The following is a 115,343-nucleotide window of genomic DNA, read 5'->3' as shown; positions in this document are numbered from 1 at the left end:
ACGGCTCGCGGATCGTCGCGCTCGCGCACGGCGAACCGGACAGCCACTATGAACTATCCCGCGTGACGACGCGCGCGGAGCGAAGCGGCTCCACGTGGCGACTGAACGGAGCCAAGGCCGTGGTTCAGCACGGCGAGCACGCTTCGCTTTTTCTGGTCTCGGCACGCACCAGCGGTGATGACGATAGCGAAGCAGGCGTGACGCTCTTTCTCGTGCCGCGCGATACGCCCGGTGTCGGCGTGCGCGGCTATCGCAAGATCGACGGCGGCCGCGCTGCTGAAGTGACCTTCGACACCGTCACGCTGAACGACGGCGCATTGCTCGGCACGACGGACGCGGGCTTCGCGACACTCGAATACGCGATTAGCTGCGGCGTGCTCGCGCTGTGTTCCGAAGCCGTCGGCGCGATGGATGTCGCCAAAGACTACACGCTCGAGTATCTGCGCACGCGCAAACAGTTCGGCGTGCCGATCGGCAGCTTTCAGGCGTTGCAGCATCGCATGGCCGATCTGCTGCTGGAGATCGAGCAGAGCCGCTCGGCTGTAATCAACGCCGCCGCGGCGCTCGGGGCGGAGCGCAAGGTGCGGGAGCGCGCGGTGTCGGCGGCCAAGTACAGCATTGGGCGAATCGGCGCGCTAGTCGCGGAAGAATGCATTCAGTTGCATGGCGGTATCGGCATGACGTGGGAACTGCCGCTCGCCCACTACGCGAAGCGCCTCGTGATGATCGATCATCAACTCGGCGACGAGGACCATCATCTCGAACGATTCGTGGCGCTAGGCCGCGAATGAGACGCCAACCGAGCGGCCACCTCCCGCCGGTCACCTCACGATGACGCGCTTGACGTTCAGCCCGGTCCGCCGGCGTTCCGTTCGTTGTCAGTCGGACATTCGCCAAAGCGAACTCACTCCGGCGAGTCCATGCCCGATTGCAGATAGTTCTGAATGCCGACCTTGTCGATCAACTCAAGATTCGTCTCGAGCCAGTCGATATGTTCCTCGGTGTCGTCGAGAATATGGGTCAGGATCTCCCGCGAGATGAAGTCGCGAACCGATTCGCAATAGACGATGGCCTCCTTGCAAGTGGCCTGCGAAATCTGTTCCAGCTTCAGATCGCACTCCATGATCTCTTTGGTTTCTTCGCCGATTAGCAGCTTGTGGAGGTCTTGCAGATTCGGCAGGCCGTTCAACAGGAAGATACGTTCGATCAGCAGATCGGCATGCTTCATCTCGCCGATGGATTCGTCATATTCATGCTTGCCGAGCTTGACGAGCCCCCAATGCTTGTACATGCGCGCATGCAGGAAATACTGATTGATCGCGGAGAGTTCGTTCTTCAGTTGCGAGTTCAGATATTCCAGGACCTTTGGGTCGCCTTGCATATTACCTCCGTGTTTCGTGTGCGAAGCCCCCGGCGCCGGCGAAGGATGATGGATCGGGCAGGATCTTCAGTGGCATTGCACCAACACCGAACCTGCCTCGCGTCTTGTATTTTTGGCCGTTACCCCAGCATAGCGCATCGAACCGGCGGGGCAAAAAATGAGAATCGTTACCAACGCCTGACGGCAAGCTGGCGTCGGTGCAGACGACGCATGGCAAGCGCCGTGCCACCGGCAGCGCAGGTTTTGCCGCCAGGGCGACCGCCGATGCGATCCGCGCAATGCGCGGCAGAGTTCGTAGTACGCAGGAAGATTCCCAACCCTGGCAACCGCTCGCAATCCGGCAATCGACAGCCGGGTCACCGAGGCGCCGAAAAGGCGGCACGACACTAGATAGCGTGCTTGGCTACCTTCGATAAACGACTAGTATGGTTGGGTGAGCGCCCTCCTCGGACCTCGGGGAGTACAGCATGGATCGCGACTTGTCTGTGGCACAGACCCGGCACAGAATTCCGCCCCGGTGCCCGCTCACGACGCCAATTAAATGCGGTGCGCAGTGACATGAATGCGCCCGCTTCCTCACGCCGCGTAAGAACCTGGTTGCACGTTGCAACGCAAAGCGTTCGCCGTCGACAAGACGCCGGAGCCTCTCTTGTGTTCACACGATCGATGAAAAACGATGCCTGCCCGGCGCGAAGGAGCGACAAAATGAACGCGAGTCTTCAGGCAGTGCGTTCGGGTTCCCCGGACACGGTAGTGATAGCGCGCACGAAAGAACTCGAAGACGAAGGCATCAAGGCGGCGAACGTCGACGGAATCGATCTGATCGTTCTTCGCCACAGTCACGCCATTTCGATTTTTCAGGGACGCTGCCCGCATCAAGGCACTCTCCTGTCCGAAGGCACAGTCAAAGACGGTGTGCTCACCTGCCGGGCACACAGTTGGCAATTCGACTGCTCGTCAGGCTGCAACCAGGGAGCGATTAGTTCGAATCTGAAGCGCTTCGACGCGATCGTCGAGGACGGCGAAGTTAAAGTCGATCGCAACGAGGTGCGCGCGTGGAATGCGCAGCGCGCTGACCCGGCTGGGACAATACCGTGCCGCGAATCTCCCGTGAGATCGCTTGACCAGCTTCCTGGCCCAAAGCGCGTTCCGTTTCTCGGCAATACGTTGCAACTACGTCCCGAGAAGCTGCACCTCGTCCTCGAACAGTGGTCCAGAGAATTCGGCCCTGTGTACACGTTCAGATTGATCGGCCGCCCGTTCGTTGCGATCGCCGATCCGATTCTCATCAGTCAGGTCTTGCGCGATCGCCCGGGCGCCTATCGCCGCTGGAACGTGATCGAAACCGTTGCGCGCGAACTGGGCATCAACGGCGTTTTCTCCATGGAAGGCGAGGCCTGGCGACGGCAACGGCAACTCGTCGCCAAGGCACTGGATCCTCTGCATCTGCGTGCCTTCTTTCCGCTGCTCTGCGAGATGACACGTCGGTTGCTGCAACGCTGGGAGAAAGCGAATCGCGATCAGCAATCCATTGATATCCAGAAGGATCTGATGCGATACACGGTGGACGTCACCACCAATCTCGCGTTCGGATATGACATGGACACCATCGAGAGCGAGGGCGACGTGATCCAGCGGCACCTCGAAGTCGTGTTCCCGATGATCAACCGGCGCATCAATGCGCCCTTCCCCTATTGGCACTACGTCAAGCTACCCGCCGACAAGACGCTCGATCGCGCGTTGATTGCGGTTCAGGCGCTCACGAAGGACCTGATCGCCGCCAATCGCGCACGGCTCGCACAGCGCTCGGAGACGGAGGCGATGCCCACGAATCTGCTCCAGGCGTTGCTCATGGCGCAACAGGAAGGAGAAGCGCCGCTGACAGACGACGAAGTGCTGGCCAATGTGTTCACCATCCTGCTGGCCGGACAGGACACGACGGCGAACACCATCGCCTGGGTGGCGTACTTCATGGCGTCCCTACCAGACGTCCAGCGAAAAATGCAGGAAGAAGTCGATGCCGTTATCGGACCCGCGGCCATGCTCGAAGATTTTGACGCGGGCGATGCGCTCCTCTATCTGAACGCGGTCATCAGCGAGTCCATGCGGCTCAAATCCGTTACGCCCGTTCTCGCAGTCGAGCCGAATTACGACGTGCAAGTGGGCGACATTGCGATCCCGAAGGGCGCGGTGCTGTCGCTTTTGACGCGCGAGGCAGGTTTGCAGCAAGGCGGCCATTCGGAGGCCGACGTATTCGATCCGGACCGCTGGCTCACCGGCGAGAGTGCCGCCAGCCATCATCGGGCGGGGTTCATGCCGTTCGGCTCGGGACCGCGTCTGTGTCCGGGACGCAGCCTCGCCTTGATGGAAGTGAGATCGGCCGTCGCCATGCTGTGCCGCAACTTCGATCTGTTGCTGGTGCACGACGCGGCCGAGGTGGAGGAAGTGTTCGCGTTTTCGATGGTGCCGCGAAACCTGCGCATCGAATTGCGTCGGCGTGGCTAGTCGATCTCTTCAAACGAATACGAAAGCGAGGACACCATGAGCTTTCCTGGCATTCTGCATCATGCGCGCACGCCGTTCGGGAATGGTGTCGGCTCGGGCTATCTCGGCGACGTTTCCCGAGCCGATATCGAGCGCGCATCGGAGACGATCCGGGGAACCGTCGTCCGCACACCGCTGTTGCCCTACGCCGCTGCCACGGATCGAAGCGTGTTTCTCAAACCGGAGAACCTTCAGCCACGAGGATCGTTCAAAATACGCTGCGCGCTGAATGCGGTATCGAGCCTTACGGCCGCTCAACTGGCGAACGGTGTCTATACGGCGAGCACCGGCAACTTCGCGCTTGGCGTGACCGAAGCGACGAGGGTTCGCGGCGCGGACGTCAGGGTGTATGTCACCGATACAGCAGCAAGGAGCAAAATCGAGGCGCTTCGCTCGCTGGGCGCCGAGGTGATCGAAGTGCCCTACGAAAGATGGTGGGCAATACTGTGCGGTGAAATACCGCCCGGCGAAACCGGCAAATTTCTGCATCCTTGTGCGTGTCGCGATGTGGTCGTCGGCGACGCGTCGATCGGACAGGAGATACTGGAAGACCTGCCGGATGTCGACGTGATCCTCGTGCCCTTCGGCGGCGGCGGGTTGATCATGGGTACTGCGCTGGCGTGCGAGCATTGGGACTCGCGTGCGAAATTGTATGCGTGCGAAAGCGAAGCGGCGGCACCGTTCTATTCTTCTCTTGCGGCCGGCGCTATCGTTGACGTATCTGTCGACTCGACGCCCATGATCGCGGGCATCGGCGTCTCGACCGTGCTCGACGCGAATTGGCCATACCTCAATGCGTTGGTGGACGGCGTCATTGTGTCAACGCTCGAGGACACGGCCGAAGCTATCCGCTGTCTGGCGAAGCACAATCATCTTGTCGTCGAAGGCGCGGGCGCGGTTGCGCTTGCCGCGGCTCTCCACCCTTATTTTGCCGGTAAGCGCATAGCCGCTGTGCTAACTGGAGGCGGCATCGATATGCATGTTCTGGCTTCAGTGCTGAATGGCGACCGGTCGGCGTATCTCATGCCGTCGCAGCTTCGTAACTATGAATAGAACATCACTTCGCCGCAGGCGCATACGGAAGTGCAAGCGCGGCTGGCGCTCCTAATGATCGATTGGGCGCGTGGTATCAGTAGTTCGTTCAGGATGCCGTTTGATGCGGGCGCGCCTGGACCCGCACGACAGAGTGCTTACCGCCACGCGACGGCGCTCGCATCCTGTTAACCTGGAATGGACGAAGCCGACGGAAACACCATCCCTCCTTCGGCCTCGCTCCAACGCGCGATCCATTCGGGCAACGCCGGCGATGACTGCGTCACACCGGACAGTTGCATTAACTCGGCAGTAGTCACGACACCGCCGCTTCGCTTCAGAAAGCGTGCCCGCACGATGGCCAGCGCCACTTGCGCATTGTCACGTACGAATCCTTGTTCGATGAAGATATGCTTGTCGTCCCAGCCGATCACGCGGGTCCGGACGTCATAGCGATTGCCGAGTTCGAGCGAGCGGTGAAAACGCATCGTTTCCAGCGTGACGACCGGATACCAGCGTTGAGCCTTCAATTGACGCCACAAGCCGCTGCGCATCATCAGATCGACGCGTGCCAGATCGAGGATCGTGAAATAACGGCCGTTGTTCATGTGAAGCAAGACGTCGAGGTCATTCAACCAGACGCGAAACGGCGTGACGCACATATCGAGCACATGCAGTCGGCTGCGGCGCCGGCTGGTGACTATCAGAAGCAACAAACGAAGTAGCAGACTCATGCGGAAACCCGTTGATCAAGACGCGCCGCACGCGGCGGGCAAATGTGCATGGTAGACGGGCGGATCAGGAACGGCATGCAGGTGATGGGCAAATCTGTAGAGCGCTTATTCGAAAACGAGCGGCTGCGATCGAGCCGCTGTTTGTAGACTCGCGCACCGGCTTGCTCGAGATCGAACGAGCCGAGCCCAAATGTCTCAGCGCCCTTCCGCCGAATGGCTCATTGGCCGAGTTGCAGCAGAACGCAAAGCCACTGTAACGCACCGCGTCGGAAAAATTTCCGTTAGAAAGCGCGGCAGCGTACCTTCGTTCATCGCTAACAATGCGCCGAAAGCAATCTGGATCATCACGAGGCGGAGTGGTACGCGGATCAATTGATCTGATCGTGATAGGCGCGACGAACGATCGCAGCCTTGCCGGTGGCGACCAAAAACGAAAAAGCCGCGACGCCTTACGGCGTGCGGCTTTTTTAATCTTGGTCGGGGCGAGAGGATTTGAACCTCCGACCACCTGCACCCCATGCAGGTACGCTACCAGGCTGCGCTACGCCCCGAACAGCTAAAAATTATAACAGACACTTCATTCGATTAGAACCGCCTTCTGCTCACAAACGCGACTAGTGTCCCAACAAATCGATTACATGCAGCAATTCCTTACGCAACTGCTCGACGTCTACCGTGGCGGCGGTTGTGGTTGCCGCCGGCACCGCAGCGCCCTCGCCCTCCTCGACCATATCGCCCGGCGCACCGTGCGCTCCACCGCCATGTGAATCGAGCCGGTTGCGCGCGCCGTTGATCGTGAAGCCCTGTTCATACAACAACTCGCGAATCCGCCGGATCAACAGCACCTCGTGATGCTGGTAGTAGCGACGGTTGCCACGCCGCTTGACCGGCCTCAACTGCGTGAACTCCTGCTCCCAGTAGCGCAAGACATGCGGTTTCACGCCGCATAGTTCGCTGACCTCACCAATCGTGAAGTAACGCTTCGCCGGAATCGGAGGCAAGACGACTTTTTCGATCGTCGCTGTCATCGTCAGTTAGCCGTCGTGGTGGGTTGCGCAGGAATGCGCCAGTCGATTAGCGCGTGAAGCTTGCGTCAGCGCCGTTCTCAACCAGTGCTTTCAGCTTTTGACTTGCATGGAACGTCACAACGCGACGCGCGGCGATCGGAATCGCCTCGCCGGTCTTCGGGTTTCTGCCGGGACGCTGGGGTTTGTCGCGCAACTGGAAGTTGCCGAACCCCGACAGCTTCACGCTGTCGCCACTCTCCAGCGCGTCGCGGATTACCTCGAAAAACGCTTCGACCATGTCTTTCGCTTCCCGCTTGTTGAGCCCGACATTGTCGAACAGCAACTCAGCAAGTTCCGCCTTGGTGAGCGTCGGCGTTTCAGTGGAAACGACGGCGGGTGATGTCGGAATTTCGCGAATCATGGCGCTACGCTGCGCCGTAAGAAGGGCTTCGAAATCACTCGAGTTCATTTCATTCATATCTATCAAATGGCGCGCCAAGCGGAAAACAATGGATGCGGATACAGCCGTGCAATTGTTAAATGCGGGTTATCCGCGCAACCGTGCGCCATATACTCGAGCCAGACGTTCCACCAGAGTATGAATAGCCAGATCGACCGTTTCATCCTGAAGGGTTCCGCCAGTATCTTGCAAGGTCACACGGAACGCAAGGCTTTTCTCGTGAGCGCCCAGACCACCGGAAGTGTTTGATTTTGGACGGAATTCGTCGAAAAGCACAACCTTCTGAACGGTCTTGCAGGCGGGTTCGGACTGGGCCTTCTGGAGCTCGTCCAACAGTGCCTGGACCTCGATTTTCTGATCGACGACGACCGCAATATCACGACGCACCGGCTGAAACTTAGACACTTCAGACGGAATGGGCAATACGCGCTGCATTAATGCTTCCGCTTCGATTTCAAACAGAATCGGTGCATGCGGTAAATCATATTTTTGCATCCAGCGCGGATGCAATTCGCCAATCCAGCCGACTGCGCGGCCATTCAGTTCGATACGCGCGCTACGTCCCGGATGCAACGCCGGATGTTCCGCTTTGACGAAGCGGGCGACGGCCGGCGCCAGCACGGCTTCCAGGTCGCCCTTCACGTCGAAGTAGTCGACCGTGCGCGTGGCGGCGGCCCACTGCTCTTCGAGCGCGGGACCGTACGCGAGGCCGCCGATCATCTTCGGCTGCGCGAAGCCTTCGACCGTGAGCTCACCGGCCTTGATCGACGGATCGTGCAGGAACACGCGGCCGGCTTCGAACACGCGTACGCGATCCGCCGTGCGACGGTTCAGATTCGTACGCAGCACGTGAATCAGGCTGCCGAACAGAGTCGTGCGCATCACCGACAAGTGGCTCGCAATCGGATTCAGCAGACGTACCGGCTTGTCGTTGCCGGCGAAGTCCTGTTCCCACTCGGCGTCGACGAAACTGAAGTTCACCGTCTCCGCGTAGTCGCGCGCCGCGAGCGCGTGACGGATCTCGTGGATCGAACGCTGCGTCTCATTGGTCGCGCGCATCTCGCTGGTCGCGACCGGCGGACGTGCCGGAATTCTTTCGAAGCCGTAGATGCGCGCGACTTCTTCGATCAGGTCTTCTTCGATTTCGATATCGAAGCGATACGACGGCGGCGTCACCGAGAACGTGTCTTCACTGCGCTCGAACGACAGGCCGAGGCGCGTGAAAATCTGCGCGATTTCGTCTGCATCGATCTTGATGCCGATGATGTGGTTCGCACGCGAAACACGCATCTTCACGGGCTCACGCTTCGGTACGTTGACGATCTGATCGTCGACCGGGCCGGCTGCGCCGCCGCAAATGTCGAGGATCAGTTGCGTGATGCGCTCGATATGCTCGACGGTGGTCGCATAGTCGACGCCGCGTTCGAAGCGATGGCCTGCATCGGTCGAGAAGTTGTACTTGCGCGAACGGCCACGAATGCTGTCGGGCCACCAGAAAGCGGCTTCGAGATAGATGTTGGTGGTGTCGAGCGTGACGGCCGTGCTGTCGCCGCCCATGATGCCCGCGAGACTTTCGATGTGTTGCTCGTCGGCGATCACGCCGACCGTTTCATCGAGTTCGACGGTGTTGCCGTTCAGCAGCTTGAGCGTCTCGCCCTTGCGGCCCCAGCGCACGTCCATGCCGCCGTGGATCTTGTCCAGATCGAACACGTGCGACGGACGGCCCAGTTCGAGCATCACATAGTTCGAGATATCGACCAGCGCGGAGATGCTGCGCTGGCCCGAACGCTCCAGACGCTCGACCATCCACTGCGGCGACTTGGCACGCGCGTTCACGCCGCGAATCACGCGGCCCGAGAAGCGGCCGCACAGATCCGGCGCCGAAATTTTGACGGGCAGCGTCTCGTTGAGCTTCACTTCAACCGGCTTGATCTCGAGCGGGCGCAGCGGCGCGCCAGTGATCGCCGAGGTCTCGCGCGCCACGCCGAACACCGACAGGCAATCCGCCTTGTTCGGCGTCAGCTTGATCTCGAACACGGTGTCGTCGAGATTGAGCGTTTCGCGGATGTCCTGGCCGATCGGCGTATCTTCCGGCAGGACCAGCAGGCCGCTATGATCTTCAGAGAGCTTCAGTTCGCGTGCCGAGCACAGCATGCCCTGGCTTTCCACGCCGCGCAGCTTCGAGAGCTTGATCGCGAATGGCGCGCCGCCTTCTTCAGCGGGCGGCAGTTGCGCGCCCACCAACGCGACCGGCACCTTGATGCCGGGCGCCACGTTCGGCGCACCGCACACGATGTTCAGCATCGCGCCCGTGCCGGCGTCGACCTGACACACGTTGAGCTTGTCCGCGTCCGGGTGCTTGACGACTTCCAGCACCTGGCCGACGACGATCTTCGAGGTCGGCGGCGCAGCCGGCCGCAGGTCTTCGACTTCGAGACCCGCCATCGTCAACGCGTGCGACAGTTCGTCGGTTGTCAGTTGCGGATCGACAAAGGTTCTCAGCCAGGATTCCGGGAATTGCATGGTTCTGTGTACGTTCTGATCAGGTTAGGTCCACGTCCGGCAATGTTTTGACTCGGCGCGATGTTCATGCAATGCGATTCATCGGACACTGCCGGGGACGCTGCACGCGGCAGGCACTGTGTGCCTTGCCGCGCTCTATGCTTGTCGCGTTCGTACGCGCCGGTTCAGGCGAATTGACGCAGGAAACGCAGGTCGTTTTCGAAGAACAGACGCAGGTCTTGCACGCCATAACGCAACATGGTGAGCCGCTCGAGGCCGCTGCCGAAAGCAAAGCCGATGTAACGCTCCGGGTCGAGGCCCATATTGCGGATCACCGTGGGGTGAACCTGGCCCGAGCCGGAAATTTCGAGCCATTTGCCGGCGTTCTTGCCCGTTTCGAACAACATGTCGATCTCGGCCGACGGCTCGGTGAACGGAAAATACGACGGACGGAAGCGCACGAGAATGTCGTCGCGCTCGAAGAATTTCTTGAGAAAGTCGGTGTAGACGCCCTTCAGATCAGCGAAGCTGATGTTCTCGTCGATCCACAGGCCTTCGACCTGGTTGAACATGGGCGAATGCGTCGCGTCGCTGTCCACACGGTACGTGCGGCCCGGAACGATCACCTTGATAGGCGGCGTGTTGGTGCGCGCATAGCGCACCTGCATCGGGCTGGTGTGCGTGCGCAGCAGCAGTTGGCGGCCGTCGGCATCTTTGCCGTCGACGTAGAAGGTGTCCTGCATGGAACGCGCCGGATGATTTTCCGGGCTGTTCAGCGAGGTGAAGTTGTACCAGTCGGTTTCGATTTCGGGGCCGTCGGCCACGTCGAATCCGATCGTACGGAAAATCTGTTCGACGCGCTCCCATGTGCGCATCACCGGGTGCAGACTGCCTGCGCCGGTGCCGCGGCCCGGCAGCGTGACGTCGATGGCTTCAGCGGCGAGGCGCTGGTTCAGCAGCACGTCGGCCAGCGCCTGACGGCGGGCCGTCAACGCGGCTTCCACTTGTTGCTTGACGAGGTTGATCCGTGCGCCTTCGGTCTTGCGCGTTTCGGGGTCGAGTTTGCCAAGGCCCTTCAACAGCTCGGTCAGCGCACCCGATTTGCCGAGGAAGCGCGCTTTCTCGTTCTCGAGGGTAGTGACGTCGGAGGCTTCTGCGAAGGCTTTTTGCGCGTCGGCGACAATCTGGTCCAGATCCATTGATCCCATCATTTCAACGTCAGTGTTCAATCGAAGCAAAACTGGTTCTACCAACAAAAACGGGGCTCGGTGAGGAGCCCCGTTTTTGCTGCAGCGTCACCGAGACTACCGGATCTTCGCTGCAACGAACCACGCAGTATTAATTGCCAGAAGCGCAATCAGGCTGCAACGGCGGCTTTCACCTGCTGAACGATCGCAGCAAAAGCAGCCTTGTCGAACACAGCCATGTCGGCCAGCACCTTGCGGTCGAGTTCGATCGAAGCCTTCTTCAGGCCGTTGATGAACACGCTGTACGTCATGTCGTGCTGACGCACCGCCGCGTTGATACGCGTGATCCACAATGCACGGAACACACGCTTCTTGTTGCGGCGATCGCGGTAGGCGTATTGGCCTGCGCGCATGACCGCCTGCTTGGCGATGCGATAGACGTTATTGCGACGGCCGCGGTAACCCTTGGCCAGCTTGATGATCTTCTTGTGACGGGCCCGTGCGGTAACCCCACGTTTTACTCGAGGCATGTCTTGCTCCTATGAGTTTCGGTTAAGGGTTAAGCGAACGGCAGCATTGCGCGCACGGAGTTCATATCTGCATCATGAACTGCCGTCGAACCGCGCAAATGGCGTTTGTTCTTGGTGGTCTTCTTGGTAAGAATGTGGCGCTTGAAGGCTTGACCGCGCTTGACGGTACCGCCCGGACGCACCACGAAGCGCTTTGCAGCACTCTTCTTGGTCTTCATCTTCGGCATGACAACTCCATTATTAGATGGATATGGGTGTGCGGTCGGCCATTGGCCATTACCCGCCCTTCGAAACCCACTCCACTTGGTATGCAGACCGCCTGAATTGCCGGCAGCCGCTTTTCGGGAAGCGACGCGCATTGTACACGCGTCGTTCCGAAACCTGCTGAGGCGGCACCGGACACCCGGCGCCGCCTCGTTTCAAACTTCACTCACAACCAGAGCGCGCACCACATGGTGCGCCGCAGCGCTGGTCGCTTACTTCTTTTTCTTCGGAGCGAGCACCATGATCATCTGGCGCCCTTCCATTTTCGGCATCTGCTCGACCTGACCGACTTCGTCGAGGTCCGTGCGCAGGCGCTCGAGCATGCGCATACCGATTTCCTGGTGAGCCATTTCGCGGCCACGGAAACGCAACGTGATTTTCGTCTTGTCGCCGTCGTCGAGGAAGCGGATGAGGTTGCGCAGTTTGACGTTGTAGTCGCCGTCATCAGTACCCGGGCGGAACTTGACTTCCTTGACCTGGACGATCTTCTGCTTCAGCTTGGCCTCGTGTTGCTTCTTCGCTTCCGAGTACTTGAACTTGCCGTAGTCCATCAAGCGGCAAACCGGCGGAACCGCTTGCGGAGCGATTTCGACCAGATCCACGTCTTGCTGTTCCGACATGCGGAACGCATCAGCGAGCTTCACGATGCCGAGCGGTTCGTTCTCGACGCCGACCAGACGCACCTCGGGTGCCGTAATTTCACCGTTGATGCGGTGCGCAGACTTATCAGTAGCGATGTTACGTTTCCTCTAAAATTTAAAAAAACGAGCCGGGCTGCCAAGTGGCTCAATTGAACGACTGCACGTCCTGACGCAGACGCTCAATGAAGGTGTCGGGGGGCATCACACCCAGATCGACACCGCCACGGGCACGCACGGCTACCGTTTGGGCTTCACGCTCTTTGTCGCCGACCACAAGCAGGTACGGCACCTTTTCCAGCGTGTGCTCGCGTATTTTATAGCTAATCTTCTCGTTGCGCAAATCGGCCTCTACTCTAACCCCTTGTTTTTGCAACGATTGGGCTAAAGAACGCGCATAGTCCGCCTGACTTTCCGCGATATTCATGACTACGACCTGCATCGGCGCCAGCCATGCGGGCATTGCACCAGCATGGTGCTCGATCAAAATCCCGAGGAACCGCTCCATTGATCCGACGATTGCCCGGTGCAGCATGATCGGGCGGCGGCGGCTGTTGTCTTCGGCAACGTACTCCGCGCCCAGACGCTCCGGCAGCACCATATCGAGCTGCAGCGTGCCGCACTGCCACGAGCGGCCAAGCGCGTCCTTGATGTGGTATTCGACCTTCGGGCCGTAGAACGCGCCCTCGCCCGGCAACTCTTCCCACGTCACGCCGCAGGCCGTCAGCGCCTCGCGCAGACCCTGCTCCGCGCGATCCCACGTCTCATCCGTGCCGGCACGCGCGTCCGGGCGCAGCGACAGCTTGATCTCGACATTGTCGAAGCCAAAATCCTTGTAGACGCTCATGGCCAGCGTATTGAACGCGATCGATTCGCTGATGAACTGGTCTTCGGTACAGAAAATGTGCGCGTCGTCCTGCACGAAGCCGCGCACGCGCATCAGACCGTGCAGCGCGCCGGACGACTCATTGCGGTGGCACGAGCCGAATTCCGCATAGCGCAGCGGCAGATCGCGGTACGAACGCAGACCGTGATTGAACACCTGCACGTGACCAGGGCAGTTCATCGGCTTGATCGCGTAGTCGCGCTTTTCCGATTCCGTCGTGAACATGTTTTCACGATAGTTCTGCCAATGGCCCGACGCTTCCCAAAGCGAACGGTCCATGATCATCGGCGTCTTGATTTCGAGGTAACCCGCGTCGTTCACGCGACGGCGCATGTACTGCTCGACCTGCTGCCACAGCGTCCAGCCGCGCGGATGCCAGAACACCATGCCCGGCGACTCGTCCTGCATGTGGAACAGATCGAGTTGCTTGCCGAGCTTGCGGTGATCGCGCTTCTCCGCCTCTTCGAGCATGTGCAGATACGCTTCCTGGTCTTCCTTCTTCGTCCAGGCCGTACCGTAGATGCGCTGCAATTGTTCGTTCTTCGAATCGCCGCGCCAGTAGGCACCCGCGACCTTCATCAGCTTGAATACTTTCAGCTTGCCGGTGGACGGCACGTGCGGGCCGCGGCACAGATCGGTGAAGCCGCCATGCGAGTACAGTTTGATGTCGTCGGTAGCGGGAATCGATTCGATGATCTCCGCCTTGTACTTTTCGCCGATGCTCTTGAAGTAGTCCACCGCTTCGTCGCGCGACACTACGCGGCGCGAAACGGGTTCGTCTTTCTTCGCGAGTTCCTGCATGCGCTTTTCGATCTTCTCGAGATCTTCCGGCGTGAAGGGACGGTTGTATGCGAAGTCGTAGTAGAAACCGTTGTCGATGACCGGGCCGATCGTGACCTGCGCTTCCGGGTACAGATCCTTCACCGCGTATGCGAGCAAGTGCGCGGTGGAGTGACGGATGATATCGAGACCGTCCGCGTCTTTCTCGGTGACGATGGCCAACGCCACGTCGTGATCGATCAGCGCAGACGTATCGACCAGTTCACCGTCGATCTTGCCGCCAAGCGCGGCTTTCGCGAGGCCGGGGCCGATCGAGGCGGCCACTTCGGCGACGGTCACCGGATGCTCGTACTGTCGAACAGAACCGTCAGGCAGACGTATCGAAACCATTGCGTTCTCCGAGGTGCCGACCGGCGGTGGCACATACAACCAGGTCAAAAAAACAAAAAAAATGCGGCCCCGCTTTCGAGGGGCCGCATTCACATTTCCTACTAACTACAGTGGCGAAAGTGGTCCTCGACTAGCGTCGCTCCGAAGTAGTCTCGGTCAACGTTCGCGGTGTCATAACCGTATTCGCCTTTTGCGCCAAAGGCGCTTACTGCAGCTTGCGAAACCCCGGCAAAGCCGGAATTTCTCTTTCGTTGGTAGGCTCGATTGGACTCGAACCAACGACCCCCACCATGTCAAGGTGGTGCTCTAACCAGCTGAGCTACGAGCCTGAAGAAACGAGATTATATGGAGCGCCACACTGCTTGGCAAGTACTTTTATGCACCGACTTTAAATTTCTATTCACGCGCTCACGCATGCCCAGCAGATACCTCGACTGGCCATGCGTGCGTCGCACACTCGTCAACTCTTGCGCGAAGCGCGCACCACGCCCGTGACTTCGCCGAGCAACGTGCACGCGCGCTGAATCTGCGCCGCGCTCGAGACCTCGACGGTAAATTGCATGAACGCAGCGTTACGGCGCGTTTGCGTTTTCACGCCGATCACGTTCATTTTCTCGCGCGCGAACACTTCGGAAATATCGCGCAGCAAGCCCTGCCGATCCGTTGCATCGATCGAGAGATCGACCGGATAAACCGACTGTCCGCGGCCGCTCATCACCTCCGCCGACCACGCCGTTTGCAACACACGCTCGGGCGCACGGTCGGCCATGCGCAGGAACGTCGGGCAATCGCTGCGATGAATCGACATGCCTTTGCCGCGCGTAACGAAGCCGCAGATATCGTCAGGCGGCGCGGGCCGGCAGCAGCGCGCGAGTTGCGTGAGCAACGCATCGACACCGACCACCAACACACCCGTGGACGCGCCGCGCGCCACGCTCGCGCCACTACTGCGCTTCTCGAATTGCTCCGGCGCTTCGACCACCGGCTCAGGCGGCGGCGCATCGTGCAGCGCCTGCTCGACGAGCCGCAAGCTGAATTCTTCCTTGCCCACCACGGAGAACAAGTCGTCGGTAGTCTTGAAGCCAAGCTTGGCCGCGAGCTGATCCAGATTGACCGACGTCTTGCCCTCGCGCTGCAAGGTCTTCTCGACCATCGCGCGGCCACTGGCGATATGTTCCTGCACTTCGACCGCATTGAACCACGCGCGCACCTTCTGCCGCGCGCGCGGACTTTGCAGATAGCCGAGTTGCGGGTTGAGCCAGTCGCGCGACGGCCCGCCCTCCTTCACCGCGACGATCTCCACCGTCTGACCGTTTTGCAAGGGCGTGTTCAACGGCACCATCGCGCCGTCGACGCGCGCGCCGCGGCAACGGTGCCCCAACTCGCTATGCAAGTGGTACGCGAAATCGACAGGCGTGGCGCCGTGCGGCAACGGAATCACCCGCGCCTGCGGCGTCAGCACATAGATGTGGTCGTCGTCGAGCGTGGCCTGGCGCAGTTGTTCCCACGGCTGCGACGCGCGCTTCTCACCGTGCTCGCCTTCGGAGACCTCATCTTTCCATGCGAGCAACTGACGCAGCCACGCGATCTTCTCGTCGTACTTCTCGTTGGCGGCGAACTGGCCGCCGTAACCGCGCGTGCCGGCTTCCTTGTAACGCCAATGCGCGGCCACGCCGTATTCGGCGAACTGATGCATTTCGTGCGTACGGATCTGCACTTCGAACGCGCGACCGTCGTCGCCGATCACCACCGTGTGCAGGGACTTGTAGCCGTTCGGCTTGGGCCGCGAGATATAGTCGTCGAACTCTTTCGGCACCGGTTGCCACAGGTTGTGCACGATGCCGAGCACCGTGTAGCAATCCTTGATGTCCGGCACGATCACACGAAATGCGCGCACGTCGTACAGTTCGGCGAAGTCCAGCTCCTTGCCGCGCATCTTGCGCCAGATGCTGTAGATGTGTTTCGGCCGGCCGCTCACTTCCGCGCGAATATGCGCCGCGGCCAATTCCTTTTGCAGGCGTTCGATAGCCTGCGCGACATAGCTCTCGCGCTCAACGCGTTTTTCGTCGAGCAACTTGGCGATACGCTTGTAAGTCACCGGCTCTTCGAAGCGCAGCGCGAGATCCTCGAGCTCCCACTTCAGTTGCCAGATCCCGAGACGATTGGCGAGCGGCGCATAGATATCGAGCGTCTCGCGCGCCACGTCCGGTGAAGGCGTGATTTTCGCCGCCGCGTAGTAACGCAGCGATTGCAGGCGCGATGCGAGCCGGATCAGCACCACCCGAATATCCTGCGCGAACGCGAGCAGCATCTTGCGCAGCGCCTCGACCTGCGCGCGGCGCGCAGCCTGCGCATCGCGCCCGGCTTCAGGCATGGCGTTCTGCGCGGCGCGCATGCTCACCGTGCCAAGGCGCAGCAACTTGCGCACGTCGCCGACCAGTTGCGCGACTTCTTCGCCGAAGTTGTCGGCGATCAGGCGCTCCGGGTCCTGCAGATGCGGCGTCAATGCAAACAGCGCCGCCGCCAGCACCGCCGGCGGATCGACATTGAGCTTGCGCATGATCGACGCCGTGCCCGCCGCGTGATCCGCCAGCATTTCGCCCGACGACAGCCGCACCTCGCCCGCATGCTCGCGCACGAACGCCATCGCTTCATCGAAAGAAGGAAGAGGGTTCGGCGCGTTCGTAACGGTTTCGGTATTCATGGTGCGACGGCCCACCGGGCCAGACGATTCAACGGAATTTCAACTGCACGTGCCCAGCTTACGCGCGCTGCGCAGCGACTACGCAGATTTCGACCAGGCACTTCGGATTGGCGAGCTTTGCCTCGACGGTTGCGCGCGGCGGCGTGGCGCCTTGTGCAACCCACTCGTCCCAAACCGCGTTCATGCCCGCGAAGTGCACCATGTCAGAGATGTAGATCTGCACCGACAGCAAGTGCGACTTGTCGCTGTTCACTTCGCCCAGCAGACGGTCGATGTGGCCGAGCACTTCGCGCGTCTGACCCGTGATGTCCTGATCCGCGTCTTCGGCGATCTGGCCCGCGAGGTACACGGTGCCGTTATGCACGGCGATTTCCGAGAGGCGCTTGCCGACGTGGTGACGAATGACTGCCATGGCGAATCCTGAGTTGGTTTGAAAATTGATCGGAGATGCGCTGCGCTTCGCGCCCCGTCGAGGACGCCGCGCGCAACTGCATATTATGACGCGTCGGTGGCCGGTCCGATAAAGAACTGCCTCGCGATGTCGATCTGATCGGCCGACAAAAACGCCGGCGCGTGTCCGACACCGGCGATTTCCGCGCTCGACACCGCACGCCCGGTCTCGATCATCTTCGCGACGGTTTCACGCGAGAGCAGATCGGACAGCTCGCCGCGCACCACCAGCACCGGCCCTTGAAACGAGGCCAGCGAATGCCACAGCGCGGCCTCGCCGAGCTTGGCCGCCTCCTCGGTCGTCGCGGTAAAGGGCTGCGCGATCCGCGGGTCGTAACGGAACAGCCATTTGCCGTCCTGTTCGTGCAGAAGCGGGGTGTTGATTTCGCGCCACTCGTCAGGTGTGAGCGGGCCAAAAGTCTGCGCGAGCAAGGCTGCGTAGTCGATACCTTGCTGCAGCGTTTCAAACTGCACGGGCTTGCCGAGATACTCGCCGATGCGTTGTACCGCAGCCGGCTCCAGATGCGGACCGACATCGTTCAACAACATCTTGCGGATCGGCGTCTCGGGCAACCCGGCAAGTCCAAGCCCAATCAGGCCGCCCATCGACGTGCCGAACCAGTCGACCGTCTCCACATTCAGGCGCGCGATGAGTGTGACCATGTCGGCGACGTATTGCGGCACCGTATAGAAGTTGGGGTTCGCAAGCCACGATGACAAGCCCCGCCCCGCGACATCCGGACACACCACGCGGTAAGTGCCCGCGAACTCCTGCGCGAGGCGGTCGAAATCGCGCCCTGAACGGGTCAAGCCGTGCACGCACAACAGCACGCGCGGATTGGCCGGGTCGCCCCATTCGGTATAAGCAATGCGGTGCAAGCCACCGGCGCTCGCGCACTGCACATAACGTTGGCGCGGCGCAAGCCGTCCGGTGGTGGAAGCGAACGTGGTTGCGGTCATCTGGGTTCCTTGCAAAAGCGCTGCGGGTTCGGCCTGGGCACAGCAGGGACAGATATGCGTTCAATCTTCAAACGATTGTAAACCGCTTTGCCGAGCGGCAAGAGTCGGCCGGATGGCATAGGACGGCTCGAAACGAATGTCCGTCGCAGAAAACAAAACGGGCGAGACTCACGCCTCGCCCGCCTGGGAACCGCCTCGCGGCCGCTTGCCCCTCACACCAGCCACATCCGGCCGCAGCGGCCTCAACAAGCCTCAACCCGCCTCAAACCGCTTCAGACGGCCTCGCCGCACGCCATTAGCTAACCGCGCTCACATCGAGCGGCGCGCCCGTCTTGGCCTTGATTTCCTCGACGCTCACGCCCGGCGCCAGTTCGGTCACCTTCAGCCCGTTGTCCGTGACTTCGATCACGCCAAGGTCGGTGATGATCTGGTCGACCACGCCCACGCCCGTGAGCGGCAGCGTGCATTCGTCGAGAATCTTGTGCTGATCGCCCTTCGCGACGTGCTCCATCAGCACGACCACGCGCTTGACGCCCGCGACCAGATCCATCGCGCCGCCCATGCCTTTGATCATCTTGCCCGGGATCATCCAGTTGGCCAGATCGCCCTTCTTGCTGATCTGCATCGCGCCGAGAATCGCCAGATTGATGTGGCCGCCGCGAATCATCGCGAACGAATCCGCCGACGAAAAAATCGACGAACCCGGCAGCGTGGTCACCGTCTGCTTGCCGGCGTTGATCAGGTCGGCGTCCACTTCTTCTTCGGTCGGCGACGGGCCGATGCCGAGCAGGCCGTTTTCCGACTGCAGCCACACTTCGACGCCCGCCGGCACGTGATTGGCGACCAGCGTCGGCAGGCCGATGCCGAGGTTCACGTAGAAACCGTCCTGCAATTCCTTCGCCGCGCGTGCGGCCATTTCGTCACGAGTCCATGCCATGATCAGTCTCCTTTCGCGCGGACAATGCGTTGTTCAATGCGTTTTTCCGGATTCGCATTGAGCACAATGCGCTGCACGAAAATGCCAGGCGTATGGATCGCGTCCGGATCGAGTTCGCCCACTTCGACGATCTCCTCGACTTCCGCGACGGTGATCTTGCCGGCCATCGCGCACATCGGGTTGAAATTGCGCGCGGTGCGGCGGTAGATCAGGTTGCCCGACTTGTCGGCCTTCCACGCCTTCACCAAAGCGACGTCGGCCGTCAGCGAGTGTTCCAGCACGTAGTGGTTTTCGCCGAACTGGCGGGTTTCCTTGCCTTCGGCGATCAGCGTGCCGTAGCCGGTATTGGTGAAGAACGCCGGAATGCCCGAACCGCCCGCGCGCAGCTTCTCGGCGAGCGTGCCTTGCGGCGTGAATTCGAGCTCGAGTTCGCCGGCCAGATACTGGCGTTCGAACTCCTTGTTCTCGCCGACATACGACGAGATCATCTTCTTGACCTGGCGCGTTTCGAGCAGCAGACCGAGGCCGAAACCGTCGACGCCCGCATTGTTGCTGATGCAGGTGATGCCCTGCACCTTCGAATCGCGCAGTGCGCCGATCAGCGCCTCCGGAATGCCGCACAGCCCGAAGCCTCCGACGGCAAACGTCTGCCCGTCCTTGACGATGTCTTTCAGCGCCTCGGCGGCGCCTGGATAGACCTTGTTCATCAGTATGTCCCTTCCTTTATGGAAACCCGAATTCGGATCGTTGCGGCTGATATCACGTTGGGCGGGCCCGAGCCCGACACGTCATTCTAGTCATCCCCGGCGGGCCGCGCCCCGGTTTCGCTGCGCGTAGTACAAAGCCCGCCGCGGACGGCTTCGCCGCGTTGTCATGTGCTCGAAAGAGTACGCTGGGCGCGCCATGCGGCACAATACGCAAAAATACATAAGTACTTGCCGCCAATTCATGCCCGCACTGGATTATCAAACCGCGTTCCAGCTCGCTCCAATCGGACTCGTCCTGTCGCGCGAACGAACTATCGAAGACTGCAATGACGAGCTCGCGTCGATATTCGGCTGCACGCGAGAGTCGCTGCTCGGCCAGTCGTTCCAGGTGCTGTATCCGTCCACAGACGAATTCGAGCGGATCGGCGCGCGGATTCCGCCCATCATGACGGCGCACGGCAGCTACGCGGACGACCGCATCATGAAGCGGGCCAACGGGGAATTGTTCTGGTGCCACGTGACGGGCCGCGCGCAGGAACGCGCTGACCCGCACGCGGCGGGCGTCTGGACCTTCGAGGACTTGAGCGCGACACGGCGCGTGGCGGTCGAACTGACACCGCGCGAACGCGAAATCGCCGCGCAACTGGTGACGGGAAAGACCAGCAAGCAGATCGGCCGGGTGCTGGATATCAGCCCGCGCACCGTCGATGTCTACCGGGCGCGGCTAATGCGCAAATACGATACGGGTAACGCGACGGAACTGTTGCAGCGCCTGCTCGGGCATTGAAGCAGCGGCGCGTGTGTCGGGACGCTGGTTCGCGCGACGCTGAGTCGCGCCTTTAGCAGGCCACTCAGAGGCAAGCGGCAATGCACGGCGACGTTAGCGAACGCCGCCAGTTCGCCACGAAAGTCGCTCAAGGCCCGGCTATTACGCCACCTTGACCAGCGCCGCCCGCTCGATGGTTTCGCGCAGCAGGTCCGGCACCGGCACCGACTTGCCCGCCGCGTAATCGATCCAGACGCAGCGCGCGGCGCCACGTGCATAGACGGTATTCGGATCGTCCGCGCGCACGAGTTCGAAACCCGTGTCGAAGCTGCTGCGGCCGGGCGTGGCCACCGTCATCCGGCCGATCACGTCGCCGGGATAATGCAGTTGCTTGAGAAACTCCATCGACGCATTGACGATCACCGGACCCTGGCCGTCGGCATTATTACCGGCCAGGCCCAGCTGTTCGAACCAGGAAATCCGCACCTGCTCCATGTAGCGGAAATAGACCGTGTTGTTCACATGGCCGAAGGCGTCCATGTCGCCCCAGCGGATCGGCATCGACATCTCGAAAACTGCGTGAAAATCGCTCATCGTACTTCTTTAACGGGTTGAAATCAGGTTGAAGCCGGCACGCGGACCGGCGTAGAGACAGACAGCAACATAGCGCGCGCCCTCAAAGAGACAAAGGCCCGAGGGTGTAAAACAGTTTCTTCGAACGGACGCAAATCCGGGCCCTCGCGACCGGCAAGCACGAGCGCCGGCCGCGCCGTGCTGCGTTCAGGAGAGCCCGAAGCCGTCGTCGGCGGCGATCACCGAGCCGTTGATGAACTGCGATTCGTCCGCCGCCAGCAGCAGCAGGAGCCCGTCCAGATCTTCCGGTTTGCCGACGCGGTGACGCGGCAGCATCGACACGAGCTTCTGCCCTTGCTCCGTCGACCAGTGATGGTGATTGATCTCCGTGTCGATATAGCCCGGGCAGATCGCGTTCACGTTGATGCCGTGCTTGCCCCACTCCAGCGCCATGGCTTTCGTCATATGCACGACAGCCGCCTTGCTGATCGAATACAGGCCGATCTGCGGCAGCACCCGCAAACCCGCCATCGACGCGATATTGATGATGCGGTACGACGGTTTCTGCGCGCCGTTGCCGCGCATGATCATGCGCTTGGCGACTTCCTGAGCGACGAAGAACGCGCCGCGCGTGTTGGTATCGAACACATATTCGAAGTCGGCTGGAGTGACTTCCGAGAGCTTCTGCGTGGTCGACACGCCCGAATTGTTCACCAGAATGTCGATCGGGCCGGCCTCGGTCTCCGCATGGGCGACCGCCGACTTGATGCTCTGGTAGTCGGTCACGTCGAGCGAAACGACGTGCGCCGCGCCGCCGGAGGCCTCGATCTCGGCGCGCAACTCCTTCAGACGCTCGGTCCGCCGGCTCGCCAGCACGACCTTGGCGCCCGCCTGCGACAACACTTGAGCAAAGCGCTTTCCCAACCCGCTTGAGGCGCCGGTGATCAGCGCGACCTTGCCTTCCAGATTGATCGAACGGCCCATTGTCGTTCCTTGTTCGGTTGTTGTTACGGCTGCGGTTGACGGGTGCGGTAAGACCGTCACTACGGGTCATACCGTATCATAGAAATAGAACGATCGTGCTAATCTCTGTTCATCTGGTTGCAGTGCGGGTGTGCATCGCCCACAATACGAACCCGAAAAAAGCATTCTAACGGTAAGAGGAGCATCAATGACCCCCGCAAGTCTCATTGAGCAATACGGTCCACGCGAGTCGATGGAATACGACGTCGTGATCGTCGGTGGAGGCCCCGCTGGCCTGTCCGCGGCGATCCGCCTGAAGCAGCTGGCAGCGGAAAAAGGCGTCGAGCTTGGCGTGTGCGTACTGGAAAAAGGCTCGGAGATCGGGGCGCATATCCTGTCGGGCGCGGTGATGGATCCGCGCGCGATCACCGAATTGATTCCCGACTGGAAAGAAAAAGGCGCACCGCTGACGGTGGGCGTGACCGAAGACAAATTCCTGTTCCTGACCGAAACCGGCTCAAAGAGCGTGCCGACCTGGGCGTTGCCGGACAATTTCAAGAATCACGGCAATTACGTGATCAGCCTTGCGAATGTCACGCGTTGGCTCGGTCAGCAGGCCGAAGCGCTGGGCGTGGAGATCTTCCCGGGCTTTCCTGCGGCTGAGATCCTGTATAACGACGATGGTTCGGTCAAAGGCGTCGCGACCGGCAACCTCGGCATCGGCAAGGACGGCGAGCCGACCGAGAACTTTCAGCTCGGCATGGAACTGCACGCGAAGTACACGCTCTTCTGCGAAGGCGCGCGTGGGCATCTGGGCCGTCAGCTGAACGATAAATTCAAGCTGCGCGAAGGCGCCGATCCGCAGGTCTACGGGATCGGCATCAAGGAACTGTGGGAAATCGATCCTTCGAAGCACAAGCCGGGTCTGGTGATGCACACCGCCGGCTGGCCGCTGGAGAACGATACTTACGGCGGCTCGTTCCTGTATCACATGGACAACAACCAGGTGGTGGTGGGCTTCGTGGTCGGCCTCGGCTACACGAACCCGTATCTGTCGCCGTTCGAGGAATTCCAGCGCTACAAGACGCATCCGGCGATTCGCGCGGTGCTCGAAGGTGGCAAACGTGTGTCGTACGGCGCACGCGCGATCACGGCCGGCGGCCTGATGTCGCTGCCAAAGCTGGTGTTCCCGGGCGGCGCGCTGGTCGGCGACGATGCGGGTTTCCTGAACGCATCGCGGATCAAGGGCTCGCATGCGGCGATCAAGACCGGCATGCTGGCTGCCGAAGCTGCTTTTGAAGCCGTGCAGGCAGGTCGCACCAGCGATGAACTCACCGCGTATCCAGAGAGTTTCAAGACTTCGTGGCTGCACACCGAACTGCACCGCGCACGCAACTTCAAGCAGTGGATGAGTAAGGGCCTGTACCTCGGCACGCTGATGGTCGGCATCGAGCAGAAGCTGCTGGGCGGCAATGTGCCCTGGACGCTGCATCACCAGCATTGGGATCACGAGATGCTCAAGCCGGCTTCCCAATGCAAGCCGATCGTGTATCCGAAGCCCGATGGCAAGCTCACGTTCGACCGGTTGTCTTCCGTGTTCATCTCGAACACCAACCACGAAGAGAATCAGCCGGCTCACCTGACGCTGAAAGATCCGTCCGTGCCGGTGAACGTGAACTGGCAGACCTATGCCGGGCCGGAATCACGCTACTGCCCGGCGGCCGTGTACGAGTTCGTGAAGAACGACGACGGCAGCGAACGCCTCGTGATCAACGCGCAGAACTGCGTGCACTGCAAGACCTGCGATATCAAGGACCCGACGCAGAACATCGTGTGGGTCACGCCTGAAGGTGGCGGCGGTCCAAACTATCCGAACATGTAATCGATGCTTCACTTGCCTTCGCAGCGCCCGCTTCTGAACGCGGGCGCTCTGTGAAGGCAAGCAAACTCAAACCCGCCCCGCCGCTTCAATCCGCTCTCGCACCTTCGCCACCACCGGCGCCCAGTCGCCGACATGCGGCTGTCGAACTAACTCGATCGAATCGTACCAGGCCGTCTCCGGCGATCCATCGCCCCAGAACCAAGCGGAGACGTGGTCGATCATCAAACAGGTCGGCACGCCGAGCGCTCCCGCCAAATGCGCGGGCCCGCTATCGATCGTGACGACCAGATCCAGATTCGCGAGCAACGCTGCGACATCGTCGAAGCCTGATTGAAAATGATGCGTCAGATCGACGACGTCGAGACCCTTGGCCCGCCACTGCGCGACCGTCTCTCCGCGCCCCGGCGACACAGCGAAATAGGTCACACCGGCTACATTCAACAGCGGTTCGATTTGCTCGACTGGCACCGAACGCCGCGTATCGCGGATATGGTCCGGATTGCCGTTCCACACCAGACCGACCTTGCGATTGCCGCGCTTACCCGCCGTGTGCGCTTCGACTCGCTCACGCCATGTCTGCTCAAGAGCAGGATCAGCGCTCAAGTAGGGCGCGCCCCACCCCGTTGCGTCGACAATACCGAGCCGCAGCGGCAGGCTCATCAGCCCGCAATGAAAATCCGGCTGCGTCTCCAGACTCGTTTCGAGCGGCAAATCGGCGGGCAGCATTCTTTCGAATAGATGCCGCAACGGTCCGTCGTGGCCGAAAATCACCCGGCCGCCCTCGCGCCGCGCCCGTTCGGCCAGCACCGGCAAAAAACGCACTGCCCACAGGCAATCGCCATTGCCTTGCTCGCCGTACACCACCAGCGTTTTGCCGGCAAGCGATTCGCCCTGCCAATGCGCACTGATCGCCGCGAGGGCTTGCTGCGCGTTATTCAGCTCGCCCGCCGCGAACGCGATGCGCGACTCGTAATGCGCCCAGCCCTCGGCAAAACGTCCACTGCGAATCTCGAGTTCCGACAGATCGAACAGCGCATGGGCGTTGTGCGGCGAAAGCGCCAGCACTTGCCGCAGCAACGCCTCGGCCTCGGCGAACCGCGCCTGCTCCTTGATACACAGCGCCAGCTTGTGAAGCGCGACCGGATGACCCGGCACGACGCGCACGGCTTCGCGTAAATGCGCTTCGGCTGCGGCGAAGTCATCACGCTGCTGGACGGCCGCCGCGCGCCAGATCAACGCGTTGGCGTCTTCGGCATGGCGCGCGAGCAGCAGGCGGGTGGCCGAGTCGACCAATCCCCAGTCGCGCAACACGAACGCCGTTTGCGCAATCGTATGCAGCAGTGTCGGTTCGCAGGAAGGATCGAGTTGATAGCCGCGCACCAGCGCAGCAAGCGCCTCGCGCTGGCTCGCCTTGTCGCGGCCGGCGTGTTGCAGCAGCGCCAGACCGAACGCCAGGCAGTCGCCGGCGGCGGCGTCGGGCGTGGCGGCTTGCGCACGCAGACCCGCGAGGTGGCTCGCGGACGGTGCGGAGTTGAGATCGGTCATGGAGAAGGCACTGCCCTCGGAGAACGGGTACAGATCTGCCCGAAGCAGGCCCGTTAAGGCGCGCTCGCCGCGATCTTCGGCGTGCTGACGGCTACGTCGCCGCATTGCGCGCGACGGCGCAGCGCATGGTCGATCAGCACCAGCGCGAGCATGGATTCAGCGATCGGCGTGGCGCGGATGCCGACGCACGGGTCATGCCGTCCGAACGTTTCGACGACGACCGGCTGCCCCGCCTTGTCGATCGAGCGGCGCGGAGTGCGAATGCTCGACGTCGGCTTGATCGCGATCGACACTGTCACGTCCTGGCCGGTCGAGATACCGCCGAGCACACCGCCCGCGTGATTGCCGACGAAACCCTCCGGCGTCAATTCGTCGCCATGCACCGAGCCGCGCTGCGCGACGCTGGCAAAGCCCGCGCCGATCTCGACACCCTTCACTGCGTTGATGCCCATCATGGCGCGCGCGATGTCCGCGTCGAGACGGTCGAACAACGGCTCGCCGAGGCCGACCGGCACGCCCGACGCCACGACGTTGATGCGCGCGCCGATCGAGTCGCCGTCTTTGCGCAGCGCGTCCATGTAGGCTTCGAGCTGCGGCACGATCTGCGCGTTAGGCGCAAAGAACGGGTTCTCGCGCACCTGCGCCCAATCGACGAACGGCACGTCGATCTCGCCGAGCGCAGCCATATACCCGCGAATCTCGGTGCCGAATTTCTCGCGCAGCCATTTCTTGGCGACCGCGCCCGCGGCCACCGTCGGCGCCGTGAGGCGAGCCGACGACCGGCCGCCGCCGCGATAGTCGCGGATGCCGTATTTCTGCCAATAGGTGTAGTCGGCGTGGCCCGGGCGGAACGTGTCGGCAATGTTGCCGTAGTCCTTGCTGCGCTGGTCCGTATTGCGGATCAGGAGCGCGATCGGCGCGCCGGTAGTCTGGCCTTCGAACACGCCCGACAGAATCTCGACCTTGTCTTCTTCCTGACGCTGCGTGACGTGCCGCGACGTGCCGGGCTTGCGGCGGTCGAGTTCGAACTGGATGTCGGCTTCGTTGAGCGCCATGCCCGGCGGGCAGCCGTCGATCACACAGCCGATAGCGGGGCCGTGCGATTCGCCGAAGGTCGTGACAGTGAAAAGCGTACCGAGCGTGTTGCCGGACATGGGCGTCGTCCAAAGAAATGCGGGGAAAGCGTTATTATGCCAGCCCCGTGGCGTCTGGACCGCGTCGCGCGGCCGCTTTGGCCGATCGGCCAAGGGTGCATGCGCAAGCGCTTCCCGCTCGATCACCTGGTTTGTCAGGACACATGCCGCGCGATGTAGGAACGTTCGCATCGCGGCCGGCCCAAGTCACTCAGGCTGCGGGAACGCAAAACATCGCAAATCGGAAATTTCTGCGCCGATATTGCGCACAGCCTGGCCGGGCAATCTGCACCTGGCCGGCGCCCGCATTCCACCACCTTTCACCCGAGCCCCGCCCGGCGCCGGCATCTTTCGTTTTCCGTGATGCCGTTCGCGGGCTTTAGCGCGGCGGTCACGCTACTTCCGTGCTCCGCGCAACTCGATGACGATCTGCTGCAACTTCTCCGGCGTTGCCAACGCCGGCTCGATCGGCTCGCCCACCGCCAGCGTCAGGCGAGTCATGACGCCCTTCTGGATCGGCCGCGGCCAGCGCGCGTCGCCCGCGCGCGAAAACACGCTGCCCCACAGGCCGCGCAGCGCCATGGGAATGACCGGCGCCGGCGTGCGGCGGATGATCTCGGTGACGCCATGACGGAACGGATTCATGTCGCCGGTTCTGGTCAGCTTGCCCTCCGGGAAGATGCAGACCAGATCGCCCTCCGCGAGCGCCTGCGCGCAGCGCTCGTAGGCGCGCGTCAGCAGCTGGGGGTCCTGATGCGCGGGCGCGATAGGAATTGCCTTGGCGTGACGGAACACCCAGCCGGCGAACGGCGATTTGAAGATCTGGTGGTCCATCACGAAACGGATCGGCCGCGGGCTCTCGGCCATGATGACGATCGCGTCGACGAAACTCACGTGATTGCAGACCAGCACGGCCGCGCCTTCTTCCGGAATGCGCTCGGCATGGACGAGGCGAATCCGGTAGAACGTGTGCACCAGCACCCACGCGATGAAGCGCAGCAAAAACTCCGGCACCAGCGAGTAGATATACGTCGCCACCACGATATTGAGGAGCGCGGTGACGAGGAAAATCGCGGGAATGCTGAAGCCAGCAGAAGTCAGAGCGACGGCCATCAGCGACGAGACGATCATGAACAGCGAGTTCAGGATATTGTTCGCCGCGATGATGCGCGCACGGTGGCTCGGCTGGCTGCGGCTCTGGATCAGCGCATACAGCGGCACGCTGTAGAAGCCGCCGAACATGGCGAGCAGGAACAGATCGGCCAGCACTCGCCAGTGCGCGGGCTGCAGAATGAACTCGCCGACGCTCAGCAAATGTCCCGGCAGTGGCAACGCGTGGCTAGCGAAAAACAGGTCGATCGCGAACACGCTCATGCCGATCGAACCGAGCGGCACGAGCCCGATTTCGATGCGCCGCTTCGAGAGCTTTTCGCACATCAGCGAGCCGAGGCCGATGCCGATCGAGAAGGTGCCGAGCAGCACAGTCACGACGTCCGGATCGGCGGACAGCACATTCTTCGCGAAACTGAAAAACGACGACAGAAAAATCGCGCCGACGAACCACAACCAGGAAATCCCGAGCAGACTCAGAAACACGGTGCGATTCTCGTGCGCCAGTTTGAGGTTGCGCCACGTCTCGCTGACCGGATTCCAGTTGATGCGCAAATCGGCCTGCGGCGCCGGCGTGGCCGGCACGAAGCTCGACACGACGCGCCCCACCAGCGCGATCGCGACGCACGCGCTGGCCAGCACCACCACGCCGTGTTCGACAAAACCCGCGCCCACCCCGCCGACGATCGTACCGATCAGGATCGCCACGAAGGTGCCCATTTCTACCATGCCATTGCCGCCGACCAGTTCAGCCTTCGTCAGATGCTGCGGCAAATAGGAGTATTTGACCGGCCCGAACACGGTGGAGTGCACGCCCATCAGAAACGTGCACAGGTACAGGAGCGGCGCGCTATGCAGCCAGAAACCCGCGCCGCCGATCAGCATCACGACGATTTCGAAGCTCTTGACGAAGCGCGTGAGCATTGCCTTGTCGTACTTGTCGGCGATCTGGCCGGAGGTGGCCGACAGCAGCACGAACGGCAGAATGAAAATGGCCGAGATCAGGAACGCCGCCGTTTTCGGATCGACTCCGGAAAAGCGCGCCGCCTGATACGTGACAAGCGACGTGAAGCCGATCTTGAACACGTTGTCGTTCATCGCGCCGAGGAACTGGGTCCAGAAAAACGGCGCGAAACGGCGCTGACTGAGCAGCCGGAACTGGGATTCGTGCGCCTCGTGTTGACGGGCAGCGCGGCGGGCAGCAGGTAACGGACGATCGCTCATGGAATTCCAAACACAGGCTGGAAGAACGACATGGAAGAAAGTGCCATGCACGGGGTTGCGTGTGGGCGGGTCGCCGGGCGGCGCGCGGTGCCGGATTGCAAACCCCGGACTGCAAACCCATTACGCGCGCTCACGCGCGCCTCGGCGTCGAGCCAGGCACCGAACTGGACACCAAACTCCACATGAGGCGGAACCCAGCGCCGGACACAAAAAAAGCGCACGCTTTCGCGCGCGCCTCGACTGCCTTTTCGCGCTCACAGCAACGACCAGCGCGTCGCAGTGAATCGCCGCGCATTAACGCGCGGGCTGCTGTTCCTGCTGTTCTTCCGGCCAGTCGCGGATATAGGCCTTGAGCATGCGGTTTTCGAAACCCTGCTCTTCGACCACTGCCTTGGCGACGTCGTAGAACGAAATCACGCCCATTAGCGTGCGGCTTTCCAGCACCGGCAGATAACGCACGTGATGCTCGAGCATCATGCGGCGGACTTCGTTGACGTCCGTTTCCGGCGTGCAGGTGAGCGGATGGTCGTCCATCACCTTGCGGATCGTGGAAGTGCCGACGCTGCCGCCATTCTTGCTCAGCGTCAGCATGATTTCGCGGAATGTGAGCATGCCGACGAGGTCGCCGTACTCCATCACCACCAGCGAGCCGATGTCGTGCTCGGCCATGGCATTGACTGCGTCGTGCAGCGTGGTATCCGGCGTGACCGTAAATAGGGTATTGCCTTTGACTTTGAGGATGTCGCTGACTCGCATGATCTGTCTCCCGTAGTGCCCGCTGAGCTGGTAAAGCATCGATGTTTTTCGATCCTAGCGGAAAGACCCATAAAAGGAAAGCGGCCCGCCCACCAAGGCGCAGCGGGCGTTCGCCGGTTCGAAGCGGTGCTTGCGCGCGCACCCACATCGGGAAAACCGCGCTTGAAGCGCCGCATGCCGGTGATAGGATGGCCGCCACTTTCACCATTCGCGAGGCCGTCCGTGGCCTCGCCGTCCAGCATGTCCGCCAACCGTTTCGACACGCTTGCGCTGCACGCCGGCGCTGCTCCCGACCCGACAACCGGCGCGCGCGCCACGCCGATTTACCAGACTACCTCGTTTTCGTTCCGCGACTCGGACCACGCCGCGGCGCTCTTCAATATGGAGCGCGCCGGTCACGTGTACTCACGCATCTCGAACCCGACCGTGGCCGTGTTCGAGGAACGCGTCGCCGCGCTGGAAAACGGCGCGGGCGCGATCGGCACGGCGAGCGGCCAGGCGGCCTTGCATCTGGCCATCGCCACGCTGATGGGCGCGGGCTCGCACATCGTCGCCTCCAGCGCGCTGTACGGCGGCTCGCACAATCTGCTGCACTACACGTTGCGGCGCTTCGGTATCGAGACGACCTTCGTCAAGCCCGGCGACCTCGACGCGTGGCGCGCCGCGCTGCGTCCGAATACGCGGTTGCTGTTCGGCGAAACACTCGGCAATCCGGGCCTCGACGTGCTCGATATCGCCGCCGTGGCGCAGATCGCGCATGAGCACCGCGTGCCGCTGCTGGTCGACTCGACGTTCACCACGCCTTATCTGCTTAGACCGTTCGAACACGGCGCGGACTTCGTTTATCACTCGGCCACCAAATTTCTCGGCGGCCATGGCACGACGATCGGCGGCGTGCTGGTGGACGGCGGCACGTTCGACTTCGAAGCCTCCGGGCGTTTTCCCGAATTCACCGAGCCTTACGACGGCTTTCACGGCATGGTGTTCAGCGAGGAAAGCACCGTCGCGCCGTTCCTTCTGCGAGCACGCCGCGAAGGCCTGCGCGACTTCGGCGCCTGCCTGCATCCACAGGCCGCGTGGCAACTGCTGCAAGGCATCGAAACGCTGCCATTGCGGATGGAGCGGCACGTTGCCAATACACGCCGCGTGGTCGAATTCCTGGCCGGTCACGCGGCAGTCGAATCGGTCGCCTATCCGGAGTTGCCGACGCACCCGGATCACGCCCTTGCGAAGCGCCTGCTGCCGCGCGGCGCCGGCGCGGTGTTCAGCTTCAATCTGCGCGGCGACCGCGCCGCCGGGCGCAGTTTCATCGAGGCGCTCTCGCTGTTCTCGCATCTCGCGAACGTGGGCGACGCGCGCTCGCTCGTGATCCATCCCGCATCGACCACGCACTTTCGCATGGACGCCGCCGCGCTCGCCGCGGCCGGCATCGCCGAAGGCACGATCCGCCTCTCGATCGGCCTCGAAGACCCGGACGATCTGATCGACGACCTCAAGCGCGCGTTGAAAGCCGCACAGAAAGCGAGCGCGCCGCACGGCGGCACAGCCGCCCAACTCCGCCCGGAGTCAGCATGATCCTGACCGTCCAAGGCAAACCCGCCTACGCATACACAGGCGGCAAAGCGTTCGATGCGAACCTGCCGACCGCCGTCTTCATCCACGGCGCCGAGCACGATCACAGCGTGTGGGCGCTGCAAACGCGCTACTTCGCGCATCACGGCTTCAACGTGCTGGCCGTGGATCTGCCCGGTCACTGCCGCAGTGGCGGCCCGGCGCTGACCACCGTGCCGGCCATGGCCGACTGGCTGGCCGCGCTGCTCAACGCCGCCGGTGTGCAACGCGCCTTCGTGGCCGGCCACAGCATGGGCTCGCTGATCGCGCTCGACTTCGCCGGCCGCTATCCGGAACGGGCAACGCATCTCGCCCTGCTTGCCACGGCGATTCCGATGGCCGTCTCCGACGCGCTGCTCGACGCCGCCTGGCACCGTGAGCCCGAAGCGATCGCCATGGTCAATCAATGGTCGCATTCGACCTTCGCAGCCAAACCCTCTTGCCCCGGCCCCGGCTTCTGGCTGCACGGCATGAACCAGCGTTTGATGGAGCGTGTCTCCGCGAGCGGCGAGCCGAACCTGTTCCACACCGACTTCGCCGCCTGCAACAGCTACGCGGACGGCCTCGCCCGCGCCGCGCAGGTGCGCTGTGCCGTACGCCTGATCGTCGGCCGGCGCGATGCGATGACGCCGCCGCGCGCCGCCAAAGCACTTGCGGGCGCCCTGGCTCAGGCGGGCGTACCGGTCGACACGGTCACGCTCGAAGCCGGTCACGCGCTCATGTCCGAGCAACCCGACGCCACGCTCGACGCCCTCTTCGGCTTCGCTTCCAGAGCGCCTCGCGAGGTCCGATAGACGTCACGAGCCATCACGATAACCGCGCGGGGAGCGGCGCGCCATCGGCCGAATGGCCAGGTTGCGCGCGACGGGCGATAGCCGCACAATGGGCCAAGCCTGTCCTGTTTCGAGCGCGTGCATCTGCATATTCGTACGCGCTGAAGCATCGAGAAGCGTCGCAATCCGGAGGCCGTGATGGCTCAAACCGCGCACACCGATCACTTCGCGAGTTTCGCGGAGTTCTATCCGTACTATCTGAGCGAGCATCGCAACACGGTCTCGCGGCGGCTGCATTTCGTGGGATCGCTCGGCGTGATCGGCTGTCTCGCCATGGCGCTCGCCACTGGCGACTGGCTATGGCTGCCCGCCGCCGTGATCTGCGGGTACGGCTTCGCCTGGGTCGGGCATTTCTTCTTCGAGAAGAACCGGCCGGCTACCTTCCGGCATCCGCTTTACAGCCTGATGGGCGACTGGGTGATGTTCAAGGACATCTGCGTCGGCAAGATTTCGCTGTAGCGATGCCCTGGTTTTCAGCGCCGGCAGTACGCATTCCGTGCGACTCAAGCCGCCTGATGCGGCATGGAAGGTGTGCCGGGTTCGCTCTGCTCGGCAGGCGCCGCACGAGCGGCCGCGCGCGCGGTCATCAACGCGGCGAGTGTGACTTTCAGCTTGTCGTTTTCCAGCGCCGCCAGCAGCATCTGGCCATCCACGCGCGTGGACGCCAGTTGCAGTTGATACTCGAGTTCGGCGCGGTCGATCACGAACAGCTCGAACAGGCGCTCAACCGTGATCTGCGCCGGATTCGCCAGCAACAGGAAGTGCGGACGCATGCCGTCCTCCTGCAAACGCGCGATCCATTCGATCTCCTCGAGTTTCTGCAGCAGGTTGATGGTGGTGTCCATATCGCGTCGAAGCATTCGCGAAAGTTCGGGTACGGTGTAGCCGCGCTTGCCTGCCTCACGCGCTTCCGAGAGCCGCGCGAGCAGTTCGAGCGAGTCGAACAGATTGCTGCCCTCGAAGGTGGGCCGATGAAACTGGCCGATGCGAATGGCCGGCAACGCGGACGCGATCATCGCGCCGGCAAGCGTGATGAACCAGCACAGATACATCCACACCAGGAATAGCGGCACGGCCGCGAATGCGCCGTACACCGCGGTGTAGGTCGGAATGCGCCGCACGTAATAGCCGAAGCCGCGCTTCGCCAGTTCGAAGGCGATCGCCGCGGTCACGCCGCCAATCACCGCGTCGCGCCATTCCACGCGGCAATTCGGCAGGTAGACATAGAGAATCGTGAAGGCGAGCGCGGTGAGCGGTAGCGCCGCGCCCGCGAGCGCCCACTCGATGACGGGCGTCATGCGTTGCGCCGCCGTGAAGGTCATGGACTGCGTGAACAGATACGACGATATCGACAAACTCACGCCGATCAGAATCGGCCCGAGCGTGATGATCGCCCAGTACACCAGAATGCGCTGCGCGATAGGCCGCGCTTTGCGCACGCGCCAGATCACGTTGAAAGCGGATTCGACCGTCATCATCGTCATCACGGCGGTGACGAACAGAAAGATCATGCCGATGGTCGTGAGGCCCTTCGCCTTCGACGCAAACTGATTCAGATAGTTAAAAATCTGACTGTTGAGCTGCGCGGGCATCAGATGGTCGGCAAGAAAAATCTGCAGCGACATCTGGAACGAAGCAAAGATCGGAAACGCGGTGAACAGCGCGAACGCAACCGTCGCGAGCGGCACGAGCGAGAGCATGGTGGTGAACGTAAGGCTGCCGGCCACCTGCGGAATGCGGTCTTCGCTACTGCGCTGCGCGGCAAATTGCGCGAGCCGTTTGAGCGTGTCGAGATCGAAACGCACCCTGGACAACAAACCCCACCTCCTTGCTGCATGCACCGGTATGACAGGACCGCGCGCGAGACCTGGCCGAATGGCTATGGGCGGCCTGTGGAGCGGACCCAGCCCCTATAATACCCGTTCACCGATGAGGCCTATGAAAGACATTCTCGTGCTCTATTACAGCCGTCACGGCGCCACGCGCGAGCTCGCGCTGGCGATCGCGCACGGCGTCGACAGCGTTCCCGGCATGCAGGCGCGCGTGCGTACCGTGCCGGCGGTGTCCACCGTCTGCGAAGCGACCCAGCCCGATATTCCCGCCGAGGGGCCGCCCTACGTCGAACTGCGCGACCTCGAAGATTGCGCCGGTCTCGCACTCGGTTCGCCTACCCGCTTCGGCAACATGGCCGCGTCGCTCAAATATTTCCTCGACGGCACCACGCCGCAGTGGCTGTCCGGCGCGCTTGCCGGCAAACCCGCTTGCGTGTTCACGTCCACCGGCAGTTTGCACGGCGGCCAGGAGTCCACCCTGCTCTCCATGATGCTGCCGCTTCTGCATCACGGCATGCTGATCGTCGGCATTCCGTACACGGAGAGCGCATTGAGCACCACGCAAACCGGCGGCACGCCGTACGGCGCGTCGCATTTCGCGCGCGCGGGCAGCGCCGAACACGGTATCTCCGCGGACGAGAAGACGCTCGCCATCGCGCTCGGCGCGCGTGTCGCGCGCACGGCGGCATCCATGAGTGAAAGGCCGTGAACGAGCCGCACGCGCAACCGGCCGGCGCGTCGAACGCCGACACCGCAACGCGGGCGCCCGCGCCTCCGAGCGCTCCGCCCGTGCCGCGAAATCGCGCCGCCGCGCTCGGCGCCACCACGACCCTGGTTGCGCTGATCGTCGTGTCCGTCGTGTGGGAATGGTGGCTCGCGCCGCTGCGTCCCGGCGGTTCGGCGCTGGTGCTCAAGGCGGTGCCGTTGCTGCTCGCGTTGCCTGGCGTCTGGCGGCATCGGCTTTATACGCTGCAATGGGCGTCGATGCTGATCCTGCTGTATTTTGCCGAAGGCGTTGTGCGTGGCTGGAGCGACCGCGGGCCGAGCGCAGGGCTCGGCTGGCTTGAGGCCGTGCTCTCCGTGGTCTTCTTCGTCTGCTCGCTGGCCTATGTCGCGCCGTTCAAACGCGCGGCGAAACGAGCAGCAAAGCAGGCTGCAATTCAGCCCGAAATTCAGCCAGCCAATCACGCCGGAAGCGAGCCGGCAAATCACGCCAATCCGTCCGGCTGACAAAAGACGCTCCGCCTCGCCCGACATTTCCGCCCGAATACGCTGACCGACCGACATGACCCAAACCGCTTTTCTCGCCGCCTGCCGCGACGCCATCGGCGCCGCGCAGGTGCTGACCGTTCCGCATGACACCGCTCCGTATCTGACCGACTGGCGCCGCCGCTACACCGGCGCGGCGTGCGCGGTGCTGTGCCCGGCCACGCCTGACGAAGTCGCGACACTCGTGAAGCTCGCCGTCGAACATCGCATCGCGCTGGTTCCGCAAGGCGGCAACACGGGCCTTGCCGGCGGCGCCACGCCGGACGCAAGCGGCGCGCAGGCGGTCATCAGCTTGCGGCGTCTGAACCGGGTGCGCGATATCGATCCGCAAAACAATACGATCACGGTCGAAGCCGGCGTGATTCTCGCCGAAGTGCAGAAGCACGCCGACGAGGCCGGCCGCCTCTTCCCCTTGAGCCTCGCCGCCGAAGGCAGCTGCACGATCGGCGGCAATCTCGCCACCAATGCGGGCGGCACCGGCGTGCTCCGCTACGGCAACGCCCGCGAGTTGTGCATCGGGCTCGAAGTGGTCACGCCGCAAGGCGAACTGTGGGACGGCCTGCGCGGACTGCGCAAGGACAACACCGGCTACGATCTGCGTGACCTGTTCATCGGCGCGGAAGGTACGCTCGGCATCATCACCGCCGCCGTGCTCAAGTTGCATCCGCAACCGGCCGCGCGCGTCACGGCGCTCGCCGCGCTCGCGTCGCCGCATGCCGCGCTCGACTTTCTGTCGCTCACACAGCGTGCCGCCGGGCCGCTGTTGACCGGTTTCGAATTGATGTCCGATTTCTGCCTGCGGCTGGTCGGCCGGCATTTCGAGCAGATGCGCTATCCGTTCGCCGAGCCGCACGCGCAAGTCGTGCTGCTCGAACTGTCGGACAGCGAAAGCGAGGAACACGCGCGCCAACTGTTCGAGCGTCTGATGGAGACGGCGCTCGAAAACGGCCTGGTGCAAGACGCGGTGGTCGCGGAAAATCTCAGCCAGTCGCGGGCGTTCTGGAATCTGCGTGAGCACATACCGCTCGCCCAGGCCGAGGAAGGCCTGAACATCAAGCACGATATCGCGGTGCCGATCTCGAGTATCGGCCACTTCATCGAGGAAACCGACGCGGCGATCGCGCAGGCCGTGCCCGGCGCGCGCATGGTGACGTTCGGCCATCTCGGCGACGGCAATCTGCACTACAACGTGCAGGCGCCCGAGGGCGGTGACGCGAAAGCGTTCCTCAGGCAATACCAGAGCCCGATCAACCGGATTGTCTACGACAGCGTGCACCGGCATCGCGGCAGCATCAGCGCGGAACACGGGCTCGGCCAGTTGAAGATCGACGAGGCGATGCACTACAAGCAGGACGTCGAGGTGCAGTTGATGCGAACCGTCAAACACGCGCTCGATCCGCTGAATCTGATGAATCCAGGCAAGGTGCTACGCTAGCGTCTGAAGCTCCGCGTCCCTTGCGGAGGCCATTGCAGGAGTCGTGGTCGTGAAGATTCGAGTGCTGTCCGATCTGCATCTGGAGAACGACGAGCCTGAGCTGATCCCGCATGCACAGGCGGATCTGATCGTGCTCGCCGGCGACATCCACAATCACGCGGCCGGACCGCGCTGGGCCGCGCAAACTTTCGACGGCGCCGTGCCGGTGGTCTACGTGCCCGGCAATCACGAGTACTACGACGGCGAGTTCGGCGCGCTAGACGCCGCGCTTTATGACGCGGCAGCGCAGGTCGATAACGTGCACGTCTTGAACAACGCTGCGCTGGTCGACCCGCAAGGCCGGTGGCGCGTGCTCGGCACGACCTTGTGGACCGACTTCGCGTTGTACGGAAGCGATCCGGACATGCTCGCCGAATCGATCGAGGCGTCGCGAAAGGTGATGCTCGACTTCCGCGGACTGATCCAGATGAACTGGCCGCACGACACCCACGACGCCACGCGCGACTTCACGCCCGGCGACTCGCTTGCGTTGCACCGGCAAGCGCGCGCCTGGCTCGAAAGCGAACTGGCCCAACCGTTCGGCGGCAAGACGATCGTCGTTACGCATCACGCGCCGCATCGGCTGAGTCTGGCCGAGCGCTATGCACAAGACCTCGTGTCGGCGGGCTTCGTCAATCACTTGCCGGACCTCGTGGGGCCGCCTGTCGCGCTGTGGATTCATGGGCATACTCATACGCCGTTCGACTACAGCGTGAACGGCACGCGCGTGGTCTGCAATCCGCGCGGCTATCGCGACCGGCGTACTGGCCAGTTGGAGAATCCGCTTTTTGCGTGGGATAAGGTCGTCGAGATTTAGCAGTCGCTTCAGGTGACTTGGGGCGCGCACGACTTGGCGCCGCTGATCGCTCGGGACGGCTGGGCTGGGTTCGGCTTGGCCGGGGCGGCGTTGCCCGGGTCGGCTTCGCTTAAATCCGCTTGGCTTGAATCGGCATGGATTGGATCCGCTTAGAGCCACTCGGGCCGACTCGAGTCCCTCGGCATATTTGCCGCGTTGGGGCCGATCTGAATAGCGCGCCCGCACAGCACGCACTACGCTGTCGTAGGTTGTCGAATCGCGGTTATCCGGCCGCGGTTATCGGAACCCAGGCCGGTCGTCCCCGGAGGTCGCTCATGTGTGGTCGAATCAGCCAGTATCGCGAGCCGCGTTTCTACGCCGAGCACCTCGGCCTCGCCGACCCGCTCATGCTCTTCGATGCCGCCGACCGCCGTCCCGGCTACAACCTCGCGCCCGGCACCCACCCGCTCGCCATCTACCCGGATCAAACAGTGCACGCAATCCACTGGGGTTATTGCCCTGACTGGGCGCGCGAACAGCATCTGCCGCAGACGATCAATGCACGCGCCGACGCCGCGCCGAACGGGCGCTACTTCAAGGAGTTGTGGAAAACCGGACGGGTATTGGTGCCGGCAGACGGCTGGTTCGAGTGGCGCATGGAAACCGCGGCCGTGTCCACCATCGAGGATCGTAAAGACAGACTAGACGAGCCGCCAGGCCGCCAGCCCTACTTCGTGCATTTGAAGAGCGACGCGCCCATGTATCTCGCCGCGCTCTCGAGCGTGCGCGGCACTGAACCGCAAACGGAAGGCATGGGGATGGTGATCGTGACGGCGGTCGCCGACGCGGGTCTCGTCGACGTGCACGACCGCCGTCCGCTGGCATTCGCGCCGGACGCGGCGCGCCGCTGGCTGGACCCTGAATTGCCGCTCGATGAACTTGAGCAGCTGACGCGCACCGCCGGCATCGCCGCCGCGCGCTTTTGTTGGCATAGAGTGAGCCACGAAGTGGACCGCACGCTGAACGACGAGCCGGGTCTGATCGCAGCAGTAAGCTGAATTTGAGCGCCTGATAGGGGCGCGGAAGGCGGGTGAACCACGGCGGCCCAAAGCTTAAGCGCCCAATCGCCGCGCGCAAAGCTCAACGTAAGCGAGGGACGTGAGCCCGGATCAACTCCGTCACCCCAAGGACAGAAAACAGGCTGCCCGCTAGCGAGGCGCCACGTCGAATCTCAACGATCGCGCCGCTGCCCCTGCAAATCCGGGCGTTCGACCTTGACCGGCACCAGTTGCGGCTGCTGTTCGCGCAGCCGGCGCAGCAAATCGCGCGACGCGGCAATCCCGATCAAGCCAAACATGACGGCCACGCCGATCATCAGATGCGTATCCATGAATCCCTCGTCCTTCTGTCGTTGCGATTTGTAGCGATTTGCCGAACCACGGCGAACTCAGCGCGTCCGGTGCGCGCGGTGTAAGACGGCAGCGCATGAACGACACGTTAGCAAATCGACCGCACGGCAGAAGTAAGGAAATGTTGCGGCGCGGCAGTTATGTAACAGGCGCTCGCGCCAACTCCCAGCGGACGTCGACAATCCTCGGAACCCGCGCACGGCGAGGCTTCAGGTCCGCGCGAACTCGCGCAACTCCTCCTGGTCCGCGGCCAGCGTGGCGGGCAATTCGTCGCGCAGGAATTCGACCCACGTGCGAATCTTGGCGTCCAGATACTGCCGCGACGGGTACAACGCGTACAGGTTCATTTCCTGCGACGTGTATTCCGGCAGCAGCCAAACGAGTTCGCCCTTTCGCAAACCACTGATCGCCGAGTAGATCGGAATCAGCCCGACGCCCATGCCGCTCGACACGGCCACCGCCATCGCTTCGGCCACGTTCACCTGAAACGTGGTCGCGCCAAGAGCGATGGTTTCCTCACCGTTCGGGCCGTCGAAAGTCCACTTGTCGGTCGGGAACACCGGCGTGACCATTTGCAGACATGCGTGGCGCGAGAGGTCCGCCGGCGTTTGCGGCACGCCGTGCCGCTCCAGATAGGCAGGCGACGCGCAAGCAATGCTGAACGCGCTGCCGAGCCGCTGCGACACCAGCCCCGAATCCGGCAGACCGGTGGCGAGCGTGAGCGATACGTCGAAGCCTTCGTCGAGCAGATCGGGCATGCGCTGCGCCAGCGTCAATTCGATTTGCACGTCCGGGTAACGGTCCTGATAGCGGCCGACGGCCGGCACCACATAGTGCTGGCCGAAGCTCGTCATGGCGTGGACCTTCAGCTTGCCGGACGGGCGGGCGTGGGCGTCGCTCGCCTCGGCTTCCGCCTGGTCCACGTACGCGAGGATCTGCTCGCAGCGTTGCAGGTAGCGCTCGCCGGCCTCGGTCAGCGCGATGCGGCGCGTGGTGCGGTTCAACAGGCGCGTGCGCAGATGCGCTTCCAGATCGGACACCGCGCGCGACGCGTAGGCCGTGGTCGTATTCAGATGCTGCGCGGCGCCCGTGAAGCTGCCCGCTTCGACGACACGGACAAATACGCGCATGTTTTGAAGCGTATCCATAACTTTCCCTAGTAATCTGAGGCGATTGTTACACGATTCGCAAAGGCGATTGTCTCATATCTCGTAAAAATGCCTTGCATCTTTACCGGTTATTCCCCAATCAATCAAAAAATATAATGGCGCACATGCTTCTATAGTCAATTTTGGAGGAAATCGTGCAGTCTCCGGTACAGAAAGGGATCGCCGCAGCCGCGGTTCTTACGATCCTATTAACAATCGCCGGCTGTGCAAGTACCGGAGGCGTCGCGCCGCAGGCCAGCGGAATCGAACCCGCTTCGCTCGACGCGGGCAACGCGATCCGCGCGGCCAATGCGGACGCCCAATGGCCCGCGGTCGACTGGTGGCGCGCCTATAACGATCCACAGCTGAACCAATGGATCGAAGACGCGCAAACGGGCAACCCCAGCCTCGCCGCCGCCCAGGCGCGCGTGCGCGAAGCCATGTCGATGGCCGGCGTGGCCCGCGCGGCGCTGTCGCCGCAAGTAAACGGCAGCCTGTCGATCCAGCGCCAGAAGTGGGCCGACAATCTTTACTACGGCCCGGGCCCGCTGGCCGGCGAGCAATCGTGGAACAACACCGGCACGCTCGGCCTGTCGTATCACCTCGACATCTGGGGCAAGGACAAGAACGCCGCCGAGCGCGCTTTGGACGCCGCGCACGCGAGTTCGGCGGATGCCCGCGCTGCCCAGCTCGAACTGGAAGGCAACGTGGTGCGCACGTACATCGAGATGTCGCTGAACTACGCGCTGCTCGACATCGCCAAGGCTACCTTGCAGCAACAGCAGCAAATCGCGGATCTGGCCAACCGGCGTCTGAAAGGCGGCATCGGCACGCAGCTCGAAGTGAGCCAGGCCGAAACGCCGCTGCCGGAATACGAACGCCAGATCGACGAAATCGAAGAAAAGATCGCGCTCGGCCGCAACCAGCTGGCCGCGCTGGCCGGCAAGGGTCCGGGCGCGGGCGATTCGATCCAGCGCCCGAGCCTGTCGCTCGAGATGGGGCCTGCCGGTCTGCCGAGCGCGTTGCCCGCGGACCTGATCGGCCATCGGCCGGACGTGGTCGCGGCGCGCTGGACGGTCGCGGCGCAAGCGCGCGGCATCGATGTCGCCAAGGCGGACTTCTACCCGGACATCAACCTGCTGGCGTCGATCGGCGGTTATGCGGCGATGGGGCCGCTGTTCCAGTTCCTGAAGAGTCCGTCGCATAGCTGGAGCGCGGGGCCGGCGCTGTCGCTGCCGATCCTCGATGGCGGACGGCTGCGTTCGCAACTCGGCGCGGCGTCGGCGGGCTATGACGAGGCCGTCGAGAGCTATAACCAGTCGATTGTCGGCGCGCTCAAGGACATTTCCGATCAGGTGATCCGCATCCGTTCGCTTGCCACGCAGGCCGAGGATGCCGACCGTTCGGTCGCGGCGGCCCGCAAGAATTACGATTTGTCGCGCGAAGGATATCGGCGCGGCCTGACCGATTATCTGAACGTGCTCATCGCGCAGAACCAGTTGCTGCGCGCGCAGGAAGGCGTGGCGAAGATTCAGGCCGAGCGGCTGGGTGCGCATGCGTCGCTGGTCACGGCGTTGGGCGGGGGACTCGACGACCCGGCTAACGGTCCGCAGGCGAATGAGACGCTGCCGGCGCATGGGAAGGGGAAAGTGGCGAGTTCGGCTGTTGGCGTTTTGCCGGCGAACGCGTCGGCGAGCACTAATGCCGCTGCCCGGCCGTCTAAGTCAGGAAGCTGATCATGTCCGCCTCCCCTGCTTCCGCGTCGCGGTCGGCGTTTACAGCGAAGTTCGCCGCGTTCTACGCGGCCGCCGCCGACTGGGCCCGCAACGACGGCCTTACGTGGATCTACCTCTTCAAAGCGCTCGCCGCCTGCTTCCTCGCGCTCGGCGTCGCAATGAAACTTGACCTGCCGCAGCCGCGCACCGCGATGACCACCGTATTCATCGTGATGCAGCCGCAAAGCGGCATGGTGTTCGCCAAAAGCTTCTACCGGATCTGCGGGACCCTCGTCGGTCTCGTCGTGATGCTCGCCTTGATCGGCCTGTTCGCGCAGCAGCCCGAACTGTTCATCGTCACGACCGCCATCTGGGTCGGCATTTGCACCGCCGGCGCCGCGCGCAACCGCAACTTCCGCTCGTACGGTTTCGTGCTGGCCGGCTATACCGCCGCGCTGATCGGCATTCCCGCCTCGCAACATCCGGACGGCGCGTTTCTGAGCGCCCTCACGCGGGTGGCGGAAGTGGTGGTCGGCATCGTCTGCGCGGGCGCGGTGAGCGGCCTCGTGTTTCCGCAGTACGCCGGCTTGCAGATCCGCGGCACCGTGCGTGCGCGGTTCTCGGCGTTCGTCGAGTATGTGTCGGCGTCACTTGCCGGCCGCAACGACCGCGCGCAGATCGAAGCGACCAATGCGCGCTTTGTCGCCGACATCGTCGGTTTCGAAGCGGCGCGCAGCGTGGCCGTGTTCGAAGGCCCCGCTTCGCGCATGCGTGGCGGCCGTCTTGCGCGCCTGAACAGCGAGTTCATGACCGCGTCGACGCGCTTTCACGCGCTGCATCAGTTGATGAACCGCTTGCGCAACACGAACACCAGCGGCGCGGCCACCGCGATCGGCGTGCTCGAACCGTACTTCAAGGAAATCGCCCCGCTGCTCGCGAAGTCCGGCGAACCCGTGCTGAGCGCCGCCGATGCCGCGCATGCCGCCGCGCAACTCGAAGCCTACAAAGCCGAGTTGCCCAAGCGCGTGCGCGCGACGCGCGCGGAACTGGAAGTGCATCCCGAGGCGCCGCTGCTCGACTTCGACACCGGCGCCGAACTGCTGTACCGCTTCATCGACGATCTGCATGCGTACGCGGCCACCTACGCGTCGCTTGCCGTCGATACGCATGAGCGCGAGCGCTGGATCGAACGTTACGAACCGAAGACGAATGCGATCGCGGCGGGCGTCGCGGGCGTGCGCGCCGCCATCGTGATGATGGCGCTCGGCGCGTTCTGGATCGCGACCGCGTGGCCGAGCGGTTCGACCTTGACGCTGAATGCCGCGGCGATTTGCGCGCTGGCGTCGTCATCGCCGAATCCGAAGCGCACCGCCTTCCAGATGGCCGGCGGCACACTGGTCGCCACGGTGATGGGCATGATCGCGGTGTACGGTGTGTTTCCGCACATCGACGGCTTTCCGCTGCTGTGCGCCGCGCTCACGCCGTTCCTGCTGCTCGGCGTGTTCATGACGACGCGTCCCGCGCTGGCCGGCTATGGCGTCGGCTACTGCATCTTCTTCTGCTTTCTTGCCGGCCCGGACAACGTGATTCACTACGACCCGAGCGCGTTCATGAACGATGCGATGGCGCTGGTGCTGTCGATGCTGGTGTCGTCGATCGCGTTCGCCGTGCTGCTGCCGCCCTCGACGCCGTGGCTGCGCAACCGCCTGCTGGTGGATCTGCGCCGCCAGGTCGTGCTGGCGAGCCGCGCGGGCCTGCGCCGCGTGAGGTCGCGCTTCGAGAGCGGCGCGCGCGATCTGATGTTTCAGATCAATGCGCTCGCTCAGAACGAGCCCGAGCTCAAACGCGACACCTTGCGCTGGCTCTTCTCGGTGCTCGAAGTGGGCAACGCGATGATCGACCTGCGCCGCGAAGTGGCGGCGCTACCCGCCGACGCGCGCTATGCCTGGTCGATGCCGTGGCGTGTGGCGTTGCGTTCGATGCGCGATGCGCTGGCCGCGCTCTTCGAGCGGCCGCGTGAAGACCGCTTCGACCGCGCGCTGGCCGCGACCTCCGATGCGATCGCTGCCGTCCAGCAGATGCTGGCCACTTTCACGCCGCCGCGTGAAGAGCGGCATCGGCTGCAACGCATTTTGAGTCAACTGCATTTCATTCGTACCGCGCTGCTCGATCCGCAATCGCCGCTTGAACCGCTGATGAGCGAACGTGCCGACGCGTCAGAAGGAGTTCTTCATGCCACGTGATATCGCCGTTTTCGACGCCTACGTGCCGGCCATCGTGCTGCTGTTTATCGCAGGCGCCGCGCTCACCTGGATGTTGGACCGCGTGATCGCCTATACGGGTTTGTATCGCGTGGTGTGGCATCCGTCCTTGTTCCGGGCCAGCTTGCTCGTGTGTGTATGCGGCGTGCTGGGTCTCGCCGTTTATCGTTGATCAGAGTCGAAACATGACCATCCGAAATCTTGTGGGCTTCGTCGCGACAGCCGTTATTTTTATCGTCGCGATTTTGATTGGACGCGTGCTGTGGGTTCATTACATGGACGAACCCTGGACACGCGATGGGCGCGTGCGCGCCGAGATCGTGAATGTCGCGCCGGATGTTTCCGGCGCGGTTGTGGATCTGCCTGTGAAGGACAATCAACTGGTGAAGAAGGGCGATCTGTTGATGCAGATCGATCCGTCGCACTATGAGATTGCGGTTGAGCAGGCGCAGGCTGCGGTGGCGGCGCGAAAGGCCGAATTGCAGATGAAGCGCGATGATGCGCAGCGGCGCGCGGATATGGATGCTTTGGTTGTGTCCAAGGAGAGCCGGGAGAATGCGACTCATACGGCTTCGGCTGCGGAGGCTTCTTATCAGCAGGCTTTGGCGGCTCTGGATGCGGCCAAGTTGAATCTTTCGCGGACGCGGGTGGTGTCGCCGGTGGATGGTTACGTCACCAACCTCAGCGTGTTTCGCGGCGATTATGCGACGGCGGGTTCGGCCAAGCTGGCGATTGTCGATAGTCACTCGTTCTGGGTGTATGGGTACTTTGAGGAGACCAAGCTTCCTCATGTGCGCATCGGCGATAAAGCCGAAGTTCGGTTGATGAGCGGTGGCACGCTGCAAGGGCACGTCGAAAGTATTTCTCGTGGCATCTATGATCGGGACAATCCGGAAAGCCGGGAATTGCTCGCCGATGTGAATCCGACTTTCAACTGGGTGCGCCTGGCGCAGCGCGTGCCTGTGCGAGTAAAAATTGATTCGGTTCCCGAAGATGTTGTGTTGGCTGCCGGGATTACTTGCACTGTTGTTGTTACACCCGGAATTCGGAAGGCTGGGTGAGTTGTTCGGATTTCTAAGTGGTTGGCCTTTCCTTGTTTTGCTGGCGGTCTATTAGCGTTGCCCCTGTGCGGGGCGGCACCTACTTCTCTTTGCCGCCGCAAAGAGAAGTAGGCAAGAGAAAGCGGCTCACACCGCTAATTCTTAAGCGGGTCTCTCGCGCAGTCGCGGTAGTGGCGCATCTGGAATCCGTGTTCTCGCACACTCCGCGTCAGTGACAAGGCGCTCATTCTTCCGGCGGCGCTGCGCGCGCCGTCGTGGTCGTTCGGCACGCAATCGCACTGGCTATTTTCGGATTTTCAATAGTTTGCAATTCAAAATTTAAGATGCTGAACGGCTGGCTAAATCCATGCAGTAAATTTGGCAGCCCGTCTTCTTTCACCCGCCCAAACCAGGGCGAAGCTGATAGCCCCACCGCGCGCATGCGCACCCACTGTTTTCAGGCAAACCGCTCCGACTAGCGCGCAGCGCGAGGCGGGAAGAATGAGTCCCTTGTCACTTACGCGGAATGTGCGAGAACACGGATTCCAGATGCGCCACTACCGCGACTGCGCGAGAGACCCGCTTAAGAACTGGCGGTGTGAGCCGCTTTCTCTTGCCTACTTCTCTTTGCGGCGGCAAAGAGAAGTAGGTGCCGCCCCGCACAGGGGCAACGCTAATAGACCACCAGCAAAACAAGGAAAGGCCAACACCCTAAGCATCCCAAAACAACCCCACCCGCCAGAGCAAAAAACCCCCAAACTCACAACCTGAACTTCCCGACCATCGCCTTCAGACCTCGCGCCTGATCGTCCAGCGACCTGGCCGCCGCCGTCGCCTGCTCCACCAACGCCGCATTCTGCTGCGTCCCGGAATCCATCTGCGTCACGGCAAGGTTGATCTCTTCGATCCCCGCGCTTTGCTCGGAAGAAGCCGCCGAAATCTCGCCCATGATGTCGGTCACGCGCTTCACCGCCTTGACCACTTCATCCATGGTTTGTCCGGCGTCCTGAGCCAGGGTCGAGCCATTGCTCACGCGCTCCACAGAAGTACTGATCAAGCCTTTGATCTCCTTGGCAGCCGCAGCACTCCGCTGAGCGAGATTCCGCACCTCGGCAGCGACGACAGAAAATCCCCGCCCTTCCTCACCCGCCCGCGCAGCCTCGACCGCAGCGTTCAGCGCCAGAATATTGGTCTGGAACGCAATCCCTTCGATCACCCCAATGATGTCGCCGATACTGCGCGCGCTATCGTTGATATCGTTCATCGTCGCGACCACGCGGCTCACCACCGCGCCGCCCTTCTCCGCGATCTCCGACGCGTTGTTGGCCAGCGTGCTCGCCTGCTTCGCGTTATCGGCGTTCTGGCGCACCGTCGACGTCAACTGCTCCATGCTGCTAGCGGTGCGCTCGAGCGCCATCGCCTGCTGCTCGGTGCGCTGCGACAGGTCGAGATTACCCATCGAAATCTCACCCGACGCCGTCGCGATCGCATCCGCGCTTGACGCGATATCGGCGACTGTGGTCGCAAGCCCGCTTTGCATGTCCTGCAGCGCGAACAGCATGCTCGACTTGTCCTTGCGACCAAGCGCGATCTCGACCGACAGATCACCCGCCGCGATCCGGCTGGCAATTTCCTTCGCATACGCCGGCTCGCCGCCGAGTTGGCCGGCGAGGCGCCGGACCACCCACTCGCTGATGCCGAACGCGAGCACGATCAGCCCAAGCGTCGCCACCGCGATCATCACGAACGACGAGTGGTAAATAAAGCCCGACGCCTCGATGGTCGCCTTGGCCGCGGTGCCGCGCTGCGCGACGAGCTCGTCGACCATTTTTTCCAGCTTGCCGGTCTCGACCAGCATCGACACGTCCTGCGTGCCGACCTGCCAGTTCATCTGCGAGAGATCGAGCGGCTGCGCTTTCACGAGCGTCACGAAGTCGCGCAGATGCGCACTCCACACCGTCACGGCGGCGGCGAATTTCTTCTGCTGATCGACGGCCTTCGCGTCGGACGTGTCGACGTACTGTTGCAGCGTGCCGAGTTGCGCGGCGAGACCGCTCAGGCCCGCTTCGATGTCGGTGCCGAGTTCATCGCGCTCTTTCGCGGTGGTCGCGGTGAGCAGCATTTTTTGCGCGCGGCTCGCACGTAGCATGTAGCCGCGCGCTTCTTCCGCGGCGCGGCTGGCGACGTGCCCCTGATCGTAGATGGATTGAGCGGACGCATTCAGACGGCTGATCTGGGTCAGCGAGAACACGCCGATCAGCAGCGTGCCGACCAGCAGCACGGCAAACGCGAGGCGCAACATCGCCTTCACCGACAAACCCTTGAGCCTCACCGCCCGCGAGCGGCTGCTCTGGCCACGCGGCGGCTGGCCCGCCGCTTCTCCCTGCGCAACGAATCCCGCACCCGTCTGGCTGCCCAGCGAAACTGCTTTCATATTCCCCGTCCCCACGTTTAGAACTGCCGGAAAGGTCGGTTCCGGCATTGCTTCTTATCTCTCCGGGTCTACGGCAAGAACGCCCGCGATCTTTAACGTCGCTCGCGAAATGCCGGCCGGCTTTCGCCGCAAGTGTCGCCCGGTCCTCGACGCGCCGCTTTGTGAGCCGCGCGCCCGCGACCGTTTTATACATGGCCAAAAATCGCCGGTCGGCATATATCAGCCGACTTGCCAGCAGCGCGCGATCGTGGCAACACGTGCGTGCCCGGCACCGTCGAGGTGCGCGCGGTTCCCGGTTTCGGCGCACAGTCTCTGGCCCTTACAGCAGCGCGTGTCCGATTCGCGACAAAACTTGTCCTTACAATTCGGTCAGGCCACATTAAACTTCGACGAATCGTTGCCGATGCAAAACGCCGCGTCGAAATGCCGCAGCGTTGAAAAGCTTGCTCAAACAGCGCCTTGGCGGCTTCAGATCTCTCTTTGTTCTCACTTATCTAGCGTATGGAAACGAGCCTCGATAAAAGCGCCCTCGCCGGCGCGCCAGCCGTAGCTGGCCAAGCAACAGGAACCGGCGCGGGCAGCGCCGCGCAACCCGCCGCCAAAGTGCAGCGCACGGTCTACTCCGTGCTCGGCGCGATCAGCTTCTCGCACCTGCTCAACGACATGATCCAGTCGTTGATCCTGGCGATTTACCCGATGCTGAAAGACAACTTTTCGCTGTCGTTCGGCCAGATCGGCCTGATCACGCTGACCTATCAGATCACCGCGTCGCTGCTGCAACCGCTCGTCGGCAGTTACACGGACAAGCATCCGAAGCCGTATTCGCTGCCTGTCGGCATGGGCTTCACGCTCGCGGGTCTGCTGCTAATGTCGGTCGCGCCCAGCTTCGGCGTGCTGCTGGTGGCGGCCGCGCTGGTTGGCTGCGGTTCTTCGGTGTTCCATCCGGAGTCGTCGCGGGTCGCGCGCATGGCGTCGGGCGGCCGTCACGGGCTCGCACAGTCGCTGTTTCAGGTGGGCGGCAACGCGGGTTCGTCGCTCGGGCCGCTGCTCGCCGCATTGATCGTGATTCCGCACGGCCAACGCAGCATCGCGTGGTTTTCGGTGGCGGCGCTCGTTGCGATCGTCGTGCTGACGCAGATCGGCCGCTGGTACAAGGCGCATCCGTCGGTGAAGAAGGCGCGCAGCGTCGCCGGTCACGCCACGCTCTCGCGCAACAAGGTCATGTTCGCGATGGGCGTGCTGATCCTGCTGGTGTTCTCGAAGTACTTCTATCTCGCGAGCATCAACAGCTACTTCACGTTCTATCTGATCGACAAGTTCCATCTGCCGGTGCAGGCCGCGCAGGTCCATCTGTTCGTGTTCCTCGCGGCTGTCGCGGCGGGCACGGTGATCGGCGGTCCGATCGGCGACAAGATCGGTCGCAAGTACGTGATCTGGGTGTCGATCCTCGGCGTGGCGCCGTTCACGCTGCTGCTGCCGTATGCCAATCTGTTCTGGACCGGCGTGCTGACGGTGATCATCGGCGTGGTGCTGGCCTCGGCGTTCTCGGCCATCCTCGTGTATGCGCAGGAGTTGATCCCCGGCAAGGTGGGCATGGTCGCGGGCCTCTTCTTCGGCTTCGCGTTCGGCATGGGCGGGATCGGCGCGGCGGTGCTCGGGCAACTGGCCGATGCCACCAGCATCACGTACGTCTACAAGGTCTGCTCGTTCCTGCCGCTGATCGGCGTGCTGACGGTGTTCCTGCCGGATGTGGAAGGCAAGCGCGCGAAGGCGTGAGGGCCGACTGACCGCAGGTCTGGTGAAAAAAGGCGCTTCGGCGCCTTTTTCTTTGTCTGTGCGAGAGGCCGGCGACTATGGTGCGCTGCCGGAAGCGCGACTCCTCATCAATCCGACACCACGCCGCACCGCTCATGGTGAACCCGCGTTGTCCGCCGAGCCGCGCCTGCTCTATGCTTGTGCGGACACACGCCCTGCTCTCGCGCCGCGCCACACGGCCGCACGACCCGACATCCGTTCACCCACGCAGCAGAAGGATCGCCGCAGATGACAAGCTATCGCGACTTCCACCGCCGTTCGATCGAAGACCCCGAAGGATTCTGGCGCGACGAAGCGCGGCGCATCCACTGGCACACGCCGTTCGACACCGTGCTCGACCGTTCGAATCCGCCGTTCGCGCGCTGGTTTGTCGGCGGCCGCACGAACCTGTGCCATAACGCGGTGGACCGCCATCTGGCCGAGCGCGCGCAGCAGAACGCGCTGGTGTATGTGTCGACGGAAACCGGCATCGAGCGGCGCTACACCTACGCCGAACTGTACGGCGAGGTCAACCGGATGGCGGCGGTCATGCGCTCGCTCGGCGTGAAGCGCGGCGACGTGGTGCTGCTCTATCTGCCGATGATCCCCGAGGCCCTGTTCGCGATGCTCGCCTGCGCGCGGCTCGGCGCGATTCACTCGGTGGTGTTCGGCGGCTTCGCGGCGCCGAATCTGGCGGCCCGCATCGACGACGCGAAGCCGGTGCTGATCGTCACCGCCGACGCCGGCGCGCGCGGCGGCAGGGTGATCGACTACACGCCGCTGATGGACGAAGCGCTCGCCCGCGCGAAACACAAGACGCCGCATGTCCTGCTGATCGACCGGCAACTCGCGCCCGAGCGGCTCAATGCCAGTTATCTCGTCCCCTACGAACCGTTGCGCGAGCAGTTTTTCGACGCCCATGTGCCGTGCGAGTGGCTCGAATCGAACGAGCCGTCCTACGTGCTGTACACGTCGGGCACGACCGGCAAGCCGAAGGGCGTGCAACGCGATGTCGGCGGCTACGCGGTCGCGCTGGCGGCGTCGATGGAGCACATCTTTCAGGGCAAGCCGGGCGACGTGATGTTCACCGCGTCGGACGTGGGCTGGGTGGTCGGCCACAGCTATATCGTCTACGCGCCGTTGCTCGCGGGCCTCACCACCGTGATGTACGAAGGTACGCCGATCCGTCCGGACGGCGGCATCTGGTGGCGTCTCGTCGCCCATCACCGGATCAATCTGATGTTCACCGCGCCGACCGCCTTGCGCGTGCTGAAGAAGCAGGACCCGGCGCTGCTGAAGCAAGCCGACCTGACGAGCCTGCGCGCGCTGTTCCTCGCCGGCGAGCCGCTCGACGAACCGACCGCCGCCTGGATCGCCGGCGCGCTCGGCAAGCCGGTGATCGACAACTACTGGCAGACCGAAACCGGTTGGCCGATGCTGGCGATTCCGCGCGGCGTCGAAGCACTGCCGACCAGGCTTGGCTCGCCCGGCGTGCCGTCGGCGGGATTCAATCTGACCCTGCGCAACGAGTTGAGCGGCGAGCCCTGCCCGCCCGGCGAAAAGGGCGTGCTGACGCTCGACTATCCGCTGCCGCCGGGTTGCATGTCGACGGTATGGGGCGATGACAAACGCTTCGTCAGCACCTACTGGTCAAGCATTCCGAACCAGCAGGTCTATTCGACCTTCGACTGGGGCGTGCAGGACGAAGACGGCTACGTGACGATCCTCGGCCGTACCGACGACGTGATCAACGTCGCCGGCCACCGGCTCGGCACGCGCGAGATCGAGGAAGCGTTGTCGAGCCACGCGGCCGTGGCGGAAGTGGCGGTGGTCGGCGTAACGGATCCGGTGAAGGGTCAGGCGGCGATGGCCTTCGTGGTGCTGCGCGACGCGCAGGCTTACGCGGACACGAAAAAGCGCAGCAAACTGGAAAGCGAACTTACGGCGACGGTTGACCGCCAGCTTGGTGCGATTGCGCGGCCGTCACGAGTCGTGGTGGTGTCGATGCTGCCGAAGACACGCTCCGGCAAGCTGCTGCGCCGCGCGATCGCGGCGCTCGCAGAGGGACGCGAGCCGGGCGATCTGCCGACAATCGAAGATCCGGCGGCGTTGCAGCAGGTGCGCGAGGCATTGGACGACGCCGGTGGGAAATAGCTTGCAAGGCTGCGCCGTGGCTGAAGCGCGCGTTGTTATCAATGCGTCGACATGCGCGCCGCGACGCCGGCCGTCAGGTTGTCGAACTGCGCGCTTCTAAAAATCGCGTCAGAATCGCGTTCGAATACGTGCCCGCGATCGCCGTGAGAAACGACACGAAAGACTCGGGCGCGTGATCGTCCGCGGTATCGGAAACGGTACGCACGACCGCGCACGGCACGCCGTATTCGTAACAGACCTGGGCGATCGCCGCGCCTTCCATTTCCACGGCGAGCGCATCCGGCAATGCCTCGCGCAAGGCCTGAACGCCCGCGGCGCTGGCCACGAACTGATCGCCGCTGATGATCAACCCGCGATGCACGCGCGGCTCGCGCGTGCCGAAACGCGCCGCCGAGGCCGCGCCCTCCTCCGCGACGAACCGCTCGCAGGCTGCGGCGAGTTGATCGGCGAGCGCCACGTCGGCGTCGAAGCGCGAGATACCCAGCAACGGCACTTCGAAACGCGGAAACAGCGGCGATGCGTCGAGATCGTGCTGCAACAGCGCGTCGGCGACCACGATGTCGCCCACCCGCACCTCGCGCCCCACGCCGCCGGCCACGCCCGTGAAGACGATCGCCTCGACGTCGAATGCATGGATCAGCGCGCTGACCGTGGCCGCCGCCGCGACCTTGCCGACGCGTGCCAGCGTTACGACACACGGCGCGCCGTGGACACTGCCCAGGTGATAGTCGCGCTGACCGTGCGTGATCGTGCGCACGCCGGACTCGGCGCGCATTGCTTCGATCAGATCGCCAAGTTCTTGCGGCAACGCCGCCAGAATCCCGAGCGGCCGATGCGAAACCGGCGCGCCGCTGCGGTTCGGATCGATCCCGGACATGCTTGCGGCTGACGGGTCACCCACAACCGCGGGCATGCCGGCAGCTTCCACGCCGTGAGCCTCGACGCCCACCGTACCAACGCCATACGCCTCTTTGCCCACCGCGTCGACGCCAGATGCCCCGACGCCCACGCCCGGCCTGCCTGCGCCCGTGCCGCTCATTCCACCGCCTGCAATTTAGCGACCGCGAGCGCCAGCCATTTCTCGCCGTGCCGCTTGAACTTGACCTGTGCTTTCGCGTCGGTGCCGCCGCCTTCGAGCGCCGTGATCGTGCCTTCGCCGAACTTGGTGTGGAACACCTGCTGGCCGACGCGGAAACCCGTTTCAGCAGCACGCTGTTCGTTCGCGAACGCAGGCAACTGCGCGGGCGTGGACGACGCGGGCCCGGTATAACCCGGCCGCGCGAACCAGTCGCGCCCATAACCCGCGTTGTCCGAGCGGCCGCCCCAACGCGCGCCCGCCTCGACCTTCGGCGTGAGCCACTTGAGCGTTTCCTGCGGCAGTTCGTCGAAGAAACGCGAGCGGATGTTGTAGCGGGTCTGGCCGTGCAGCATGCGGCTCTGCGCGAACGACAGATACAGCCGCTCCTTGGCGCGCGTGATCGCCACGTACATCAGGCGGCGCTCTTCTTCCAGACCGTCCGACTCCATCGCGCTGTTTTCGTGCGGGAACAGCCCCTCTTCCAGACCGGTGATGAACACCGCCGTGAACTCGAGGCCCTTCGCCGCATGCACCGTCATCAGTTGCACGGCTTCCTGGCCGGCTTGCGCCTGGTTGTCGCCCGCCTCCAGCGATGCGTGCGACAGGAAGCCGGCGAGCGGCGTCATCGTGTCCGGGTTTTGTGCCGGGTCGGCGATGCCGGGCGCGTCGAGCACGACGGTATTCGGATCGTCGGTGGCGACGGCCAGTTCGGGCGCGGCGGTCGCGCCCGGACGCAGCGGGATGGAGCGCGCCGGCGTGTCCATGCCGTAGCCCTCTTCGCTGACGAACGCGGCGGCCGCGTTGACCAGTTCCTGCAAGTTCTCCAGCCGGTCCTGGCCTTCGCGTTCGTTCTGATAGAACTCCGAGAGGCCGCTCGTGCGCACCACGTATTCGACGGTTTCCGGCAGGCTCATCTGCTGCGTTTCCGCGCGCATCTTGCCGATCAGATTGGCGAAGCCCGCGAGGCTCGAACCCGCCTTGCCCGCCACGTACGGAATCGCCGCGGCCATCGAGCAGTTGTACTGACGCGCCGCGTCCGCGAGTTGCTCGATGGAGCGTGCACCGATGCCGCGCGTCGGAAAATTGACGACGCGTGCGAACGCGGTGTCGTCGTTCGGATTGTCGATCAGGCGCAGATAGGCGAGCGCGTGCTTGACTTCCTGGCGCTCGAAAAAGCGCAAGCCGCCGTACACGCGATAAGCAATGCCTGCGTTGACCAGCGTGTGTTCGATCGTGCGCGACTGCGCGTTGCTGCGGTAGAGAATCGCGACTTCGCTGCGCGACGTGCCGGTGCTGATCAGCGCCTTGATTTCCTCGACGATCCAGCCAGCTTCCTGCGAATCGGTCGCGGATTCGTACACGCGAACCGGTTCACCGTGCCCCGCGTCGGTGCGCAGATTCTTGCCAAGCCGGCGCGAGTTGTTGGCGATGAGCTGATTGGCCGCGTCGAGAATATGGCCATGCGAGCGGTAGTTCTGCTCCAGCTTGATCAGATGACGGACGTTGAACTCGTGTTCGAAGTCGCGCATGTTGCCGACGTTCGCGCCGCGGAAGGCGTAGATCGACTGGTCGTCGTCGCCGACGGCGAAAATCGAGTTGGTCTGGCCTGCCAGCATCTTGAGCCACGCGTACTGCAGCTTGTTGGTGTCCTGGAACTCGTCGACCAGAATGTGCCGGAAGCGCGCCTGGTAGTGGGCGCGCAGCGGCGGATTGTGCGCGAGCAGTTCGTAGCAGCGCAGCAGCAGTTCCGGAAAATCGACCACACCCTCGCGCTGGCATTGCTGGTCGTAGGCTTCGTAGAGTTCGACGAATTTGCGGTTGAAGTTGTCGGTGGCGTCGACGTCTTTCGGTCGCAGGCCCTGTTCCTTCGCGTTGTTGATGAAGTACTGGAGATTTTTCGCCGGGTACTTTTCGTCGTCGATGTTGAGGCCCTTCATCAGACGCTTGATGGCGGACAACTGGTCGGCGGTATCGAGAATCTGGAAGGTGGCCGGCAGGCCCGCGTCGCGGTGATGCGCGCGCAGCATGCGGTTGCACAGGCCGTGGAAGGTGCCGATCCACATGCCGCGTGTGTCGATCGGCAGGAGCGCCGAGAGACGCGACATCATTTCGCGGGCGGCTTTGTTGGTGAAGGTCACCGCCAGAATCGTGGCGGGCGACGCCAGGCCGTGCTGGATGAGCCACGCGATGCGGGTGATCAGAACGCGGGTCTTGCCGCTGCCCGCGCCGGCGAGAATGAGGGCGGGCTCGTTGGGGAGCGTGACGGCGGCGTGTTGTTCGGGGTTTAGATTGGCTAGCAGGTCGGGCATTTTTTCGGAAGGGCGGCGGGTCGTTCGACATTATATGCCCCTGACGGGGGGGCGATTTTTTGCCTGCTTGGCGGGGTGGGTTGGTTTGTGGTGCTTGGGTTCGTTGTTGGGCTTTTCTTGCGGTCAATGGGGGGTGGGTTTGCTTGTTGGGTGGGCCTTTCCTTGAAATCTTTGTGGTTTATTGGCGTTGCCCCTGTGCGGGGCAATGCTCTCAACTTAAGCCTCGAAGGGCTTGTATACAGGGCGTTAGCCCTGTAAACTTCATCGCATAACTCACTGATAAATCAACGATATGAACTCAAATACCAGCGTCCTCAAGGCTTCTGGCTGAGTTCTCCGAATTCCTGTTCGATCCGGCGCTCGCCGATCGCGTGCGTCGTTCTCCCACCGCCTTTACCCGCAATCGCACACTGACCTTGCCGCGCATGGCCGCGCTGATGATGTCGGGCATGTGCGCCAGTGTGCAGGCCGAACTTGACGCGCTATTCGGCGCACTGGGAAGCCGCGGCGGGCGCACCCGCGCTGTCAGCGCACAGGCCTTCAGCAAGGCGCGACGGGGCGTGTCTGCCGAACTGTTCGAGCTGGCCCGCGCCCGCCTGATCTCGCTGGCCCAACCCCATATCGATTCGATGCGCTGGCACGGCCTGAGGCTGGTCGCCGCTGATGGCAGCCGCCTGCGTGTGGGCACGCGTCGCGGCCATGAACTGCGCGCCGATCACTACGCGTTTGCGCTATTCCTGCCGGGTTCCGAACTGACCCTGCACGCTGCACTTCATCCCGCCGACGGCGGCGAGCGGCAGATGCTGTTCGAAGCCCTCGATGTGCTGCAACCGCATACCGACCTGCTGCTGCTCGATCGCGGCTATATCGGCAACGCGATGGTGGCCGCACTCGCACAGCGCGAAATCCCGTTCTGCATGCGCGTCGATGCGCGTAACTGGAAATGCGTCAGCGCCTTTGCCCGCAGCGGTAAAGCCGAGCGTGTGGTGACACTGGACGCGCCCGGCGAACTGGATGCCCGCGACTATGAACTGGCGCGTACGCCCACCACTGTTCGCCTGATCCGCGACGTCACGCCGGGCGGTCGCGTGCGGGTGCTGATGACCTCGCTGCTCGATGGCGGGCGTTATCCGGCGGCATCGTTCGGCGCGCTCTATCACCAGCGCTGGCGGGTCGAGGAAGCGTTCAAACGACTCAAGCACCGGCTGCGGCTGGAAGCCGTCACAGGCCTCGATTACCTGGCGTTACAGCAGGACTTCGGCGCAAAATCCTCGCCGACAACCTGTTCACCCTGCTCAGCGATCTCGATGCGCCGCACGACGACAGACATGCCAGCCGTCCTAACCGGGTGTATGCACTGGGCGCACTCAAGCCCATCCTCGGCGCGTGTCTTCTGCGCATCCAGCGCTGCCTGGACGGCCTCGCCGGTGTGCTGGAAATGATCCAACAGACCCGATGCCGGATACAGCCCTCACGCTCCTATACAAGACCACCCAGAAAAGCCAAGCCCCACTTCCACCTCGCGTACAAACTTGCTTGATGCAGCGGAGCTTAAGTTGAGAGCATTGCCCCGCACAGGGGCAACGCTAATAAACCACAAAGATTTCAAGGAAAGGCCCACCCAGCGACCAAACAGCCCAAAAAACCACCTCCCGGCAACCACAATAAGCCTGCTGTAGAATTTGACCCTCCGGCGTCAAAAAACACGCCCACTCCCCCGAAGGTCATCGTCGATGCAAATTCAGATTCACAAGGAAGTCGATGCACGCGGGCTCATGTGCCCGCTGCCCATTTTGCGCGCCAAGAAGGCGCTCGCCGACATGGAAAGTGGCCAGATTCTCAAGGTGCTCGCCACCGATCCGGGCTCGCAGCGCGATTTCGCCGCGTTTGCGAGACAAACCGGCAATGAAATCGTCGAAAGCTCCGCGCATGACAAGGTTTTCACCTTCCTGATGAAGCGCCGCTGACCTCGGCGTACCAGCGCGCGCCCGCCGGAGCGATTGCCAGAAAACAAAAGGCGCTGTGCCCACGAATGCGGGCACAACGCCTTTTAACTTCGGTTCAACGCTACCGGGTGGCTAACGGCTCACAGCCGCTCAACCTTCCAGCACCGGCGAACGGGTGCGCAGATATTCCTCGAAATCGGCGGCCACTTCCGGGTGACGCAAGGCAAACTCGACGGTTGCCTTCAGATAGCCCAGCTTGCTGCCGCAATCGAAACGCGTGCCGTGATACTTGTACGCCAGCACCTGTTCGTCGGCGAGCAGCGACTGAATCGCGTCCGTGAGCTGCAATTCACCGCCCGCGCCCGGCTTCAACGCACGCAGATGGTCGAAGATGCGCGGCTTCAGCACATAACGGCCGACCACGCCGAGATTCGACGGCGCCACGCTCGGCTCCGGCTTTTCGACGATGCCCGACATCTTGATGATCGAGTCTTCCCACTCCTTGCCGTCGACGATACCGTACGACTTCGTCTCCTGGGCCGGGATCTCTTCGACGCCGATCACCGAGCTGTGATAGTGGTCGAACACCTCGATCATCTGCGTCATGACAGGCGGCGTGCCGTACAGCAAGTCGTCCGCGAGAATCACGGCGAACGGGTTGTCGCCCACCAGCTTTTCGGCGCACATCACCGCGTGGCCCAGGCCCAGCGCTTCCGGCTGACGTACGTAGAAACAGTCCACATGGCTCGGCTTGATGCTGCGCACGAGTTCCAGCAGCTTGTCCTTGCCGCGCGCCTCGAGTTCGGCCTCGATTTCATATGACTTATCGAAGTGGTCCTCGATCGCGCGCTTGCTGCGGCCCGTGACGAAGATCATTTCGGTGATGCCGGCCGCCATTGCCTCTTCGACCGCGTACTGGATCAGCGGCTTGTCGACAATCGGAAGCATCTCTTTCGGGCTCGCCTTCGTGGCAGGGAGGAACCGGGTGCCAAGACCTGCTACCGGAAAAACCGCCTTTGTAACTTTTAGCATGTGATTACCCTGAATCCTCTGAATTAGCGATCGGTCCTTGCCCGCCTCCTGGGACGGGCACGGAGCTTGATCAAACCGGCAAGCGCGCCAGTTGGGCTTTCAGCTTGCCCACTGTCGCTTCGAATTCTGCCAGTCTTTTCTGCTCCTGCTCAACGACTGCCGGCGGTGCCTTGGCAACGAAACTTTCGTTCTGCAATTTGCCGTTGCACTTGACGATTTCCGTACTCAACCGCGCAATCTCCTTCGACAACCGCTCGCGCTCGACTGCCACATCGATTTCCACTTTCAGCACGAGCTTGTCATTCCCAACGATAGCAATTGGCGCGCCATCTGCCTGCGCGTCCAAGCTTGCCTCGTCGGCAATGATCTGCACTTCGGACAAACGGGCCAATGCCTGTGCGTACGGAGCAAAGGTGCGCAGGCGCTCCGCGTTGCCGGTAGCGAGCAACGGCACCTTGACCGCCGGCGACAGATTCATTTCGCCGCGCAGATTCCGGCACGCATCGATCACTGCTTTCAGATCGGCCGCCCACTGTTCCGCGTCTTCATCGATCTTCGACGGTTCGGCGACGGGGTACGGCTGCACCATGATGGACGCTTCACCCTCGGCTTTGTCCTTGGGATAACGCCCGGCCAACGGCGCTACTTTTTGCCACAGCGCTTCGGTGATGAACGGAATCACCGGGTGCGCCAGTCGCAGCACCGTCTCGAGCACGCGCAACAGCGTGCGGCGAGTTGCGCGCTGCTGGTTCGGCTGACCCGTCTGGATCTGAACTTTCGCGAGCTCCAGATACCAATCACAGTATTCGTCCCATACGAACTTGTATAGGGCGTTGGCCACATTATCAAAACGATAATCGGCGAAACCCTTGGCGATTTCCGCTTCCACGCGCTGCAGCCGCGACACGATCCAGTAGTCGGCCTGGGAGAAATGCAGGTGCCCGTCCGGGCCGCATTCGCCGCATTGTTCCGGCTTGCCGAAGCCGCAATCGTGGCCTTCGCAGTTCATCAGCACGAAACGGGTGGCATTCCACAGCTTGTTGCAGAAGTTGCGATAGCCTTCGCAGCGCGCCAGATCGAAGTTGACATTGCGCCCGAGCGTGGCCATCGACGCCATCGTGAAGCGCAGCGCGTCCGTGCCGAATGCCGGGATGCCGTCGGGGAATTCCTTACGGGTTTTCTTTTCGATGGACGCGGCCTGCTTCGGATTCATCAGGCCGGTGGTGCGCTTGGCGACCAGCGCGTCGAGGCCGATGCCGTCGACGATATCGATCGGGTCGAGCGTATTGCCCTTGCTCTTCGACATCTTCTGGCCTTCGGCGTCGCGCACGAGGCCGTGCACATACACTGTGTCGAACGGCACCTTGCCGGTGAAGTGCGTGGTCATCATGACCATGCGCGCGACCCAGAAAAAGATGATGTCGAAGCCGGTGACCAGCACCGACGACGGCAGGAAGTGTTTCAGTTCCGGCGTTTCATTCGGCCAGCCGAGCGACGAAAACGGCACCAGCGCGGACGAGAACCACGTGTCGAGCACGTCCTCATCGCGCTTGAGCGCGCCTGTGTAGCCGGCGGCCGCAGCCTTGGCGCGCGCGCCTTCCTCGGTCTTCGCGACGAAGATTTCGCCGTTTTCGCCGTACCACGCCGGAATCTGATGGCCCCACCAGAGCTGGCGCGAGATGCACCAGTCCTGGATGTTTTCGAGCCACTGATAGTAAGTGGTGGTCCAGTTTTCCGGCACGAACTTGATTTCGCCGCTGCGCACCACGTCGAGGGCCGTTTCGGCGATCGATTTGCCTGGATTGAAGGTGCCTTCCGGCGCCGGCTTGCTCATGGCGACGAACCATTGGTCCGTCAGCATCGGCTCGATCACGACGCCCGTGCGGTCGCCGCGCGGCACCATCAGCTTGTGCGGCTTGACCGATTCGAGTACGCCGAGCGCTTCGAGGTCGGCCACAACTTGCTTGCGGGCTTCGAAGCGGTCGAGGCCGCGGTATTTTTCCGGTGCGTTGTCGTTGATCTTCGCGTCGAGCGTGAGGATTTCGATCATCGGCAGCTTGTGGCGCAGGCCGACCTGATAATCGTTGAAATCGTGCGCGGGCGTGACCTTGACGACGCCGGTGCCGAACTCGCGGTCGACATAATCATCCGCGATGATCGGCACTTCGCGGCCTGACAGCGGCAGCGTGACCGTCTTGCCGATCAGATGCGCGTAGCGCTCGTCTTCCGGGTGGACCATCACGGCGGTGTCGCCGAGCATGGTTTCCGGGCGCGTGGTGGCGACCGTCAAGTGACCAGAGCCGTCCGTGAGCGGATACTGGATGTGCCAGAGCGAGCCGTTTTCTTCTTCGCTGACCACTTCGAGGTCGGAGACGGCGGTGAGCAGCACCGGGTCCCAGTTCACGAGGCGCTTGCCGCGATAGATCAGGCCCTGTTCATACAGGCGTACGAAGACGTCGCGCACGGCGGCCGACATCTTGTCGTCCATCGTGAAGTATTCGCGCGACCAGTCGATCGAAGCGCCCAGGCGGCGCACCTGGTTCGTGATGGTCGAGCCGGATTCCTGCTTCCATTCCCAGACGCGTTCGACGAATTTTTCACGGCCGAGGTCGTGGCGCGAGATGCCCTGTGCGTCCAGTTGCCGTTCGACGACGATCTGCGTGGCGATGCCCGCGTGGTCCGTGCCCGGCACCCACAGGGTGTTTTCGCCGAGCATGCGGTGATAGCGGGTCAGGCCGTCCATGATCGTCTGGTTGAACGCATGGCCCATGTGGAGGGTGCCCGTGACGTTCGGCGGCGGCAACTGGATCGAGAAATCTTTCCGGTTTTCCTCGATGGTGGGCGTCGCGTAGGCGCGCTTTTCCCATTCGGGGCCCCAGTGGGCTTCAATGGTGTGGGGCTCAAAGCTTTTGGCAAGCGTAGAGGTGGTGTCGCTCGGGGTCTCGCTCATTTGTGTCGGTTCGGCTGGTGAATGCTGAGAATGGTTGATTATAAGCGGCGCCTGGCGGGCGGGCGGGTTTTGGGTGTTTTGGTGGGATGGTTCGGTTGCCTGGCGATGTGGGCCTTTCCTTGAAATCGTTGTGGTTTATTGGGGTTGCCCCTGTGCGGGGCAATGCTCTCAACTTAAGCCTCGAAGGGCTTGTATACAGGGCGTTAGCCCTGTAAACTTCATCGCATAACTCACTGATAAATCAACGATATGAACTCAAATACCAGCGTCCTCAAGGCTTCTGGCTGAGTTCTCCGAATTCCTGTTCGATCCGGCGCTCGCCGATCGCGTGCGTCGTTCTCCCACCGCCTTTACCCGCAATCGCACACTGACCTTGCCGCGCATGGCCGCGCTGATGATGTCGGGCATGTGCGCCAGTGTGCAGGCCGAACTTGACGCGCTATTCGGCGCACTGGGAAGCCGCGGCGGGCGCACCCGCGCTGTCAGCGCACAGGCCTTCAGCAAGGCGCGACGGGGCGTGTCTGCCGAACTGTTCGAGCTGGCCCGCGCCCGCCTGATCTCGCTGGCCCAACCCCATATCGATTCGATGCGCTGGCACGGCCTGAGGCTGGTCGCCGCTGATGGCAGCCGCCTGCGTGTGGGCACGCGTCGCGGCCATGAACTGCGCGCCGATCACTACGCGTTTGCGCTATTCCTGCCGGGTTCCGAACTGACCCTGCACGCTGCACTTCATCCCGCCGACGGCGGCGAGCGGCAGATGCTGTTCGAAGCCCTCGATGTGCTGCAACCGCATACCGACCTGCTGCTGCTCGATCGCGGCTATATCGGCAACGCGATGGTGGCCGCGCTCGCACAGCGCGAAATCCCGTTCTGCATGCGCGTCGATGCGCGTAACTGGAAATGCGTCAGCGCCTTTGCCCGCAGCGGTAAAGCCGAGCGTGTGGTGACACTGGACGCGCCCAGCGAACTGGATGCCCGCGACTATGAACTGGCGCGTACGCCCACCACTGTGCGCCTGATCCGCGACGTCACGCCGGGCGGTCGCGTGCGGGTGCTGATGACCTCGCTGCTCGATGGCGGGCGTTATCCGGCGGCATCGTTCGGCGCGCTCTATCATCAGCGCTGGCGGGTCGAGGAAGCGTTCAAACGACTCAAGCACCGGCTGCGGCTGGAAGCCGTCACAGGCCTCGATTACCTGGCGTTACAGCAGGACTTCGGCGCAAAAATCCTCGCCGACAACCTGTTCACCCTGCTCAGCGATCTCGATGCGCCGCACGACGACAGACATGCCAGCCGTCCCAACCGGGTGTATGCACTGGGCGCACTCAAGCCCATCCTCGGCGCGTGTCTTCTGCGCATCCAGCGCTGCCTGGACGGCCTCGCCGGTGTGCTGGAACTGATCCGCCAGACCCGATGCCGGATACAGCCCTCACGCTCCTATACAAGACCACCCAGAAAGGCCAAGCCCCACTTCCATCTCGCGTACAAACTCGCATGATCCAGCGGAGCTTAAGTTGAGAGCATTGCTGTGCGGGGCGGCACTTCCTTTCTTTGCCGGCCGCAAAGAAAGGAAGCAAAGAAAGCGGCTTCACACCGCCAACTTATAAGCGGGTCCTCCGGCTGGGAGGAGGTAGTGGCACATCTGGAATCTGTGCCCTCGCGCATTCGGAGCTTGTGACAAGGCAGTCATACCGCCCGCCTCGCGCTGCGCGCTCGCCGGAACGGTCCGTCCAAAAAACCGTCGCTGCGCGCGCGTGCGGTGGGGCCACCGGCTTCGCCGCGGCGATGCCGCGAAGCGGCCGGCGGTCTTGAAGGCGGCGGCCGCGATGGACGGAGCGGGCACCACGGGAAATGCCGTCGGACGTGGGAAATGACGGGACGAAAACAGTTGCGCGCAAAAAAGCCGAGCACCCCGGCAAGCCGCCCATGCCGGAAATCCGTCCACGACTCATTGAACGCTTGGCATCGAAACGACCGATGTTTTGCAGAACGACCGCGACGGCGCGCGCAGCGCTGCCGGAAGAATGAGCGCCTTGTCACGAACGCGGAAGGCGCGAGGGCACAGATTCCAGATGCGCCACTACCTCCTCCAAGCCAGGAGATCCGCTTACAGGCTGGCGGTGTGAAGCCGCTTTCTTTGCTTCCTTTCTTTGCGGCCGGCAAAGAAAGGAAGTGCCGCCCCGCACAGGGCAACGCCAATAAACCACAAAAATTTCAAGGAAAGGCCCACACAGCAAGCAAACCAGACCTTGGTAACAGCAAGAAAAGCCCAACACCCCCCAAAAAAACACAACCCACCGCGTAAAGGCAAAAAAAACAAAAAGACAAAAAAACCTACAACCTAACAGCCTCCCCGCTCAACAAAGACTCCCGCAACGCCACCCCAATCCGCGTAGCCTCCAACGCATCAGCGAGTGAAGCCCCAGCCTGCGCAGCAGAAGACCCCACCCCATCCCGCACAGCCATAACAAACGCCCGCGCCTCAAACAAAAACGCATCTTCGAACCGCTCGAAAAAATTCGGCGTGCACTCATTCCGAATCCCGGTGGCGTCGTAAATCTCAACGCGATTCGCCCGCGGATTACGCCCGATAGCCAGCGCGCCCGCAGTGCCAATCACCTCGCTATGCGTGTCATTACCATGCGCCTGCGTCCGCGACGCATAAAACATCGCCAGCTTCCCGCCCTCGAACTCGCAGATCGCGATGCCGTTATCCACATCGCCGAACTCACGCAAGCCTTCATGCATCACCGCCGCCCCTGCGGCAAACACGCGTTTCGCGCGCGGCTTGCCGAGCAGCCACCGCGCGACATCGATATCGTGCACCGTGCAATCCAGGAAGATCCCGCCAGAGGTCGCCGCAAAACGCACGAAAAAACCATCGCTGTCGTTCTGATCCGCGGTCTGCGAGCGCACCAAAAACGGCCGGCCGATCTTGCCCGCTTCGATCTTGTCGAACGCGTCCTTATAGCTCGGGTCGAAGCGCCGCATGAACCCGATAGTGGCCTGCAGATGCGGATAGCGCGCGGCTTCCGCCAGCACCCTTTCGCACTCGGCGACATCCAGCGACAACGGCTTCTCGCAGAACACATGCTTGCCGGCTCGCAACGCATCGACAATCTGTTGCGCGTGCAACGAAGACGGCGTGACGAGCCACACCGCGTCCACCTCGCGGTCAGCCAGCAGCTCCGCATAATCCTCGTACAGACGCGGCGCGGGCAACGCTTCACGCGCCCAGGCCCGCTCTTCTTCCACCGGACTGCAGGCGGCCACGAGCGACGCGCCCGGCACGCGATGCGCCAGATTCTCCGCGTGCCGCTTGCCAAGACGCCCGAGGCCGACTACGCCCACACGAACCCGCGCCGTCGCGACCGTCATCACGATCCCTCACCGAGCTTGACCGCGCGCCCCTCGCGCCACGAACGGGTCGCGGCGTCGGCGAGTTCGAGTGCCTTCAAACCGTCGGCGACGGTCGTGCGCACCGGCTTGCCATGTGTCACCGCATCGAAGAAATGCGCGATTTCGTGCGCGTAAGCCGCGCGGTAGCGTTCGAGGAAAAACGCTTCGGGCACATCGCTCGACACCTCGGTTTTCGAATAGGCCGTGACTTCCGTGGGACGCACATTGCCCGCTTGCAACATGCCGTGGCTGCCCAGTACTTCGAAACGCTGGTCGTAACCGTACGCGGCGCGACGCGCGGTGTTGATCTGGCACAGGCGGCCGCGCTTCGTGCGGATCGTGACCGCGGTCGAATCGATATCGCCCGCCTCCGCGATCGACGGGTCGCTCAAACAACTGCCGGTGGCGTGCAGCGTGTCGGCTTCGTCGTCGAGAATCCAACGGAAGATGTCAAAGTCGTGAATCAGCATGTCCTTGAAAATACCGCCGGAATGCTTGATGTACTCGACCGGCGGCGCGCCCGGATCGCGACTCGTCACGACCAGCATTTCCGGCGTGCCGATCTCGCCGGCATCGAGTCGCGCTTTCAACGCGAAGAAGGTCGGATCGAAACGGCGCTGAAAACCGATCATGCACACCACGCCCGCTCGCTCCACCGCGGCCGCACAGGCACGCGCACGCTCCAGCGTCAGATCGACCGGCTTCTCGCAGAACACATGCTTGTTTTGCGCGGCGGATTGCATGATCAGATCGGCATGGGTGTCTGTGCTCGAACAGATCACCGTCGCGCCGATCGACGCGTCGCCCATCGCGCCGTCGATATCGGCGACCTGCGCACCGTGCTCGGCGGCGAGTGCCGCGGCGGCTTCACGATTCACGTCGACCACATATTTGAGTCGCACGCCCGGCTGCCGCGCGAGATTCGCCGCATGAATCTTGCCGATGCGCCCCGCGCCGAACACCGCTACGTCGATCGTCTTTGCCCCATCAGTCATCGTATCCTCCAGTGTCTTTGGATTCTTCAACATTCAATTCGAGCTTGTACGCAAGCGCGATAAACAACGCCTGGCACAAACAGATCGTGCTGGTCAGCGAGCGGAACGCGAACGCACTGCCCTCTTTCACATACAGTTGCGTGCTGGCATAACGCGCGAGCGGTGATAGTTGGCTATCCGTAATAACCAGCGTTTTGGCCTGATGATGATGCGCGACCCGCAAGCAATACTGCGTCTCTTTGCCGTAGGGCGCGAAGCTGATCGCGATCACCACATCGCCCTTTTTCACACTGCGAATCTGTTCGCGGTACATGCCGCCGAAACCGGACACGAGATGCACACGCTTGGGCGTGTGCTGCAGCGCGTAGACGATATAGCTCGCCACCGGGAACGAGCGCCGCACGCCGATCACGTAGATGTTGTCGGCTTGCTGCAGCATCTTCACCGCGGCGTCGAACTCCTTGTCGTCGAGGCCCGCCTCCAGTTCTTCCAGACCGCCGCGCGAGGCCGCGATGAATTCGCGCGCCACCGAACCGCCGGACAGCGCGCCCGGCTTCTCGTCGATCAGCTTGCGAATGCGCTGCTGATAACTCGGCGACGAACTGCCCTGCCCCGTGTAAGCCTGCCGAAAAACCGCCTGCAGATCGGAGAAGCCGGAAAAGCCGAAACGCTGCGCGAAACGCACCACCGCGGACGGATGCACGCCGCAACTCGCCGCAATGTCGCTGGTGCGGTCCACCATTACGCTGGAGCGATGCTGCTCGATATACGTCGCGACGTTCTTCAACTGACGCGGCAATGCGTCGTAGTTTTCCGCGATGCGCTGCATCAATTCTTCGACGCTGGGCAATTCCTCGGTGCTCTCTTCCGCCATGGTTCTCTCTCGGGTGCTTTATTGCAGTGCCGCAGCGGCTTCAAACGCCCGCCACATGGCCTCCTGACGCTGCCGATTATAGGCAGCGGGCGGATCAAATGGAACGTATTTTCTATTTTTATTTTCAATGAAATTTTCATTGCAACGCGTTGGAAGATCGCCTAATCTTGGTCGTGAGCGATGGCGCTTTGGTGGCAACACCCGGGTTTGTACGCAGATGCAAAGCCGCCCGCCAGACGCTCCCTTCAAAAACGACATACCGAGAAAGGTGGAGACAATGAGACTTTGCAAGGGCAAGGCTACGCTCAGGATTCTGGTGACGGCATTGACGTTGGCGACGGGATTCGGCGCGGCCTCGGCCGCCCGCGCGGCTGACGCGCACTTCGTGCTGATCAGCCACGCGCCGGATTCGGATTCGTGGTGGAACACCATCAAGAACGCCATCAAACAGGCCGACGAGGACTTCAACGTCGAGACCGACTATCGCAATCCGCCGAATGGCGACATCGCCGATATGGCGCGTCTGGTCGAGCAGGCCGCCGCGCGCAACTACGACGGCGTGATCGTCACCATCGCCGACTTCGACGTGCTGAAAAGCTCGATCAACAAAGTGACCGCGAAAAAGATTCCGCTCGTCACGATCAATTCCGGCACCGAGGAACAGAGCGCGCAACTCGGCGCGATCATGCATGTGGGCCAGCCCGAATACGTGGCAGGCAAAGCCGCCGGTGAGAAAGCCAAGGCAGCAGGCGTGAAGTCGTTCCTGTGCGTGAATCACCTCGCCACCAACACCGTGTCGTTCGACCGTTGCCGCGGTTTTGCCGAGGCGATCGGCGTCGATTACAAGTCGTCCACCATCGACTCCGGCCAGGACCCGACCGAAATCCAGTCGAAGGTCAGCGCGTATCTGCGCAACCATCCGAACACCGGCGCGATCCTGACGCTCGGACCGACTCCGGCTTCGGCCACGCTGAAAGCGGTCACGCAAATGGGTCTGGCGGGCAAGATCTATTTCTGCACGTTCGACTTCTCCGACGACATCGCCAAGGCGATCCAGAACGGCACGATCCAGTTCGCGATCGACCAGCAGCCGTACCTGCAGGGCTATATCCCCGTGGCCGTGCTGGCAATCGTGAAGAAAGAGCACACCACCGATCCCGCGAAGATCCGCCAGATTCTCGAAGCCAATCCGAAGTTCAAGGAACGGCTGGCAACCTATGGTCTCGCACCGTCGTACGGACCGAAGAACATCCGGTCGGGCCCGGGTTTCATCACCAAGGAAAACCTCGACAAGGTCATCAAGTACGCAGGGCAGTATCGCTGATTCTTTTCTCTAGCTAGTCACGCGCACGGCGGGCACCGCTTCGATTCGGAGCGGGCCGCCCGCCCCCGCGCATTTCACCGGCTGTCGTTCTCGCCACGCATCCTCGCGTGCGAGCCGCACACGGCCGGGCTCCAAGGAGACATCATGGGTGTAGCCGGCAAACACTTCCCACCGCACGTCAAGACGAATACCGGCGAGGCCGCGCCCTCGCTGCCCGATTCGGATGAACGGCTGCGCAAGGAATCCCGATTCGGCCACGTGCTGAATCGCCCCGAATTCGCCGCGATTTCCGGCGCGGTACTGGTGTTTCTCGTTTTCGCGCTGACGGCCGGCGGTTCCGGCATGTTCAACCTCGACGGCGTGATGAACTGGTCGCAGGTCTCCGCGTATCTCGGCATTCTCGCCGTAGGCGCCTGTCTGTTGATGATCGCCGGCGAGTTCGATCTGTCCATCGGCTCGATGATCGGTTTTGCCGGCATGATGGTCGCGATTCCCTCGGTGTACTTTCACTGGCCGATTTCGCTGGCGATTCTCTTCGCGTTCGCCGGCTCCATGCTGCTCGGCGCGCTGAACGGCTATCTGGTGATGCGCACGCGCCTGCCGTCGTTCATCGTCACGCTCGCGTTTCTGTTCATCCTGCGCGGCCTCACGCTCGCGCTCTCGATCATGTTCGCGGACCGCACGATCGTCTCCGGTGTCGGCGACCTCGCGCAGAACGACTGGTTCGCGAATACGCTGTTTCATGGCGTCGCGCTGAACGGTCTGTTCACGATGCTTGCGCGCCACGGCATCGGCACCATGCTCGATAACGGCCATGCGCTCGTGCCTGGCATTCCGAAGGTAATTCTGTGGTGGCTCGGACTCGCGGCGGTGTGCGCGTTCGTGCTGGCAAAAACGCGCGCGGGCAACTGGATTCTCGCTGTAGGCGGCGACGCCAACGCGGCCAAGAACGTGGGGGTGCCAGTACGTCGCGTGAAGATTTCACTGTTCGTACTGACCGCGTTCTGCTCGTGCCTCTTTGCGGTACTGCAAGTGTGCGACATCGGCTCAGCCGCGGCCGACCGCGGTCTGCAGAAGGAATTCGAAGCGATCATCGCCGCGGTGATCGGCGGCACGTTGCTGACGGGTGGTTATGGTTCGGTGGTCGGCGCGTGTTTCGGTGCGTTGATCTTCGGCGTGGTGCAAATCGGCATTACCTACACCAACGTCAGTTCCGACTGGTTCCGCGTGTTCCTCGGCGTGATGCTTTTGATCGCCGTGCTGTTCAATCACTATGTGCGCCGCCGCGTTTCGCAGGCGTAAAGAGGAGACGAACATGTCCGATATGAATACCACGGCGAACGCCTTGCCTGAATCGAACGCAAACGCGACCGCAGCCGCGCCGCACGAAGACGTGATCCTCGCATTGGAGAACGTCAACAAATACTTCGGCAAGGTGATCGCATTGAGCGGCGTGACCTTGCGCCTGAAACGCGGCGAAGTGCACTGCCTGCTCGGCGACAACGGCGCGGGCAAGTCGACGCTGATTAAGACCCTCGCCGGCGTGCATCAGCCCTCTTCCGGCCAGTATCTGGTGGACGGCAAACCCGTGCTGTTCGAGTCCCCGAAAGATGCACTCGATCTCGGCATCGCCACCGTGTATCAGGATCTCGCGCTGGTGCCGCTGCTCTCCGTGGCACGCAACTTCTTCATGGGACGCGAGCCGCAAAAGAAGTTGTTTGGTTTCCTGAGCGTGATGGACCTCGAAACCAGCGCCACCACCGCGCGCGAGAAGCTCGCCGAAATGGGCATCAACGTGCGCGACGCGCATCAGCCGATCGGCACCATGTCCGGTGGCGAGAAACAGTGTCTCGCGATCGCGCGGGCGATTCACTTCGGCGCGCGCGTGCTGATTCTCGACGAACCAACCGCCGCGCTCGGCGTGAAGCAGAGCTTCAACGTGCTGAAGCTGATTCACAAGGCGCGCGCCAAAGGCATCTCGGTGATCTTCATCACGCACAACGTGCACCACGCGTATCCGATCGGCGATTCGTTCACGGTGCTCAATCGCGGCAAATCGCTCGGCACGTTCACCAAGGAAACCATCAGCAAGGACGAGGTGCTCGACATGATGGCCGGCGGCGCCGAGATGCAGAAGATGATCGGCGAACTCGAAGGCGCGACGATCTGATTCATTCGCGCGACGGTTCGGTGCAGTCGCGCCGGCCGTCGCGCCCAGCTATTCAGGAAACTTCATGGATCATTCCAGCACATCCAGCGGCATCACGTCCGCCTCGACGCCGGCGCCGGCCAACGGCAGCCGCTTTGCGCCGGGCCGCAGCCGCGATATTGTCTGCCTCGGTCGCCTCGCTGTCGATCTCTACGCGCAGCAAGTCGGCGCGCGGCTCGAAGACGTGTCGAGCTTCGCGAAGTATCTTGGCGGCTCGTCGGCGAATATCGCCTTCGGCTGCGCGCGGCTCGGCCTCGCGTCGTCGATGCTGGCGCGCGTCGGCAACGATCACATGGGCCGTTTTCTCACCGAGACGCTCACCAAAGAAGGTTGCGACGTCAGCCACGTGCGCATCGATCAGGAGCGTCTGACCGCTCTAGTGCTGCTCGGCCTCAAAGACCGCGATACTTTTCCGTTGATCTTCTATCGCGAGAACTGCGCGGACATGGCAGTCGATGAAGCGGATTTCGACGAAGCCTTCATCGCGTCGTCGAAAGCGCTGTTGATTACCGGGACGCACTTCTCCACCGAGCAGGTGAACCGTACGAGCCGCCGCGCGCTGGACTATGCGCGCCGCAACCAGGTGCGCACCGTGCTCGATATCGACTATCGCCCGGTGCTGTGGGGCCTCACCGGCAAAGCAGACGGCGAAACCCGCTTCGTCGCGAGCGAGGGCGTCACCGCGCATTTGCAGCGCATTCTGCCGCTGTTCGATCTGGTGATCGGCACCGAAGAGGAATTCCGCATTGCCGGCGGCAAGACCGAATTGGTCGACGCACTCGCGATGGTGCGCGCCGTCACGCCGGCCACGCTGGTGCTGAAACGCGGACCAATGGGCTGCCAGATCATCGACGGCGCGGTGCCCGCCTCGCTCGACGATCTGCCGATTCACGGCGGCGTGGAAGTCGAAGTGCTCAACGTACTCGGCGCGGGCGATGCGTTCGCCTCGGGTTTCCTCTCCGGATGGCTGCGCGATCAACCGCTGGAAGCGTGCGCGCGCATTGCAAACGCGAGCGGCGCGCTGGTCGTCTCGCGTCACGGCTGCGCGCCGGCCATGCCCACGCCCGCCGAACTCGACTATTTCCTGCGCGAAGCGAAAGCCGATCCGCAGCGCATGCGCCGCCCGGATCGCGACGCAACGCTCGCGCGGCTGCATCGCGTCTCGCCGGCCCGCAAACAATGGGACGAAGTGCTTGGTTTCGCCTTCGACCATCGCAACCAGTTCTTCGAACTCGCGCAGCAAACGGGCGCCGACGAAGCGCGCATCGCGCGTCTGAAGGGTCTGTTCGTCGAAGCCGTCGCGCAAACCGAAAGCGCGTTGGGGTTGCAGAACCGCATTGGCGTGCTGATCGACGACCGTTATGGTCAGGACGCGCTGAACGCCGCCACCGGCCGCGGCTGGTGGATCGGCCGGCCGGTGGAATTGCCGGGCTCGGTGCCGCTCGTGTTCGATCATGGCCGTTCGATCGGCACCACGCTGATTCCGTGGCCGCAGGAACATATCGTCAAGTGCCTCGTGCAGTTCCATCCGGACGAGCCCATCGAGCAGCGTCTCGAACAGGAAGCGCAACTGCGCGCGCTCTTTGACGCGACGCAAGCAAGCGGCCATGAATTGCTGCTCGAAGTGATTCCGCCGAAACACGCGCAACTGCCGCAAGCGCCCGACACCGTGTATCGCGCGTTAAAGCGCCTGTACAACATCGGCATCTATCCCGAGTGGTGGAAGCTCGAACCGATGGACGCCGCGCAGTGGCGCAACGTCGACGCGTTGATCGCCGAGCGCGATCCGTACTGTCGCGGCGTGGTGCTGCTCGGTTTGTCGGCGGCCGTCGAGCAGTTGGACGAAGGCTTTCGCGCGGCGGCGCAATCGGCGACGTGCCGTGGCTTCACGGTCGGACGCACGATCTTCCACGAGCCGAGTCATGCGTGGCTCGCCGGAGAAATCGGCGACGACGAATTGATCGCGCGCGTACGCCGCACCTTCGAAACACTGATTGCTTCGTGGCGTGCAACGCGTGGCGCATGCGCCGCGCAGCCCAGCGCGCCGAACCCTGTCCAACAGGAGCAAGCCGCATGAATCAGCGCGTATTGCATCACGACGCGGCGTCCGCCAACGACGCCAGCCACGCTGGCACGCGCCCGGGTGGCACGGTGCGCCTGACGACCGCGCAGGCCTTGGTCCGCTATCTCGCCGCGCAACGCGTCGCGACTGAAGACGGCGAAGGCACCGAGCCGCTGTTCGGCGGCGTGTTCGCGATCTTTGGCCATGGCAACGTGGCGGGGATCGGCGAGGCGCTGTATCAGCACCGCGACGAACTGCCGACCCTGCGCGCCCACAACGAACAGGCGATGGCGCACAGCGCGATCGCCTATGCGAAGGCGCATTTCCGCCGCCGCATGATGGCCGTCACGACGTCGATCGGACCGGGCGCCACCAACCTCGTGACCGCGGCGGCGCTCGCCCATGTGAACCGTTTGCCGGTGCTGCTGTTGCCCGGCGACATCTTCATCTCTCGCGCGCCCGATCCGGTGTTGCAGCAGGTCGAAGACTTCCACGACGGCGGCGTCTCCGCCAATGACGCGCTCAAGCCCGTGTCGCGCTACTTCGACCGCATCGTGCATCCCGCGCAATTGCTGAGTGCGTTGCCGCGCGCGCTGCGCGTGCTGACCGACGCCGCCTTGTGCGGGCCAGTCACGCTCGCGTTGCCGCAAGACGTGCAGGCGCAGGCATGGGATTTCCCGGTCGACTTCTTCAAGCCGCGCGTCGTCACGTTTTATTCGCCCGCACCGCGTGTCGATGAAATCGAAGCCGCTATCGCGCGTCTGCGTCATGCCAGGCGGCCGCTGATCGTCGCGGGCGGCGGCGTGCTCTATGGCCGCGCAAGCGACGCGCTGCACCGCTTCGCGACCACGTATGGCATTCCAGTAACGGAAACCCAGGCCGGCAAAGGCTCGCTTGCGTGGAACGATCCGCTGAACGCGGGCGCGCTGGGCGTGACGGGCTCGCCCGCAGCGAACGCGCTCGCGCACGACGCCGATTGCGTGCTGGCCGTCGGCACGCGCTTGCAGGACTTCACGACCGGCTCGAACACCTTGTTCACGCAAGCCGACGTGATCGCCATCAACGCCAATGCGTTCGACGGTCTCAAGCATCGCGCGCAAGTGGTCGAAGCCGACGCGCATCTCGCGCTCGAAGCGCTCGCCGAACCGCTGCAAGGCTGGCACGCTGACCGCACGTGGACCGCGCGCGCGCACAAACTCGCGGCAAGCTGGCGCGATACGGTGAGCACGCTCACGCATGCGCCGCAGCGCGATACCGTGCTGCCTTACGAGGGCGATGTGATCGGCGCCGTGCAGCGTTCGAGCGCCAGTTCACCCGCGAACGATATCGTCGTCTGCGCAGCCGGCACCCTGCCCGCCGAATTGCACAAGCTCTGGCGCGCCGGCAAACCGGGCGCGTATCACGTCGAGTACGGCTACTCGTGCATGGGCTATGAGATTGCCGGCGGACTGGGCGTGAAGCTCGCGCGGCCCGCGCGTGAAGTGATCGTGATGGTCGGCGACGGCAGCTATCTGATGATGAACAGCGAGATCGCCACCTCGGTGATGATCGGCGCGAAGCTGATCGTCGTAGTGCTCGACAATCGCGGCTATGGCTGCATCAACCGCTTGCAGCAGGCGTGCGGCGGTGCGCCGTTCAACAACCTGCTGGAGAACTGCATGCAAGGCCCGCTCGGCGCGCCGCAGATCGATTTCGCCGCGCATGCGCGTGCGCTCGGCGCGCAAGCCGAACATGCGGCGAATGTCGCTGAACTCGAAGCTGCTTTGGAACGCGCCCGCGCGGCGGATCGCACTTACGTCATCAGCATCGATACCGATCCCGCTCGCACCACCGACGACGGCGGCTGGTGGTGGGAAGTGGCCGTGCCGGAGGTCTCGCCGCGCCCCGCCGTGCGCGACGCGCGCGCGAAATACGAAACGCAACTCGCGGCCCGCGCCGAACCGGCCGGCTCCGCGCAGAGCACCGGCTCCGCCGACAACGAATGAGGACGCCCGCATGACTGCTTTCGACGTACGTATCGGCATCAATCCGCTTTCGTGGATGAACGACGATCTGCCTTCGCTCGGCGGCGAAACGCCGCTCGAGGTGGCGCTGACGGAAGGCCGCCAGATCGGCTATCAAGGCTTCGAACTCGGCAACAAGTTTCCGCGCGAGCCTCAGGCGTTGAAGACGCTGCTTGCGCAGTACGATCTCGCGCTGGTTTCCGGCTGGTATTCCGGACGCCTCGCGCGACGCAGCGTCGAGGAAGAAATCGCGGAAGTCGGCCCGCATCTGGAATTGCTCGCGCAAAACGGCGCGACGGCGATGGTGTACGGCGAGGTCGCCGATTCGATTCAGGGCGCAGCGCAACCACTGTACCAACGCCCGCGTTTTTTCAGCGAGAAGCAATGGGCCGAATATGCGGCCCGTGTCGACGAATTCGCGCGTTATACACTGAGCCGCGGCGTGCGGCTCGCCTATCATCACCACATGGGCGCTTATGTCGAAACACCGGCCGACGTCGATCAACTGATGGCACGCACCAGCGACGCTGTCGGCCTGCTGTTCGACGCGGGACATATCACGTTTGCCGGCGGCGATCCGCTCGCCGTGCTCGACAAACATATCGGGCGCGTTTGCCACGTACACTGCAAGGACGTGCGCCCCGCCGTCATGAAGCTCGCGCGCAATCGCAACTGGAGTTTTCTGGACGCGGTCATCGCCGGCGCCTTCACGGTGCCGGGCGACGGCGCGGTAAATTTCCCCGCGATCGTCGAGCGCCTGAAGCGGCACGGTTATTGCGGCTGGCTGGTGGTGGAAGCCGAACAGGATCCGGTCGTGGCGCCATCGTTCGACTACGCGCAGAAAGGCTACAAGACATTGCGCGCGCTGGTCGATGCGCCGCTCGACGGCACACAGCAGGAGGCAGCATGAGTTTATTGGTGAAGGCGCAGCGCGAAGGCCAGACGATCGCGCGAGTGACACCGGAGTCGGCGTGCTGGCGTTATGTCGGTTTTGCCGCTTACCGGCTGGGCGAGAACGAAGTCGTGCACGTGTTCGAACCGTCGCGTGAAGTGTGCATCGTCGTGCTCACGGGCGCAGTGGATATCGAAACCGCGGACACCAAATGGAGTTCGCTGGGTTCGCGCGACAGCGTGTTCGAAGACGCCGCGCCGTATGCGGTCTATTTGCCGCCGAATGTGCGGGTCACGGTGCGCGCTTGCCGCGATGCCGAGATCGGCGTGGCGAGCGCGCCGGCCAAAGGCGAACTACCGGCGCGGCTGATCGAGCCGGGTTCGATGAAACGCTCGACACGCGGCAAAGGGCTGAATACGCGATACGTATGCGACATTCTTCCGCAGACCGAGCCCGCGGAGTCGCTGCTGGTGGTGGAAGTCAGGACGCCTGGCGGACACGCTTCGAGCTACCCGCCGCACAAGCACGACACCGACAATGTCCCGCACGAGAGCTCACTTGAAGAGACTTACTATCACCGGCTCGATCCGCCGCAAGGGTTTGCGTTTCAACGCGTGTACACCGACATGCGCGATATCGACGAGTCCATGGCCGTCGAGAATCACGACGTCGTGATGGTGCCGCGTGGCTATCATCCGGTGATCGTGCCGTATGGGTACGACTCGTACTATCTGAACGTGATGGCGGGCGGACAGCGAGTCTGGCATTTCCGCAACGACCCGGCGCACGAATGGATCATCAATAAGGACGCTTGATGTAGCAGCCCGCGCGGCGCTTACTACAGGCGCCGCGCAGGCTATTTTCTAACGGCCAGATCGACGTCCAGGCCGCCGTCTTCGCCCATCTTCACCGTTCCCTTCGACACGTCCTTGCGATAAGCGTACAGATCGAACTTCATCACGCCGGGGTTCGAACTGTCCTTGATGAAGGTGCGCGTATTCGTCACCAGCGAGTTGAACATCTTCACGTCGCCGGATTCGATCCAGACGAAGCTCTTACCCGCGCCCGCAGGCGGCCTCGCGGCGACGACATTGCCGTCGCGCTTGAACTTCAGCACGAGACCCTCGTCGGTGACCATCGCGCTGGCCAGACGCCCTTGCAAAACCGGCGGCGGAAACACGGTGTACTGATCGAACACCAGCTCGTTGCCCTTCAGCGCGACGCCCTTGCGCGTGAACGGCGTGAGCGAGGCGAGCGGAATATCCAACGCGCGCAGCAAGCCGGCCTGCGGCACGCCGAGCACCTTCACCGAGGTCGGCTCATACACGAGATGCCGCTCATCTCTGGCGACGATCGTGCCGCTCATCGTGGTCGGCAGCCAGACACCGGGAAAGCGATTCCATAACTTGATGCCGCCGCTCACTTCCAGCTTGCCGTCCACCGGTTGCAACTGCAAATCGTTGAGCGAGCGCGGCTCGTAGTCGAGCAGATAGTCGTTGAAAAGCGCCGCCATCGCGGGCCATGGCTCCACGACCTCGCCGCCGATGATACGGATATCGTACTGATCGGGATCGTCCAGATCGACCGGTTGTCCCGCCTTTTTCGGCACCATCTGCGCGTCCAGCGTGCGCACATGAAAACCGATGCGCCCCGACACGTAGAAGTCGACATTCTCGACGTGAATCAGCGGTGCGGGTCCCGACGAATGACGCTCGTCGCTCAAAGCCGAACCCGGCGTCGCCATGCTCTGCCCCGCGAATGCCGCGCGCGTGCCGACCGGAATCGCACGCGCCACCGACGCGGTCCGCACCGTCTGCGGCACGTGCTGCCAAACGAGCCGCGCCTGCGCGAGCGCGGCCTGCTGCGCGCGAATGAAGCTGTCGTTAAAGCGCGCGCTCGCGCTGCCGGTTTGCAGAGGCGTGTCTTTGTCCGCGCTGGCTAGCGTCGTATATGACGGCAGATGCACGTCCAGCGCGCCCGCTTCGTCGAAGGTGAAATAGCCGGCCGCCATCTGCTCGCGATAGTGGTACAGGTCCAGCACGAACGGCCCTGTACCGTCGACCGGCGTGAGCGCCATGTCGATGTTCATCGGCATCGAGCGCATGAATTTGACGTCGCCGCCCTGCACCAGCATGCCGCGTGCGGGCATCGTCGCGGGCCAGACGATGCCCGGCACGGTACGGTCGTCGAGCGTGAAGCGTACGCCTGCCGCACTCGTTTCAATCTGCGTGATCGTCATACGCAACGCGGGCGGCGGCGTCAGTCTGGCCACCTGCATCACGACGTCGTCGCCGTCCAGACGCGCGATCGGCGTGTCCACTTTCAGCAGGTCGGCCATCTTCACGTGCGCGGCCTGCATCAGCTTGTCGGCGCCGACGCCGGCCACTTCGACGTGATCGGCGTGAAAGACGAGTTCGTCGGCATCGCGCATGGACAGCGATCCGCTCAGCACGATCGGCACCCACGTCTCACGATGCATTTCGCCGGTGATGCGCAGATTGCCGCCGTCCTGCGGCACGACCCGCATGTTGCGCAGCGGCGAGCCCTGATACTGGAACAGGTAACGGTTGAAGATTGCCGTGAGCTTCGCCATGTCGAGCGTTACATGGCCGCGGTGGACGTTGATCGTCACGCTGGTCGGATCGTCGAATACGATCGGCTGGCCGGGCCGCGCCGGGCTCAGCGTCGCCGCCATGTCGTGAATCATGAAGCCGATATCGCCGGTCACGCGAAAGTCGACGTCGCGCGCGAACATCAGCGAGCCGTCGATGCCGGAATCGCGCAGCGTTAGCGGACGGCTGCGTTTCTCGCTCATCCCGCTCGCCGAGGGCACGCGCGCGGCGACGCTTTGCTCCGCGGCCAGTTGTCTGGCTTTGGCGAGTTCGAGTGAGGGGCGCGTCGACGAGGCGGGTTGAGCGGCGAGCGCGGCGTCCGGCGCTGTAGTGGCATTCGCGCGGCGGTCAGCGGTTCCGGCTTCGTTGCTTGACGCACCGGCTGTCGTGTTCGCGGGATTCGGCGTTGCGGAGGCCGCGTCGCCGGTTGTCGAACTGGCGTCGGCGCAGGCGGACATCAGCAGCGCGGCCGTCAACAACGCCGTGCTCACGCAGATCGGCGTATACCACCACGCGTGCTTCGACTTCAAATCTTGCAGAGAGTACGTGGACTTCTGCGGATCGTTCGCCGACGCTACATGCAATGCGCGTCTCCGTCTCATGATGTCTCCTCCTGAAGCCGCGATGCGCCTCTCGCGCGCCGGGCACGACATGGTTCGTCGCGCATACGGCGGCTTTAGACGGCAAGCCGCCGTCGCACGTCTTTTACCCAATTGTCTTTATTTGTCGGCGCGCTGCCGACAAGATTTCTGGAGGACGCTCACCAAACGATCAAGCGTTTGAATCGCTGCGGCGGCCGAGCGGAGAACCGCGTGCACGTGGCGTGAGCGGCGCGTGGACAAATAGGATTCAAACGGCACGATTGGCGCGATCCGAGCGCTCTGCGCGGATCGCACGATTCGTTCGACGTGAGAGGCATTCGGCAAGGACAGTGCAACGGTCACTCATCACGGTGCGGCGCCGCAATAAAGCGCCGCCAGCGGACGTGGATCCATCAACCGACGCCGAGCCATTCCCGCATCACGTCCGCCCGCTGCACGAACGACGCGAGCGCGCCGTCGAACACGATTTCGCCGTGCCCCATCACCGCGACGCGGCTGGCGATGTCCTGCGCGATCACGAGACGCTGCTCGATCAGCAGCATCGCCACGCCGCGATCACGCAAGGTCCGCAAGCATTGCGCGACCTGCTCCATCACGAGGCTCGCGAGACCCTCGCCGGGTTCGTCGATGACGAGCAAATCGGGGTCGCCAAGGAGCGCGCGAGCGAGCGTCAGCATCTGTTGCTCGCCGCCCGAGAGCGCGCCCGCGCGCGTGCGCTTTCGTTCGCGCAGTATGGGGAAAAGCGCGTAGGCGTCGTCGAAGGTGAAGCGCGGCGCGCGGCCGCGATCCCGTGGCGCGACGCCGAGTTGCAGATTCTCGTGCACGCTCAGCGTCGGAAATACGTCGCGATGTTCCGGTACGTAGCCGAGACCGAGACGCGCGATCTCGAAGGTGCGCAGGCCGCCGAGCGGTCGGCCCGCGAAACGCAGCTCGCCTTCGCTGCGCACGAGGCCCATGATCGCGCGTGCGAGCGTCGAGCGGCCCGAGCCGTTACGGCCGACCAGCGCCAGCACTTCGCCCGCTTCGATGCCGAGCGTGACGCCGTGCAGCGCCTGGCTCGCGCCATACCACGCGTTCAGCGCGCGAATCTCGAGCAAGGCGCTCATGTGCCGAACCCTTCGCCGAGATAGGCGGCGCGCACGGTCTCGTCCGCGCGGATCGCCGCCGGCGTGCCGCTCGCGATGATGCGTCCTTGCACGAGCACCGAAATGCGATCGGCGATCGCGAAGACCGCTTCCATGTCGTGCTCGACCATCAGCAGCGTGCGGCCCGCCGTGGTCTCGCGAATCAGTTCGACCGTGCGCGCCGCTTCCGCGCGATTCATGCCGGCAGTCGGTTCGTCGAGCAGCAAGGTATGCGCGCCGCCCGCGAGCGCGATGCCGAGATCGAGCGCGCGCTGCTCGGCATAGCTGAGCGTGCCGGCCTGAACGTGGCGGCGCTCGCTCAGGCCCACCGCGTCGAGCACGTGTGCGGCGCGCGCGTCGACCGTTGGCGAGCCGCTGAAACGCTGCCACCAGCGCGTGCGGTCGCGCTCAGCCAGCAGCGCCGCGCAGCGCAGGTTGTCGAACACGCTGAGCCGCGCGAACACGCTGGTGCTCTGGAAACTGCGCGCAAGCCCGCGACGCGTGATCGCGGCCGGCGCGAGCCGCGTGATCTCGGCGCCGAACAGATCGATGCGCCCCGCGTTCGGCCGCGCGCCGCCGGCGATCAGATTAAAGAGCGTCGACTTGCCCGCGCCGTTCGGACCGATCAGCGCGTGGCGCTCGCCGGGTTGGATCGCGAGATCGACGCCGCGCAGAATTCGCGTCGAGCCGAAGCGTTTTTCGATGCCGTAGAGCGCGAGCGCGGGGATCATCGCGAGGCTCCGGCGGTAGGCGTGGCGCTTGAGCGCGGGCTCATGAGCAACGCTTGAGCGCGCCTCGCGTAATGCGCGGCCAGTGCTCCCAGCGTGGCCAGCACAAAGACCATGGCGCCGAAGTAAAGCGGCGACGCGATGATCCACGACGGCACGCCCGGCACATCGAACGCCGCGCCGTCGCTTGCGCCGAATTGCGCCGCGTAGGCCCATTGCACGGCGAGCACGGCGGCCACGGTCCACGACAATGCGGCGGCCGTGCCCCACCAATACGTAGCGGTGCAGCGGCGCCAGCCGTGCGCGGCGACTCGCGCCATAAAACGCTGCGCGAAGCCCGCCAATCCGTCGGGCGACATCGCCACGATTACGATGAAGAACAGCCCCAAGTAGAACAGCCAGGCGCGCGTGACGCTCGCCACCGCGACGCTGAAAAACGTCAGAACGACCGCGCCCGCGACCGGCCCGAAAAACGCCGCCGTGCCGCCGATCACCGTGGCGATCAACACCGCGCCCGAGCGCATCATGCCGACGCTTTCCGTCGACACCAGTTCCACATTGACAAGCGCCAGCGTCCCCGCGATACCCGCGAAAAACGCTGACATCACCACGACGCCATAGCGAATGCGACGCGGGTAGCAGCCGATTGCCGCGGCCCGCACGGGGTTGTCACGCACGGCATTGGCAAGGCGCATGAAAGGCGTGCGCGAAAGCGCGAACATCGCCGCGCACGCGAGCAGGCACCACACGGCAATCAGCGCATACGCCTCGCGCGCCGGGCCGAAGCTCCAGCTTCCCAGCGGCACGCCGCTCGCGCGATCGATCGCCACGCCCGCCTCGCCGCCGAACCAGTCAGGCAGCGTCCACGCCGCGGCCGCGACGAGTTCGCCGAGACCGAGCGTGATCATCGCGAAGGCCGTGCCGGCGCGCCGCGTTGAAATAAAGCCGAACAGCACGCCGCACAGCGCGCCGCCAATTCCACCGACCAGCGGCAGCAGCGCGAGCGGCACACCGATCCGGTTGAACAGCTGCGCGGCCGCCAGCGCACCCAATCCCGAGTAAGCGGCATGGCCGAACGACAGCAGCCCCGTCTCGCCGAGCAGCAGGTTGTACGAAAGCGCGAACACGATCATCGTTGCAGTCTGCGCGAGATAGGCGAGCAGCCAGCTTTGCGGCCAGACGAAGGGCGGCACGACGAGGAACAGAAGCAGCGCAAGCCACGGCGCGAGCACGCTCCAAAGCGCACGCGGCGCGCTCGCGGACAGCGCGGATGATTCCCTGGCCTCAGGCATGATCATCGCGCCGTCCGAACAGGCCGCGCGGACGCAGCGCCAGCATCGCCACCAGCAGCAGATACGGAATCAGCGGCGCAAGTTGCGCGAGCGTCAGCGCGTCCCATTCGACGGGCAGCGTTGCGTCGAAAATCGACAGAACGTCGCCCAGCGACACATTGCTCGCCACCGCCAGCGTCTGCACGCAACCGACCAGCAGCGACGCTGCCAGCGCACCCGTCAGCGAACCCAGCCCGCCGATCACGACCACCACGAACACGATCGAGCCGAGCGACTCCGCCATCCCCGGCTCGACTACGAAGAGCGGCGCGCCGATCACGCCGGCCAGCGCGGCGAGCGCCGTGCCGGCCGCGAACACGCCGGTGAACACGCGCGGCACGTTGTGGCCGAGTGCTTCGACGGCGCTCGCGTGCGTGAGCGCGGCGCGCACGATCAGGCCCGCCTTCGATACGCGCAACACCGCGAACAGAACAGCGAGCATGGCGAGCGACACCGCCATCATGAACGCGCGGTAGCGGGCGAACGCCGCGCCGTAGACGGTGAAGAGCGGCCCATCGAGCACGGCGGGCACGGTCGCGGACAGCGGACTCAAGCCCCAGCCGAGCTTGACCAGTTCGCCCAGCAGATACGCGGCGCCGAACGTCAGCAGCAACTCGGCGAGATGCCCCTGCACGCGCACGCGCCGTAACAGCCAACGCTCGAGAGCCGCGCCGATCAGCCCGACGACAAGCGGCGCGACGACTAACGCGCTCCAGAACCCCGCGCGCGCCGCCACCGAAAATCCAACATACGCGCCGAGCATGTAAAAACTCGCATGCGCGATATTCAGCACGCCGAGCATGCTGAAGATCAGCGTCAGGCCCGCCGACAGCATGAACAGCAGCAGGCCGTAACTGGCGCCGTTGAGCAGATTGATGACGAACGACTGCACGCGCCTAATCCGGCTGATCCGCGACGCTCAACGGTTCGAGCGCCGCGCGCAATTGCACCGGCAGATTCACCGGGCGCCGTGTGACACGATTCACATACACATGCACGAAGTGTCCTTGCGCGGCGAGTTGGTCCTCGCCTTCCTTGAAGAGACCGACCTGATAGCGCACGCTCGACGTGCCGAGCCGTATCACGCGCAGGCCCGCGTCGATCCGGTCGGGGAACGCCAGCGGCGCGAAATAATTGCATTGCGTCTCGACCACGAGGCCGATCGTCTCGCCCTGCTCGAAATCGAGCACGCCGGCGCGGATCAGATACTCGTTCACCACGGTGTCGAAATAGCTGTAGTAGACGACGTTGTTCACATGACCGTAGACGTCGTTATCCATCCAGCGGGTAGGAATCGTCAGGAAGTGCGGGTAGGCGCCGCGCGGGGCGGATGCGGGTTTGTTCATGCTGGCGTGGTCGTCTCGGGCGTTATCGTGAACGTTGTGCGGCTGTTTGTTTTCGTCAATGCGATTCGGTCAGCATGCGCTGCGAGCGCCTTCGCTGACGGCGCGTGATCAGACAGGAGATATGAGCCGTGCCGCGCTACTCGCCCGGCACGGCTCATCGGCGAACTCGTCAACCGGCTCACTGCCCCGGTCTTTCGACGAACTCGAACGGCAGGCCGCGCCGCCGCATCCATTCGGCGAGCGCCTGGCCGGTGCCCGCGCGCCACGGCCGCAATTTGGCCGGCTCGACCAGCTGGTACTCCAGCAATTCCGGCGACAACGCAATCGTGCCGTACGCCTTCACGTGATACGCGATGATCAGTTCGTTCTTGCGCATGAATTCGTACACGCCGATCAGCTCGGCCGTCTCCGCGTGCAGCGAGGTTTCCTCGAACACTTCGCGGGTAATGCCCTCTTCCGGCGTCTCGCCGTTTTCGAGGAAGCCCGTGATCAGCGCGAACATGCCCTCCGGCCAGGCGGCGTTGCGCGCCAGCAGAATCTTGCCTTCGTATTCGACGATCGCCGCCACCACCGGCAGCGGGTTGTTCCAATGGACATAGCCGCACGCCGTATCAGGACAGCTCTGACGGATGCGGCCGCCTTCGTGTGCGGCGTCGGCACGCTCGGTCAAAGGCGTGGCGCAGCGTGGGCAAAATCGGTAATCGGTCATGGCGGGGAGGACGTCTTGTTGTCGTGTGTGATCGTGTTTGTCGTTAGCTTCTGGTTTTCACGCCGCGCACAACTCGCGCACCTCGGCGGCGAACCGCTCGACCGTTTCCGGCTGCGTATCCCACGCGCACATCAGCCGGCATCCGCCCGCGCCGATGAATTCGTAGAACTTCCAGCCACGCGCGCGCATGGCTTTGGCGGCTTGCGCGGGCAGTTGCGCAAAGACCGCGTTCGATTCTCCGGGGAACATGATGCTCACGCCCGGAATTTCCCGCAACCGCGTTTGCAGCAGTTGCGCCATCGCGTTCGCGTGACGCGCGTTGCGCAGCCACACGTCGTTATCGAGCAAGCCGAGCCACGGCGCGGAAATGAAGCGCATCTTCGACGCCAGTTGGCCGGCTTGCTTCAGGCGGTACGCGAAATCGTCGGCGAGCGCGCGGTCGAAGAACACCACCGCTTCACCCACCGGCAAGCCGTTCTTGGTGCCGCCGAAGCACAGCACGTCGACGCCCGCGCGCCACGTGATCTCCGACGGATGCACGTCCAGCGCGGCGACCGCGTTGGCGAAACGCGCACCGTCCATATGCACCTTCAGATGACGCCGTTTGGCGATCGCCGCGATCGCCCGCACCTCCTCGACGCTGTAGACCGTGCCGACTTCTGTCGATTGGGTCAGTGTGACGACTTTCGGTTTCGGGTAATGGATGTCGGCGCGGCGCGTGACGACGGCTTCGATCGCATCCGGCGTGAGCTTGCCACCGATGCCCGGCGCGGTCAGCAGCTTCGAGCCGCCCGAGAAGAACTCCGGGCCGCCGCATTCGTCGGTTTCGATGTGCGCGAGTTCGTGGCAGATCACCGAGTGATACGACTGGCACAGCGAAGCGAGCGCCAGTGAATTGGCGGCCGTGCCGTTGAACACGAAGAACACTTCGCAGTCGGTCTGGAACAGCTCGCGCAGGCGGTCGCACACCCGGTTGGTCCAGGAATCGTCGCCGTAGGCTGGTTCGTGGCCGCTGTTGTTGGCGGCGATCAGCGCGTCGAGCGCTTCGGGACAAATGCCGGCGTAGTTGTCGGACGCGAAATGTTGCATGGCGGGCGGCGCGTCCGGCGATGGGCGCGCTGGAATGACGGAAAGCGGTCATTTTAGTGCGCGCTGCGGTTATTTGTTTTCCGCTCGCTGCAGCGTGTGCAGCAACGCCTTTATCGACGTGCGCTCAGCGGCAGCCGCAATCGGGCATGCGGCCCCGGCCGCGCGGCATGCGCGCGACGACGAGTAGCCCGGTCGCGCCCAGCAACAACGCCCCCGCCGCCAGCCACAAGGCCGGTGAAAACGATCCGGTCTGCTCGGCGATCGGCGCGGCAACCAGTGGGCCGACGATCTGACCGACGCCGTAGGCCGCCGTCGCGTAGCCCATCAGGCCGGCAGCGTCGTCGCCACGCAGGCGCCGCGCCTCGCGCATCGCGAATAGCGTGATCGCGGTGAACGGCAGGCCGATCAGGATGCTGCCGAACGAGAAGCCGGCCGCCGTCGGCCGGACAATGCCGAGGGCGATGCCGCACGCCTGTAACACATAGCAGCCGGCCAGCAGTGTGCGATTGTCCCAATGCACGGGCAAACGCGCCGCCAGCAATGCGCCGACGATCAGCGCCGCGCCGAACATTGGCCAGAACAGGTCGGGCCACGACGAGCCGGGCAATGCGTGACGTGCAATGACGGGCAGGAACGTCGCGGTGATGATGTAGCCGAACCCTGGGATGCCGTAGAGAGCGACGAGCCAGAGGGCGTCGGCGTGGTGGGTAGCGTGGGTAGCGTGGGTGGTTGCACGTTGGACTGCCGCGCCCTCAGTCGCGCCGGCCTGGCCGGCGACATGCCGGCTCGTCTTGCCGGCACGCGCCTGATCGCCACTATCAGAACCGTCCGTGCGAGCGCTTCGAGCCTCTTCTCCGCCGCCGGACGCAGTGCCGAACACCGGCCAAACCACGACCGACAGAATCGCCGCGATCAGCCCAAACCCGATCCATCCCGTGGCGGCCCCGTACCCACCTGCCACACTGACCAGCAAGCCGGTGCCGACAATGCCCACGCCGGGCCCCGTATAGATCACCCCGCCCCACCCGTGCGCCCCGATTTCGGCGAGCCGCCGCAGGCCCCATTGGGACGCGAAGACGAACGTCCAGGCACTGACCGCGCCCGCGATAAACCGCACCGCGGCCCAGATCCAGAACTGGCTAGTCACGCCCATCGTCAACGTCAGCAGCACCGTCGCGGCGAGCCCCACGCGCACCATCCGCGCCGGCTCGATCCGCAGCGCCGCGCACGTGACCGCGCCGACGAAATACCCGGCGTAATTGAACGACGCCAGCCAGCCGCCATGCTGAATATCGAGTTGCGGCTGACCGGATCCGCTGCCGTGCAGCATCAGCGGCAAGAGCGGTGTGAATGCAAAGCGCCCGATGCCGAGCGCGACGGCCAGCGTGACCATGCAGGCAAGCGCCGCGCGGCGGGCAGCGTGGTGTTGGGCGAAGCTGCCGTGCGGGGTGGAGGCGAGGTCGTTCATAGGCGGCGGCAATGAATGCAGTCAACGGGTCGGATGGCGGATATCCATACTAGCTTGACGTTTCAATCACGAAAAATGAATAATTCGGATATCACCCATCGCCCAGAGAGAATCATGGACTTGGCCGCTTTGACCATTTTTCGCGCCGTCGTGCGGGAAAACGGCGTGACGCGCGCTGCCGCCAAGCTCAATCGTGTGCAATCGAACGTTACCACGCGTATCAAGCAGCTCGAGGAGCAATTGGGCACCGACCTGTTCATCCGCGACGGCCGCCGTCTCGTGCTGACGCCCGCCGGCGAGACGCTGCTGCCGTACGCCGAGCGCCTGCTCGCGCTCGCGGATGAAGCGCGTCACGCAGTGCGTGAGGATCGTCCAAGCGGACGGTTGCGTTTGGGCACGATGGAAAGTGTCGCGGCAACGCGTCTTCCCGCCCTGCTCGCGCGTTATCACCAGCAGTGGCCCGCCGTCGCGCTGGAACTCGAGACCGGCACGACCGGCAAGCTGATCGAGCGGGTGCGTGAATTCGAAGTGGATGCGGCGCTGGTGGCGACGCCGTTGGATCCGGCCAAGCTCGGTGATGTATTCGAGTCGGTGCCGGTGTTTCGGGAAGAGCTGGTAATGCTGACGCCGCGCGGCCATCGGCCGATTCGCGACGTTCGGGACATTGCGTCGTCCACGCTGATCGCGTTCGAGCGCGGATGTGCTTACCGGTCTTATATCGAGAAGTGGTATCTGGAGCACGGCGTGAGGCCGGCGCGCGTGCTGGAACTGGGCTCTTATCACGCGATCGTGGCCTGCGTGGCCGCTGGCGCTGGGGTGGCGGTCGCGCCGCGGTCGGTGCTGAATTTACAGACCGACGCCAGCAATATCGCGGTGCATGAGCTGCCCGATATCGGCGTGATCGAGACGCTGCTGGTGTGGCGGCGCGGACACTTTTCGTCCGCGCTGAACGCGCTGAAGCAGGCGTTGGTGATGCGGCAGGATGCGGTGAATTCAACTGGGATCGCAACTGCCACGGAAGGCGCGGTCTGATCTTTGGCGGGGGGCCGGCATCCGGCGAAACGAACACTGCGAGCAAAATCAAAGCTCGGCGCGGCGCCCATTCGGAACCCAGCGCGCCAGACTCTGAAAAAAACTCGGGCCACGCGAGACGCTCGATCTTCCAGCGCCCCGCGTGGCCCAATCACATCAGAATCAAAGCTGGCCTTCGACCCAACCCTTGACGCCGGCCAGCGCCGCCGGCAGATTCGCCGGCTCGGTGCCGCCAGCCTGAGCCATGTCCGGACGGCCGCCGCCCTTGCCGCCGACCTGCTGCGCCACGAAGTTGACCAGATCGCCTGCCTTGACCTTCTTGCTCGCGTCCGCCGTAACGCCGGCGATCAGGCTCACCTTGCCGCCTTCGACCGATGCCAGCACGATCGCCGCGCTCTTCAGCTTGTCCTTGAGCTTGTCGACGGTTTCGCGCAGCGTCTTGACGTCCGCGCCTTCGAGCGTAGCCGCCAGCACATGCACACCGTCGACTTCGATCGCCTGCCCGGCCAGCTCGTCGCCCTGGCTTGACGCCATCTTCGACTTCAGCGCGCTCAGTTCCTTCTCCAGCGACTTCACCTGGTCCTGGACCTGGGTGATCCGCTGCGTCAGTTCCGACGGTTGCGCCTTCAACACAGCAGCGGCCGCGTTGATACGCGCGTCGAGGTCCTGCACGAAGCGCACGGCGTTGTCGCCCGTGATCGCTTCCACGCGGCGGATGCCCGCCGCCACGCCGCCTTCCATGACGATCTTGAAGAGGCCGATGTCGCCGGTGCGATGCACGTGCGTACCGCCGCACAATTCACGCGAAAAGCCCAGGTCGAGCACGCGCACTTCGTCGCCGTACTTTTCACCGAACAGCGCCATCGCGCCGCCCTTCACCGCTTCGTCGAACGGCATGACGCGCACGATGCCAGGCGCATTCGCCAGCACTTCGGCGTTGACGATTTCTTCGACGCGGCGGATCTGCTCGTCGGTCATCGGCGCGTTGTGCGCGAAGTCGAAACGGGTCTTGTCCGCGTCGACGAGCGAGCCCTTCTGCTGCACGTGCGAACCGAGCACTTCCCGCAGCGCTTTATGCATCAGGTGAGTGGCCGAGTGGTTACGTTGCGTGCGAGCGCGGCGCACCGCGTCGATTTCCGCCTTGACGACGTCGCCCACCTTCAGCGTGCCCTGTTCGAGCGTGCCGTGATGACCGACCACGTCGGCCTGCACCTTTAGCGTATCGCTCACCGCGAAGCGAACGCTCGCGTTGGCGAGCACGCCCTGGTCGCCGACCTGGCCGCCCGACTCCGCGTAGAACGGCGTGTGGTCCAGCACGACGACAGCCTGCTGGCCGTCACGCACTTCCTGCACGGAGGCGCCGTCTACATACAACGCGATAACCTTCGCGTCGTCGAAGACGATTTCTTCGTAACCGTGGAAGGTGGTCTTCGCGCCCGAGTACTCGAGGCCTTGCGCCATCTTGAACTTGCCCGCCGCGCGAGCCTGCTCGCGCTGACGCGCCATGGCTTCGTCGAAGGCGGCTTCGTCGACCGTCACTTCGCGCTCGCGGCACACGTCCGCCGTCAGGTCCAGCGGGAAGCCGTACGTGTCGTGCAGCTTGAATGCGAGTTCGCCGTCGAGCGTCTTGCCGCCCTTCGCTTCGAGGTCGGCCAGCGCGCTCTCGAGAATCGACATGCCGTGCTCGATGGTCTCGAAGAAGCGCTCTTCTTCCTGACGCAGCACGTCGGTCACGCGTTGTTCAGCTTCCTTCAGTTCCGGGTATGCGCCGCCCATTTGCGCGACGAGATCGCCCACCATGCGATGGAAGAACGAACCCTTCTTGCCCAGCTTGTAGCCGTGGCGGATCGCGCGGCGCACGATGCGGCGCAGCACATAGCCGCGGCCTTCGTTGCCCGGAATCACACCGTCGACGATCAGGAAAGAGCAAGCGCGGATGTGGTCGGCGATCACCTTCAGCGAGTTGTTGGTCAGATCGCTCACGCCGGTTTCGCGGCCGGCGGCCTTGATCAGCGCCTGGAACAGGTCGATCTCGTAGTTGCTGTGCACGTGCTGCAGCACGGCAGCGATACGCTCCAGACCCATGCCGGTGTCGACGCACTGCTTGGGCAGCGGCGTCATGTTGCCTTGCGCGTCGCGGCTGAACTGCATGAACACGAGATTCCAGATCTCGATGTAGCGATCACCGTCTTCCTCGGGCGATCCGGGGGGGCCGCCCCAGACTTCCGGGCCGTGGTCGTAAAAGATTTCCGAGCACGGGCCGCACGGACCGACGTCGGCCATCTGCCAGAAGTTGTCCGATGCGTAGCGCGCGCCCTTGTTGTCGCCGATGCGGATGATGCGCTCGACCGGCACGCCCACCTCTTTCGCCCAGATGTCGTGCGCTTCGTCGTCTTCGTGATAGACGGTGACCCAGAGCTTGTCTTTCGGCAGCTGATACACGCCCGTCAACAACTCCCACGCGTAGTGGATCGCGTCGCGCTTGAAGTAGTCGCCGAACGAGAAGTTGCCCAGCATTTCGAAGAACGTGTGGTGACGCGCGGTGTAGCCGACGTTTTCCAGATCGTTATGCTTGCCGCCGGCGCGCACGCTGCGCTGCGCGGTCGTGGCGCGCGAGTACGGGCGCGATTCCGCGCCCAGGAACACATCTTTGAACTGCACCATTCCCGAATTGGTGAAGAGCAGCGTCGGGTCGTTGCCGGGCACAAGGCTCGACGAGCGAACGATCGTATGGCCCTTCGATTCGAAGAACTTGAGGAATTTCTCGCGGATTTCGGCGGCTTTCATGGCGTGCGGGGGACGGGTTTGCCAGTTCCCTGGCTGTTACCGGCGGCATCGTGGGATGCGCCAACTGTTTGTTTCTTAAACGACTGATTATACGGGATCGGCGCCCGTGCGCGGCGGCGCGGGCTGCATGGCTGGCCGTTCGGCCAGGTTCGAGCGGGCGCCGTGGGACAGGGCGGCACTTTGCGAGGCCCGTCATTCGTCCTATACCGTTCGGCCGACTGCGCCAGCGCGCGGGAATCGCTTAAGATTGCCTCCATCCCGCAGCGCCTCGCGCGCCGCCTTGGCCACGAAGAAGGAGACATCGAACAATATGGGCGCTCTAAGTCATATACGCGTGCTGGATCTCACACGCGTACTCGCCGGCCCCTGGTGCGCGCAGACGCTCGCCGATTTCGGCGCCGACGTGATCAAGATCGAACGCCCCGAAGTCGGCGACGACACCCGCCACTGGGGGCCGCCGTACCTGAAGACGCCCGAAGGCGAAGACACGCGCGAGGCCGCGTACTACCTTGCGGCGAACCGCAACAAGCGCTCGGTCACCGTGGACATCGCCTCGCCCGAAGGCCAGCGGATCATTCGCGAACTGGCCGCGCAGAGCGACGTGGTGCTGGAGAACTACAAGGTAGGTCAGCTACAGAAGTATGGCCTCGACTACGCATCGCTCAAAGAAGTGAAGCCCGACATCGTCTATTGCTCGGTGACCGGCTTCGGGCAGACCGGGCCGTATGCGCAGCGCGCCGGGTACGACTTCATCGTGCAAGGCATCGGCGGCTTCATGAGCATTACCGGCGAGCGTGACGGCCAGCCGGGCGGCGGTCCGCAGAAGGCCGGCGTCGCGATTGCCGACCTCATGACCGGCATGTATTCGACTATCGCCGTGCTCACCGCCCTCACCCACCGCGACCGGACGGGCGAAGGCCAGTACATCGACATGGCGCTGCTCGACGTGCAGGTTGCGATGCTCGCGAACATGAACTCGAACTACCTGGCGAGCGGCCAGCCGCCGGTGCGCTGGGGCAATGCGCATCCGAACATCGTGCCGTATCAGACCTTCCAGACGAGCGACGGGTGGATCATCGTCGCGGTCGGCAACGACGGTCAGTTCCGCAAGTTCGTCGAAGCGGGCGGCCGCCCGGAACTGGCGGACGACGGGCGCTTTGCCACCAACCCGGCGCGGGTGCGCAACCGCGACATCCTCGTGCCGATTCTCGCGGAGATGGTCCGCCTGCAGGGCAAGCAGCAATGGATCGCCGCGCTCGAGGCGGCGGGTGTGCCGTGCGGGCCGATCAACGATCTCAGCGAAGTCTTCGAGAACGAGCAGGTGCTGGCGCGTGGGCTCCAGGTGGACCTGCCGCATCCGTCGGGCGGAGCGGTCAAACTGGTGCGCAATCCGATCAACATGACCGGCACGCCGCCTGAAGCGCTTACCCATCCGCCCATGCTCGGGGAGCACACAGAGAGCATCTTGCGCGACGTGCTGGGCTATGACGAAGCGAGGATTGCGGCGTTGCGCAGCCAGTCCGTGATTTGAGTCCGCAATTTGAGTCCGCAGTCAGGCCGCCGCAAGCTCCGAAGATGCGAGGTGCGCCGCGGAGCGCAACGTCGCGATGAACCCAGCGCGGAAACGGACTCCCAAATCGACGGCGCGGGCGGCTAGCGCGGCCCGAACGACGCCAGCCACTTACGCCCTTCGTCCCAATCGCCGAGCCCGCTGTCCGCATTGATATGGCCGCGCGGTCCGAGGTCGATCCAGCGGCTGCTCCACGCGTTCGCGCAGGTTTGTGAAAACGGCACGCCGCCGTAGGGATCGTCGCTGCTGGCTACGACAATGGTCGGAAACGGCAACCGTTCGAGCGGCACAGGCGCGAAACCGCGCGCGTCCCGCGGAAAATGCGCCTCGGCCGGATCGGGCAGCGCGACCAGAAACGCGCCCGCCACCTTCGCAAGCTGAGCGGCGCTCGCATATTGCGCCGCCCAGAAAGCCGTCGTCAGGCAGCCGAGGCTGTGCGCGGCGAAGACCACGGGCGCATCGGCGGCGGTCACCGCGGCGTCCAGCGTGCGGCACCAGGCGTCGCGTTCAGGGTGATCCCAGTCCGGCATCCGCACCCGCACGAAGGCCGGATTCAGTTCTTCCCAACGTGTCTGCCAGTGGCCGGCGCCGGAATTCTGGTAGCCCGGCAGCACCAGCGTGGTGGGTTGTTTTCGTACGCTCATCCGCGTTTCCCGTGTCGGTTGTTAGTCACAGTTTATTGTTTTTGCACTGTGGTTTTTGCTCGCGCCGGCGCAAGCCCGCATCGCCGCGTCAATGCATCACGCGTCCCACGCCCACGCCGCGCGGATCCGCCGCCGGCACCGGCGTCGTGCCCTCGATGCGGATCATCTGCACGTCGCCGTTGAACGACTGTCCTTCGAGCGTGTAGCCCTTGGCCTGCAACTGCTCGGCCAGTTCCCCCGTGATCGGACGATACGGCTCGAAATAGATCGTCTTCTGCGGCAGCAACTGGTGGTGAAAACGCATGGCGGCGAGCGCGTCGGGGGGCGACATGTTGAAGTCGTACAGGTCGGTCATCACCTGAAAAATCGACGTCAGGATGCGCGAACCGCCGGGCGTGCCGATCACGAGCGACACCTTGTTGTCCTTCAGCAGAATGGTCGGCGTCATCGACGACAGCGGACGGCGTCCCGGTGCCACGGTGTTCAGTTCGGCGCTGTTCGCGCCGGCGGGTTTGGTCACGAAGTCGTCCATGGCGTCGTTCAGCAGGAAGCCGGCGCCGTCCACCACCACGCCCGAACCGAAGTCCCCGTTCAGCGTGTAAGTGTTCGACACGGCGTTGCCCCACTTGTCGACCACTGAGAAATGTGTGGTTTGCGCCTTCTCCGGAACAGCGTCGCCGAGTCCCGGCTTGACCGGCGTCGCGCCCGGCACTTCGTCGGGTTTGACTTCGTCGGCGCGCTGGGCGAGGTAGGCGTCGTCGATCAGTTTGGCGGTCGGCACCTTGTACGCATCCGGATCGCCCAGGTATTGCTGGCGATCGGCGAACACGCGGTCCTCGATTTGCGCAATCAGATGGATGTACGGCACGGAATTCAGTTCGAGGCCGTCGAACGCCGGCTTGAGGTCGGCTTTCATCTTCAGCATCTGGATCAGACCCACGCCGCCCGAACTCGGCGGCGGCGCGGTGACGACCTGATAGCCGTTCCAGTCGGCGGTAAGCGGCTGACGCCACACGGCCTTGTACTGAAGCAGGTCCTGTTTCGTGACCAGACCGTGGCCGTACATCTGCTGGGCGATCAGGTCGCCGGTGCGGCCTTCGTAGAATTCGCGCCCGCCGTCGCTTGCGATGCGCGACAACGTCTGCGCCAGTTCAGGCTGGCGATATGTCACGCCCGCCTTCAGACTGGAGAAGTAGGCGTCGAAATTGGTCTTGCCGGCGAGATTACTCGCGGCCGCGTCGTGGCGTTGCTGCAACCACGGTTCGACCTGGAAACCGTCGGTGGCGTAGCGGATCGCGGGCGCGAGCACCTGCTTCCACTTCAGTTTGCCGAAACGCTGGTGCGCTTCCCACATGCCCTCGACGGTGCCCGGCACGGCCACCGCGCGATGGCCGACGGCGCTCATGCCCGGCAGCAGATTGCCCTTGTCGTCGAGATACATGTCGCGGGTCGCCTGTCGCGGCGCGCTCTCGCGATAGTCGAGGAAATACGGCTTGCCGTCCATGAACACCGTCATGAACCCGCCGCCGCCGAGGTTGCCCGCATCCGGCGCGGTCACGGCCAGGGTGAAGGCGACGGCGACAGCGGCATCCACCGCGTTGCCGCCGGCGGCAAAGATCTGCTGCGCCGTGTCCGCGCTGTAGCGGTCCGGCACGGCCACCGCCGATGCGTCGAACACGGCCTTGGGCGGCGGCGTTTTCGCCAGCGCGACCGTGCCGCCCGCGAAGGAGGCGAGCACGGCCGACACGGTCAGGATCCGGGTCAGGGAAAGAAAAGTGAAAGGCGCGCGAGGCGCGCCGTGCGTCGGGACAGACATCCGAGAAACTCCGGCAACTGAAGGCGCCATGGTGCACGAGCGGCAGGAAATCGTGCAAGGCGACAAGGGGCGGTGCAACCTGCGAGGATCGCTGCGACGAGTGCGCGCTGCGCGTCGTGGGCAAGCTGCACTGCCCCGGGAAAAATCGGGGGCGGGCTTTGAGGCGCGGCGAGGCGACTAATGCACCTCTGCTAACGCACCTCTCGATGCGCGCTGATCTCCCGCCCCCGGACTCACGCCGCACGAAATGCAGCCTGACTGGCTGCCCGAGGCAACGTGTCGAAAGCGGGCGCATACGGCCCATTGCGGCGCCAGCACACTTGACGCGGACAACCCGCGCAGCCAGCGTGGGCGAAGCCGCGCCGCTCGCATCCTAAGTCGGCGGCGCTCGCGTGAACAAAACGTTTTACCTCCTGTTACAGCGCCGGCCTGACCCTTCAACTACCGTCAAAATGGCTCAAACGTTGGCTGCGCGCCGCACTCGCCTGCCGCAACGGGGCTCGTCAGGTAGAATTGGCGGATAAGAGGACGCATTGCGCGCCCCCGACAGACTCTCACCTTCTCGCATGAATACCGAACGCAACGACGCGCCAGCGGCATCCAATTTCATCCGCAACATCATTGACGACGACAACCGCACCGGCAAGTGGGGCCAGCGCGTCGAAACGCGCTTCCCGCCCGAGCCGAACGGCTATCTGCATATCGGTCACGCCAAGAGCATCTGCCTGAATTTCGGCGTGGCGCGCAGCTACGGCGGCGTGTGCCATCTGCGCTTCGACGACACCAACCCGGAAAAGGAAAGCGTCGAATACGTCGACTCGATCATCGACGCCGTGCGCTGGCTCGGCTTCGAGTGGGAAAAAGACGGCAAGTCCGAGCTCTACTACGCGAGCGACTACTACGACAAGCTGTACGAATTCGCCGAACTGCTGATCGAGCGCGGCAAGGCGTACGTGGACAGCCAGTCGGCCGAAGAAATGCGCGCGAACCGCGGCTCGGCTACGGAAGTCGGCACGCCGTCGCGCTTCCGCGAGCGTTCGGTAGAGGAGAATCTCGACCTGTTCCGTCGCATGAAGGCCGGCGAGTTCCAGGAAGGCGAGCACGTGCTGCGCGCGAAGATCGACATGGCGTCGCCGAACTTCAACATGCGCGATCCGGTGATCTACCGGATTCGTTTCGCACATCACTACCGTACCGGCGACAAGTGGTGCGTGTACCCGATGTACGACTACACGCACTGCATCTCGGACGCGCTGGAAAACATCACGCATTCGCTGTGCACGCTGGAGTTCGAGGACCATCGTCCGCTGTACGACTGGATTCTGAACGAGCTCGCCGAGGCCGGCATTTTCACGCGCCCGCTGCCGCAACAAATCGAATTCTCGCGACTGAATCTGACCTACGCGATCACCAGCAAGCGCAAGCTGCTGCAACTCGTGACCGAAGGCCATGTGGACGGCTGGGACGATCCGCGTATGCCGACCATCGTCGGCGTGCGCCGGCGCGGCTTCACGCCGGAATCGATCCAGTTGTTCTGCGAGCGCATCGGCGTGACCAAGGTCGATTCCTGGATCGACATGAGCGTGTTTGAAGGCGCGCTGCGCGACGATCTGGACGACAAGGCGCCGCGCACCGCCGCCGTGCTCGACCCGGTCAAGCTGATCATCGACAACTTTCCGGAAGGCGTCACCGAGCCGTGCAATGCGCCGGTCCACCCGCATCATCCGGAAATGGGCGTGCGCGAGTTTCCGATTTCGCGCGAACTGTGGATCGAACGCGACGACTACAACGAAACGCCGCCGAAGGGCTACTTCCGCCTGTTCCCGGGCAACAAGGTGCGTCTGCGTTACGGCTACGTGATCGAATGCGTCGGTGCGGATAAAGACGAGAACGGCAACATCGTCGCGGTCCATTGCAACTACTTCCCGGACAGCAAGTCGGGCACCGAAGGCGCGAACAACTACAAGGTCAAGGGCAACATCCACTGGGTCAGCGCGGCAGCCGCGTGCCCGGCCGAAGTGCGCATCTACGACCGCCTCTTCAAGGAGCCGCAACCGGACGCCGGCGGCCGCGATTTCCTCGAAGCGCTGAATCCGGATTCGAAGCGCGTGGTCAACGCCTACCTTGAGCCGGGCGCACGCGAAGCGCTGCCGGAACAGCGCTATCAATTCGAGCGCCACGGCTATTTCGTCGCCGACCGCGTCGATTCGAAGCCGGGTAAGCCCGTATTCAATCGCATCGTCAGTCTGCGCGACAGTTGGGGCAAGCCGGCGTAAGCTGGAACGCACTCTTTTGCCGCGCATCTGAGGTTGGCTACGGCGTGCGTCTTGATCGAAAGATGCACGCCGTTTTGTTGCACCATGTTTCCATCGACGGCGACGGCGCGCATCCGCACACGCCAGTCCGGGAGGTCCGATGAAAGTTGCAGGCCGTCGCGGGGCCCGTACCCGGCACATGACGGGGCACACGGCATACGCCGCACGTTTCGCCCATGGCGCGGGTTGCGCGCTCGTGGCGCTGATCACCTTCGCAGCGGCGTCGCTCAGCTGCGCCGCTGAGGCGGATGAACTCACCGGCACGCTGAGAAAAATCCACGACGACGGCGTGGTCGTGCTCGGCGTGCGTGAAGCCTCGATTCCTTTCTCTTACTTCGACGGCAAGGGCACGGTCGGCTACTCGCAGACCATCGCGCTGCAGATCGTCGAAGAGATCAAGAAGACGCTCGGCATGCCGCAACTGAAGGTGCACGAGATCACGGTGACCTCGTCGAACCGCACGCCGATGTTGCTGAACAACCAGATCGACCTGGAATGCGGCTCGACCACCCACACGGTGGAACGCGAAAACGTGGCCGCGTTCTCGAACAGTTTTTTCCAGTACGCGGTGCGCATGATCGCGCGCAAGAACGCCGGCATCACGGATTTTCAGGATCTGGCCGGCAAAGCGGTCGTGACGACCGCGGGCACCTCGGATGAACGCCTGCTGCGCCGCCTGAACACCGACAAGCTCCTGAACATGCGCATCACCAGCGCGCGCGACCATTCCGAGGCCTTCAACGCGCTCAAGGACGGCCGCGCCGTGGCCTTCGTGATGGACGAGCCGATCGTGTACGGATTCAAGTCGACCGATCCGCGTCCCGACGACTTCGTGGTGACCGGCACGCCGCTGGGCTACGAAGTCTACGCGTGCATGTTCCGCAAGGGCGACGAGCCGTTCCGCGCTCTCGTCAACGGCGTGATCGCGCGCGGCCAGACGTCCGGCGAAGCGGAGCGTCTGTACAAACAGTGGTTCACGCAACCCATTCCACCGCGCGGCATCAATCTGAATTTTCCGCTGTCGGAGCAGAATCGCGCTCTGTTCGCGCATCCGAACGACCGCGCGCTCGACTGAGGCCTCACGCGGTCATGGCCTCGCCGCTATAGCGATCGATGCAGTTCCGCGAGCGACAGCGTGGTCTGAAAGAGCCGCGCGAGACTGCGGCTCGCGTACTTGTCCACTTCGTCGGGCGCGGCCCAGCGGTAGGCATCCATTTCGGGAATCAGCGTGCCGTCCGAGCGGCGCGGAAAGAGCGACGTGCAGGTGCACACGCTCAGATCGAGTTCGTCGACGGTGGCACGCGCGCCGAACAGATGCAGATCCTTGTCGCGCCGATAAACGAACAGGCCAAGGTCTTTCAGACGCTCGGATGCTATGGCGATACCGGTCTCCTCGACCATCTCGCGCAGCGCCGTGACATGCGGCGCCTCGCCTTCTTCGCCGTGTCCTTTCGGAATGTCCCAGTGCGACGTTTCGGTGGCGTGCGCAAGCAGCACGCGTCCGTCCGGATCGAGCAAAACGATGCCGCACGAAATAATCCGTGTGCTCATCGCCACACCATCTCAGACAAACGCGCGGATTCTTCGACACGCACGCGCGTGGCCTCGGGCCTCGTCGGCTGCCAAGCGGCGCGCGCCGCCATCAAGGCCTGCACGCTCAGTGCTTTTTCTGCAATTGCCAGGTGCCGCTGCCCTGCTTGCAGAACTGCGGGCGCAGGTTCATGGATTGTCCCTTGGCGCTCAGCACGACGCCGAGGTCGCGGCAGGTGCGATCGCCCTCTTTGGCCGTGCTGGTCATCGTGATCGCGGCGTCGATCTTCACGCTATTGCCGGTACCTTCGTTGACCCAGTTCGCGGTTTCGCCGTCCTGCTTGTCGTTCAATGCGGCGAACACCGCTTTTTTGACGGAGTCGATGTCGCGTTGCTTCATGTAGCTGATCGGCGTGTCGTTCAGAAAGCCAAGATTTGCTGCTTGCGCGCCGATCGCAGCACCCAGCAACAGGCTGCCGGCGGTCAGTTGAGACAGGACACGGATTCGCATCGACATGAAGGGTTCTCCTCGGAAGTGTTCGGCGGTCTCGAGCGCGCATGGCGTCTCATGATCTGGACCCCAAAAGGATAGCATGTCCCTCTCGAAGGGACCGCGAGAAACGACCGCCTGCCGAAGCGGATAAAACGAGCGCCAGCCTCGCACAGGACGTGCCTCATTTCCGGGGAGCGCGCGCCGCCGGCCCAGTGAGCGTCCCTAATTTTAGGACAGCTCCCATTCCTGCCACCAGGACGCTTTCTTAAGATTGTTCGGTTGCGCCTCCGCGCCAATCAGAATCTGAAGAGGCCTCACCATGCACACCCTCTCCGTCCTCAAAACCATTGCTATCGCGCTTGCGCTGCTGTGCGCCGCGCTCGCGCCGGTTGCGATGGGCCACGATCCCGGACTCGCGCGGCGCGCCGTGCGGATGGACGCGCTGCCTCACGCCCGCTGGCCCAATCTGCTGACGCGCGTCGGCATCGCCTGCCTGTTGCTGTCCTTCGCGCTGCTGCTCGCCGGCTGCTATTACATGCTGGCGAACGCCCGCAATTAATCTCGACACTAGCGACCAGCTAAGCCAGCCACCTTCGCGTCACTCGCCTCACTTCGCGGCCACTGAATCGGCCGCTCCGCTTCCCGCCTTATATCCGTCTGTCAGCGTATTCAGAAACGCGACCACGTCCTTGATTTCAGCCTCGTCGAGCGCCGGCTTGTCACCCGGCTTGCGGTCGAACGGTGGATCGGTATTCAGATTGGCCCAGTACTGCTGAGGCAGATCGTCGAATTTCCGTACTTTGCCTTTCGCCACCGGATAGAACTTCTCCGGATTCGTGTCACGCTCGGCATAGAAACGCACTACCTGATCAAGCGAATGGTAGATGCCGTTGTGGAAAAAGCTCTTCTTCAGCGCCACATTGCGCAGCGTCGGCGTGCGGAAGATGCCGCAAAACTCGCCACGTCCCTTCAGATCGGTGCGCTCCGGGCCGCAAGCGCCGAGGTCGTAGAAACGCGGATCGCGATTCACGGACAGCGCGCGATTGCGCGGCACGCCGATCGCGATCAGGCCGAAGTCGCTGAACTGCGGCGGCGCGCCGTCCAGGGTGCGCTGGCTGATGTGGCAGCTCGCGCAATTGCCTTTTTTCTCGTCGTTGAAGAGTTGCAGGCCACGCAGCTCGGCTTGCGTCAATTGCGCTTTGCCCGCCAGATATGCGTCGTACTTGCTGGTGTACGGATAGAAAGTTTCCGGCGTCTGCTCGAAGGTTTCGAGCGCTTGCAGCACCGCTTTGAAGGTGGCGTCGTCGCTATCGAAAATGTGTGCGCCGAATGCCGCGCGGAACGCGTCGGCGTATGGCGCGGCCTTGACGGCCGCAGTGACCCTGGCCGGCGTGCTGCCCATTTCGAACGACGACAGCAGCGGAATGCGCGCCTGGTCGCCGCCCCGGTCGACGCGGCCATCCCAGGTCAGGCCGCCGGTGGGTCCGGCATCCACGCTTTCGTCGCCTTCGTCATCCGACTCGTGATAGTGCTCGGCGAACGCCGGCACCGACTGCAGATACTTAAGCGTCGGCGCGGCGCGCATGCCGGTGCGGTGCATATCGCTGCCGCCCAGTTGCACCGACAACGCATTGGCCGGCGAGAACCCATGGTCCGGACTGTGACACGACGCGCAAGCGAGCTTGCCCGAACCGGAGAGCGACGCGTCGAAAAATAGCTGCTTGCCGAGCGCCGTCATCTGCCGCACGGATTCGTAGACCTGGGCGCGAGACTGGCCCGCTTCATGGGCCGCCACCTGCACCGCCGACGCCGCCACCGGCGTGGCCGAAGCCGCTACGCCTGTACCGGTGCTTGCCGCGGCTGCCGTGCCTGGCGCACCCGCATCGCAGGCGGCAAGGGTCAAGGTCATGGCCGCCAGGGCGAACGCCGTCGCTTGCCGCAGGCGCGTCGTCGCGAGCCCGGCGTCATGCCGCGCGTCGACCCGAGCCATTATTTTCCGAATCCCCGTCAGACCTGGCCGCATATGAAAGATGTGAGTTTGCGATGGTGAAGTCCGCGAGCGTATTTCATCTGCATGTCGTTTAAATGACATACAGCCGACGTTATTTTGCAATCAGAAGCAATTCGTAAATAGTTACATCTTTCTGTCAAATTGCCTTGCCAAACTTTCGCCCACGGTCATCCGTGTAAGGAGTTCAGATGGCCCGTCCCCAACGCGAGAGAGAGAAACCACATCAAATGAACAAGAAACTGATCTGCGCGACGCCTATCGCGATCGCAGCAGCGCTAAGCCTGTATGCGTGCGGCGGTGACAAAGTCAACGAACCGGACATCACGTCGATCAAGAATGTTGTGGTGATCTACGCGGAAAACCGCAGCTTCGACAACCTGTACGGCAACTTCCCGGGCGCCAACGGTCTGCAGAACGTGACGGCGGCGAGCGCCACGCAGGTGGATCGCAACGGCACCGTGCTCGCGACGCTGCCGCAGGTGTGGAACGGCTTGACGCAAACCGGCGTGACGCCGGTGGTGACGCAGGCCATGACGGCGAATCTGCCGAACAGCCCGTTCGCCATCGACGACCCGAAGGGTTTCAACACGCCGATCACGGCGACGACGCGCGACCTGTACCACCGCTTCTACGAGAACCAGATGCAGATCAACGGCGGCAAGAACGACAAGTTCGCCGCGTGGGCGGATTCGGGCGGCCTCGTGATGGGCCACTACACGCTCAACGCCGACAAGCTGCCGCTGTGGAAGATCGCCCAGCAGTACACGCTCGCCGACAACTTCTTCATGGGCGCGTTCGGCGGCTCGTTCCTGAACCACCAGTGGCTGATCTGCGCGTGCACGCCGACTTATCCGAACGCGGACAAGAGTGTGGCGGCCGGCTCGATCTCGTCGGTGGAGAGCGACGGTGTCACGCTGAAGCTCGCGTCCAACTCGCCGGCTTCAGCGCTGAGCGGTCCGCCCAAGTACGTGAACTCAGGCAACCTCACGCCTGACTTCTACGCGATCAACACGATGCAGCCGCCGTATCAGCCGAGCGGCAACAAGCCGGCGAGCGGCGGCGACACGAATTTCGCCGATCCGACCCAGGCCACCACGCTGCCGGCGCAGTCGCAGCAGCACATCGGCGATCTGCTGAATAACGCGAAGGTGTCGTGGGCATGGTACAGCGGTGCCTGGGGCGCGGCGGTGTCGGCGGTGCAAAACGGCACCTCGAACGTGATTTACGGCGCGAATCTGACGGCGCCAAACTTCCAGCCGCATCACCAGCCGTTCAACTACTTCGCCGATCTGGCGCCGGGCACCGCAAACCGTTCGCAGCACTTGCTCGACGGCGGCCTGGCCGGCTCGGAGTTCATCAAGGCGATCGACAGCGGCACGCTGCCGCAAGTGTCGTTCTACAAGCCGCAGGGCAACCTGAACGAACATCCGGGCTACACGGACGTGGCGTCGGGCGACCAGCACATCGCGGACGTGATCTCGCATCTGCAGAAGAGCCCGCAGTGGAACAACATGGTGGTAGTCGTGACGTACGACGAAAACGGCGGCTTCTGGGATCACGTGTCGCCGCCGAAGGCCGACCGCTGGGGTCCGGGTACGCGTATTCCGGCGCTGATCATCTCGCCGTACGCGAAGAAGGGTTACGTCGATCACACGCAGTACGACACCACGTCGATCCTGCGCTTCATCACGCACCGCTTCTCGCTGCCGACGCTGCCGGGTATCGCGGCGCGCGACGCGGCGCTGGTCAGCAACGGCGGCAAGCCGATGGGCGACCTCACGGCTGCGTTGAACATCAAGCAGTGAGCGAGAGGCGCAACTTGTCCGAGATTGGACGGAAAAGGTTAAGCGTTAAGCAACAGTCCGCCTGAGGGTGAGACTTTGACGGGGCAGCTTCGGCTGCCCTTTTTTATGGCTGTGCCGTGAACGCCGGGTCCGACGCGTTTTCATGAGCGGCGTATGCTTCGAACCAGGCCGCGTTCGCCTCGTCGATCGCGGCTCGATATCTTCCGCAACACGTTGCAGGCTTGCCCACATTCAGGAGTTCAACAGCATGACTGAAAAAACCATCAAGGTGCCCGGTCCCGACCATCCGATCACGGTCGAGCCGTCCAACGCGCGCGTGGTCGTGACCGTCGCCGGCAAGGTGATCGCGGATACCGTCAAGGCGCTCGTGCTGCGCGAAGCGTCGTATCCGCCGGTGTATTACATTCCGCGCAACGACGTCGAGATGACGCTGCTGGAGCGCACCGATCACGCGACCTACTGTCCGTACAAGGGCGATTGCGCGTACTACAGCATTCCGTCGGGCGGTGAAAAGACAGTCAATGCGGTGTGGACTTATGAGTCGCCGTATGCGGCCGTGAAGGAGATCGCGCAACATCTGGCGTTCTATCCGAACCGCGTCGACTCGATCGATGTGAAACCGGCGCAGTGACAGTCGCGCGTGGCGCGGCCGGGCGAATGGGCTAGCGCCTGTCGCGCGTCATGAGTTAGCCCTTGTGTTAGGCCTTGTGCTAGCTCTTGTCCCGGGTTTCGATCAGTACCGCACAGGGCGACCGTTCGATGACCTCTCCACTGGTCGAAGGGTTGGCCCAGCGGCGCAGCCGTGACAAATGGTGATGTCCCATCACAATGACCTCCGCGTTAAGCAGTCGGGCTTGTTCGACGACGACGTCGGCCGGATGATTTCCCGCGCACAGGTGCTGTTCCACCGCGAGATTCCGGCCGGCAAGCTGTGCGGCTGCGGCAGTCAGGACGGATTGTGCGAAAGATGTCTGCGCATATGCGGACGGGTAGGTCTGGCCGTCGGGCGCGACATCGCTTTGGCTACCGGGCGGCAACAGATAGGAAGGGTCGACAACGCACAGAAGGTGTACGGTAGCCGTCCCTGGCGCCGCGACGCGACCGACCAGGTCGATGACGTGGGCGCTCTGGGGCGAGCCGTCCAGCGGAACGAGGAGGATGTTGAACATGGCTGGAGATAAGGTCAGAAATGGTGATGCGGCGCGTGTCACCTTCAGCCGCTCGGATGGCCTATCTAACAGTAGGCGAAAAGCTTAGAACTTTGAATTGGTAAGTGACGGCTGAGCGAGACATAACTCGACGCGTGATCGGACTTTGAAGGAGCATGCGGGAGATTTTTGCTCTCTACTTTTCGCATGAATTCTGCCTCGTCACGGTGCATGCGAGAACTAGGCGCGACACGTGTTTCTACGCGCTCAGTTGACCCCGAAGGAGAAGAGCTTTCAGCTTAAGGTCGATCTCGACTCACCTTACTCAAGGGTCACTTTCAGATCGGGGGCCGACGCCCTGCACGAAGAAATCTGGCAGCTAGCCAGGTCGCGAATTACCCTGGTAACAACTTGATTTTATTGGTACGGCAGGAGGGACTCGAACCCCCCACCCTCGGCTTAGAAGGCCGATGCTCTATCCAGCTGAGCTACTGCCGTATTGAACTGAGGCGATGCAGCCGCGTACAACGTGCATCGCCCGCAATGAGATCCTGCTTTCGGGTATTGGAACCTGTGGCTCTGCAAGCAACAAGGTTCGTGGGATACCGAAATTCTAACTGACCGTGCCGTAGACAGGAAATCCACTCCGGCGCGTGCGTGGCAGACAATCTGCGCGTCACACCGGCCGCTGTCAGGAAACGGACCACCAAACAAACAGGCCCGGCAAGCTGAGCCGGGCCCGGATTATAACCGATCGTCCTCTGCCCGCCAGCGCACGCTGCGGACATGGCGAACGCCATCAGACCGTCTGCGGATGCAGCATGAACCAGCCGAGAAACACGATACCGGCGATCACGCAATATACGCCGAACGACGCCAGACGTCCGCGACCTTCGAAATAGCGCATCAGGAACCGCACGCTGAGATAGGCCGCGATCGCGGTCAGCACGCCGCCGAGCAACGCATCCGCGAGTTGGCCCGGCGCATGGAACAGCTTCGGCAACTCGAGCACGCCCGCCGCGAAAATAATCGGCGTGCCGAGAAGGAACGAGAATTCCGCCGATTTTTCCGCCGTGAGGCCAGCAGCGTTGCCGGCAATCATCGTCAGGCCGCTGCGGGAGAAACCTGGAATCAACGCGCCGATCTGCGCAAGACCGACGAAAAACGCCTGACCGAAACTCAGCTTCTCCGGCGCCTGATGCGCGCGCGAACGCTGCAGGCGATCGCCGAACCACAACAGCACGCCGTTGACGATCAGTGCGATTGCGACGATCCGCAAGTCGTGAAAAAGCCGTTCGAGCCGCTTTTCCAGAATCAGTCCGACCAGACCCGCCGGAATGGTGCCGATGATGAGCGCCCACATCATGTGCGCGTCGTCGTTGCGACGGCCGCCGAACGACGCGAAGAAACCGCGCACCAGCGCGCACCAGCGTTTGCGGAAGTACCAAAGCAGCGCGAGCGCCGTGCCGAGATGCAACGCGACAAGGAACGGCAGCAATTGCGGCGCGTGTTTGTCGATATGCATGCCGAACAGGGCGGGCACGAGCAGCGTATGGCCGAGGCTGCTCACCGGAAACAGTTCGGTGACGCCTTGCAGCACGCTCAGGAAAATGAGAAACGACAGGTTCACGCGGGGCGTCCTTGTAAGGAAGATGTCGGGGACAAGCGCGCCGGATAAGGAATCCACGTGCGCCTCAAAGCGCACCGATTATGCCTGGCTGCAATGTCAGCGCCAAGCGTTTGAACCGCATTCGGGGAAATATTGTGCGTTGCGTCACAACTCGAAACCGTTGTTACGCCGCAGAAAAAAGAGCGGGCGCCGCGAATGGCCGCCCTGTGGGATCAGCGAAATGACGTGAAACGAACCGAGTGGTACACGGTAGAAGAAGCCTTGTCCAATAGCCCGACGCCTCTGACGAGCAAAGCCAGCAGGCGTGGACTGCCCATATCAGCGTTCGAGCTTGTAAAAGAAGTAGACCGTGCTTGCCGCGAACATGCCGAACAACGTAACAGCCATTGCCATTGCGAGATCCATACAGCCTCCTGAGGCAGTCTCGCCCGGTCGTCGAAGTTACCGGGCAGTCGGACGAATTATCGGCAAGGATAGCCTTGCGGCGACACCCGCAATTTCCCCAGAAGGGTTTCCCCGTAGCGGAAAGCAGCGCAAAATCATTCTCTCGCGTGGCGCCGCGCGGCAAATTCCGACGCGCGTACGCCAGGATGGCGCCTTCTCCGGCCATCCTGGATCTGCCTTCAACCTCTTACTCATCAATCCATCGACCATGCCCCTCTCCCCGCAACAGGACATTCTCGAGATCGCCCAGGACGCCTCCGTGCTCCGTTTCGCGCCGCAAGCCGGCGGCAGACTGATGTCGTGGACGATCGGCGGCGAAGAAGTCATCCATTGGCCGGAGCACGCCGACTGGAGCCAGCCGGCGCGGATTCGCGGCGGCAATCCGCTGCTGTTTCCATTTCTCGGCCGGCATCGTGTCGACGGCAAGATCGGTTTCTGGCGTGACGCTCAGGGCACGGTGCGCGAACTGCCGATGCACGGCTTCGCCCGCGACCTGCCCTTCGAAGCCCACGCCGACGTGCACGGCGCCGGCCTGCGCATGATCCTCACCGACAGTGAGGCAACCCGCGGCGGCTATCCATTCGGCTTCCGTTTCGAGGCCGCCTACGACCTCGTGGATGCGCATACGCTCGACGTCACATTCACCACCACCAATACCGGCAATACGCGCCTGCCCTACTACGCCGGCCATCACTTCTACTTCGCGCTGCCGCACACGCAGCGTGACGAGACCTCGCTCGAGCTGCCACGCACGCAACGGTGCTTTCAGCAGGAAGACGGCTCGATCAGCGCCGCCGAGCCGGGCGAAGCGCGCTATACGCTCGACGAGGCGCGCATCCATGACCGCTTCCATTGCCTCGTCGGCACACCGGATCAACCAGTGCGGTTCGTCGCGCCAGGTCTCGACCGGCTCATCACCATCGACTTGCAACGGCCGGGCTCGGTGCCCTGGTACGCCGTGACCACGTGGACCGAAGCAGCGGAGTCGGACTTCTACTGTGTCGAACCCTGGCTCGGACTGCCGGACGCGATTCACAACGGCATGGGTCTGCGCTGGCTCGAAGCGGGGCAGACAGAGGTCGCCGCGCTGCGCATCAGCGTGGCCAGGCTGCGTTGATTGCGGGGATTGCAGACAGCGCCGCGTAGTCGGCTTTGAGCCGAATTTCGCTGCATTTCGCCGCAGCCTGCGCCGCGCGTGCCTGCCGCGCGGCCCACTTTTCGCGTGCTGCAGCGCAAAACCGTTAGAATCGAGCGCTTTGTATCTACCTGCCGCGTGATCGGGATCGGCGCGCGGCAGCGCTTTGCGAGGTCCAATGCTTAGCACAACAAGAATGATGAAACGGCTCGCCTGCGCGTCGTTGGTGGCACTGCTCGCCGCGTGCGGGTCGGCGCCGGTAGGGCCGGGCTTTTATCGGGTGGAACGGGGCGATACGCTGTCGAAGATCGCGCGCAGTAGCCGGCAATCGGTGCAAAGCATCGTGCGCTGGAACAATCTGACCAATCCGGACAGCATCGAGGTCGGCCAGGTGCTGCGCGTCGCGCCGCCGGGCGGCGCCGCATCGACCAGTGGCGCGGTGCGCAGCAGCGGAAGCGGCAGTGCTTCGGCCACGCCACGTCCGGCGCCCGTCGATAGCGCACCGTCCGCGCCGCCGGCTTCGACGATCTCGCTGGTATGGCCGGCCGACGGCACAGTGATCCGGCGTTTCGACGGCGGCAGTTCGAAGGGCATCGATATCTCGTCGGCAGCGGGCACGCCCGTCGTCGCCGCGGCGCCCGGCACGGTGGTGTACGCGGGCAACGGTTTGCGCGGCTACGGCAATCTGCTGATTCTCAAACACAACGCCGAGTATCTGACCGCCTATGCCCACAACCGCAGGCTGCTGGTGAAGGAAGGCGAATCGGTCACGCGCGGCGAGAAAATTGCCGAGATGGGCGACACCGATACAGACCGCGTGATGCTGCACTTCGAACTGCGCTATCAGGGCCGCTCAATCGATCCGTCGCGGGCACTGCCGCCACGCTAGAAGGCTGGCTTGGTTGTGGCACGGGCCGTCCCGCCGGCGGGTGCTCCCCCAGCCCGGGCCGTCCCGCCCGCGTGCTGTCACGCCGCGCGCACCGCCTGGTGCCGGGCATGCATTCTGCAACGGCGGCCGCGGGAACCCGGCGTGTTATAAAACGCTCAATCAGGACACGACGTGGCTTCGCGTCACGTCTTTCTCCGTCTATCTGTAAGGAATCTGTATGAAGAGCGCATTTGCGTCCGTCGCGACGGCCGCGGCGATCGGTCTCGGCCTGCTGACGCTCGGCAACCTCGGCGGCTGCTCCAGCACCACGACTATGACCTACCTGCCGAGCGGCGACACCGGCTTTGCAATCAACTGCAGCGGCAGCGACGCAAGTTCGAGCTGGGCCGAGTGCTACAAGCAGGCGGGTCAGGTCTGCGGCAACTACGGCTACGACGTCGTTTCGAAAGATGTCGACAACGGTGCGACGGCTGGCGGCACGGTGGGCGGCATTTTCGGCGCGAACGTGAAGAACCGGTCGATGGTGGTTCGCTGCAAGCAATAACCACGACGCCACGCGCGCCGCAGCCCGGGCTAGCGGCGGCGCCAGCGTCCTGAGCGCGGATCGATGCGCGCGGCGAAGGCGACCAGGACGCCAAGCGCGATCGGGCAGATGCCGAGAAAAATGATGAGCGCGGTCATGCTCGTGCAAGGAAATGTAAGCTTTAATGATCCACTGCACATGTGAACCAGTGGTGACTCGGACGTAGCGCACAAGAAAAAAAGCCCGGCACGAGGCCGGGCTAACGGGGGTTCGGCGCATATCGGCAAAGGACCGGTTCACCATGCGCCAGAACGAAATCTAACAATCCCCTTTTACAAGCGCAATATATTAATTTCGCAGTCAGTGTGATGCGGCGTACGGATTCCGCGTTATGTGAACCGGAAAAGTCGGAATCAAACAGGCTAAATGCGCCCACCGTTTCAACATGAAACGCTTTAAATGGCGCGACTCGAAACCCGATATTGCCCGCAGAACGAGCGAGGCAAGGGATCCGCCAGGAAACGGCCCGAAAAGCCTGAGGAAAGGCCACTGGCGGATTTCTGCTAACCCATCCAGCATGATTCGGACGCTTTACGTACTGCGTAGCTTTAGTGCGCCACCGCACTCTTTCGAATTATTATCCGATATTGACCGACTTAATCAAAGTAGCCGGCTTCTTCACAGCAATTCGCAAACAGCGTAAATATCAAAGCGATTAAATCCGCCGACAAATTACAGCACTGAAAATGGACTGGCTTAATTGATTCGACCATTCGAATGATAAGCATCGGCATCCAATCGTTCAAGCAGGCCGAATGGCTAAAATCGGCCATCTTGAGAGCACGCTCACATGACCCGCAAACCCAGCTCGGTGACGAGCACGGCCGCCTGAGCATGCGAGATCGTCGCGCCCTTGAAGAGCGCCGCGTCCACCAGCCGCACGCCGCTGAGGTCGGCTTCGCGCAGGTCCGCGCCGTCGAAGCGCGCGCCCTTCAAATGGGCGTCCTTCAGACTGCCGCCGTCGAAGACCGCTTCCCGGAAGTCGACGCCGGCCAGGTCGGCATCGGAGAAATCCAGTTGTTGCAGGGTGGCTTTGCGAAACGACAGGCCGCGCAGGTGCGCGCCGACCAGCAGTGTTTCGACGAAGCTCAAACCCAGCGCCGTGCACGCTTCGAAATTGGCGCCGGTCAGCTTGCAGCTATGAAACGACGCCGAAGCCAGCTTGGCGCGCCGCCAGCCGGTATTGTTGAGATCGCTCGACTGAAACGCCGCGTCGACCAGATCGGCCGACGCGAAATCCGCCTCGCGGCCACGGCAACGGACCCAGCGGGTATGCGAGAGCATCGCGCCGAAAAACGACGTCTCGGCGATCGTGCAGCGGTGAAACTCGGCGCCGCGCAGATCGAGACGCGACAGGTCGACGCCTTCGAAATCGCAGTCCGTGAAATGAAGCGGCGCTTTATTGCCGGCAAGGCTTGCCGCGATGAGCCGTTCCACCTCCGCGCGCGTGAGCGCGGCGTCGGTCACGACGTGAGCTTGCGCGGCCGAAGCCGGCGCCGTTGAATCCAGTGACATGAAGGTTCAGAATGAATTTCGCAGGACCCATAGCCTACCGGAACGCGCGCCCCGCTGGCGACCCGCGCCGATGGTTTATAGTAACGGCCCCGCCGGAACCCCCTTACGATGACTTCCAACGACGCCACCCATAGCCCGCTGTACGCCAAGTTGCTTGCCGAAACCGCCAAGATCGGCTGGATCGAACTCGAACGCTTCTTTGCGCGCGGCATTCTGCTGCGCGTCGCGCGCGACCTCGATCTGGTGAGCGTTGCCGAAGCCATCGCCAGCGACGACACCACGCAGGTCACGCAATGGCTGTCCGCCGGGCTCGTCGAGCGCGTGCAGGCGGAAACCGCCGCCGACTTCGCCGAGCGCGACCCGGATCTGTGGGCCGTCGTCGTCTCCCCTTGGGTGTGCGTGCAGGAACGCAGTTGAGCGAAGCGGCGCGCGACGCCGACACGTCGGCGGCGGCACCCGCTGTTCCCGTGCACTGGCACCGCCGGGTGCTGGCGCTGGCGTTTCCCATCGTTCTCGCCAATCTGACACAGCCGATTCTCGGCGCGGTCGACACCGCTGTGGCCGGCCATCTGAACGGCGCGTCGTATCTTGGCGGCGTGGCGCTCGGCGGCCTGTTCTTCAACTTCGTGTTCTGGGGCTTCGGCTTTCTGCGCATGGGCACGACCGGTCTGGTCGCGCAATCGCACGGTGCGGATAACCACCTCGAGCTACGCAACAACGTCGTCCGCGCGCTGTTGCTGGCGGCCGCGATCGGCGCCGCGGTGCTGGCGCTGCAAATGCCGCTGATCGATTACGGGCTGCGCGTGATCGGCGGCAGCGACGCGGTGCAGCGCAACGCACGGCTGTACTGTCACGCGCGCATCTGGGCCGCGCCGCTCGCCCTCGGCAATTACGTCGTGCTCGGCTGGCTGCTCGGCACGCAACAGGTGCGGCTCGCGCTGCTCTCGCAGGTGTTCATCAACAGCGTGAACATCGTGGCCGTGCTCCTGTATGTGCACGGCTTCGATTGGGGCGTGGCCGGGATCGGCGCGGCCACGGCCACCGCCGACGCGCTCGGCTTCGTGCTCGGCGCCGCCCTGCTCTGGCACGGCAGGCCGCGCGGCCTGCCCGCGTTGAATCGCGCCGCCCTGTTCGACGCGGCGGCGCTCAAGCGGCTCGTGGTGCTCAATCGCGATATCTTCGTGCGGACCTTGTGCCTGCTCTCATCGTTTGGCTGGTTTGCGCACCTGGGCGCGAAGCAAGGCGACGCCACGCTCGCGGCCAACGCGCTGCTGCTCAATTTTCAGACTTTCATGGCCTACGGACTCGACGGTTTCGCGCACGCCGCCGAAGCGCTGGTCGGCGCAGCGATCGGCGCGCGCGACCGGCACGCGTTCACGCAAGCGATCAAGGTGACGGCGTTGTGGTCCACGCTTGGCGCGCTGGGGTTTTCGCTGGTGTACTGGGGCGCGGGCTCGTGGATCGTCGAACGTCTGACGGATCAGGCCGCCGTGCGCGCCACCGCCGAACTGTATCTGCCGTGGGCCGAGCTCTCGCCGGTGGTGTCCGTGTGGGGCTTTCTGCTGGACGGCGTGTTCATCGGCGCGACTCGCACGCGTGAACTCATGATGTCGATGGCGGTGTCGTTCGCGCTGTTCGTGGCGGCGTCGTGGGCCTTGCTGGCGCTGTACGGCAATCACGGCTTGTGGGCCGCGATGCTGCTCTTCATGGCGCTGCGCGGCCTCACGCTCGCGCGTTATGTGCCGGGCGTCGTGCGCGGCATGGCGGGCGCGGCGGCTTGAGCGCGCGGGCTTGCCCATTTCGCATCGCGGCACCCGGTTACGGCTTGAAACAAGCGCACACAAGTCACGCACGACGCTCGCCCTAGAATGACTTCAGCCCGCGCTCTCCGCGCGAACAGTCTGCGCGGGTCAGAAGCGCCGGCGTGCCCGCGCCGGTGCTTCGCCTCTGTTTTTCGTCACCGTTGCCGGAGCCGTTATCAGCCGCTGCTCAAGGCGAGACCGGTGGAGGCACCATCGTGGGCGGACGGCTGTCGGTGGGCACGCCGTGGTAGTCGGCCGGGTCTTGCGGCGGCGGACCGCCGTGATGGCCCGACGGACCATTCGCACAACCGGCAACGCCGGCAACCAGCAGCAACGCAATCATCGAAACGCGGATCATAAAAGAGTCTCTCGAAACAGAATGAAAGAGCGGCTTACCCGCGGTGAGCGGGCAAGCGCGAGCGCCCGGAGTCTAACCGCAAAGCGCATTCCGCGCCGCCGCGCCGACCCGCGTAACCCCTCCCCCATTTGGTTGCGCGTGACCTACTATAAAGTCACGGTCGCGTCTCATAGGAGGCTGCCATGGATGCTGAAACGATCGCGGGTCTGATCGGACTTGCAATAGGTCTGCTCGTGTTGCTCGTGTTGTCGATCTACGAATCGAGAACCTATCGACGCGAACACGATGGCGAAGGCATGGTGCACCATTGGCTGACTCATCAGCACATGCCGCATTGGATGCGTCGCCGGCACTGACGGAAATGCAGGTGCCGACGGCGCCTGCACACAGTCCGAGTAGTTGAAGGATTGATGCGCCGCATCTCACGTGCGAGTCTGCGCTCGCACATCGACTCCTTGCGCGGTGACGCCTACGGCTGTCCACTGTGGCCGCGCAAGTTTCTCCTGGCTCCCCTTTTCCTGACGCGTCGCTGGTCGCGATCGAAGCATCGAGTCGCCCGCCATTTTCCCTTCCGCCCAAGTTTGCTTTAGGCACATGCCTTGCTGATCGTAGGCGTGCAGGAAGCGCGCAGCTTGCGCGTCGAGCGTCCCGGCGCGTATGCGCCGGACCAACCAGACTAACTGGCTCAGGCCAGACAGGGAGAACTCGAATGACCATTGGAACCATACTGCTTATCGTGCTCATTCTTCTGCTGATCGGCGCTTTGCCGAGCTGGCCGTACAGCAGCGGCTGGGGCTATCGGCCGACCGGCGTGGTGGGCGTCGTGCTGATCATCGTGATCGTGTTGCTGCTGATGGGCCGTATATAACGCCGCCGACTCGCGCACTCGACCCTCCGTTTTGCTCCGGTGCAATTCGTGATTGACTCTGGCACCCAATGCCACGTAGAATCTCGGATTCGTCGGAGCGTAGCGCAGCCTGGTAGCGCATCTGATTTGGGATCAGAGGGTCGAAGGTTCGAATCCTTTCGCTCCGACCACGAAAAGCAACACGAAACCCGCGTAGCCTCCGGCTTCGCGGGTTTTTGCTTTTTGGGCTTTTTCAGGCTCGCGGGCTCTAGCCTGCGATATACCGGCGTGCTTATACGGTTACCCCGAGCCATTGCCTTGCGGCCCAACGAGTCCACGTGCGACAGTGACTGAAACCTGGCGCAGGCCTGATCGGGCTCAAGCGCCGCAAGCACAGTGAAGGAGACACGCATGGATCTGATTCTCTGGCGTCACGCCGAAGCCGAAGACTTCGCCAGCACCGACCTGGCGCGAGCGCTCACCACCCGAGGCCGCAAGCAGGCGCAAAACGTCGCCAAATGGCTGCGCACCCGCCTGCCCGACGACGCCGTCGTGCTCGCAAGCCCTGCTGTGCGTACCATCCAGACTGCCGAGACGCTGAGTGACCAATATCGCGTAGTGCGCGAACTCGCGCCCAACGCAAGCGCGGACGACGTGCTCAACGCCGCGGGCTGGCCCAAAGGCATCGCGCAAACGGTGGTGATCGTCGGCCATCAACCGACGCTCGGCCACGTCGCCGCGCGGCTGCTCGGCAATAGCGACGCGAGCTGGCCGCTGAAGAAAGCGGGCGTCTGGTGGATCGCAAGCCGCGAGCGCGACGGCGACGACCAGGCCGTGCTGCGAGCCGCCATGACTCCCGATCTCGTCTGAGCCGGATTCGCTTTAACCAGGCGGGGGTTGCGCCCATAAAAACCCACGCGTCACACGAAACGGCGCCGAAGCAGCCAAACCCATCACACGCGTCACCCACAGCGCCGGGACCTCACCATCCCGGCGCTTGACTCGCCCCCACCCGCTTCCTCAATCTCCCACGTTTCGCGCGGAAACAACACTCGTCGTCCCCACTTGCGACATTACAAGCCGCGGGCACGCAGCTTACGGGCAGTCATCCAATCGTCATGGGTTTGCCATGCGAGCGTCACCAGGCGTTACTACATTGGCGAAAAAAGAAATCTCCCTTTTTTCGACCAGGACCCCCCATGCGAGAACTGCCGACGCCTACCCTGCCCCTCGCTTCGATCTTCGAGTCGCGCCGTCTGCCACGCGCCGAGGAAACGGTCACCGCCCAGCATCGCCTGCAAGTCACGTGGGCTCGCACCGACGAAGAACTGCGCGAAGCCCAGCGTCTGCGCTACCGCGTGTTCGCCGACGAAATGGGCGCGCGGTTGACGGGCCCCGCGGGTCTTGACGTCGATTCGTTCGACGCCTACTGCGATCACCTACTGGTGCGCGATCTCGACACGTTGAAAGTGGTCGGCACGTACCGCGCGTTGCCGCCGCATCAGGCCGCGCGTATCGGCCGTCTGTATGCGGAAAGCGAATTCGACGTGTCGCGTCTGACGCACCTGCGCGCCAAGATGGTCGAAGTGGGCCGTTCATGCGTGCACCCCGACTATCGCAGCGGCTCGGTGATCATGTCGCTGTGGGCCGGCCTTGCCGCCTACATGAAGCACAACGGCTATGAAACGATGCTCGGCTGCGCGAGCGTGGCAATGGTCGACGGCGGCCACTACGCGGCGAATCTGTATTGCTCGCTGCGCGACAGCGCGCTGACCGCGCCGGAATATCGCGCGTTTGCGCACACGCCGCTGCCGGTCGATGAACTGCAAACGGGCGCCGAGGTGGCGCCGCCGCCGCTGGTGAAGGGTTATCTGCGTCTCGGCGCGAAGATTTGCGGCGCGCCGGCATGGGATCCCGATTTCAATACCGCGGACTTTCTGACGCTGTTCCGCTTGTCCGATATCAATGCACGCTACGCTCGCCACTTCCTCGGCGATGCGCTGCCGCGCTGAGCGGATCCGCGCGCAAGACGCGCTGCGACGCGCGTCGGCGAAGCAACAACAAGCGGCCACAAAAAAGCCCGGCACCGGCCGGGCTTTCTCATTCATCCGCAGTGCGCCATGCGCAAGGCTTCATTCGTCCGTATAAACCACGCGATAGGGAATGCCGACCTTCTCCCACTCCGCGGCTTCCTGAATCAGGCTGTAGTCCGTCAACGGATTGTTGGCCACCCACTCGTTCGGCAACCGCACCTCGTAACCGCCGTTGACCTGCGTCACCGAGATGCCCGGCAAGCCAACGTCGGCACGCCGGCGGCACAGCAGCGCCGCGAGCCGCAGACAGAACAGCAGCGGCCACTCCACTTCGCGCGTTTGCGATAGCTTGCCGAGCTTGCCCGCATGACCGAGCACAAGCGCGGCAAGCCGCGCCTGATCGGTGCGTGAAAAGCCCGGCATGTCCGCGTTGCTGGCGATGTAGGCCGAATGCTTGTGATACGCGCTGTGCGAGATCGACAGACCGATTTCGTGCAGCGCAGCCGCCCAGCCGAGAAACATGCGGTTTTCGACGCGGCGTTCTTCGTCGGGTTCCTCGAACTGTTCGTAGAAGCGCACCGCGAGTTCGCCGATGCGCCCCGCCTGCGCGCGATCCACGCCATAGCGGCGCATGAAGCCTTCCACCGTGACCGTACGCATGTCTTCGTGCTGCGAACGGCCTAGCAGGTCGTACAGCACGCCAAGGCGCAGCGCGCCGTCCGTCGTGTCGACGTAATCGACACCGAGTTCGTCGAACACCGCGATCATGATCGACAGGCCGCCGGCCAGCACCGGAATGCGATCGCCCTTCAACGCGACGAGCTTCAGCCGGTTGACGTTCTCCGCCTTGATCAGCGCGCGCTTGAGGCGTTCGAGCCCGCCGCGCGAGATGCCGTGCGTGACGCCCGGATCGTTGAAGTTATTGGCCTCCACCAATTCGGCCAATGCGCGCGCGGTGCCCGACGAGCCGATCGCCTGCTCCCAGCCGGTCTTCTTGTACTCGGCGGAAATGATCTGGATTTCGCGGCCCGCGGCCAGTTCGGCCTGGCGCATCGTGTA

The 115,343-nt window shown here is 63.3% G+C and carries 97 protein-coding genes and 4 tRNA genes (2 of these 101 cut by a window edge); 46 read left to right on the top strand and 55 right to left on the bottom strand.

The window, feature by feature from the left end; genetic code table 11:
* Window positions 1-791, top strand: partial view of an acyl-CoA dehydrogenase family protein gene (locus tag B0G71_RS04220; protein WP_116139931.1) — the 3' portion only. It extends 340 nt beyond the left edge of the window; 791 of the gene's 1,131 nt are visible here — the last part of the coding sequence; its start codon lies beyond the left edge, outside the window; the stop codon is at window positions 789-791.
* A 113-nt stretch (window positions 792-904) separates the two neighbouring features.
* On the opposite strand, the gene bfr is transcribed toward B0G71_RS04220, so the two are convergent.
* Window positions 905-1,381, bottom strand: coding sequence for a bacterioferritin (bfr, locus tag B0G71_RS04215; RefSeq protein WP_106279220.1), 477 nt, complete (start codon window positions 1,379-1,381; stop codon window positions 905-907).
* Between the two features lie 705 nt (window positions 1,382-2,086).
* Between bfr and B0G71_RS04210 the strand changes: the two genes are divergently transcribed.
* Window positions 2,087-3,886, top strand: a complete 1,800-nt coding sequence (locus B0G71_RS04210) for a cytochrome P450 (protein WP_116139929.1) — start codon at window positions 2,087-2,089, stop codon at window positions 3,884-3,886.
* Between the two features lie 36 nt (window positions 3,887-3,922).
* Window positions 3,923-4,978, top strand: coding sequence for a threonine/serine dehydratase (locus tag B0G71_RS04205; RefSeq protein ID WP_116139928.1), 1,056 nt, complete (start codon window positions 3,923-3,925; stop codon window positions 4,976-4,978).
* 167 nt (window positions 4,979-5,145) lie between these two features.
* Here B0G71_RS04205 and B0G71_RS04200 read toward each other — a convergent pair whose 3' ends face one another.
* The 16 genes from B0G71_RS04200 to B0G71_RS04115 form a co-directional block, all read right to left on the bottom strand.
* Window positions 5,146-5,691 carry a thioesterase family protein gene (locus B0G71_RS04200; protein WP_116139926.1) on the bottom strand — a complete coding sequence of 182 codons (546 nt, stop codon included), beginning with the start codon at window positions 5,689-5,691 and terminating at the stop codon, window positions 5,146-5,148.
* Window positions 5,692-6,165: 474 nt separating this feature from the next.
* Window positions 6,166-6,242, bottom strand: a tRNA-Pro gene (locus B0G71_RS04190).
* Between the two features lie 63 nt (window positions 6,243-6,305).
* The gene (locus B0G71_RS04185; protein ID WP_116139924.1) at window positions 6,306-6,719 is read right to left on the bottom strand and encodes a MerR family transcriptional regulator; all 414 of its coding nucleotides are present in this window, start codon (window positions 6,717-6,719) and stop codon (window positions 6,306-6,308) included.
* A gap of 46 nt (window positions 6,720-6,765) precedes the next feature.
* The gene (locus tag B0G71_RS04180) at window positions 6,766-7,176 is read right to left on the bottom strand and encodes an integration host factor subunit alpha (protein ID WP_106279208.1); all 411 of its coding nucleotides are present in this window, start codon (window positions 7,174-7,176) and stop codon (window positions 6,766-6,768) included.
* Between the two features lie 69 nt (window positions 7,177-7,245).
* Window positions 7,246-9,681, bottom strand: a complete 2,436-nt coding sequence (pheT, locus tag B0G71_RS04175) for a phenylalanine--tRNA ligase subunit beta (protein ID WP_116139922.1) — start codon at window positions 9,679-9,681, stop codon at window positions 7,246-7,248.
* A 164-nt stretch (window positions 9,682-9,845) separates the two neighbouring features.
* Window positions 9,846-10,859 carry a phenylalanine--tRNA ligase subunit alpha gene (gene pheS, locus B0G71_RS04170; RefSeq protein WP_181196504.1) on the bottom strand — a complete coding sequence of 338 codons (1,014 nt, stop codon included), beginning with the start codon at window positions 10,857-10,859 and terminating at the stop codon, window positions 9,846-9,848.
* A gap of 158 nt (window positions 10,860-11,017) precedes the next feature.
* Window positions 11,018-11,377, bottom strand: coding sequence for a 50S ribosomal protein L20 (gene rplT / locus B0G71_RS04165; protein WP_006052502.1), 360 nt, complete (start codon window positions 11,375-11,377; stop codon window positions 11,018-11,020).
* Between the two features lie 29 nt (window positions 11,378-11,406).
* Complete coding sequence (rpmI, locus tag B0G71_RS04160) at window positions 11,407-11,604, bottom strand: 50S ribosomal protein L35 (RefSeq protein WP_012433738.1); 198 nt, start codon at window positions 11,602-11,604, stop codon at window positions 11,407-11,409.
* Window positions 11,605-11,853: 249 nt separating this feature from the next.
* Window positions 11,854-12,378, bottom strand: coding sequence for a translation initiation factor IF-3 (gene infC / locus B0G71_RS04155; RefSeq protein WP_074263967.1), 525 nt, complete (start codon window positions 12,376-12,378; stop codon window positions 11,854-11,856).
* Between the two features lie 49 nt (window positions 12,379-12,427).
* A complete protein-coding gene (gene thrS, locus B0G71_RS04150; protein ID WP_116139920.1) occupies window positions 12,428-14,335 on the bottom strand; it encodes a threonine--tRNA ligase in 1,908 nt (635 codons plus the stop codon).
* Window positions 14,336-14,587: 252 nt separating this feature from the next.
* Window positions 14,588-14,664, bottom strand: a tRNA-Val gene (locus B0G71_RS04140).
* 131 nt (window positions 14,665-14,795) lie between these two features.
* The gene (locus B0G71_RS04135) at window positions 14,796-17,039 is read right to left on the bottom strand and encodes a bifunctional (p)ppGpp synthetase/guanosine-3',5'-bis(diphosphate) 3'-pyrophosphohydrolase (protein ID WP_116117817.1); all 2,244 of its coding nucleotides are present in this window, start codon (window positions 17,037-17,039) and stop codon (window positions 14,796-14,798) included.
* 58 nt (window positions 17,040-17,097) lie between these two features.
* Window positions 17,098-17,451 carry a RidA family protein gene (locus B0G71_RS04130; protein WP_106279733.1) on the bottom strand — a complete coding sequence of 118 codons (354 nt, stop codon included), beginning with the start codon at window positions 17,449-17,451 and terminating at the stop codon, window positions 17,098-17,100.
* Window positions 17,452-17,534: 83 nt separating this feature from the next.
* Window positions 17,535-18,449 carry an alpha/beta fold hydrolase gene (locus B0G71_RS04125; RefSeq protein WP_116139918.1) on the bottom strand — a complete coding sequence of 305 codons (915 nt, stop codon included), beginning with the start codon at window positions 18,447-18,449 and terminating at the stop codon, window positions 17,535-17,537.
* A 295-nt stretch (window positions 18,450-18,744) separates the two neighbouring features.
* Window positions 18,745-19,386, bottom strand: a complete 642-nt coding sequence (locus B0G71_RS04120; protein WP_106279198.1) for a CoA transferase subunit B — start codon at window positions 19,384-19,386, stop codon at window positions 18,745-18,747.
* Between the two features lie 2 nt (window positions 19,387-19,388).
* A complete protein-coding gene (locus B0G71_RS04115; protein ID WP_106279196.1) occupies window positions 19,389-20,093 on the bottom strand; it encodes a CoA transferase subunit A in 705 nt (234 codons plus the stop codon).
* 241 nt (window positions 20,094-20,334) lie between these two features.
* Between B0G71_RS04115 and B0G71_RS04110 the strand changes: the two genes are divergently transcribed.
* Window positions 20,335-20,880 (top strand): LuxR C-terminal-related transcriptional regulator, encoded by a 546-nt coding sequence (locus B0G71_RS04110; protein ID WP_106279195.1) that lies wholly within the window; start codon window positions 20,335-20,337, stop codon window positions 20,878-20,880.
* Between the two features lie 141 nt (window positions 20,881-21,021).
* Here B0G71_RS04110 and B0G71_RS04105 read toward each other — a convergent pair whose 3' ends face one another.
* Together B0G71_RS04105 and B0G71_RS04100 are read right to left on the bottom strand one after the other, a co-directional pair.
* A complete protein-coding gene (locus B0G71_RS04105) occupies window positions 21,022-21,453 on the bottom strand; it encodes a thioesterase family protein (protein WP_041758509.1) in 432 nt (143 codons plus the stop codon).
* 186 nt (window positions 21,454-21,639) lie between these two features.
* Window positions 21,640-22,416 (bottom strand): SDR family oxidoreductase, encoded by a 777-nt coding sequence (locus tag B0G71_RS04100; protein WP_116139917.1) that lies wholly within the window; start codon window positions 22,414-22,416, stop codon window positions 21,640-21,642.
* Between the two features lie 187 nt (window positions 22,417-22,603).
* Between B0G71_RS04100 and B0G71_RS04095 the strand changes: the two genes are divergently transcribed.
* Entirely contained in the window at window positions 22,604-24,277 is a 1,674-nt protein-coding gene (locus B0G71_RS04095; RefSeq protein ID WP_116139915.1) for an electron transfer flavoprotein-ubiquinone oxidoreductase, read from the top strand.
* Between the two features lie 66 nt (window positions 24,278-24,343).
* Here the strand turns inward: B0G71_RS04095 and B0G71_RS04090 are convergent, their stop codons facing one another.
* From B0G71_RS04090 to B0G71_RS04075, 4 genes are all read right to left on the bottom strand, one after another.
* On the bottom strand, window positions 24,344-25,822 hold the full coding sequence (locus B0G71_RS04090; RefSeq protein ID WP_116139913.1) for a tetratricopeptide repeat protein: 1,479 nt from the start codon (window positions 25,820-25,822) through the stop codon (window positions 24,344-24,346).
* Between the two features lie 53 nt (window positions 25,823-25,875).
* Window positions 25,876-26,976, bottom strand: coding sequence for a chorismate synthase (gene aroC, locus B0G71_RS04085; RefSeq protein ID WP_116139911.1), 1,101 nt, complete (start codon window positions 26,974-26,976; stop codon window positions 25,876-25,878).
* A 375-nt stretch (window positions 26,977-27,351) separates the two neighbouring features.
* Window positions 27,352-29,289: an MFS transporter gene (locus B0G71_RS04080; RefSeq protein ID WP_116139909.1), complete on the bottom strand. Its 1,938-nt coding sequence runs from the start codon at window positions 29,287-29,289 to the stop codon at window positions 27,352-27,354.
* A gap of 294 nt (window positions 29,290-29,583) precedes the next feature.
* The gene (locus tag B0G71_RS04075; RefSeq protein ID WP_012433753.1) at window positions 29,584-30,045 is read right to left on the bottom strand and encodes a CBS domain-containing protein; all 462 of its coding nucleotides are present in this window, start codon (window positions 30,043-30,045) and stop codon (window positions 29,584-29,586) included.
* Between the two features lie 240 nt (window positions 30,046-30,285).
* Between B0G71_RS04075 and B0G71_RS04070 the strand changes: the two genes are divergently transcribed.
* From B0G71_RS04070 to B0G71_RS04055, 3 genes are all read left to right on the top strand, one after another.
* Window positions 30,286-31,620: an O-acetylhomoserine aminocarboxypropyltransferase gene (locus B0G71_RS04070; protein ID WP_116139907.1), complete on the top strand. Its 1,335-nt coding sequence runs from the start codon at window positions 30,286-30,288 to the stop codon at window positions 31,618-31,620.
* Window positions 31,617-32,450, top strand: coding sequence for an alpha/beta fold hydrolase (locus B0G71_RS04065; protein ID WP_116139905.1), 834 nt, complete (start codon window positions 31,617-31,619; stop codon window positions 32,448-32,450). Before B0G71_RS04070 ends, B0G71_RS04065 begins: the two co-directional genes overlap by 4 nt.
* A 177-nt stretch (window positions 32,451-32,627) precedes the next feature.
* Window positions 32,628-32,948, top strand: coding sequence for an Mpo1-like protein (locus B0G71_RS04055; RefSeq protein ID WP_012433756.1), 321 nt, complete (start codon window positions 32,628-32,630; stop codon window positions 32,946-32,948).
* Window positions 32,949-32,992: 44 nt separating this feature from the next.
* On the opposite strand, the gene B0G71_RS04050 is transcribed toward B0G71_RS04055, so the two are convergent.
* Window positions 32,993-34,306 carry a YihY family inner membrane protein gene (locus B0G71_RS04050; RefSeq protein ID WP_181196774.1) on the bottom strand — a complete coding sequence of 438 codons (1,314 nt, stop codon included), beginning with the start codon at window positions 34,304-34,306 and terminating at the stop codon, window positions 32,993-32,995.
* Between the two features lie 121 nt (window positions 34,307-34,427).
* Between B0G71_RS04050 and wrbA the strand changes: the two genes are divergently transcribed.
* From wrbA to B0G71_RS04025, 5 genes are all read left to right on the top strand, one after another.
* Complete coding sequence (gene wrbA, locus B0G71_RS04045; protein WP_106309597.1) at window positions 34,428-35,030, top strand: NAD(P)H:quinone oxidoreductase; 603 nt, start codon at window positions 34,428-34,430, stop codon at window positions 35,028-35,030.
* Window positions 35,027-35,551 (top strand): DUF2069 domain-containing protein, encoded by a 525-nt coding sequence (locus B0G71_RS04040; protein WP_116139901.1) that lies wholly within the window; start codon window positions 35,027-35,029, stop codon window positions 35,549-35,551. The genes wrbA and B0G71_RS04040 overlap by 4 nt, the downstream gene beginning before the upstream one ends.
* A 55-nt stretch (window positions 35,552-35,606) precedes the next feature.
* On the top strand, window positions 35,607-37,025 hold the full coding sequence (locus tag B0G71_RS04035) for an FAD-binding oxidoreductase (protein ID WP_116139899.1): 1,419 nt from the start codon (window positions 35,607-35,609) through the stop codon (window positions 37,023-37,025).
* Window positions 37,026-37,074: 49 nt separating this feature from the next.
* On the top strand, window positions 37,075-37,881 hold the full coding sequence (locus B0G71_RS04030; protein WP_116148313.1) for a metallophosphoesterase: 807 nt from the start codon (window positions 37,075-37,077) through the stop codon (window positions 37,879-37,881).
* Window positions 37,882-38,195: 314 nt separating this feature from the next.
* The gene (locus tag B0G71_RS04025; protein ID WP_116139897.1) at window positions 38,196-38,918 is read left to right on the top strand and encodes an SOS response-associated peptidase; all 723 of its coding nucleotides are present in this window, start codon (window positions 38,196-38,198) and stop codon (window positions 38,916-38,918) included.
* Window positions 38,919-39,091: 173 nt separating this feature from the next.
* Here the strand turns inward: B0G71_RS04025 and B0G71_RS41225 are convergent, their stop codons facing one another.
* Both B0G71_RS41225 and B0G71_RS04020 read right to left on the bottom strand, forming a co-directional pair.
* On the bottom strand, window positions 39,092-39,250 hold the full coding sequence (locus tag B0G71_RS41225; RefSeq protein WP_166679038.1) for a hypothetical protein: 159 nt from the start codon (window positions 39,248-39,250) through the stop codon (window positions 39,092-39,094).
* Window positions 39,251-39,478: 228 nt separating this feature from the next.
* Window positions 39,479-40,417, bottom strand: coding sequence for a LysR family transcriptional regulator (locus B0G71_RS04020; protein WP_106286393.1), 939 nt, complete (start codon window positions 40,415-40,417; stop codon window positions 39,479-39,481).
* A gap of 155 nt (window positions 40,418-40,572) precedes the next feature.
* On the opposite strand from B0G71_RS04020, the gene B0G71_RS04015 reads away from it, so the two are divergent.
* From B0G71_RS04015 to B0G71_RS04000, 4 genes are read left to right on the top strand one after another with little or no spacing between them, the layout of a single operon-like run.
* Window positions 40,573-42,153, top strand: a complete 1,581-nt coding sequence (locus B0G71_RS04015) for an efflux transporter outer membrane subunit (protein ID WP_116148312.1) — start codon at window positions 40,573-40,575, stop codon at window positions 42,151-42,153.
* Between the two features lie 2 nt (window positions 42,154-42,155).
* Window positions 42,156-44,375, top strand: coding sequence for an FUSC family protein (locus tag B0G71_RS04010; protein ID WP_116139895.1), 2,220 nt, complete (start codon window positions 42,156-42,158; stop codon window positions 44,373-44,375).
* Window positions 44,365-44,565, top strand: a complete 201-nt coding sequence (locus tag B0G71_RS04005; protein ID WP_106286390.1) for a DUF1656 domain-containing protein — start codon at window positions 44,365-44,367, stop codon at window positions 44,563-44,565. Before B0G71_RS04010 ends, B0G71_RS04005 begins: the two co-directional genes overlap by 11 nt.
* 13 nt (window positions 44,566-44,578) lie before the next feature.
* On the top strand, window positions 44,579-45,454 hold the full coding sequence (locus B0G71_RS04000) for an HlyD family secretion protein (RefSeq protein ID WP_116139893.1): 876 nt from the start codon (window positions 44,579-44,581) through the stop codon (window positions 45,452-45,454).
* Between the two features lie 739 nt (window positions 45,455-46,193).
* Here the strand turns inward: B0G71_RS04000 and B0G71_RS03995 are convergent.
* Complete coding sequence (locus tag B0G71_RS03995; RefSeq protein WP_116139892.1) at window positions 46,194-47,867, bottom strand: methyl-accepting chemotaxis protein; 1,674 nt, start codon at window positions 47,865-47,867, stop codon at window positions 46,194-46,196.
* Between the two features lie 501 nt (window positions 47,868-48,368).
* Between B0G71_RS03995 and B0G71_RS03990 the strand changes: the two genes are divergently transcribed.
* On the top strand, window positions 48,369-49,643 hold the full coding sequence (locus B0G71_RS03990; RefSeq protein ID WP_116139889.1) for an MFS transporter: 1,275 nt from the start codon (window positions 48,369-48,371) through the stop codon (window positions 49,641-49,643).
* A gap of 177 nt (window positions 49,644-49,820) precedes the next feature.
* Window positions 49,821-51,815 (top strand): propionate--CoA ligase, encoded by a 1,995-nt coding sequence (locus B0G71_RS03985; RefSeq protein ID WP_404935319.1) that lies wholly within the window; start codon window positions 49,821-49,823, stop codon window positions 51,813-51,815.
* 73 nt (window positions 51,816-51,888) lie between these two features.
* Here B0G71_RS03985 and B0G71_RS03980 read toward each other — a convergent pair whose 3' ends face one another.
* Window positions 51,889-52,692: a 5'-methylthioadenosine/adenosylhomocysteine nucleosidase gene (locus B0G71_RS03980; protein WP_258875744.1), complete on the bottom strand. Its 804-nt coding sequence runs from the start codon at window positions 52,690-52,692 to the stop codon at window positions 51,889-51,891.
* A gap of 158 nt (window positions 52,693-52,850) precedes the next feature.
* Window positions 52,851-55,202, bottom strand: coding sequence for a UvrD-helicase domain-containing protein (locus B0G71_RS03975; protein WP_116139883.1), 2,352 nt, complete (start codon window positions 55,200-55,202; stop codon window positions 52,851-52,853).
* 371 nt (window positions 55,203-55,573) lie between these two features.
* Here B0G71_RS03975 and B0G71_RS03970 point away from each other — a divergent pair, with 371 nt between their 5' ends.
* Both B0G71_RS03970 and B0G71_RS03965 read left to right on the top strand, forming a co-directional pair.
* A complete protein-coding gene (locus tag B0G71_RS03970) occupies window positions 55,574-56,644 on the top strand; it encodes a transposase (protein WP_258875480.1) in 1,071 nt (356 codons plus the stop codon).
* A gap of 297 nt (window positions 56,645-56,941) precedes the next feature.
* The gene (locus B0G71_RS03965) at window positions 56,942-57,169 is read left to right on the top strand and encodes a sulfurtransferase TusA family protein (protein WP_041759012.1); all 228 of its coding nucleotides are present in this window, start codon (window positions 56,942-56,944) and stop codon (window positions 57,167-57,169) included.
* A gap of 129 nt (window positions 57,170-57,298) precedes the next feature.
* Here B0G71_RS03965 and galU read toward each other — a convergent pair whose 3' ends face one another.
* A complete protein-coding gene (gene galU, locus B0G71_RS03960; protein WP_116117836.1) occupies window positions 57,299-58,180 on the bottom strand; it encodes a UTP--glucose-1-phosphate uridylyltransferase GalU in 882 nt (293 codons plus the stop codon).
* Between the two features lie 70 nt (window positions 58,181-58,250).
* On the bottom strand, window positions 58,251-61,130 hold the full coding sequence (locus B0G71_RS03955) for a valine--tRNA ligase (protein WP_116139881.1): 2,880 nt from the start codon (window positions 61,128-61,130) through the stop codon (window positions 58,251-58,253).
* Between the two features lie 259 nt (window positions 61,131-61,389).
* Between B0G71_RS03955 and B0G71_RS03950 the strand changes: the two genes are divergently transcribed.
* A complete protein-coding gene (locus B0G71_RS03950) occupies window positions 61,390-62,628 on the top strand; it encodes an IS4 family transposase (protein ID WP_309546282.1) in 1,239 nt (412 codons plus the stop codon).
* An 836-nt stretch (window positions 62,629-63,464) separates the two neighbouring features.
* Here B0G71_RS03950 and B0G71_RS03945 read toward each other — a convergent pair.
* From B0G71_RS03945 to B0G71_RS03935, 3 genes are read right to left on the bottom strand one after another with little or no spacing between them, the layout of a single operon-like run.
* Entirely contained in the window at window positions 63,465-64,508 is a 1,044-nt protein-coding gene (locus tag B0G71_RS03945) for a Gfo/Idh/MocA family oxidoreductase (RefSeq protein WP_116139879.1), read from the bottom strand.
* Window positions 64,508-65,524, bottom strand: a complete 1,017-nt coding sequence (iolG, locus tag B0G71_RS03940) for an inositol 2-dehydrogenase (protein ID WP_116139877.1) — start codon at window positions 65,522-65,524, stop codon at window positions 64,508-64,510. Before iolG ends, B0G71_RS03945 begins: the two co-directional genes overlap by 1 nt.
* Entirely contained in the window at window positions 65,517-66,398 is an 882-nt protein-coding gene (locus B0G71_RS03935; RefSeq protein ID WP_106283662.1) for a MurR/RpiR family transcriptional regulator, read from the bottom strand. Before B0G71_RS03935 ends, iolG begins: the two co-directional genes overlap by 8 nt.
* Window positions 66,399-66,675: 277 nt before the next feature.
* Between B0G71_RS03935 and B0G71_RS03930 the strand changes: the two genes are divergently transcribed.
* From B0G71_RS03930 to iolB, 7 genes are all read left to right on the top strand, one after another.
* Entirely contained in the window at window positions 66,676-67,722 is a 1,047-nt protein-coding gene (locus B0G71_RS03930; protein ID WP_116139875.1) for a sugar ABC transporter substrate-binding protein, read from the top strand.
* Window positions 67,723-67,866: 144 nt separating this feature from the next.
* On the top strand, window positions 67,867-69,024 hold the full coding sequence (locus B0G71_RS03925) for an ABC transporter permease (RefSeq protein ID WP_106283664.1): 1,158 nt from the start codon (window positions 67,867-67,869) through the stop codon (window positions 69,022-69,024).
* Window positions 69,025-69,037: 13 nt separating this feature from the next.
* Entirely contained in the window at window positions 69,038-69,892 is an 855-nt protein-coding gene (locus B0G71_RS03920) for an ATP-binding cassette domain-containing protein (protein ID WP_241974525.1), read from the top strand.
* A gap of 64 nt (window positions 69,893-69,956) precedes the next feature.
* Complete coding sequence (gene iolC, locus B0G71_RS03915) at window positions 69,957-72,008, top strand: 5-dehydro-2-deoxygluconokinase (protein ID WP_116139873.1); 2,052 nt, start codon at window positions 69,957-69,959, stop codon at window positions 72,006-72,008.
* On the top strand, window positions 72,005-73,978 hold the full coding sequence (gene iolD, locus B0G71_RS03910; RefSeq protein WP_116139871.1) for a 3D-(3,5/4)-trihydroxycyclohexane-1,2-dione acylhydrolase (decyclizing): 1,974 nt from the start codon (window positions 72,005-72,007) through the stop codon (window positions 73,976-73,978). Before iolC ends, iolD begins: the two co-directional genes overlap by 4 nt.
* 10 nt (window positions 73,979-73,988) lie before the next feature.
* A complete protein-coding gene (gene iolE, locus B0G71_RS03905) occupies window positions 73,989-74,906 on the top strand; it encodes a myo-inosose-2 dehydratase (RefSeq protein WP_116139869.1) in 918 nt (305 codons plus the stop codon).
* Complete coding sequence (gene iolB, locus B0G71_RS03900; RefSeq protein ID WP_106283668.1) at window positions 74,903-75,703, top strand: 5-deoxy-glucuronate isomerase; 801 nt, start codon at window positions 74,903-74,905, stop codon at window positions 75,701-75,703. The genes iolE and iolB overlap by 4 nt, the downstream gene beginning before the upstream one ends.
* Window positions 75,704-75,744: 41 nt before the next feature.
* Here iolB and B0G71_RS03895 read toward each other — a convergent pair whose 3' ends face one another.
* The 9 genes from B0G71_RS03895 to B0G71_RS03855 all read right to left on the bottom strand — a co-directional run bounded on the left by B0G71_RS03895 (window position 75,745) and on the right by B0G71_RS03855 (window position 85,897).
* Window positions 75,745-78,102: a hypothetical protein gene (locus tag B0G71_RS03895; protein ID WP_116139867.1), complete on the bottom strand. Its 2,358-nt coding sequence runs from the start codon at window positions 78,100-78,102 to the stop codon at window positions 75,745-75,747.
* Between the two features lie 392 nt (window positions 78,103-78,494).
* Entirely contained in the window at window positions 78,495-79,208 is a 714-nt protein-coding gene (locus tag B0G71_RS03890; protein WP_116139865.1) for an ABC transporter ATP-binding protein, read from the bottom strand.
* Window positions 79,205-79,957 (bottom strand): ABC transporter ATP-binding protein, encoded by a 753-nt coding sequence (locus B0G71_RS03885; protein WP_116139863.1) that lies wholly within the window; start codon window positions 79,955-79,957, stop codon window positions 79,205-79,207. Before B0G71_RS03885 ends, B0G71_RS03890 begins: the two co-directional genes overlap by 4 nt.
* Complete coding sequence (locus B0G71_RS03880) at window positions 79,954-81,246, bottom strand: branched-chain amino acid ABC transporter permease (protein ID WP_181916708.1); 1,293 nt, start codon at window positions 81,244-81,246, stop codon at window positions 79,954-79,956. The genes B0G71_RS03885 and B0G71_RS03880 overlap by 4 nt, the downstream gene beginning before the upstream one ends.
* The gene (locus B0G71_RS03875; RefSeq protein ID WP_116139861.1) at window positions 81,239-82,177 is read right to left on the bottom strand and encodes a branched-chain amino acid ABC transporter permease; all 939 of its coding nucleotides are present in this window, start codon (window positions 82,175-82,177) and stop codon (window positions 81,239-81,241) included. The genes B0G71_RS03880 and B0G71_RS03875 overlap by 8 nt, the downstream gene beginning before the upstream one ends.
* A 4-nt stretch (window positions 82,178-82,181) precedes the next feature.
* The gene (locus B0G71_RS03870) at window positions 82,182-82,631 is read right to left on the bottom strand and encodes a thioesterase family protein (RefSeq protein ID WP_116139859.1); all 450 of its coding nucleotides are present in this window, start codon (window positions 82,629-82,631) and stop codon (window positions 82,182-82,184) included.
* Between the two features lie 178 nt (window positions 82,632-82,809).
* Window positions 82,810-83,340, bottom strand: coding sequence for an NUDIX domain-containing protein (locus B0G71_RS03865; RefSeq protein ID WP_116139857.1), 531 nt, complete (start codon window positions 83,338-83,340; stop codon window positions 82,810-82,812).
* Window positions 83,341-83,397: 57 nt separating this feature from the next.
* Complete coding sequence (locus B0G71_RS03860; protein ID WP_116139855.1) at window positions 83,398-84,429, bottom strand: low specificity L-threonine aldolase; 1,032 nt, start codon at window positions 84,427-84,429, stop codon at window positions 83,398-83,400.
* 124 nt (window positions 84,430-84,553) lie between these two features.
* A complete protein-coding gene (locus tag B0G71_RS03855) occupies window positions 84,554-85,897 on the bottom strand; it encodes a YbfB/YjiJ family MFS transporter (RefSeq protein WP_116139853.1) in 1,344 nt (447 codons plus the stop codon).
* Between the two features lie 114 nt (window positions 85,898-86,011).
* Here B0G71_RS03855 and B0G71_RS03850 point away from each other — a divergent pair, with 114 nt between their 5' ends.
* Complete coding sequence (locus B0G71_RS03850) at window positions 86,012-86,929, top strand: LysR substrate-binding domain-containing protein (RefSeq protein WP_116139851.1); 918 nt, start codon at window positions 86,012-86,014, stop codon at window positions 86,927-86,929.
* A 162-nt stretch (window positions 86,930-87,091) separates the two neighbouring features.
* Here the strand turns inward: B0G71_RS03850 and alaS are convergent, their stop codons facing one another.
* Entirely contained in the window at window positions 87,092-89,716 is a 2,625-nt protein-coding gene (gene alaS / locus B0G71_RS03845; protein WP_116139849.1) for an alanine--tRNA ligase, read from the bottom strand.
* Between the two features lie 310 nt (window positions 89,717-90,026).
* Between alaS and B0G71_RS03840 the strand changes: the two genes are divergently transcribed.
* Window positions 90,027-91,247: a CaiB/BaiF CoA-transferase family protein gene (locus B0G71_RS03840; RefSeq protein ID WP_116139847.1), complete on the top strand. Its 1,221-nt coding sequence runs from the start codon at window positions 90,027-90,029 to the stop codon at window positions 91,245-91,247.
* 122 nt (window positions 91,248-91,369) lie between these two features.
* On the opposite strand, the gene B0G71_RS03835 is transcribed toward B0G71_RS03840, so the two are convergent.
* Window positions 91,370-91,930 (bottom strand): alpha/beta hydrolase, encoded by a 561-nt coding sequence (locus B0G71_RS03835; RefSeq protein WP_116139845.1) that lies wholly within the window; start codon window positions 91,928-91,930, stop codon window positions 91,370-91,372.
* An 88-nt stretch (window positions 91,931-92,018) separates the two neighbouring features.
* Complete coding sequence (ggt, locus tag B0G71_RS03830; RefSeq protein WP_116139843.1) at window positions 92,019-93,746, bottom strand: gamma-glutamyltransferase; 1,728 nt, start codon at window positions 93,744-93,746, stop codon at window positions 92,019-92,021.
* Window positions 93,747-94,312: 566 nt separating this feature from the next.
* On the opposite strand from ggt, the gene B0G71_RS03825 reads away from it, so the two are divergent.
* Together B0G71_RS03825 and B0G71_RS03820 are read left to right on the top strand one after the other, a co-directional pair.
* Complete coding sequence (locus tag B0G71_RS03825; RefSeq protein WP_116139841.1) at window positions 94,313-96,022, top strand: glutamine--tRNA ligase/YqeY domain fusion protein; 1,710 nt, start codon at window positions 94,313-94,315, stop codon at window positions 96,020-96,022.
* Window positions 96,023-96,161: 139 nt separating this feature from the next.
* Complete coding sequence (locus B0G71_RS03820; RefSeq protein ID WP_116139839.1) at window positions 96,162-97,136, top strand: transporter substrate-binding domain-containing protein; 975 nt, start codon at window positions 96,162-96,164, stop codon at window positions 97,134-97,136.
* A gap of 26 nt (window positions 97,137-97,162) precedes the next feature.
* Here B0G71_RS03820 and B0G71_RS03815 read toward each other — a convergent pair whose 3' ends face one another.
* Both B0G71_RS03815 and B0G71_RS03810 read right to left on the bottom strand, forming a co-directional pair.
* Window positions 97,163-97,612: an NUDIX hydrolase gene (locus B0G71_RS03815; RefSeq protein ID WP_116139837.1), complete on the bottom strand. Its 450-nt coding sequence runs from the start codon at window positions 97,610-97,612 to the stop codon at window positions 97,163-97,165.
* Between the two features lie 106 nt (window positions 97,613-97,718).
* A complete protein-coding gene (locus B0G71_RS03810) occupies window positions 97,719-98,108 on the bottom strand; it encodes an RT0821/Lpp0805 family surface protein (RefSeq protein WP_116139835.1) in 390 nt (129 codons plus the stop codon).
* A 295-nt stretch (window positions 98,109-98,403) separates the two neighbouring features.
* Here B0G71_RS03810 and B0G71_RS03805 point away from each other — a divergent pair, with 295 nt between their 5' ends.
* On the top strand, window positions 98,404-98,643 hold the full coding sequence (locus B0G71_RS03805) for a hypothetical protein (RefSeq protein WP_116139833.1): 240 nt from the start codon (window positions 98,404-98,406) through the stop codon (window positions 98,641-98,643).
* 48 nt (window positions 98,644-98,691) lie between these two features.
* Here the strand turns inward: B0G71_RS03805 and B0G71_RS03800 are convergent, their stop codons facing one another.
* Entirely contained in the window at window positions 98,692-100,074 is a 1,383-nt protein-coding gene (locus B0G71_RS03800; RefSeq protein ID WP_181916707.1) for a cytochrome-c peroxidase, read from the bottom strand.
* A 248-nt stretch (window positions 100,075-100,322) separates the two neighbouring features.
* On the opposite strand from B0G71_RS03800, the gene B0G71_RS03795 reads away from it, so the two are divergent.
* A complete protein-coding gene (locus tag B0G71_RS03795) occupies window positions 100,323-101,900 on the top strand; it encodes an acid phosphatase (protein WP_116139831.1) in 1,578 nt (525 codons plus the stop codon).
* 247 nt (window positions 101,901-102,147) lie between these two features.
* Window positions 102,148-102,531 carry a DUF427 domain-containing protein gene (locus B0G71_RS03790; protein ID WP_116139829.1) on the top strand — a complete coding sequence of 128 codons (384 nt, stop codon included), beginning with the start codon at window positions 102,148-102,150 and terminating at the stop codon, window positions 102,529-102,531.
* 79 nt (window positions 102,532-102,610) lie between these two features.
* Here B0G71_RS03790 and B0G71_RS03785 read toward each other — a convergent pair whose 3' ends face one another.
* The 3 genes from B0G71_RS03785 to B0G71_RS03775 all read right to left on the bottom strand — a co-directional run bounded on the left by B0G71_RS03785 (window position 102,611) and on the right by B0G71_RS03775 (window position 104,678).
* Window positions 102,611-103,069, bottom strand: coding sequence for a universal stress protein (locus tag B0G71_RS03785; RefSeq protein WP_116139827.1), 459 nt, complete (start codon window positions 103,067-103,069; stop codon window positions 102,611-102,613).
* Between the two features lie 400 nt (window positions 103,070-103,469).
* Window positions 103,470-103,546: transfer RNA gene (locus B0G71_RS03780), tRNA-Arg, on the bottom strand.
* A gap of 301 nt (window positions 103,547-103,847) precedes the next feature.
* Window positions 103,848-104,678: an undecaprenyl-diphosphate phosphatase gene (locus B0G71_RS03775; RefSeq protein WP_106283690.1), complete on the bottom strand. Its 831-nt coding sequence runs from the start codon at window positions 104,676-104,678 to the stop codon at window positions 103,848-103,850.
* A 652-nt stretch (window positions 104,679-105,330) separates the two neighbouring features.
* Here B0G71_RS03775 and B0G71_RS03770 point away from each other — a divergent pair.
* From B0G71_RS03770 to B0G71_RS03760, 3 genes are all read left to right on the top strand, one after another.
* Window positions 105,331-106,239, top strand: coding sequence for an aldose epimerase (locus B0G71_RS03770; protein WP_116139825.1), 909 nt, complete (start codon window positions 105,331-105,333; stop codon window positions 106,237-106,239).
* A gap of 196 nt (window positions 106,240-106,435) precedes the next feature.
* Window positions 106,436-107,146 (top strand): peptidoglycan DD-metalloendopeptidase family protein, encoded by a 711-nt coding sequence (locus B0G71_RS03765; RefSeq protein ID WP_116139823.1) that lies wholly within the window; start codon window positions 106,436-106,438, stop codon window positions 107,144-107,146.
* Window positions 107,147-107,363: 217 nt separating this feature from the next.
* Window positions 107,364-107,690 carry a hypothetical protein gene (locus tag B0G71_RS03760; protein WP_116139821.1) on the top strand — a complete coding sequence of 109 codons (327 nt, stop codon included), beginning with the start codon at window positions 107,364-107,366 and terminating at the stop codon, window positions 107,688-107,690.
* An 825-nt stretch (window positions 107,691-108,515) separates the two neighbouring features.
* Here B0G71_RS03760 and B0G71_RS03755 read toward each other — a convergent pair.
* Window positions 108,516-109,244 (bottom strand): pentapeptide repeat-containing protein, encoded by a 729-nt coding sequence (locus B0G71_RS03755; RefSeq protein WP_116139819.1) that lies wholly within the window; start codon window positions 109,242-109,244, stop codon window positions 108,516-108,518.
* A gap of 108 nt (window positions 109,245-109,352) precedes the next feature.
* Between B0G71_RS03755 and B0G71_RS03750 the strand changes: the two genes are divergently transcribed.
* A complete protein-coding gene (locus tag B0G71_RS03750) occupies window positions 109,353-109,661 on the top strand; it encodes a DUF2288 domain-containing protein (protein ID WP_106283695.1) in 309 nt (102 codons plus the stop codon).
* Window positions 109,658-111,025 (top strand): MATE family efflux transporter, encoded by a 1,368-nt coding sequence (locus B0G71_RS03745; RefSeq protein WP_116139817.1) that lies wholly within the window; start codon window positions 109,658-109,660, stop codon window positions 111,023-111,025. The genes B0G71_RS03750 and B0G71_RS03745 overlap by 4 nt, the downstream gene beginning before the upstream one ends.
* Window positions 111,026-111,233: 208 nt before the next feature.
* Here B0G71_RS03745 and B0G71_RS41220 read toward each other — a convergent pair whose 3' ends face one another.
* Window positions 111,234-111,404, bottom strand: coding sequence for a hypothetical protein (locus B0G71_RS41220; protein WP_181916706.1), 171 nt, complete (start codon window positions 111,402-111,404; stop codon window positions 111,234-111,236).
* 182 nt (window positions 111,405-111,586) lie between these two features.
* Here B0G71_RS41220 and B0G71_RS41215 point away from each other — a divergent pair, with 182 nt between their 5' ends.
* From B0G71_RS41215 to B0G71_RS03725, 5 genes are all read left to right on the top strand, one after another.
* On the top strand, window positions 111,587-111,760 hold the full coding sequence (locus B0G71_RS41215; RefSeq protein WP_168794760.1) for a hypothetical protein: 174 nt from the start codon (window positions 111,587-111,589) through the stop codon (window positions 111,758-111,760).
* A gap of 353 nt (window positions 111,761-112,113) precedes the next feature.
* Window positions 112,114-112,272, top strand: coding sequence for a DUF3309 family protein (locus tag B0G71_RS03740; protein ID WP_106283697.1), 159 nt, complete (start codon window positions 112,114-112,116; stop codon window positions 112,270-112,272).
* 93 nt (window positions 112,273-112,365) lie between these two features.
* Window positions 112,366-112,442 (top strand) — tRNA-Pro (locus B0G71_RS03735).
* A gap of 220 nt (window positions 112,443-112,662) precedes the next feature.
* Window positions 112,663-113,121 carry a histidine phosphatase family protein gene (locus B0G71_RS03730; RefSeq protein ID WP_106283715.1) on the top strand — a complete coding sequence of 153 codons (459 nt, stop codon included), beginning with the start codon at window positions 112,663-112,665 and terminating at the stop codon, window positions 113,119-113,121.
* A gap of 329 nt (window positions 113,122-113,450) precedes the next feature.
* Window positions 113,451-114,263: a GNAT family N-acetyltransferase gene (locus B0G71_RS03725; protein ID WP_106283716.1), complete on the top strand. Its 813-nt coding sequence runs from the start codon at window positions 113,451-113,453 to the stop codon at window positions 114,261-114,263.
* A gap of 120 nt (window positions 114,264-114,383) precedes the next feature.
* On the opposite strand, the gene ppx is transcribed toward B0G71_RS03725, so the two are convergent.
* On the bottom strand, window positions 114,384-115,343 hold the 3' portion of the coding sequence (gene ppx, locus B0G71_RS03720; RefSeq protein WP_106283717.1) for an exopolyphosphatase. The gene runs 666 nt beyond the window's last position; only the last 960 of its 1,626 coding nucleotides appear in the window; its start codon lies off the right edge, out of view; it ends in the stop codon at window positions 114,384-114,386.

It is taken from the genome of Paraburkholderia sp. BL27I4N3 (assembly GCF_003386115.1).
In the GTDB taxonomy this organism is placed as follows: domain Bacteria; phylum Pseudomonadota; class Gammaproteobacteria; order Burkholderiales; family Burkholderiaceae; genus Paraburkholderia.
The sequence above is the reverse complement of the archived record's forward strand: the minus strand, read 5'-3'. Positions and strand labels throughout refer to the sequence as shown.

Coding starts and splice junctions, on each gene's coding strand:
- bfr (WP_106279220.1), bottom strand. CDS start 1,381: ATGCAAGGCGACCCAAAGGTCCTGGAATATCTGAACTCGCAACTGAAG.
- B0G71_RS04210 (WP_116139929.1), top strand. CDS start 2,087: ATGAACGCGAGTCTTCAGGCAGTGCGTTCGGGTTCCCCGGACACGGTA.
- B0G71_RS04205 (WP_116139928.1), top strand. CDS start 3,923: ATGAGCTTTCCTGGCATTCTGCATCATGCGCGCACGCCGTTCGGGAAT.
- B0G71_RS04200 (WP_116139926.1), bottom strand. CDS start 5,691: ATGAGTCTGCTACTTCGTTTGTTGCTTCTGATAGTCACCAGCCGGCGC.
- B0G71_RS04185 (WP_116139924.1), bottom strand. CDS start 6,719: ATGACAGCGACGATCGAAAAAGTCGTCTTGCCTCCGATTCCGGCGAAG.
- B0G71_RS04180 (WP_106279208.1), bottom strand. CDS start 7,176: ATGAATGAAATGAACTCGAGTGATTTCGAAGCCCTTCTTACGGCGCAG.
- pheT (WP_116139922.1), bottom strand. CDS start 9,681: ATGCAATTCCCGGAATCCTGGCTGAGAACCTTTGTCGATCCGCAACTG.
- pheS (WP_181196504.1), bottom strand. CDS start 10,859: ATGGATCTGGACCAGATTGTCGCCGACGCGCAAAAAGCCTTCGCAGAA.
- rplT (WP_006052502.1), bottom strand. CDS start 11,377: ATGCCTCGAGTAAAACGTGGGGTTACCGCACGGGCCCGTCACAAGAAG.
- rpmI (WP_012433738.1), bottom strand. CDS start 11,604: ATGCCGAAGATGAAGACCAAGAAGAGTGCTGCAAAGCGCTTCGTGGTG.
- thrS (WP_116139920.1), bottom strand. CDS start 14,335: ATGGTTTCGATACGTCTGCCTGACGGTTCTGTTCGACAGTACGAGCAT.
- B0G71_RS04135 (WP_116117817.1), bottom strand. CDS start 17,039: ATGAATACCGAAACCGTTACGAACGCGCCGAACCCTCTTCCTTCTTTC.
- B0G71_RS04130 (WP_106279733.1), bottom strand. CDS start 17,451: ATGGCAGTCATTCGTCACCACGTCGGCAAGCGCCTCTCGGAAATCGCC.
- B0G71_RS04125 (WP_116139918.1), bottom strand. CDS start 18,449: ATGACCGCAACCACGTTCGCTTCCACCACCGGACGGCTTGCGCCGCGC.
- B0G71_RS04120 (WP_106279198.1), bottom strand. CDS start 19,386: ATGGCATGGACTCGTGACGAAATGGCCGCACGCGCGGCGAAGGAATTG.
- B0G71_RS04115 (WP_106279196.1), bottom strand. CDS start 20,093: ATGAACAAGGTCTATCCAGGCGCCGCCGAGGCGCTGAAAGACATCGTC.
- B0G71_RS04110 (WP_106279195.1), top strand. CDS start 20,335: ATGCCCGCACTGGATTATCAAACCGCGTTCCAGCTCGCTCCAATCGGA.
- B0G71_RS04105 (WP_041758509.1), bottom strand. CDS start 21,453: ATGAGCGATTTTCACGCAGTTTTCGAGATGTCGATGCCGATCCGCTGG.
- B0G71_RS04100 (WP_116139917.1), bottom strand. CDS start 22,416: ATGGGCCGTTCGATCAATCTGGAAGGCAAGGTCGCGCTGATCACCGGC.
- B0G71_RS04095 (WP_116139915.1), top strand. CDS start 22,604: ATGACCCCCGCAAGTCTCATTGAGCAATACGGTCCACGCGAGTCGATG.
- B0G71_RS04090 (WP_116139913.1), bottom strand. CDS start 25,822: ATGACCGATCTCAACTCCGCACCGTCCGCGAGCCACCTCGCGGGTCTG.
- aroC (WP_116139911.1), bottom strand. CDS start 26,976: ATGTCCGGCAACACGCTCGGTACGCTTTTCACTGTCACGACCTTCGGC.
- B0G71_RS04080 (WP_116139909.1), bottom strand. CDS start 29,289: ATGAGCGATCGTCCGTTACCTGCTGCCCGCCGCGCTGCCCGTCAACAC.
- B0G71_RS04075 (WP_012433753.1), bottom strand. CDS start 30,045: ATGCGAGTCAGCGACATCCTCAAAGTCAAAGGCAATACCCTATTTACG.
- B0G71_RS04070 (WP_116139907.1), top strand. CDS start 30,286: ATGTCCGCCAACCGTTTCGACACGCTTGCGCTGCACGCCGGCGCTGCT.
- B0G71_RS04065 (WP_116139905.1), top strand. CDS start 31,617: ATGATCCTGACCGTCCAAGGCAAACCCGCCTACGCATACACAGGCGGC.
- B0G71_RS04055 (WP_012433756.1), top strand. CDS start 32,628: ATGGCTCAAACCGCGCACACCGATCACTTCGCGAGTTTCGCGGAGTTC.
- wrbA (WP_106309597.1), top strand. CDS start 34,428: ATGAAAGACATTCTCGTGCTCTATTACAGCCGTCACGGCGCCACGCGC.
- B0G71_RS04035 (WP_116139899.1), top strand. CDS start 35,607: ATGACCCAAACCGCTTTTCTCGCCGCCTGCCGCGACGCCATCGGCGCC.
- B0G71_RS04025 (WP_116139897.1), top strand. CDS start 38,196: ATGTGTGGTCGAATCAGCCAGTATCGCGAGCCGCGTTTCTACGCCGAG.
- B0G71_RS41225 (WP_166679038.1), bottom strand. CDS start 39,250: ATGGATACGCATCTGATGATCGGCGTGGCCGTCATGTTTGGCTTGATC.
- B0G71_RS04020 (WP_106286393.1), bottom strand. CDS start 40,417: ATGGATACGCTTCAAAACATGCGCGTATTTGTCCGTGTCGTCGAAGCG.
- B0G71_RS04010 (WP_116139895.1), top strand. CDS start 42,156: ATGTCCGCCTCCCCTGCTTCCGCGTCGCGGTCGGCGTTTACAGCGAAG.
- B0G71_RS04005 (WP_106286390.1), top strand. CDS start 44,365: ATGCCACGTGATATCGCCGTTTTCGACGCCTACGTGCCGGCCATCGTG.
- B0G71_RS04000 (WP_116139893.1), top strand. CDS start 44,579: ATGACCATCCGAAATCTTGTGGGCTTCGTCGCGACAGCCGTTATTTTT.
- B0G71_RS03995 (WP_116139892.1), bottom strand. CDS start 47,867: ATGAAAGCAGTTTCGCTGGGCAGCCAGACGGGTGCGGGATTCGTTGCG.
- B0G71_RS03990 (WP_116139889.1), top strand. CDS start 48,369: ATGGAAACGAGCCTCGATAAAAGCGCCCTCGCCGGCGCGCCAGCCGTA.
- B0G71_RS03980 (WP_258875744.1), bottom strand. CDS start 52,692: ATGTCCGGGATCGATCCGAACCGCAGCGGCGCGCCGGTTTCGCATCGG.
- B0G71_RS03975 (WP_116139883.1), bottom strand. CDS start 55,202: ATGCCCGACCTGCTAGCCAATCTAAACCCCGAACAACACGCCGCCGTC.
- galU (WP_116117836.1), bottom strand. CDS start 58,180: ATGCTAAAAGTTACAAAGGCGGTTTTTCCGGTAGCAGGTCTTGGCACC.
- B0G71_RS03955 (WP_116139881.1), bottom strand. CDS start 61,130: ATGAGCGAGACCCCGAGCGACACCACCTCTACGCTTGCCAAAAGCTTT.
- B0G71_RS03945 (WP_116139879.1), bottom strand. CDS start 64,508: ATGACGGTCGCGACGGCGCGGGTTCGTGTGGGCGTAGTCGGCCTCGGG.
- iolG (WP_116139877.1), bottom strand. CDS start 65,524: ATGACTGATGGGGCAAAGACGATCGACGTAGCGGTGTTCGGCGCGGGG.
- B0G71_RS03935 (WP_106283662.1), bottom strand. CDS start 66,398: ATGGCGGAAGAGAGCACCGAGGAATTGCCCAGCGTCGAAGAATTGATG.
- B0G71_RS03930 (WP_116139875.1), top strand. CDS start 66,676: ATGAGACTTTGCAAGGGCAAGGCTACGCTCAGGATTCTGGTGACGGCA.
- B0G71_RS03925 (WP_106283664.1), top strand. CDS start 67,867: ATGGGTGTAGCCGGCAAACACTTCCCACCGCACGTCAAGACGAATACC.
- B0G71_RS03920 (WP_241974525.1), top strand. CDS start 69,038: ATGTCCGATATGAATACCACGGCGAACGCCTTGCCTGAATCGAACGCA.
- iolC (WP_116139873.1), top strand. CDS start 69,957: ATGGATCATTCCAGCACATCCAGCGGCATCACGTCCGCCTCGACGCCG.
- iolD (WP_116139871.1), top strand. CDS start 72,005: ATGAATCAGCGCGTATTGCATCACGACGCGGCGTCCGCCAACGACGCC.
- iolE (WP_116139869.1), top strand. CDS start 73,989: ATGACTGCTTTCGACGTACGTATCGGCATCAATCCGCTTTCGTGGATG.
- iolB (WP_106283668.1), top strand. CDS start 74,903: ATGAGTTTATTGGTGAAGGCGCAGCGCGAAGGCCAGACGATCGCGCGA.
- B0G71_RS03895 (WP_116139867.1), bottom strand. CDS start 78,102: ATGAGACGGAGACGCGCATTGCATGTAGCGTCGGCGAACGATCCGCAG.
- B0G71_RS03890 (WP_116139865.1), bottom strand. CDS start 79,208: ATGAGCGCCTTGCTCGAGATTCGCGCGCTGAACGCGTGGTATGGCGCG.
- B0G71_RS03885 (WP_116139863.1), bottom strand. CDS start 79,957: ATGATCCCCGCGCTCGCGCTCTACGGCATCGAAAAACGCTTCGGCTCG.
- B0G71_RS03880 (WP_181916708.1), bottom strand. CDS start 81,246: ATGCCTGAGGCCAGGGAATCATCCGCGCTGTCCGCGAGCGCGCCGCGT.
- B0G71_RS03870 (WP_116139859.1), bottom strand. CDS start 82,631: ATGAACAAACCCGCATCCGCCCCGCGCGGCGCCTACCCGCACTTCCTG.
- B0G71_RS03865 (WP_116139857.1), bottom strand. CDS start 83,340: ATGACCGATTACCGATTTTGCCCACGCTGCGCCACGCCTTTGACCGAG.
- B0G71_RS03860 (WP_116139855.1), bottom strand. CDS start 84,429: ATGCAACATTTCGCGTCCGACAACTACGCCGGCATTTGTCCCGAAGCG.
- B0G71_RS03855 (WP_116139853.1), bottom strand. CDS start 85,897: ATGAACGACCTCGCCTCCACCCCGCACGGCAGCTTCGCCCAACACCAC.
- B0G71_RS03850 (WP_116139851.1), top strand. CDS start 86,012: ATGGACTTGGCCGCTTTGACCATTTTTCGCGCCGTCGTGCGGGAAAAC.
- alaS (WP_116139849.1), bottom strand. CDS start 89,716: ATGAAAGCCGCCGAAATCCGCGAGAAATTCCTCAAGTTCTTCGAATCG.
- B0G71_RS03840 (WP_116139847.1), top strand. CDS start 90,027: ATGGGCGCTCTAAGTCATATACGCGTGCTGGATCTCACACGCGTACTC.
- B0G71_RS03835 (WP_116139845.1), bottom strand. CDS start 91,930: ATGAGCGTACGAAAACAACCCACCACGCTGGTGCTGCCGGGCTACCAG.
- ggt (WP_116139843.1), bottom strand. CDS start 93,746: ATGTCTGTCCCGACGCACGGCGCGCCTCGCGCGCCTTTCACTTTTCTT.
- B0G71_RS03825 (WP_116139841.1), top strand. CDS start 94,313: ATGAATACCGAACGCAACGACGCGCCAGCGGCATCCAATTTCATCCGC.
- B0G71_RS03820 (WP_116139839.1), top strand. CDS start 96,162: ATGAAAGTTGCAGGCCGTCGCGGGGCCCGTACCCGGCACATGACGGGG.
- B0G71_RS03815 (WP_116139837.1), bottom strand. CDS start 97,612: ATGAGCACACGGATTATTTCGTGCGGCATCGTTTTGCTCGATCCGGAC.
- B0G71_RS03810 (WP_116139835.1), bottom strand. CDS start 98,108: ATGTCGATGCGAATCCGTGTCCTGTCTCAACTGACCGCCGGCAGCCTG.
- B0G71_RS03805 (WP_116139833.1), top strand. CDS start 98,404: ATGCACACCCTCTCCGTCCTCAAAACCATTGCTATCGCGCTTGCGCTG.
- B0G71_RS03800 (WP_181916707.1), bottom strand. CDS start 100,074: ATGGCTCGGGTCGACGCGCGGCATGACGCCGGGCTCGCGACGACGCGC.
- B0G71_RS03795 (WP_116139831.1), top strand. CDS start 100,323: ATGAACAAGAAACTGATCTGCGCGACGCCTATCGCGATCGCAGCAGCG.
- B0G71_RS03790 (WP_116139829.1), top strand. CDS start 102,148: ATGACTGAAAAAACCATCAAGGTGCCCGGTCCCGACCATCCGATCACG.
- B0G71_RS03785 (WP_116139827.1), bottom strand. CDS start 103,069: ATGTTCAACATCCTCCTCGTTCCGCTGGACGGCTCGCCCCAGAGCGCC.
- B0G71_RS03770 (WP_116139825.1), top strand. CDS start 105,331: ATGCCCCTCTCCCCGCAACAGGACATTCTCGAGATCGCCCAGGACGCC.
- B0G71_RS03765 (WP_116139823.1), top strand. CDS start 106,436: ATGCTTAGCACAACAAGAATGATGAAACGGCTCGCCTGCGCGTCGTTG.
- B0G71_RS03760 (WP_116139821.1), top strand. CDS start 107,364: ATGAAGAGCGCATTTGCGTCCGTCGCGACGGCCGCGGCGATCGGTCTC.
- B0G71_RS03755 (WP_116139819.1), bottom strand. CDS start 109,244: ATGTCACTGGATTCAACGGCGCCGGCTTCGGCCGCGCAAGCTCACGTC.
- B0G71_RS03750 (WP_106283695.1), top strand. CDS start 109,353: ATGACTTCCAACGACGCCACCCATAGCCCGCTGTACGCCAAGTTGCTT.
- B0G71_RS41220 (WP_181916706.1), bottom strand. CDS start 111,404: ATGATCCGCGTTTCGATGATTGCGTTGCTGCTGGTTGCCGGCGTTGCC.
- B0G71_RS41215 (WP_168794760.1), top strand. CDS start 111,587: ATGGATGCTGAAACGATCGCGGGTCTGATCGGACTTGCAATAGGTCTG.
- B0G71_RS03740 (WP_106283697.1), top strand. CDS start 112,114: ATGACCATTGGAACCATACTGCTTATCGTGCTCATTCTTCTGCTGATC.
- B0G71_RS03730 (WP_106283715.1), top strand. CDS start 112,663: ATGGATCTGATTCTCTGGCGTCACGCCGAAGCCGAAGACTTCGCCAGC.
- B0G71_RS03725 (WP_106283716.1), top strand. CDS start 113,451: ATGCGAGAACTGCCGACGCCTACCCTGCCCCTCGCTTCGATCTTCGAG.